The organism is Streptomyces sp. SID5464, from assembly GCF_009862985.1.
Classification (GTDB): Bacteria; Actinomycetota; Actinomycetes; order Streptomycetales; family Streptomycetaceae; genus Streptomyces; species Streptomyces chartreusis_D.
The window spans coordinates 296,131-387,702 of record NZ_WWIQ01000022.1; the positions used below are offsets into that span (position 1 = coordinate 296,131).

General features: G+C 72.2%; 81 protein-coding genes and 2 pseudogenes (1 of these 83 only partly in view). 43 read left to right on the top strand and 40 right to left on the bottom strand.

Annotated features, from left to right (window positions below; all coding sequences use genetic code 11):
- Positions 1–779, top strand: partial view of an FAD-dependent oxidoreductase gene (locus GTY47_RS16890; RefSeq protein WP_231911146.1) — the 3' portion only. It extends 457 nt beyond the left edge of the window; 779 of the gene's 1,236 nt are visible here — the last part of the coding sequence; its start codon lies off the left edge, out of view; its stop codon occupies positions 777–779.
- A 34-nt stretch (positions 780–813) separates the two neighbouring features.
- Here GTY47_RS16890 and GTY47_RS16895 read toward each other — a convergent pair whose 3' ends face one another.
- On the bottom strand, positions 814–1,320 hold the full coding sequence (locus GTY47_RS16895) for a hypothetical protein (protein WP_010032365.1): 507 nt from the start codon (positions 1,318–1,320) through the stop codon (positions 814–816).
- Positions 1,321–1,425: 105 nt separating this feature from the next.
- Between GTY47_RS16895 and GTY47_RS16900 the strand changes: the two genes are divergently transcribed.
- Positions 1,426–2,769: a BTAD domain-containing putative transcriptional regulator gene (locus GTY47_RS16900; RefSeq protein ID WP_010032366.1), complete on the top strand. Its 1,344-nt coding sequence runs from the start codon at positions 1,426–1,428 to the stop codon at positions 2,767–2,769.
- A gap of 42 nt (positions 2,770–2,811) precedes the next feature.
- On the opposite strand, the gene pip is transcribed toward GTY47_RS16900, so the two are convergent.
- Positions 2,812–3,780 carry a prolyl aminopeptidase gene (gene pip / locus GTY47_RS16905; protein ID WP_010032368.1) on the bottom strand — a complete coding sequence of 323 codons (969 nt, stop codon included), beginning with the start codon at positions 3,778–3,780 and terminating at the stop codon, positions 2,812–2,814.
- 57 nt (positions 3,781–3,837) lie between these two features.
- On the opposite strand from pip, the gene GTY47_RS16910 reads away from it, so the two are divergent.
- Positions 3,838–4,329 (top strand): MarR family transcriptional regulator, encoded by a 492-nt coding sequence (locus GTY47_RS16910; protein WP_231911147.1) that lies wholly within the window; start codon positions 3,838–3,840, stop codon positions 4,327–4,329.
- Positions 4,330–4,353: 24 nt separating this feature from the next.
- On the opposite strand, the gene GTY47_RS16915 is transcribed toward GTY47_RS16910, so the two are convergent.
- Positions 4,354–4,704, bottom strand: coding sequence for a hypothetical protein (locus tag GTY47_RS16915; RefSeq protein WP_158688375.1), 351 nt, complete (start codon positions 4,702–4,704; stop codon positions 4,354–4,356).
- Positions 4,705–4,730: 26 nt separating this feature from the next.
- On the opposite strand from GTY47_RS16915, the gene GTY47_RS16920 reads away from it, so the two are divergent.
- Positions 4,731–5,114 carry a VOC family protein gene (locus tag GTY47_RS16920; RefSeq protein WP_010032373.1) on the top strand — a complete coding sequence of 128 codons (384 nt, stop codon included), beginning with the start codon at positions 4,731–4,733 and terminating at the stop codon, positions 5,112–5,114.
- A gap of 3 nt (positions 5,115–5,117) precedes the next feature.
- On the opposite strand, the gene GTY47_RS16925 is transcribed toward GTY47_RS16920, so the two are convergent.
- Positions 5,118–5,630: a hypothetical protein gene (locus GTY47_RS16925; RefSeq protein WP_010032374.1), complete on the bottom strand. Its 513-nt coding sequence runs from the start codon at positions 5,628–5,630 to the stop codon at positions 5,118–5,120.
- A gap of 473 nt (positions 5,631–6,103) precedes the next feature.
- Between GTY47_RS16925 and GTY47_RS16930 the strand changes: the two genes are divergently transcribed.
- From GTY47_RS16930 to GTY47_RS16950, 5 genes are all read left to right on the top strand, one after another.
- A complete protein-coding gene (locus GTY47_RS16930; protein WP_173937390.1) occupies positions 6,104–7,639 on the top strand; it encodes an alpha/beta hydrolase in 1,536 nt (511 codons plus the stop codon).
- Positions 7,640–7,812: 173 nt separating this feature from the next.
- Positions 7,813–9,795 carry a glycoside hydrolase family 97 protein gene (locus tag GTY47_RS16935; RefSeq protein ID WP_010032377.1) on the top strand — a complete coding sequence of 661 codons (1,983 nt, stop codon included), beginning with the start codon at positions 7,813–7,815 and terminating at the stop codon, positions 9,793–9,795.
- A gap of 113 nt (positions 9,796–9,908) precedes the next feature.
- A complete protein-coding gene (locus tag GTY47_RS16940) occupies positions 9,909–12,113 on the top strand; it encodes an MMPL family transporter (RefSeq protein WP_029180649.1) in 2,205 nt (734 codons plus the stop codon).
- Positions 12,114–12,118: 5 nt separating this feature from the next.
- Positions 12,119–13,321 carry a sensor histidine kinase gene (locus GTY47_RS16945; protein WP_173937265.1) on the top strand — a complete coding sequence of 401 codons (1,203 nt, stop codon included), beginning with the start codon at positions 12,119–12,121 and terminating at the stop codon, positions 13,319–13,321.
- Complete coding sequence (locus GTY47_RS16950; protein ID WP_010032381.1) at positions 13,318–13,956, top strand: response regulator transcription factor; 639 nt, start codon at positions 13,318–13,320, stop codon at positions 13,954–13,956. Before GTY47_RS16945 ends, GTY47_RS16950 begins: the two co-directional genes overlap by 4 nt.
- Before the next feature lie 151 nt (positions 13,957–14,107).
- Here GTY47_RS16950 and GTY47_RS16955 read toward each other — a convergent pair.
- Positions 14,108–14,446: pseudogene (locus GTY47_RS16955) on the bottom strand (hypothetical protein); the annotation flags it as partial.
- Between the two features lie 89 nt (positions 14,447–14,535).
- Positions 14,536–15,711: an FAD-binding oxidoreductase gene (locus GTY47_RS16960; RefSeq protein ID WP_010032383.1), complete on the bottom strand. Its 1,176-nt coding sequence runs from the start codon at positions 15,709–15,711 to the stop codon at positions 14,536–14,538.
- Positions 15,712–15,891: 180 nt separating this feature from the next.
- On the opposite strand from GTY47_RS16960, the gene GTY47_RS16965 reads away from it, so the two are divergent.
- From GTY47_RS16965 to GTY47_RS16980, 4 genes are read left to right on the top strand one after another with little or no spacing between them, the layout of a single operon-like run.
- Positions 15,892–16,299 (top strand): hypothetical protein, encoded by a 408-nt coding sequence (locus GTY47_RS16965; protein WP_010032385.1) that lies wholly within the window; start codon positions 15,892–15,894, stop codon positions 16,297–16,299.
- Entirely contained in the window at positions 16,296–16,937 is a 642-nt protein-coding gene (locus GTY47_RS16970; protein WP_010032386.1) for a class F sortase, read from the top strand. Before GTY47_RS16965 ends, GTY47_RS16970 begins: the two co-directional genes overlap by 4 nt.
- A complete protein-coding gene (locus tag GTY47_RS16975; protein ID WP_010032387.1) occupies positions 16,934–17,425 on the top strand; it encodes an RNA polymerase sigma factor in 492 nt (163 codons plus the stop codon). The genes GTY47_RS16970 and GTY47_RS16975 overlap by 4 nt, the downstream gene beginning before the upstream one ends.
- Complete coding sequence (locus GTY47_RS16980; protein WP_078602699.1) at positions 17,409–17,927, top strand: hypothetical protein; 519 nt, start codon at positions 17,409–17,411, stop codon at positions 17,925–17,927. Before GTY47_RS16975 ends, GTY47_RS16980 begins: the two co-directional genes overlap by 17 nt.
- Before the next feature lie 61 nt (positions 17,928–17,988).
- On the opposite strand, the gene GTY47_RS16985 is transcribed toward GTY47_RS16980, so the two are convergent.
- A complete protein-coding gene (locus tag GTY47_RS16985) occupies positions 17,989–18,990 on the bottom strand; it encodes a cytochrome c oxidase assembly protein (protein ID WP_173937392.1) in 1,002 nt (333 codons plus the stop codon).
- A 180-nt stretch (positions 18,991–19,170) separates the two neighbouring features.
- Here GTY47_RS16985 and GTY47_RS16990 point away from each other — a divergent pair, with 180 nt between their 5' ends.
- The gene (locus GTY47_RS16990) at positions 19,171–20,733 is read left to right on the top strand and encodes a carbohydrate-binding protein (RefSeq protein ID WP_029180653.1); all 1,563 of its coding nucleotides are present in this window, start codon (positions 19,171–19,173) and stop codon (positions 20,731–20,733) included.
- A 189-nt stretch (positions 20,734–20,922) separates the two neighbouring features.
- A pseudogene (locus GTY47_RS16995) lies at positions 20,923–21,812 on the top strand (putative RNA methyltransferase).
- A 30-nt stretch (positions 21,813–21,842) separates the two neighbouring features.
- Here the strand turns inward: GTY47_RS16995 and GTY47_RS17000 are convergent.
- The 4 genes from GTY47_RS17000 to GTY47_RS17015 form a co-directional block, all read right to left on the bottom strand.
- Complete coding sequence (locus GTY47_RS17000; protein WP_010032396.1) at positions 21,843–22,526, bottom strand: DUF4328 domain-containing protein; 684 nt, start codon at positions 22,524–22,526, stop codon at positions 21,843–21,845.
- Positions 22,527–22,547: 21 nt separating this feature from the next.
- Positions 22,548–22,913, bottom strand: coding sequence for a DUF952 domain-containing protein (locus tag GTY47_RS17005; protein ID WP_010032398.1), 366 nt, complete (start codon positions 22,911–22,913; stop codon positions 22,548–22,550).
- Positions 22,910–23,914: a class A beta-lactamase gene (gene bla / locus GTY47_RS17010; protein ID WP_010032400.1), complete on the bottom strand. Its 1,005-nt coding sequence runs from the start codon at positions 23,912–23,914 to the stop codon at positions 22,910–22,912. The genes GTY47_RS17005 and bla overlap by 4 nt, the downstream gene beginning before the upstream one ends.
- A gap of 70 nt (positions 23,915–23,984) precedes the next feature.
- Entirely contained in the window at positions 23,985–25,619 is a 1,635-nt protein-coding gene (locus GTY47_RS17015) for a penicillin-binding transpeptidase domain-containing protein (RefSeq protein ID WP_010032401.1), read from the bottom strand.
- An 85-nt stretch (positions 25,620–25,704) separates the two neighbouring features.
- Between GTY47_RS17015 and GTY47_RS17020 the strand changes: the two genes are divergently transcribed.
- Positions 25,705–26,682, top strand: coding sequence for a LysR family transcriptional regulator (locus tag GTY47_RS17020; RefSeq protein ID WP_086012448.1), 978 nt, complete (start codon positions 25,705–25,707; stop codon positions 26,680–26,682).
- Complete coding sequence (locus GTY47_RS17025) at positions 26,679–27,584, top strand: serine hydrolase (protein WP_010032403.1); 906 nt, start codon at positions 26,679–26,681, stop codon at positions 27,582–27,584. Before GTY47_RS17020 ends, GTY47_RS17025 begins: the two co-directional genes overlap by 4 nt.
- A gap of 39 nt (positions 27,585–27,623) precedes the next feature.
- Here GTY47_RS17025 and GTY47_RS17030 read toward each other — a convergent pair whose 3' ends face one another.
- The 3 genes from GTY47_RS17030 to GTY47_RS17040 all read right to left on the bottom strand — a co-directional run bounded on the left by GTY47_RS17030 (position 27,624) and on the right by GTY47_RS17040 (position 31,730).
- Positions 27,624–28,172 carry a TerB family tellurite resistance protein gene (locus GTY47_RS17030; protein WP_010032404.1) on the bottom strand — a complete coding sequence of 183 codons (549 nt, stop codon included), beginning with the start codon at positions 28,170–28,172 and terminating at the stop codon, positions 27,624–27,626.
- Positions 28,173–28,417: 245 nt separating this feature from the next.
- The gene (locus GTY47_RS40270) at positions 28,418–30,316 is read right to left on the bottom strand and encodes a glycine-rich protein (RefSeq protein ID WP_010032406.1); all 1,899 of its coding nucleotides are present in this window, start codon (positions 30,314–30,316) and stop codon (positions 28,418–28,420) included.
- A 73-nt stretch (positions 30,317–30,389) separates the two neighbouring features.
- A complete protein-coding gene (locus tag GTY47_RS17040; RefSeq protein WP_010032408.1) occupies positions 30,390–31,730 on the bottom strand; it encodes a serine hydrolase domain-containing protein in 1,341 nt (446 codons plus the stop codon).
- A 341-nt stretch (positions 31,731–32,071) separates the two neighbouring features.
- Here GTY47_RS17040 and GTY47_RS17045 point away from each other — a divergent pair, with 341 nt between their 5' ends.
- Together GTY47_RS17045 and GTY47_RS17050 are read left to right on the top strand one after the other, a co-directional pair.
- Positions 32,072–33,478: a glycoside hydrolase family 43 protein gene (locus GTY47_RS17045; RefSeq protein ID WP_029180657.1), complete on the top strand. Its 1,407-nt coding sequence runs from the start codon at positions 32,072–32,074 to the stop codon at positions 33,476–33,478.
- Positions 33,479–33,659: 181 nt separating this feature from the next.
- On the top strand, positions 33,660–34,022 hold the full coding sequence (locus GTY47_RS17050; RefSeq protein WP_029180658.1) for a DUF1304 domain-containing protein: 363 nt from the start codon (positions 33,660–33,662) through the stop codon (positions 34,020–34,022).
- A gap of 19 nt (positions 34,023–34,041) precedes the next feature.
- Here GTY47_RS17050 and GTY47_RS17055 read toward each other — a convergent pair whose 3' ends face one another.
- Positions 34,042–34,455 carry a DUF5994 family protein gene (locus tag GTY47_RS17055; RefSeq protein WP_010032413.1) on the bottom strand — a complete coding sequence of 138 codons (414 nt, stop codon included), beginning with the start codon at positions 34,453–34,455 and terminating at the stop codon, positions 34,042–34,044.
- Positions 34,456–34,852: 397 nt separating this feature from the next.
- Here GTY47_RS17055 and GTY47_RS17060 point away from each other — a divergent pair, with 397 nt between their 5' ends.
- Together GTY47_RS17060 and GTY47_RS17065 are read left to right on the top strand one after the other, a co-directional pair.
- Entirely contained in the window at positions 34,853–35,227 is a 375-nt protein-coding gene (locus GTY47_RS17060; protein ID WP_029180659.1) for a DUF6479 family protein, read from the top strand.
- Positions 35,228–35,231: 4 nt separating this feature from the next.
- Positions 35,232–35,708, top strand: a complete 477-nt coding sequence (locus GTY47_RS17065) for a hypothetical protein (protein ID WP_050810131.1) — start codon at positions 35,232–35,234, stop codon at positions 35,706–35,708.
- On the opposite strand, the gene GTY47_RS17070 is transcribed toward GTY47_RS17065, so the two are convergent.
- Positions 35,702–36,436 carry an Ig-like domain-containing protein gene (locus GTY47_RS17070; protein ID WP_029180660.1) on the bottom strand — a complete coding sequence of 245 codons (735 nt, stop codon included), beginning with the start codon at positions 36,434–36,436 and terminating at the stop codon, positions 35,702–35,704. The genes GTY47_RS17065 and GTY47_RS17070 overlap by 7 nt on opposite strands.
- A gap of 167 nt (positions 36,437–36,603) precedes the next feature.
- On the bottom strand, positions 36,604–38,265 hold the full coding sequence (locus tag GTY47_RS17075) for a glycoside hydrolase family 13 protein (protein WP_010032422.1): 1,662 nt from the start codon (positions 38,263–38,265) through the stop codon (positions 36,604–36,606).
- Positions 38,266–38,581: 316 nt separating this feature from the next.
- Here GTY47_RS17075 and GTY47_RS17080 point away from each other — a divergent pair, with 316 nt between their 5' ends.
- The gene (locus tag GTY47_RS17080; RefSeq protein ID WP_010032424.1) at positions 38,582–39,514 is read left to right on the top strand and encodes an LAETG motif-containing sortase-dependent surface protein; all 933 of its coding nucleotides are present in this window, start codon (positions 38,582–38,584) and stop codon (positions 39,512–39,514) included.
- A 95-nt stretch (positions 39,515–39,609) separates the two neighbouring features.
- Here the strand turns inward: GTY47_RS17080 and GTY47_RS17085 are convergent, their stop codons facing one another.
- Together GTY47_RS17085 and thrS are read right to left on the bottom strand one after the other, a co-directional pair.
- Positions 39,610–40,575, bottom strand: coding sequence for a nucleoside hydrolase (locus GTY47_RS17085; RefSeq protein WP_010032426.1), 966 nt, complete (start codon positions 40,573–40,575; stop codon positions 39,610–39,612).
- An 84-nt stretch (positions 40,576–40,659) separates the two neighbouring features.
- Complete coding sequence (thrS, locus tag GTY47_RS17090) at positions 40,660–41,880, bottom strand: threonine--tRNA ligase (protein WP_010032427.1); 1,221 nt, start codon at positions 41,878–41,880, stop codon at positions 40,660–40,662.
- A gap of 385 nt (positions 41,881–42,265) precedes the next feature.
- Here thrS and GTY47_RS17095 point away from each other — a divergent pair, with 385 nt between their 5' ends.
- Positions 42,266–43,069: a hypothetical protein gene (locus GTY47_RS17095; RefSeq protein WP_010032429.1), complete on the top strand. Its 804-nt coding sequence runs from the start codon at positions 42,266–42,268 to the stop codon at positions 43,067–43,069.
- Between the two features lie 103 nt (positions 43,070–43,172).
- On the opposite strand, the gene GTY47_RS17100 is transcribed toward GTY47_RS17095, so the two are convergent.
- From GTY47_RS17100 to GTY47_RS17115, 4 genes are all read right to left on the bottom strand, one after another.
- On the bottom strand, positions 43,173–43,964 hold the full coding sequence (locus GTY47_RS17100) for a GAF and ANTAR domain-containing protein (protein WP_010032431.1): 792 nt from the start codon (positions 43,962–43,964) through the stop codon (positions 43,173–43,175).
- Positions 43,965–44,279: 315 nt separating this feature from the next.
- Complete coding sequence (locus GTY47_RS17105) at positions 44,280–45,041, bottom strand: TIGR03943 family protein (RefSeq protein WP_010032432.1); 762 nt, start codon at positions 45,039–45,041, stop codon at positions 44,280–44,282.
- Positions 45,038–46,051, bottom strand: coding sequence for a permease (locus GTY47_RS17110; RefSeq protein WP_050810133.1), 1,014 nt, complete (start codon positions 46,049–46,051; stop codon positions 45,038–45,040). Before GTY47_RS17110 ends, GTY47_RS17105 begins: the two co-directional genes overlap by 4 nt.
- Positions 46,052–46,122: 71 nt before the next feature.
- Positions 46,123–47,466, bottom strand: a complete 1,344-nt coding sequence (locus tag GTY47_RS17115) for a helix-turn-helix transcriptional regulator (RefSeq protein WP_029180661.1) — start codon at positions 47,464–47,466, stop codon at positions 46,123–46,125.
- 115 nt (positions 47,467–47,581) lie between these two features.
- Here GTY47_RS17115 and GTY47_RS40275 point away from each other — a divergent pair, with 115 nt between their 5' ends.
- Both GTY47_RS40275 and GTY47_RS17120 read left to right on the top strand, forming a co-directional pair.
- On the top strand, positions 47,582–47,734 hold the full coding sequence (locus GTY47_RS40275; RefSeq protein WP_173937267.1) for a hypothetical protein: 153 nt from the start codon (positions 47,582–47,584) through the stop codon (positions 47,732–47,734).
- Positions 47,735–47,886: 152 nt separating this feature from the next.
- The gene (locus tag GTY47_RS17120; protein ID WP_010032437.1) at positions 47,887–49,887 is read left to right on the top strand and encodes an Ig-like domain-containing protein; all 2,001 of its coding nucleotides are present in this window, start codon (positions 47,887–47,889) and stop codon (positions 49,885–49,887) included.
- 222 nt (positions 49,888–50,109) lie between these two features.
- On the opposite strand, the gene GTY47_RS17125 is transcribed toward GTY47_RS17120, so the two are convergent.
- The 5 genes from GTY47_RS17125 to GTY47_RS17145 all read right to left on the bottom strand — a co-directional run bounded on the left by GTY47_RS17125 (position 50,110) and on the right by GTY47_RS17145 (position 56,202).
- On the bottom strand, positions 50,110–50,595 hold the full coding sequence (locus GTY47_RS17125) for a hypothetical protein (protein ID WP_010032439.1): 486 nt from the start codon (positions 50,593–50,595) through the stop codon (positions 50,110–50,112).
- A gap of 136 nt (positions 50,596–50,731) precedes the next feature.
- Positions 50,732–52,144: an extracellular solute-binding protein gene (locus tag GTY47_RS17130; protein ID WP_010032440.1), complete on the bottom strand. Its 1,413-nt coding sequence runs from the start codon at positions 52,142–52,144 to the stop codon at positions 50,732–50,734.
- Positions 52,144–54,675, bottom strand: a complete 2,532-nt coding sequence (locus GTY47_RS17135) for a VWA domain-containing protein (protein WP_010032441.1) — start codon at positions 54,673–54,675, stop codon at positions 52,144–52,146. The genes GTY47_RS17130 and GTY47_RS17135 overlap by 1 nt, the downstream gene beginning before the upstream one ends.
- A 4-nt stretch (positions 54,676–54,679) precedes the next feature.
- Entirely contained in the window at positions 54,680–55,015 is a 336-nt protein-coding gene (locus GTY47_RS17140; protein ID WP_231911148.1) for a hypothetical protein, read from the bottom strand.
- A 125-nt stretch (positions 55,016–55,140) separates the two neighbouring features.
- The gene (locus GTY47_RS17145) at positions 55,141–56,202 is read right to left on the bottom strand and encodes a hypothetical protein (protein WP_010032444.1); all 1,062 of its coding nucleotides are present in this window, start codon (positions 56,200–56,202) and stop codon (positions 55,141–55,143) included.
- A 231-nt stretch (positions 56,203–56,433) separates the two neighbouring features.
- On the opposite strand from GTY47_RS17145, the gene GTY47_RS17150 reads away from it, so the two are divergent.
- Both GTY47_RS17150 and GTY47_RS17155 read left to right on the top strand, forming a co-directional pair.
- The gene (locus GTY47_RS17150; RefSeq protein WP_029180663.1) at positions 56,434–56,874 is read left to right on the top strand and encodes a membrane protein; all 441 of its coding nucleotides are present in this window, start codon (positions 56,434–56,436) and stop codon (positions 56,872–56,874) included.
- 92 nt (positions 56,875–56,966) lie between these two features.
- On the top strand, positions 56,967–57,935 hold the full coding sequence (locus tag GTY47_RS17155) for a hypothetical protein (RefSeq protein ID WP_010032447.1): 969 nt from the start codon (positions 56,967–56,969) through the stop codon (positions 57,933–57,935).
- On the opposite strand, the gene GTY47_RS17160 is transcribed toward GTY47_RS17155, so the two are convergent.
- Complete coding sequence (locus tag GTY47_RS17160) at positions 57,832–59,178, bottom strand: PLP-dependent aminotransferase family protein (protein ID WP_010032449.1); 1,347 nt, start codon at positions 59,176–59,178, stop codon at positions 57,832–57,834. The genes GTY47_RS17155 and GTY47_RS17160 overlap by 104 nt on opposite strands.
- 79 nt (positions 59,179–59,257) lie before the next feature.
- On the opposite strand from GTY47_RS17160, the gene GTY47_RS17165 reads away from it, so the two are divergent.
- Positions 59,258–60,076 carry an alpha/beta hydrolase gene (locus GTY47_RS17165; RefSeq protein WP_010032451.1) on the top strand — a complete coding sequence of 273 codons (819 nt, stop codon included), beginning with the start codon at positions 59,258–59,260 and terminating at the stop codon, positions 60,074–60,076.
- A 43-nt stretch (positions 60,077–60,119) separates the two neighbouring features.
- A complete protein-coding gene (locus tag GTY47_RS17170; RefSeq protein ID WP_010032453.1) occupies positions 60,120–61,118 on the top strand; it encodes an endonuclease/exonuclease/phosphatase family protein in 999 nt (332 codons plus the stop codon).
- Between the two features lie 73 nt (positions 61,119–61,191).
- Here GTY47_RS17170 and GTY47_RS17175 read toward each other — a convergent pair whose 3' ends face one another.
- Positions 61,192–63,285 (bottom strand): PhoX family protein, encoded by a 2,094-nt coding sequence (locus tag GTY47_RS17175; protein WP_010032454.1) that lies wholly within the window; start codon positions 63,283–63,285, stop codon positions 61,192–61,194.
- Positions 63,286–63,565: 280 nt separating this feature from the next.
- Here GTY47_RS17175 and GTY47_RS17180 point away from each other — a divergent pair, with 280 nt between their 5' ends.
- The 5 genes from GTY47_RS17180 to GTY47_RS17200 all read left to right on the top strand — a co-directional run bounded on the left by GTY47_RS17180 (position 63,566) and on the right by GTY47_RS17200 (position 69,346).
- Positions 63,566–65,677 carry a VWA domain-containing protein gene (locus GTY47_RS17180; RefSeq protein ID WP_010032455.1) on the top strand — a complete coding sequence of 704 codons (2,112 nt, stop codon included), beginning with the start codon at positions 63,566–63,568 and terminating at the stop codon, positions 65,675–65,677.
- Between the two features lie 90 nt (positions 65,678–65,767).
- Positions 65,768–67,384 (top strand): methionine--tRNA ligase, encoded by a 1,617-nt coding sequence (metG, locus tag GTY47_RS17185; RefSeq protein WP_010032457.1) that lies wholly within the window; start codon positions 65,768–65,770, stop codon positions 67,382–67,384.
- Positions 67,385–67,508: 124 nt separating this feature from the next.
- Entirely contained in the window at positions 67,509–67,874 is a 366-nt protein-coding gene (locus GTY47_RS17190) for a PH domain-containing protein (RefSeq protein WP_010032461.1), read from the top strand.
- A gap of 184 nt (positions 67,875–68,058) precedes the next feature.
- Positions 68,059–68,739 (top strand): HAD-IA family hydrolase, encoded by a 681-nt coding sequence (locus GTY47_RS17195; RefSeq protein WP_010032463.1) that lies wholly within the window; start codon positions 68,059–68,061, stop codon positions 68,737–68,739.
- A gap of 43 nt (positions 68,740–68,782) precedes the next feature.
- Positions 68,783–69,346, top strand: a complete 564-nt coding sequence (locus GTY47_RS17200) for an isochorismatase family cysteine hydrolase (protein WP_010032464.1) — start codon at positions 68,783–68,785, stop codon at positions 69,344–69,346.
- 146 nt (positions 69,347–69,492) lie between these two features.
- Here the strand turns inward: GTY47_RS17200 and GTY47_RS17205 are convergent, their stop codons facing one another.
- The 3 genes from GTY47_RS17205 to aspS all read right to left on the bottom strand — a co-directional run bounded on the left by GTY47_RS17205 (position 69,493) and on the right by aspS (position 73,785).
- Positions 69,493–70,845, bottom strand: a complete 1,353-nt coding sequence (locus GTY47_RS17205) for an MFS transporter (protein ID WP_010032465.1) — start codon at positions 70,843–70,845, stop codon at positions 69,493–69,495.
- Positions 70,846–71,004: 159 nt separating this feature from the next.
- On the bottom strand, positions 71,005–71,904 hold the full coding sequence (locus tag GTY47_RS17210) for an intradiol ring-cleavage dioxygenase (RefSeq protein WP_029180664.1): 900 nt from the start codon (positions 71,902–71,904) through the stop codon (positions 71,005–71,007).
- Between the two features lie 117 nt (positions 71,905–72,021).
- A complete protein-coding gene (gene aspS / locus GTY47_RS17215) occupies positions 72,022–73,785 on the bottom strand; it encodes an aspartate--tRNA ligase (RefSeq protein WP_010032470.1) in 1,764 nt (587 codons plus the stop codon).
- A gap of 157 nt (positions 73,786–73,942) precedes the next feature.
- Here aspS and GTY47_RS17220 point away from each other — a divergent pair, with 157 nt between their 5' ends.
- Entirely contained in the window at positions 73,943–76,081 is a 2,139-nt protein-coding gene (locus GTY47_RS17220; protein WP_010032472.1) for a SpoIIE family protein phosphatase, read from the top strand.
- Here GTY47_RS17220 and GTY47_RS17225 read toward each other — a convergent pair.
- The 3 genes from GTY47_RS17225 to GTY47_RS17235 all read right to left on the bottom strand — a co-directional run bounded on the left by GTY47_RS17225 (position 76,036) and on the right by GTY47_RS17235 (position 79,863).
- On the bottom strand, positions 76,036–77,151 hold the full coding sequence (locus tag GTY47_RS17225) for an AI-2E family transporter (RefSeq protein WP_010032473.1): 1,116 nt from the start codon (positions 77,149–77,151) through the stop codon (positions 76,036–76,038). The two genes, GTY47_RS17220 and GTY47_RS17225, sit on opposite strands and share 46 nt — an antisense overlap.
- A gap of 65 nt (positions 77,152–77,216) precedes the next feature.
- Positions 77,217–78,194, bottom strand: a complete 978-nt coding sequence (locus tag GTY47_RS17230; protein ID WP_029180666.1) for a pirin family protein — start codon at positions 78,192–78,194, stop codon at positions 77,217–77,219.
- A gap of 169 nt (positions 78,195–78,363) precedes the next feature.
- The gene (locus GTY47_RS17235) at positions 78,364–79,863 is read right to left on the bottom strand and encodes an MFS transporter (RefSeq protein ID WP_010032479.1); all 1,500 of its coding nucleotides are present in this window, start codon (positions 79,861–79,863) and stop codon (positions 78,364–78,366) included.
- Positions 79,864–80,007: 144 nt separating this feature from the next.
- On the opposite strand from GTY47_RS17235, the gene GTY47_RS17240 reads away from it, so the two are divergent.
- Positions 80,008–80,742, top strand: coding sequence for a TetR/AcrR family transcriptional regulator (locus tag GTY47_RS17240; protein ID WP_010032480.1), 735 nt, complete (start codon positions 80,008–80,010; stop codon positions 80,740–80,742).
- 31 nt (positions 80,743–80,773) lie between these two features.
- Here GTY47_RS17240 and GTY47_RS17245 read toward each other — a convergent pair whose 3' ends face one another.
- A complete protein-coding gene (locus GTY47_RS17245; protein WP_020270440.1) occupies positions 80,774–81,238 on the bottom strand; it encodes an SseB family protein in 465 nt (154 codons plus the stop codon).
- Between the two features lie 122 nt (positions 81,239–81,360).
- On the opposite strand from GTY47_RS17245, the gene GTY47_RS17250 reads away from it, so the two are divergent.
- The 4 genes from GTY47_RS17250 to GTY47_RS17265 all read left to right on the top strand — a co-directional run bounded on the left by GTY47_RS17250 (position 81,361) and on the right by GTY47_RS17265 (position 85,857).
- Entirely contained in the window at positions 81,361–82,185 is an 825-nt protein-coding gene (locus GTY47_RS17250; protein WP_010032483.1) for an intradiol ring-cleavage dioxygenase, read from the top strand.
- A gap of 134 nt (positions 82,186–82,319) precedes the next feature.
- Complete coding sequence (locus GTY47_RS17255; RefSeq protein WP_010032485.1) at positions 82,320–84,146, top strand: acyl-CoA dehydrogenase; 1,827 nt, start codon at positions 82,320–82,322, stop codon at positions 84,144–84,146.
- Positions 84,147–84,222: 76 nt separating this feature from the next.
- Complete coding sequence (locus GTY47_RS17260) at positions 84,223–85,521, top strand: M18 family aminopeptidase (protein ID WP_010032487.1); 1,299 nt, start codon at positions 84,223–84,225, stop codon at positions 85,519–85,521.
- A gap of 87 nt (positions 85,522–85,608) precedes the next feature.
- A complete protein-coding gene (locus GTY47_RS17265; RefSeq protein WP_010032488.1) occupies positions 85,609–85,857 on the top strand; it encodes a DUF6458 family protein in 249 nt (82 codons plus the stop codon).
- Between the two features lie 12 nt (positions 85,858–85,869).
- Here GTY47_RS17265 and GTY47_RS17270 read toward each other — a convergent pair whose 3' ends face one another.
- Positions 85,870–87,687, bottom strand: coding sequence for a thioredoxin-like domain-containing protein (locus GTY47_RS17270; RefSeq protein WP_010032489.1), 1,818 nt, complete (start codon positions 87,685–87,687; stop codon positions 85,870–85,872).
- Positions 87,684–88,109, bottom strand: a complete 426-nt coding sequence (locus tag GTY47_RS17275; protein WP_010032490.1) for a cupin domain-containing protein — start codon at positions 88,107–88,109, stop codon at positions 87,684–87,686. The genes GTY47_RS17270 and GTY47_RS17275 overlap by 4 nt, the downstream gene beginning before the upstream one ends.
- A 52-nt stretch (positions 88,110–88,161) precedes the next feature.
- Between GTY47_RS17275 and GTY47_RS17280 the strand changes: the two genes are divergently transcribed.
- Together GTY47_RS17280 and GTY47_RS17285 are read left to right on the top strand one after the other, a co-directional pair.
- Positions 88,162–89,160: a helix-turn-helix domain-containing protein gene (locus tag GTY47_RS17280; protein WP_010032492.1), complete on the top strand. Its 999-nt coding sequence runs from the start codon at positions 88,162–88,164 to the stop codon at positions 89,158–89,160.
- A complete protein-coding gene (locus GTY47_RS17285) occupies positions 89,157–89,648 on the top strand; it encodes an LURP-one-related family protein (RefSeq protein ID WP_010032495.1) in 492 nt (163 codons plus the stop codon). The genes GTY47_RS17280 and GTY47_RS17285 overlap by 4 nt, the downstream gene beginning before the upstream one ends.
- A gap of 51 nt (positions 89,649–89,699) precedes the next feature.
- On the opposite strand, the gene GTY47_RS17290 is transcribed toward GTY47_RS17285, so the two are convergent.
- On the bottom strand, positions 89,700–90,497 hold the full coding sequence (locus tag GTY47_RS17290) for a carbon-nitrogen family hydrolase (RefSeq protein ID WP_010032497.1): 798 nt from the start codon (positions 90,495–90,497) through the stop codon (positions 89,700–89,702).
- A gap of 193 nt (positions 90,498–90,690) precedes the next feature.
- Here GTY47_RS17290 and GTY47_RS17295 point away from each other — a divergent pair, with 193 nt between their 5' ends.
- Positions 90,691–91,515 (top strand): maleylpyruvate isomerase family mycothiol-dependent enzyme, encoded by an 825-nt coding sequence (locus tag GTY47_RS17295; protein ID WP_010032501.1) that lies wholly within the window; start codon positions 90,691–90,693, stop codon positions 91,513–91,515.
- The last annotated feature ends 57 nt before the right edge of the window (positions 91,516–91,572 follow it).

Sequence of the window (91,572 nt, forward strand, 5' to 3'; positions counted from 1 at the left end):
ACGGTGCCGCCGACCCCGCCGCCCTCACCCACGTCCTCGTGGAGGCCGCGGAGAAGGGTGGAGCGCGCTTCCACTTCGGCACGCCGGTACGGGCGCTGGAGACCGAGGCCGGCCGGGTCGTCGGCGTGCGGGCGGGCGAGGACGGCAGGCTGCTGCGGGCCGACCGGGTGGTGCTGGCGACCGGGATCTGGGGGCCGGTGCTGGCGGCGGATGCCGGGCTGCGACTGCCCATGGTGGCCGTCCAGCACCCGTACCTGTTCACCGAGGAACTGCCCGGCCTCGACGACACTCCCATCGACGCGCCGATCGTCCGCTACCCCGAGCACACCGTCTACACCCGCCGCCACGGCCGCCGTTACGGGCTGGGCAGCTACGCCCACACGCCCCTGCCGCTGACCCCGTCGGCGGCGCTCACCTCGGCGGAACTCCCCTTTTCGGAGAGCGACTTCGGTGCTGCTCTCGAAGAGGCCACCAGCCTCGTGCCGGCTTTCCGCACCGCTCCGAGGGGACGCCACCTCAACGGTGTGTTCGCCATGACCCCCGACGAACTCCCGCTGGTCGGCCCCGCCGCCGGGCTCGCCGGACTGTGGTTCGCCGAGGCGTCCTGGGTCACGCACGCCGGCGGTGTCGGCCGCCAGTTCGCGAACATGCTGCTGGAGACCGGCGACCTGCTCGTCGACCCCGACCGGCTGGCCCCCGACCGCTTCTCCTCCTGGAGCGACCAGAAGGTCCGCGACACGGCACTGGCCCACTACCAGGGCATCTACGACGCGCACTGAGCCCTGGGCCGGGCCCCGGGAAGGGCAGGCCCGTTCAGTCGATGCGGGCACACAGGTCGTCCGTCGTCCCGTGCAGGAGGCGTACGGACTTGTATCCGGTCGGGCTGATGTCCAGCGTGTAGACGCCGTCGACGAGGTAGAGGCCGCGGGGCAGACTGCCCTGGTCCTGGCCGACCCCGACGAGCACCGGCCCGAGCACGGTCCAGAGTTGCGAGCCGTCGGGCCGGTGCTCGACGACGGCCGAGCCGCTCGCGTCGGCGTCGTAGGAGGCGCCGGTCTCGGTGTTCGTGACACGGACGACCAGATCGCCCCGGTACGCGACCCGCCGCACGGAGCCGTCGGGGTAGGCGCTCAGCACGCGCCGCACCACCTCGTCGACGACCGGCTGGCCGTGGACGGGGAAGTCGCACCGCACGCCGGCGCCGACGTCCCACGGCGCGGAGGGTGCCGGTTCCCAGCCCTTCGCCGGCTGCGCGGACGCGGGCTGCGTCCCGACGAGCACCGCGGCAAGGGCCGGCGTGGCGAGAGCTGTTCGGCGCATGGTTCTCCTTGGGCACAGACGGGGGGAAGGAGGGGCGTGCGCCAGTCTCTCCCCGGCCTCTGACCAAAACCTGACCACCGACAGGCCCTAGGCTGCCGGACAGCCATGGAGTTCCAACTGCTCGGCCCGTTCGCCGCCCGCCACGAGGGGCGGCAGGTACTGCTGGGCAGCCGCCGCCAGGAGCGGTGCCTGCTGGCGGTCCTGCTGCTGCACGCGGGCCGCGCGGTCACGACGGACCGCCTCATCGACCTGCTGTGGGACGGCGAGCCGCCCGACGCCGCCCGCGCCACCGTCCACACCTACGTCGGCCGCCTGCGCGCCGCGCTCAGGCCCTACGGCGTCTCTGTCGAGACCCGGCACGACGGTTACGTCGTGGAGCAGGGCCCGCATGAGATCGACGCGCAGGAGTTCGCCGGGCTGGTGGGGCAGGCGGCCGACTCCGCCGATCCCGCGGACCGGGTCCGCCTCTACGACCAGGCCCTCGGGCTCTGGCGCGGCCCGCTGCTCGCGGACGTGGCCGTTGAACCGCTGCGCGCCCGCCTCGGCGGCAGGCTGGGCGAACTGCGCCTGTCCGCCGTGGAGCGACGAGCCGAGACCCAGCTCACCATGGGTCTGCACGACCGTGTCGTGGCGGACCTGACGCCGCTGCTGGAAGAGCACCCGACCCGTGAACGGCTGGTCGGCGCCCAGATGACCGCCCTGTACCGCGCGGGCCGCCAGGCCGACGCCCTCCGGCTGTATCGCAGCACGCGTACGACACTGGCGGCCGAACTCGGCATCGAGCCGAACAGCGAGCTCCGCACCCTGCACGAGCGCATGCTGCGCGCCGACCCCCGGCTGGACCGGCCCCCCGGGCCCGTCTACGCGGTGCGGGTCGGCGACCAGTGGCTGCCGTGGAGTACGAGCGGACACCCCGCGCTGGAGTTCTGCAACACCTACGCCGGGTGGGGCGGGGAGCCGCTGCCCGGGTCGGAGTGGCTGCGCGGCTACGCCACGCTCGCCGTGTGGGCCGGTCACCTCGACCTGATCGAGGAACGGCAGGTGACCGGGCTGCGGGAACAGGCCCTGCGGCAGCCGGCCGAGGCCGCCGCCGTCCTCGACGAGGCCCGGCGGCTCCGTACGGACCTGTACGCCTGCCTGACCGATCCGCGGGAGGGCCGGGCGTTCAAGGCGGTGGCCGGTGCGGTGGAGGACGCCGCGCGTCTCTCGGTGTTCACGCGTGGCGACGACGGTCTCGGACGCTGGCAGCCGTCGCCCGCCGCCGGACTGCGTCTGCCCGTCTGCGCGGTGGCGCGCAGCGCGGGCGAACTGCTCGCCGACACGCGGCGCTTCACCGTCCGCGGCTGTCCCAGCCGGGACTGCGGCTGGCTGTTCCTCGACGAGAGCGGGCGGCGCCGGTGGTGCAGTCTGGCGACGTGCGGCGCCAAGCGGTCGGCCGGGGGCCGGTGACAGGCCGCTGCCACACCGGCGTCCGCACGGTCGGCAGCCTTCCTACGGGACGCGGACGGGCCGGAAACGGTCCGTTGCCGCCAGCACGGCCTCAGTCGTGGCATCGCCCGACAGCCCGTGCCCCTCCTCGCCGATCAGCACGAGCTCCGCGTCCGGCCACACCTGGGCCAGCCGCCACGCCACGTCCGGAGGTCCGCTGATGTCCAACCGCCCGTGGACCAGCACGCCGGGGATGCCGGCGAGCTTCCCGGCGTCGCGCAGCAGCGCCCCGTCCTCCAGGAAGCCGGCGTGCCGCCAGTAGTGCGTGACGAGGCGGGCGAAGCGCAGCCGGAAGTGCGGGTCCTCGTAACGGGGGTCGGGCTGGTGCCCAGGGTGTGTGGACACGTGCACGTCCTCCCACCGGCACCACTCCCGCGCGGCCCGCTCCCGTACGGCCGGATCGGGGTCCGTGAGCATCCGGGCGTACGCCTCCACCAGACTGCCGTCGCGCTCCCCCTCCGGGACGGCGTCTCGGAACCGGGCCCACTCCTCGGGGAAGATCCGGCCCATGTCCCGCGTGACCCACTCCACCTCGCGGCGGGTGGTGTTGGTGACGCTGAAGAGGACCAGTTCGGATACGCGTCCCGGGTGCTGCTCGGCGTAGGCCAGCGCGAGGGTCACGCCCCAGGAGCCGCCGAGGACGAGCCATTCCGCGATGCCGAGGTGCTGCCGGAGCAGCTCGATGTCGGCGATCAGGTGCCAGGTGGTGTTGGTGGCGAGCGAGGTCCGCGGATCGGCGGCGTCGGGGGTGCTGCGCCCGCATCCGCGCTGGTCGAAGAGCACGATGCGGTACGCCGCCGGGTCGAACAGCCGACGCCAGAACGGCCCCGCCCCGGACCCGGGCCCGCCGTGGAGTACGAGCGCGGGCTTGCCCGCCGGATTCCCGCAACTCTCCCAGTACACGCGGTTGCCGTCGCCGATGTCGAGCATGCCGTGCTCGTACGGCTCGACGAGGGGGTAGACCTCGGCCATGCGCGACGCACTCTCCTCGACCCGCGACGGATATGACAGCGCTGTTAGATTATCAACGTGAACAGCGCGAGGAGTTACCCCGATCCGGTCGCAGTGGGCACGCTGCTCCGCCACGTCCTGGAGCTGCTCGACGGCGACGTGGCCAAGGTCTACGAGGAGCAGGGCCTGGCCGAGTACCGGCCCCGCTTCTCCCCGGCCGTGCGGGCACTCCTGGCCGAAGGACCGCTGTCGGTCCGTGACTTGGCCACGACCGTGGGCGTCACGCACTCTGCCGCGAGCCAGACGGCGGCGCAGATGGCCCGGGCGGGCCTGGTCACCCACGCCCCCGACCCACTGGACGCCCGCCGCCGCCTGGTCGACCTCACACCGAAGGCCCGCGCCCTGCTGCCGCGGATCGAGGCGGAGTGGGAGGCCACGGTGGCGGCGATGGCGGAGCTGGACACGGAGCTCTCGATGCCGCTGGGGGAGCTGCTGAGAGAGGTGGCGGAGGCGCTGGACCGCCGACCGTTCCGGGAGCGGGTGGCGGCGGCGTATCGGGGGCGGCAGTGACTCATGCGAGTGCCGACCGCGATGTCACGCCGATGCCTCCGCGGGGCGCCGGTGGGCGACGCGAGCCCGAGTCCAAGCCTCCCGGTACGCGTCGTACAGCCGATCGTGCGTCTCGCAGGGGAGGCCGAGGTTCGCGCCCTCATCGTCCATGACCCGGCAGGTCGGGCACGTCAGGCAGTGGTCCCCCAGACGCACGAATGCGGTCTGCCAGGGCGCCTGGACCACCCCCGCACTGACGGTCTCGTAGTGGTCGCACAGGAGGGCGAGCAGGACGCGGGCGAGCCTGCGGGCGTACATCACGCTGCCCTTGAGCCAGGCTCGACTCAGCTCGGGGGCACGAAGCTTGCCGCGTGCGCGCAACCCGGTGGCGCTCAACGTGGAGATCAGGAAGGCTGCCGCCCATGGTCTCAGTGGTGCAGAACGTGGCGATCGACTGTGCGGACGCCTACGAGCTCGCTCGGTTCTGGAGCGGTGTGACCGGGCGCCCGCTGCATCCGGAGGACGGACCGGGCGCCCGGGAGACCCAGGTGCCGCTGGCGGAGGGCCCGGTGCTGTACTTCAACCAGGTGCCCGAGGCCAAGACGGTCAAGAACCGGATCCATCTGTGTCTGCGCCCCGAGACCTCGCGCGATCAGGAGGTGGACCGGCTGCTGGGGCTCGGTGCCACCTTTGTCGCGGATCACCGCAATGCCGATGGTTCCGGCTGGGTGATCCTCGCCGATCCCGAAGGCAACGAGTTCTGCGTTCTGCGCAGTGAGTCCGACCGAGCCGCCATGAATTCCTGACGCTCACGCGCCGTACAAGGCCACCCTCGGCTCCACCGTCCCCACGGCCTGCGGATTCAGGACGGTCACCCGGTACCGCTCCTTCAGCGTCTCCCCCGCCCCCAACGTCCGCCGCGCCCCCACGAGGTCCGTGAACAGCGTCCCGGTCTGGCTGCCCAGCCGCACGGCCGCCCAGCAGCCGTGCCCCGTGCGCCGCTCCACCTTGACGTCCGACGGCGTCAGGAACGGCGCGGCATCCGGGGACGTCACGAGGAGTTGCGGTGCGACGGTCGTGGTCGTCGACGTGCTGTTGCGGTAGGTGACCGTGACCTCCTGGGGGTCGCCGGCCCGGAGGGGGCTCGCGGGCAGGGAAACGAAGTCGGTGGGTGTGGCGGGCTCCTGCGCCCGGGGAGCCGTCACGGTCACGGCCGCGGTGACCGCCGGCGTGGCCGCGAGGGCGGGGCCCGCCGTGGCCAGGCCGGTGACGGCGACCAGGGCGGCGAGGAGCGTGACTCCGGCACGACTGTTCTTCGACACGTTGGATGGTCCTTCTGGTGGGGGAGGAATTCGCTGGGGTGAAGTGGTCGGCTGACACCGGCACTTGACCAGAGTGAGCCTCAGACTACGCAGCGGAGCCCAGCAGCCGCCCGCGCCCCGCGGATCAGCCGGACGGCCGGGGCGCCCGGCGTCACGGCCGCGTACCCTCCAGCGTTCCGTAAGTGAACGGCACCGCAACTACCGCCGGGTACCGGGCAGATGACGTGGAAGGAGATCCACAGGTCCGATCCCCATTCCCTTCCCCCTCCGGGTGAGCTAGAACCTTCAAGACCCAGCCGTACCACTGGGTGCTCCACGGCACATGCGCCGCCCGAGGGGGAATCACTGCAGTGACCAAGCAAGCTCATGGACCGAGTCGGTCCGGCACCCGCGCGCACAGACGCCTCCCGCGTCTGAGGATCGCCATCGCCGCCGCCGTCACCTTCGCCGTCGCCGGAACCGCCGCCCCGGCGATGGCCGCCCAGCCCGAGGGGGGCGACGGGCAGCCGCCCGTGCCGTCCCTGTCGTGGTCCGACTGCCAGGGCGGCTTCGAGTGCGCGAACGCCGACGTGCCACTGGACTACCGCGACCCGCAGGGCAGGACCATCACCCTGGCGGTCATCCGCAAGAAGGCCCCGGACCAGGCCAGGAAGAAGGGCACGCTCTTCCTCCAGCCCGGCGGGCCCGGCAACTCCGGCGTGGACTTCGTGCGCGGCAACTACGCCGACCTGCCCGCCGCCCTGCGCGACTCCTTCGACGTCTTCGGATACGACGTACGCGGCGTCGGGCGCAGTTCACCGGTCACGTGCTGGGACGACCCGACGTACACGCGGGCCATCACCGCCGCCAAGGGCGCCCCCGGCCCGGACGCCTACGGGACCGCCGTGCGCCAGGGCGCCGCGTTCGACCAGGCCTGCCGGGACAACGCGGGCGAGTTGGCGCCGTACGTGGGCACCGGATACGTCGCCCGTGACATAGATCTGCTGCGTCAGGCCTTGGGGGAGGACCGACTGACGTACTACGGGCGGTCGTTCGGGAGCTACATCGGGACGGTCTACGCCGCGATGTTCCCCGAGCGGGTGCGCGCGCTCGTCCTCGACGGCGCGTACGACCCGGAGCACTACGCGAACCGGCCCTATGCCTACGACCGGCCCCAGTACCTGGCCCTGGACGGCGCGATGAGCCGCTTCCTCGACTGGTGCGAGGCGAACCAGGACACGTGCGGGTTCGGGGACGGCGACCCCCGGGGCGCGTTCGAGAAGCTCAAGGCCGACCTCGACGCCAACCCCGTACCGACCGCGAACGGCGGCCAGGCGAACGGCTACACCGTCGTCTACCGCCTCATGTTCAACATCAACGAGGGCAAGGTCATCTGGCCCTCCCTCGGCGAGGCCCTGCGCAAGGCCCAGCAGCGCGACACCACCTCGTTCCTGCTCCGGCCGCCGTCCCCGGCCAGCTTCGACTTCCTCAACCCGAACATCGTGGTGGAGTGCGTCGACAAGGACTACCCGCGCAGCCCGGCCCTGCTGAAGCGGCAGGTCACCACCAACGCCAGGCTGGCGCCGCTGCTCGGCCCGGCCATGGCGTACGGCCCGCCGCTCTACGACCACCAGCACGCCACCACGTGCGCCCAGTGGACCGGCGAGAAGCCCAGCCGCTACGCCGGTTCCTTCCGGGCCAAGGGCTCCGCGCCGATCCTGGTGCTCGGCACGACCGGTGACCCGGACACCCCGTACCAGGACGCGGTGGCCCTGTCCCGCAAGCTCGACAACGGCCGGCTGCTCACCTTCCAGGCCGAGGGCCACACCGCCTTCGGGCGCAGCGCCTGCGCCACGGACGCCGTCACCGGTTACCTGGTGGACCTGAAGGTCCCGGCGCGTGGCACGACCTGCGCGGACGAGACCCAGCCGCCGTCCGCCACACCGAAGGTGGCCCCGCCGGGCACGACCCTCGGCGAGCTCCGCAACGGTGTGAGCGACCGCCTGGACCGCCTCGGCTCCCTGCACTGACCGAGCACTGACCGACCGCACCACGGCACCCCGGGTGCGGGCCTCACGGGCCCGCACCCGGGGTGTGCGCGTTTCCGGTGGTTCCCGCCTCTTGACCCCCTCTCGCGCGGGCACGTAGAACTGCACTCGCAGAAACCGGTTACTACCACTTACCGCAAGGGAAGGTCCCCTCGATGAGAGCCTCTGGAGACCGGGAAGAGCCCACCGCGGACAGAACGGCCGGCCACCTCGCGCCCGCGTCCCGCCGGGTCGTGCTCAAGGGCGCGGCCGTCACAGCCGGGCTGGCCGCGACCGGGACCGCCACGACCCGGCCCGCCTACGCCGGGGACGACCGGCCGGGCCGCCACGAGAGCGTCACCGCCCGCATGGGCGGCACCTCCGTCACCCTGTCCCTGGCGGACGGCGCCCTGCGCTGGTCCGCCCGCCGCAACGGCCGGACGGTGATCGACACCTCGGCCCTGGGCCTCAGACTCGGCGACGGCACCGTCCTCGGCGCCGACGTCAGGGTGATCGGGGAGCGGTACGGCACCCACCGCACCACCTGGACGCCGGTCTACGGCCGCAATGCGACCGTCACCGACCACTACCAGGAACAGCGCTGGGACCTGGTGGACCGGGCCTCGGGCATCCGCTTCGGCGTCCAGGCCCGCGCCTACAAGACCGGCGTCGCCCTGCGCTACCTCCTCCTCGACGAGGGCACCGCCACCGTCGCCGACGAGCTGACGACGTTCGTCTTCCCCGACGGCACCACCGTCTACAGCGCCCGCGACGAGAACGCCTACGAGCCGGTCGCGCCCGGTTCCGTACCGGTCACCGGCACGGCCGGCACGGACAACGGCCCGCTCACCGACCTTCCGCTGACCGCCACCCTCACCGGCGGGCTCATCGCCTGCGTCTGCGAGTCCGCACGCGTCGACTACCCCCGGCTGATGCTCGGTTCGGTCGCCGGTGAGCCGAACACCCTCGCCGCGTTCCTGATGGAGCACACCGCCCGAGGCACCGGCCCCGTGGAGACGACCTCGACCGTCACCACGCCGTTCGCCACACCGTGGCGCGCTGTGGTGATGGGGGCCGGCCACGCCGAACTCGTCGACAACGCCGAGCTGGTGCTCAACCTCGCACCGCCGAACGCCCTCCCCGACCCCTCCTGGATCAAGCCGGGCAAGGTCTTCCGCTGCGACCTCAGCACCGCCGCGGGCCTTCAGGGCGTCGACTTCGCCGTGGCCCGGGGCCTGCAGTACATCGAGTACGACGCCGGCTGGTACGGCCCGGAGTTCACCACCCCGGACGCGACCAGGCCGATCGCCGCGATCGACCTGCCGTCGGTCATCTCGTACGCCACGAGCAAGGGCATCGGCGTCTTCCTCTACGTCAACCGGCTCGCGCTGACCGACGCGGACTTCCTCTTCGGCCTCTACAAGAGCTGGGGCGTGCGGGGCATCAAGCTCGGCTTCATCAACGACGGCACCCAGACGATGACCAACCAGATCACCGACTGGGCGAGGACGGCCGCCAAGTACCGGCTGCTGATCGACATGCACGACGACGTCCGGCCGTTCGGCTACGAGCGGACCTACCCCAACTGGATCAGCCTGGAGGGCGTGCGCGGCAACGAGCAGTTCCCGACCGCCACCCACAACGTGACCCTGCCGTTCGCGCGCAACATCGGCGGCCCGATGGACTACACGATCTGCTACGGCCAGTCCCGCGACAAGACGACCAACGCCCACCAGATGGCGATGGCGGTGGTGTACTACCAGCCCCTCAACTTCCTCTTCTGGTACGACAAGCCGTCCAAGTACGGCAACCCGGCGAGCTGGCCCGGCCTGCCGTGGTTCAACGCCGTGCCGGTGACCTGGGACGAGAGCCGCACCCTGGCCGGCGCGATCGGCGAGTACATCGCGGTCGCCCGCCGGGGCGGCTCCACCTGGTACCTGGGCGCGATGACCAACGAGTCGTCCAGGACGCTGTCCCTGCCCCTGTCCTTCCTCGGCAGCGGCACCTACACGGCTACGGTCTACGCCGACGGCACCCCGGGTTCCAGCCCGTTCAGGACCCCGGTGGTGGTCGGCACCCGGACCGTCACCGCCGCCGACACCCTCGACGCGGCCATGGCCCCGGCGGGCGGCCAGGCGGTCGTCCTGACCCCGAGCTGACCCCCCAAGGGGGGTGGGGTTTTCCCCAGGGACCGAGTCCACCGGCCGGTTGACGACAGGTTCAACCGAGTGCCTCTGTCCGGCAACTGCCCAGCTCAGCCAGGCTTTTGGGCATGAACTCATTATCTGTGCGGGTGGCGCGCTGGAGTGCGCGGCACCCCTGGCGGGCGATCGTCGGCTGGCTGGTGTTCGTGGCGCTGTGCCTGGGGGTGGGCAGTGCCGCCGGCACGAACAGTGCGAAGACGGCCGACTACCGGGTCGGCGAGGCCGGCCGCGCCGAGGCCCTGGCGGCCGAGGCGCATCTGGAGCGCAGGGCCGCCGAGCAGGTGCTGATCTCCTCCCGTTCGGGCGGTGCTCTCGACGAGGGCGCCGCCGTGGACGCCGCGGACGACCTGACCGACCGGATGCGGCGGCTGCCCGACGTGGCGTCCGTGGCCGACCCGTCGCTGTCGGAGGATCGCCGGATCCTCATGGTCGAGGTGGCGCTGAAGGGCGAGGAACGGGACGCGAAGGACAAGGTCGACGCGCTCGTGGCGCAGACCGCGGCGGTGCAGAAGAGCCACCCCGGGCTGCTGCTGGAGGAGACCGGGAGTCCCTCCGTCAGCAAGGGCGTCGACCAGCAGCGCAGCGACGACCTGGCCCTGTCCGAGGCGATCACCCTGCCGGTCACCCTGCTCACGCTGCTGGTGGTGTTCGGGTCGGTGACGATGGCCGGGGTGCCGTTGCTGCTGGCGCTGTCGTCGATCGCGGCGGCGGTCGGGCTCTCCATGGTCGTCTCGCACGTGTCGCCCGACGCCGGGGTCGGCACGAACGTCATCCTGATGATCGGCCTCGCGGTCGGCGTCGACTACACGCTCTTCTACCTCAAGCGCGAGCGGGAGGAACGGGCCCGCTCCGGCGGGCGGCTCTCCTCCGAGGCGCTGGTGGAACTGGCCGCGGCGACGTCGGGCCGGGCGGTCGTGGTCTCCGGGCTCGCGGTGGTCGCCTCCACGGCGACGCTGTACCTGGCCTCCGACGTGATCTTCTCCTCCCTCGCGACCGGCACCATCGTGGTCGTCCTGGTCTCGGTGGCCAGTTCGCTGACGGCCCTGCCCGCGCTGCTCGTCAAGCTGGGGCGGCGGGCGGAACGCCGGGAACGGCGACGGGCCGAGCGCGGAAAGCCCGTACGCCGGGTTCGGGGCGGGGCGGGCGACGGCCGGGTGTGGAGTGCTCTGCTGCGGCCCGCCGCCCGGCACCCCCTCGCGACCCTGTGCGTATCGGTCGTCGCGCTCCTCGCCCTCGTCGTCCCGCTGGCCGGACTGAAGATCACCGAGATGAGCCGGGACACACACTCCCGTGACATCCCCGCGATGCAGGTCTACGACCGGCTCAACGAGGCGTTCCCGGAGCGGCGGGTGACCCACCAGGTCGTCGTGCGCGCCGATGCCTCCCGGTCGGCAGAGGTGGCAGCCGCCCTGGGCGAGGTGGCCCGGCGTGCCGGCGCCGACCCGCTGTTCACCGAGGGCTCGCGGACACGGTCGTCCGCCGACGACCGCACCCACACCCTCGAACTGAAGGTGCCGTACCTCGGCAACTCCGACCAGGCGTACGACTCCCTGGACCGGCTCCGGGACGACTTCCTGCCCGCGACCGTCGGCCGGATCGCCGGCGCCGAGTACGGCGTGTCCGGGGACGTCGCCCGCTACGCCGACTATCCCGCCCACCAGAACGGCAAACTGCCCCTGGTGCTGGGCGCGTTGCTGCTGGTGACGTTCGCGATGACCGTGTACGCCTTCCGTTCGGTGGTGCTCGGGCTGCTCGGCGTCGCCCTGAACCTGCTGTCCGCCGCGGCGGCGCTCGGGCTGCTCGTGCTGGTCTTCCAGGGGACCTGGGCCGAAGGCCTGCTGGACTTCCGGTCCACGGGGTCGATCGGGTCGCGCGTGCCGCTGTTCCTCTTCGTCATCCTCTTCGGGCTGTCGATGGACTACCAGGTGTTCGTGGTGAGCCGCATCAGGGAGGCGGCGCTCGCGGGCGTGCCCACGCGGCAGGCCGTGCTGGACGGGATCCGCTCCTCGGCGAGCGTGGTGACCAGCGCGGCGGTGGTGATGACGACCGTGTTCGCCAGCTTCGTCTTCCTGCACATCATCGAGATGAAGCAGATCGGCTTCGTCCTGGCGGCGGCCGTGCTGATCGACGCGTTCGTGGTCCGGGTCATGGTGCTGCCGGCGGCGATGCTGCTGCTGGGCGAGGCGAGCTGGTGGCCCTCGCGCCCGGGGCGCCGGGCGACGGCCGCCCCGGAGAAAGGGTCGCCCTCCCGCCCCGCGGTCGACGTACGTTGAACGGCATGACCGCTCTCGCCGGGTCCACCCCCGACGCCTTCTGGGCCACGTCGCTGCGCCGTTGGAACACGGTGTGCTGGCTGCTGTTCGCCGTGATGGCCGTCGGGCTGGTCGCCATGGACCGGCCCGGCCAGAGCAAGTACGCGGCGCTGGCGCTGCTGGGCGGGGTCGTGCTGTCGTACGCGGTCCTGGACCGCTTCCCGGCCAATCCCGTCGTACGGCCGCACGGCTATCTGTCGGTGCTGGTGGTCGCGTTGGGCGGGCTGGCGTACCTGCGGGGCAACTACGCGGCGCTGTTCATGGTGACGCTGCCGCACTACTGGCTGTTCGGGCGGACGCCGAGGGCCTCGATGGCGTTCCTGGGGCTCGCCGCGGCCGCCACCGCGGCCGCGAGCGTGCTGCGGCAGGGCTGGTCGGTGGAGTTCTTCACCGAGACGCTCGTGTCCACGGTGCTCGTCGTCGCCGTGGGGGCGCTGATCGGGCTGTGGGCCCATTCGGTGGTCGGGCAGAGCGCCGAGCGGGCTCGGCTGATCACCGAACTGGAGCAGACCCAGGCCGAGTTGTCCGAGGCACACCAGCGGCAGGGCGCGGCGGACGAGCGGGAGCGGATGGCCCGGGAGATCCACGACACCCTCGCGCAGGGCTTCGCCTCGATCATCGTGCTGGCCGAGGCGGCCCGGGCGGGGCTCGACCGCGAACCGGCGCGCAGTGCCCAGCAGTTGCGGTCGATCGAGTCGACGGCCCGGGAGAACCTCGCCGAGGCCCGGGAACTGGTCGGCTCGCCCCGGCGACCCGGCCAGACGGCCGCCGGTTCGGTGGCGCAGACCCTGCGCCGGACCCTGGACCGTTTCGCGGAGGACACCGGCCTCACCGTCGAGGCCGACCTGGCGGACCTGGAGTGCGACCAGCAGACCCGGATCGCGCTGCTGCGCTGCACCCAGGAGTCCCTGGCCAACGTGCGCAAGCACGCCCGCGCCTCCACGGTGGGCGTGGTCCTGGCCTCGCAGCCGTACGGGGTGGAGCTCGAAATCACCGACGACGGGACCGGGTTCGTGGTGGAGTCGTCGTCGGGCTTCGGCCTGGACGGCATGCGCAAACGGCTGGCGGAGCTGGGCGGGAGGCTGACGGTGACGAGTTCGGTGGGCGACGGGACGCGGGTGCTGGCGCTGATACCGCTGACCGCCTCGGAGAGCGGGGCGACGGCATGACCGGCGGCCCCCTGCGCATCATCGTCGTGGACGACCACACCGTCATGCGGGCCGGAGTGGTGGCCCTCCTCGCCTCCGAGGCCGGCATCGAGATCGTCGGCGAGGCGGGCGACGGCCGCGCGGCCCTCGGCCTCGTCGAACGCCACGAGCCCGATGTCGCCCTGGTCGACCTGCGGATGCCGGTGCTGGACGGAGTGGCGACCACGACCGAGATCGTGACGCGCTTCCCCCGCACCCGGGTCCTGATCCTGACGACGTACGACACGGACGCCGAGATCGAGCGCGCGGTGGAGGCCGGGGCGATCGGCTACCTCCTCAAGGACACCACCCGTGAGCAACTGGCCGACGCGATCCACGCGGCGGCGCGCGGGGAGACGGTGCTCGCGCCCCGGGTCGCCGAGCGGCTGGTCGCCCGCATGCGCCAGCCCGCCCAGATCCCGCTCACCGCCCGGGAGGCGGATGTCCTGAACGCGGTCGCGGACGGCCTCACCAACGCCGAGATCGGCCGCCGTCTCGTCATCGCCGAGGCCACGGTGAAGACGCACCTGCTCCGCCTGTTCGCCAAGCTCGACGTCAACGACCGCACCAGGGCGGTGGTGGTGGCGATGGAACGGGGGCTGTTGCGGAGGCCTTGAGCCGTTCAGCCGTTCAGCCGTCATGTTCCGATGTCCACCCACACGTGCCCAGGCCGGGGGTGAGTCCGGGACGTACTCGGGGTTGTTCTCGTCGTAGGCGTAACCGTGGGAGCGGCGTGGGAACAGGCCGATCACCGTGCGGCACGGGGGGACGGAACCGCCGGCTGGGCCGGGGATGCGGGTGGCGGCGGTCGGCGTCCTCCGCGTGGGACGCGTACCACAGGGCGAGGCCGATCCGCTGACCGGCGTCCGCCCAGGCCGGCGGCGTCCGCACCACGAGGTGCAGCGGGCTCACGCCGTCCCGCCCGGCCGCGTCGTACCGGGCCAGGGTGACGGTCAGCCCGGGCCGCAGCAGCCCGTCGGGCGCGATCCTCGGCATGTGCCAGCGCAGCAGATCGGGTGCCAGGTCACGGAGGTCGGCGCGGAGCCGGGCGGCGGGTTCCCGGCCGTGGGCCCGGGCCACGGCACGCGGCTGGAGGTCGACGTCGACGGGACCCGCAATCTGTCAACAGAGTGAGTCGTCATCGCGACGGATGCCAGCGGCCCGCACTCCCTGGCGCAGCCGATTGGCGCCGGGGCTCAGACGACATGCGACTCCGGCCGCATCCGTGCCCCACCCCGGAAGCGGTCCGCGGCGAGCGGGCCGACGTCGACGCAGGGCGTGCGCTCCAGGTACAGGTCGCGGACGATCTCCCCCACCGCCGGGGCCTGGAGGAAGCCGTGACCGGAGAACCCGGTAGCGTAGAGGAAGTTCACGACCTCTCCGGACCGGCCGATGAGCGCGTTGTGGTCGGGGGTGACCTCGTAGAGCCCGGCCCAGCCGCCCGCCGTCCCCAGGTCGGCGAGGGCGGGTGCGCGACGGCGTACGACCTCGCGGAACAGCTCCAGCCACTCCGGGGTCCAGGTGGTGTCGAAGCCGTCCGGCTGGGCGGGGTCGGCCAGGCCGAACAGGAGGCCGTCGTCGCTGTTGTGGAAGTAGGCCGAGGACGTGAAGTCGATGGTGAAGGGGATGCGCGGGGCGGGGGGCGTGAGCGGGACGGTGAAGGCCAGTTGGCGCCGCACCGGCCGCACGGGCAGCGGGACGCCGGCCATCTCGCCGATCCGCGCCGACCAGGCGCCGGCGGCGCAGATCACCGTGGCGCAGTCGATCCGCCCGCGGTCGGTGTGGACGGCCGTGATCCGGTCGCCGGCGGTGTCGAGGCCGGTGACGGTGGTGTGCGTCGCGAGGACGGTTCCGGCCCGGGCCGCCGCCCGCGCGTAGCCCTGCACGACCAGTCCGGGCCGGGCGTGGCCGTCGGTGGGCGAGTGGGCGGCGGCCACCAGTCCGTCGGTGCTGACGTAGGGACACAGGCCGCGGGCCTCCTCGGGGGTGATCATGCGGCTGGGCACGCCGAGGGAGTTCTGTATCCGCACACCGGCCTCGAACTCCGTGGCCTGCCGCTCCGTGTCGAGCAGGAAGAGATAGCCGACGGTGTCGAGCCGGATGTCGGCACCGGGCCGGTCCGGGAAGTCGCGGAAGGCGCGCAGACTCCGGCTGCCCAGTTCGATGTTGAGCGGGTCGGCGAAGTGCGCCCGTACGCCGCCGATCGGTTTGCCCGAGCTGCCGCAGCCCAGGTCACCGCGTTCCACGACGACGATGTTCCGCACCCCGGCCTCGGCCAGGTGGAAGGCGATGCCGGTGCCCATCACACCACCGCCGATGATCACGACGTCGGCGGTCGCGGGAACGGTGGGGAAGACGGGTGAGGAGGTCAACGGGCCGTCCCTTCACGGGTTCCGTGGGTGTGCCTGCATCCACAGCACGAGATGCCGGGCGGTGACCCACCGGACTTTGCCATCTCTTTACAACCCGCCCCTTTGCCGCCTCGTCTCTCCGCTCGACCCGTCACGCACCCCGCCGTTCACCGGGCGGGACCGACGAAGGAGAGCGTTCCCATGCGCCGAACCGTCCTCACCGCCCTCGCCCTCGCGGGCACCGCCGTGCTCCTGGGCACCGGGCCCGCGTTCGCGGTCGGGGTGACGACCCCGAGCCCGGTCCCGACGGCCGCCGCGCCCACCCCCCGGCCGGCGGAGAGCGCCGAACCGACGGCCGCCCCTGCCGAACCGACCCGCGCCCCGGCCACCACCCGACCGGCCCCGAGCGCCGAACCGACCCGGGCACCGGCCGGCGACCAGGTCTCCGTCGTACCGAGCGGCGCACCCGACACCGGCGTCACGGAGGCGTCCTCGGCCTCCGACTCCGGCGTCGGCGGTACGGCGGTCGGCGCGGGGGCCGCCGCGGTGCTCACCGTGGGCGGCGGGACGCTCCTCGTCGTACGGCGTCGCCGGGCGACCCGGGCATGACCACGTTCTCCAGGCGCGCGTTCACCACGGCGGCGCTGGCGTCCCTGCTCACCGCCTGCGGTGGCCACGGGGCGAAGCGGACGACGCCGGACCCCGGGGCCACCGCGCCACGGCCGCGGCCTCCGTCCCGGACGGTCCCGGCCGAGGCGTCGCGCCCCCTGGCCCGTTCGGTCCCGGTCCGGCTGCTGGTCCCGGCCATCGGTGTCGACACCCCGGTGATCGGGCTCGGCCTGGCCCCGGACGGCACGGTGCGGGTGCCGCCGGTGACCGCCGACGACCGGGCGGGCTGGTACCGGCACTCGCCGACACCGGGCCGGACCGGCCCATCGGTGATCCTCGGGCATGTCACGGTCGGCAGGTACGGCGACGGCGTCTTCCGTCACCTCGCCGAGTTGCACCGCGGCGACCGGATCGTGGCGCGCCTGGAGAACGGCACCGCGGCGGAGTTCGCCGTCACGGCCGTACGGACCGTCCCCAGAACCCGCTTCCCGGTGAAGGACGTCTACGGGAACGTGGACCGCCCGGAGCTGCGGCTGATCACGTGCGGCGGGGCGCGTACCGGCGACGGATACGCGGACATCGTGATCGTGTTCGCCGCGCTGAGCGGCGCCGAGTCCCCCACCCCTGGAGAGCGTTGAAACGGTCCCGCGAGAAGGCCGCGTCCGAGCTGTTCGCCGCCCTCTACCCGCGCCTGGCCGGCTGGTGCCGCCGGCTCGTCGACGACGACGAGACGGCGCACGAGATCGCCTCGGAGGCGTTCACCCGGCTCTGGGCCCGCTGGACGTCCGTGGCGGAACCCCGCGGTTTCCTCTACGTCACCGCGGCCAACCTCGTCCGGGACCACTGGCGCAAACTGGAGCGCGAGCGCCGGGCCATGCACCGCGTCACCTCGGAAGCCGCCGTACGGGCCCACCCCGAGCAGGCCGATCCGTCGGTGCGCCTGCTCGTGCAGTCGCTCCCGGAACGACTCCGCGTCCCGATCCTCCTCCACTACTACGCTGACATGCCGATCCGGGAGGTGTCCGTGCTGACCGGGCGCAAGGAAGGAACCGTCAAGGCCGACCTGCACGCGGCCCGGGAACTGCTCCGCGTCCACCTGAGGAGAAGCCTTGACCACACGCCTTGACGACGATCCGGACGACCGGGAGTCCGGCCCCGACGACCCGCTCACCGTGATCCTGCGGCCCTCCTCCCCCGACTACCTGGGCGCGCCCCCCGGCCAGTACGAGGCGATCCGCCGCAAGGCGACCCGCCGGCGCGTGCTGCGCGCCGCGGCCGGGGCCGGCCTGTGCTGCGCGGCGGCGGCCCTCATCGCCCTCCCCCTGCGCTCCACGGCCCCGGAGCCCTCCCGCCCCCCGACGGTCCCGATGGCCCCGCCCCCCGCGAGCACGGCACCGGCTCCCTCACCCCCGGCGCCTTCGTCGACGCCTTCGCCCTCGCCTTCATCGGCCTCTCCGTCCGAGGTCCCGGCCCCGGCCACGACCCGCCCCGGCACGGACACCCCGGGCGACGCCGCCCGCCCGACGACCGCGCCCCGCACCCCGTCGGCGGCTCCGACCCCGGCCCGGCCGGTCCCGTCGGCCACCCGCCCGGACACGGATCAGCGGTCGGCCACCGGAAGCCGGTAGCCCTCGTCGAGGGCGTCGAGCACGAGCAGCCCGGCGGGCCGGGTGTGCCGACGGCCGCTGGTCAGGTCGTCTCAGGCTGCCCGGCGTCGGGCCCCTGCCGTCGCACCCGCGCCGCCACCTCGCTCTGCTCGGTCTCCCACCAGGGCCGCACCAGTTCGGGAGCCGGACCGCCCTCGGACGCCGGGGCAGCCGGGGCGAGTTCGACGTCCAGGCGGCGATCCAGCGCCGCCGACTGGGCGCGCTCCGCGCGGGCCCACTGGGCGAGGACGGCCAGCAGGAAGGGCAGGGCGGTCAGTTCGGCGATGCCGAGCATGGCGCCGCCGCCGATCTGCTGGTCGTGGTGGACGTCGGGCGACCAGGGCGGCGCGTGGTGCAGGTACCAGGCGCCCGCGATCAGGGTGCCGTGCGTCATGACGACCAGCCCGGGGACGGCGTCGACGATGCCGTCCAGGAAGACCAGGGCCGCTCGGACGGGGTGGGTGCACCAGGCGGGCAGGGTCTGTTCGCGGGTGAGCACCGGCAGTACGAACAGGCAGCCGGCCGCCAGCAGGTGCAAGTACATCAGCTCGTGCAGCCAGCCGACGCGCAGCGCGGTGGCGAAGTACGGGGTGAAGTAGACGGTCAGTTCCGTGGCCAGCACCAGGACCGTGCTAGCGAGGGGGAACGTCAGCGTCCTGACCAGCCGGCCGGTCATGACCCGCCGTACCCGGCCCGCACCGCCCTCCGGCAGCGCCTCGACCGCGAGCCGCAGCGGGTCGCCGAGGGCGAGACCCAGCGGCGCGAGCAGATCGAGGGCGACGTTCTGCACGGCGGCGGGCCAGAACAGTTCATGGTCGTAGACGGCCAGCCCGGACATCGTGGCCACGACGATCGCGCCCAGCCCCAGCACGACGAACGCGGCGAGGCGCGCGAGCGGCCAGCAGCCGCCCCCGCCGCGGACGCGCGCGACACCCCAGCCGTAGAGCCCGCCCAGGACGACGACGAGCAGCAGCGCGGGGACGTCCAGCCGCCAGGAGCCCAGCAGCCGCCCGGCGGTCAGCTCCGGCAGGTACACAGCCGACAGTTCGTTCACCGGGCGCACGGTAGCCGTCGAAGTTAAGGAGACGGGCAACTGATCGTTCACGAGTATGAATGAGAATCATGCACTCGTCTATTGACGCGTCCACAGCAACGCTCCTACGTTCCCAGAAAGCGCTTGCTCCAGCCAGTCCCATGCGTCCGATCCAACGTCTGGAGACGAACGATGCACCTGAGACCAGTGATCGCGTCCGTCGGCCTCCTGGCCGGCAGCCTCGTCGCGCTGTCCGGGAACACGGCACAGGCGGCGACCACCCGCTACGAGGCCGAGACCTCGCCGGCGGTCTGCGCCGGCACCATCGACTCGAACTGGGCCGGATACTCCGGCAGCGGGTTCTGCAACGGCGACAACGGCACCGGCGGCTACGCCCAGTTCACCGTGACCGCGTCCGCCGCCGGGACGGCGACCCTGAAGGTCCGCTTCGCCAACGGCACGACCTCCGCACGCGCCGCGAACATCGTGGTCAACGGCACGACGGCCACCACGGCGTCCTTCGAGGGCACCGGCGCCTGGAACACCTGGGCGACCAAGACGCTCACCGTGCCGCTGCGGTCGGGCAGCAACACCGTCCGGCTCACCCCGACCACCTCCGCCGGGCTGCCCAACATCGACTACGTCGACGCCGAGACGGGCGGCGGCGAACCGCAGCCCACGGGCCCGGTCCTGTACGTGTCGCCCAGCGGCACGGACAGCGCGACCGGTACGGAGTCGAACCCGACGACCCTCACCTCGGCGATCAGCCGCATCTCCGCCGGCGGCACGATCTACCTGCGCGGCGGGACGTACCGCTACTCCCAGACCGTCACCATCCCGGCGGGCCGGAACGGCACGTCCGGCGACCGCACGGAACTGTTCGCCTACCCGGGCGAGACCCCCGTGCTGAACTTCTCCGCCCAGAGCGAGGACCCTGCCAACCGCGGCCTCGCCGTCAACGCCTCGTACTGGCACGTCAAGGGCATCGTCGTCGAACGGGCCGGTGACAACGGCATCTTCCTCAGCGGCAGCAACAACGTCATCGAGCGCACGGTGACCCGCTTCAACCGCGACTCGGGGCTCCAGCTCTCGCGGGCGCTCTCCAGCACACCCAAGGACCAGTGGCCGTCCGACAACCTGATCCTGAGCGCGGAATCGCACGACAACGTCGACTCCGACGGCGAGGACGCCGACGGCTTCGCCCCGAAGCTCACCGTCGGGCCCGGCAACGTCTTCCGCTACACCGTGGCCCACAACAACATCGACGACGGCTACGACCTCTACACCAAGACGGACACCGGCCCCATCGGCGCGGTGACCATCGAGGACTCCCTCGCCTACGACAACGGCACCCTCAGCGACGGCTCCCAGGCCGGCAACGGCGACCGCAACGGCTACAAGCTCGGCGGCGACGACATCGGCGTCAACCACGTCGTCCGGCGCAGCATCGCCTACCAGAACGGCAAACACGGCTTCACCTACAACAGCAACACCGGCGCGATGCAGATCTCGGACAACCTGAGCATCGGCAACGAGCAGCGCAACTTCAACTTCGACTCGGGCAGCAGGTCGGTGTTCCGGAACAACACCTCGTGCGACAGCGGGTCGAACGACCGGATCATCGGCGACTCCGACAGCTCGAACCAGTTCTGGTCCGGCTCGAACGGCTCCCGCTGCTCCTCCTACACCGGTGCCCTGCGCTGGTCCTTCGCCTCGGACGGGCGGCTCGTCGTGACGTTCGGCGGCAGTCGGTAGCCTGGCCGTATGGCATGCACCGGCATTCCGCACTGCTTCCTCTGACACCGCGGTGAGGACGGCGACGTGACGCGATCACGTCGCCGTCCTCGGCGTGCCCGCCGTCCGCGGGCGCCGACGACTCGCCGTTCACCGCCTGCATCCGGCTCAGCGCCGCGCTCCGTCCCGCTGAGCCGTCGAGGAGCATTCATGCCGACCACTCATCCGGGACCCGGCCGACGCCGCCCGTCCGACCGCCTGCTGACCGTCCTGACCTGCCCCCTGTGCCCGTCGGGCCTGGAGCGTGCCGACGGTGCGCTGCGGTGCGCGGGCCGGCACACCTTCGACATCGCCCGCCACGGCTACGTCAGTCTGCTGACCGGCCACCGGCGGGCCGCGAGCGCCGACTCCGCCGCCATGGTCAGGTGCCGCGCCTCGTTCCTCCGGGCCGGGCACTACGACCCGCTCGCCCGTGCCCTCGCGAGGCTCGCCACCGAACTCGCCCCGCCCGACGCCGTCGTACTGGACGCCGGGGCGGGCACCGGTCACTACCTCGCGTCGGTCCTGGACGCGCTGCCCGGGGCCATGGGGCTCGGGCTGGACAGCTCCGCGCACGCCCTGCGCGCCGCGGCCCGGGCCCACGCCCGGGGTGAGGCCGCCGGCTGGGACGTCTGGCAGCCGTGGCCCGTCCGGTCCGGCTCCGCGCACCTCGTGCTCAACGTCTTCGCGCGCCCCGCAACGGGCCGGAGTTCCACCGCGTCCTGCGGCCCGACGGCGCCCTGCTCGTCGTCACGCCCAGCGGCCGGCATCTGCACGAACTGCGCGGCTCCGTGGGGCTGCTGGCGGTCGACCCCAGGAAGGAGGAGCGCCTGCGCCGGACGTTGGCGGACCGCTTTAGGCACGAGCGGGCCGAGTCGCTGGACTACACCATGAGCCTCGCCGCCGAGGACGTCGCCGGACTGGTGGCCATGAGCCCGGCCGCGCATCACGTCGATGACGCGGAACTGCGCCGCAGGGTGGCGGACTTGGCGGCGCCGGCGCGGGTGACCGCCTCGTTCGTGGCCTCGGTGTACCGTCCTCGGGGGCGTCAGGGGGCGTAGGGGGGCGTTGGGGGGCAGCCGAGCGCAGGGTCAGGCGCCGGGACGGGCCACCTCGTCCATGCGCTGCTGCTGTGCCGTGGTGAGCGTGCGGATCATGAGGGCGGCGGTCCCGGCCGCCGCCACGATCACCGCGTCGGCGGCGAGCAGGGGCAGGGCGTCGGTGTAGGCGCGGGCGATGACCTCGTCCGTGGAGTCGGCGTAGACGAGGCCCACCCCGCCGACCAGACCGGCCAGCCACAGTCCCCACCACCAGTTCACGACGGCCGGCAGCCGCCGGTCGGGGAAGACGGACCGGTGGGCGTCCGCGATGATGCCCCGGGGTATCCACAGGTTCACGACGGGGACGATCCAGCCCAGGAAGAGCCAGAGATCCGTGTACCGCGGTTCCGCGCCCGAGAGGGCACGGGCGTTGTCGCGGACGCGGTCCAGCCAGGACAGGAACACGAGCGCGCCGACCACCGTCACGGCGCCGCCCACGGAGCTGACCAGGTGGTACGAGTCCTCCAGGGCGGTCAGCGGGCGGTGCACGCCGCCACCCTGGTCCGGCGGGCCGGAGGCCGGCTGCCCGGTCATGGCGAGCCGGACGTGCCAGACCGCCCGGACCGCCCAGGCCAGCGCCGCGAGGCCGAGCGCGGCGACGGCCCAGTGGGCCGCGCCGCGGACCGGGCGCAGGGCGGGGGCCCTGCCGGTTGCGGGGTTTTCCTGTTCGCTCACCGGGTCATCCTGCCGTACCGCTCACCCGTTCGTGTTCCCGAGTCCCACGGCCCGGCCCCGCTCGTCCCACCGCACCTGGAGGACGTGGTCGACGGCGTCCCGGTCGAGGGGGCCGTACACGTGCGGGAACAGGGTGCCCTCGCCGACCCCGGGCGGCGGGGCGGGGGCCGCCGCCTCCCACTCCACCCGCGCGGTGAGGCGGGTCTCGTCGAGGGCGAGCACCAGCAGGGGCCGGGGCACGTCCCGGTAGAAGGCGTTGACGACGGCGAGCGTGGTCGGCTCGTCCGGTGAGCAGTGCACGAAGCCCTCCTCGGCGAGGGAGGCGGGTGCGTACGGCCCGTCGGGAGCGGCCTGCCAGTCGGTGAGCGGTACGGAGTGGTAGATCATGGCCCCGTTATAGGCCACCGGGGGCCCGGGGGCGCCAGGGCCCTCCAGAGTCCCAGGGCGGTGACGGTCCGTGCGGTGGCTTCGGCGATCAGGGCGTCCGAGGGCTCGGCGTCGTAGCCGGGCCGGTCGGTCATGACGGCCAGGACGAGCGGTGCGGTGCGGGGCGGACGGACGATCGCGATGTCGTTGGCCCTGCCGTAGTTGCCCGTGCCCGTCTTGTCGGCCACCCGCCAGCCCTTGGGGAGCCCGGCCCGGACGCGCCGGGCGCCGACCGCCGTGGCGTTGTGCGAGAGCCAGTCCGTCAGCAGGCCGCGTTCACCGGCGGGCAGGGCCGTGCCCAGGAGCAGCTTTCGGAAGTCGGTGGCGACGGCGCGGGGTGTGGTGGTGTCGCTGGGGTCCTTGGGCCGTACGTCGTGCAGTTCGGGTTCGTAGTGGTCCATGCGGCTGACGGTGTCGCCCAGTCCGCGCAGATAGGCGGTGAGCTTCGCCGGGCCGCCGAGGTCGCGCATGAGCAGGTTGCCGGCCGTGCCGTCGCTGTAGCGGACGGCGGCGTCGCAGAGTTGGCGCAGCGTCATGCCGGTCGCGACGTGCTGGGCGGTGATCGGCGTGGTGGACCTGAGGTCGGCCCGCGTGTAGGTGACGCGCCGGTCCAGGCCGGCGAGGGAGCGGTGGTGCAGGACCGCCGCCGCGGCCAGGGCCTTGAAGACCGAGCAGAACGCGAAGCGCTCGTCGGCGCGGTGGACCGCCGTGGCGCCGGTGCCGGTCGCGAGGGCGTAGACGCCGACGCGGGCGCCGTACTCGCGCTCCAGGTCCGCCAGGCGCGGGCGGTGGACGGGTGGGGCGGGGGTGCGGCGGCTCTGGTCCGGGGTGGGCCGGGTGGTCGTGGCGGCCCGGTCCGCGCGGTCGGTGTCCCGGCCGGCCGTGCCGCAGCCGGCCAGGGGAACCGACGCCGCGGCGGCCAGGAAGGCGCGGCGGGATGAGGCGGGCCCGTCGACGGGCATGCGTGGTGCTCCTTTCACTCGATCACCGGGATCACTGGGAGGCTCCCTGCACCGACCTGGGATTTCCCGCTCACTCGGATGCGGCGGGGGCGGCGGCCAGCAGTGCGCGGACGACCGGCCCGGCGGAGCCGCCGCCGGTGACCCCCTCCTCGACGACGCAGGCGACGGCGACGTCGCCGCGGTGCGCGACGAGCCAGCCGTTGTTGTCCTGGTCGTCGGAGACCTCGGCCGTGCCGGTCTTGGCGCCGATCTCACCGGGCAGGTCGGACAGGACGCGCGCGGTGCCGTCGGTGACGGTGGCGCGCAGCATCTCGCGCAGCTGGGCGACGACGCCCCGCGGCAGCGGGGTCGTGCTGGTCGTGTCCTCGTTCCCCGCGGTGAGCGAGGGCTGGTGGAAGGTGCCGGAGACGGCCGTCGCGGTGACGGACGCCATGATCAGCGGGTTGGCCTGTACCCGGCCCTGCCCGATCATCGAGGCGGCCTTCTCCGTCTCGTCCTTCGGCACCGGCACCGCCCCGTCGTACGAGGGCGCCCCGACGTGCCATTCCTGGCCCACCCCGAAGTACGTACGGGCCACCTCGCCCAGCTCCCCGTCGTCGAGGCGGTCGCGCAGGCTGATGAACGCGGTGTTGCACGACTCGGTGAAGTCCTTGCGGAAGGTGGCGCCCGGGTGCTCGGACAGCTCCACGTTCTGGAACCGCTTCCCCACCGTGAGGTACTTGGGGCAGTCCACCACGTCGTCCGGCGCGACGGCGTCCTTGAGCAGCAGGGCGCTGCTGGTGACGATCTTCCAGGTGGAGCCGGGCGCGTAGGTGCCGGACAGCGCGCGGTTGAAGCCGGAGGACGGGGAGTTGGCCACGGCCAGGATCTCGCCGTCGTCGATGCGCAGGGCGACGAGCGCGGCGTTCTTGCCGTCGGCGTGGGCGGCCAGGGCCTTCTCGGCGGCGGCCTGCCAGCCGGCGTCGAGGGTCGTGCGGACCGGGCCGTCGTCCCGGACCGTCCGTGCGCCGAACCTGGCCTCCGTGCGCTCGATCGTCCCGGTGGTCCGGTCGACGAGGTGGATCGCGCCGCGCGGGCCGGTGCCCTCGCCGCCCCCGCCGAGCTGGGCCATGACCGGCCCCAGGGAGGGGAACTCCGCACCCGTCAGGGCCGTGCCCTCCCGGTCGGTGACCTCGGGGGGTTCGGTCTCCTCGCGTTCGAGGCGGAACTTCTCGGTGTCGCTCAGGCGCGGGTGGACGACGGACAGCGTCCAGTCCACCTTCCAGCTGCCGTCGCTCTGCTCGCGCAGCGGCAGCTTCGACTCGTAGGTCCAGGTGCCCAGGCCCTCGACGGGCATCCGGGCGGTGAACGGGACGGTGACCGTGCCGTCCTCGGCCTCGGCCGCCGCCTTGGCCGTGAGCTTCGGTCCACTGATGTCGAGGCCGGCGGTGAAGCTGTCCAGCACCCGCTGTGCCGTGCCGGGACTGGTCGTACGGCCGGCCGCGCTCGGCAGCCGGCCGGCGGCCCAGTCGGCGAGGAAGGCGCGGGCCTGTCGCGCGGCCGCGGGATCGGGCCCGGTGTCCCGCTCGAACGGGCCGAGACCGGCCGCGTACGCCCCGCCGGCGGCGACGGCCAGCACCACCGCACCCGCGGCGACGGCCCGCACGGCCGTCCGGCGCGGTCTGCGGCCCCCGGTGATGACGCTGGAGTGGTCGTAGTGATCCATGCGCCGAGAACAGCAGCGGACCGGGCACCTTGTCCAAGACCTGTATCGATCTCAGATCAAGACCAAACGAATATGCTTCCTGCTCGTGGACCTGGTGCGGCACTTGGAGTGCTTCGTGGCTGTTGCAGAAGAGTCACACTTCGGCCGTGCCGCGGCTCGTCTCGGCATGGCCCAGCCGCCGCTCTCGCAGCGCATCCAGCGCCTGGAGCGGCACCTGGGCGTCCGGCTCTTCGAACGCACCAGTCGGCAGGTGGCCCTCACCGAGCCCGGGGCGCTGCTGCTGGCGGAGGCCCGGGAGGTGCTCGCCCGCTCCGAGGCGTTCATGGCCACCGCGCGCCGCATCCGGGACGGCGAGACCGGCCTGCTGCGTGCCGCGCTGCCGCCGGACCTCTCCGGGGAGACCGTCGCCGCTCTGCTGGCGGGCTTCACCGGCGCGGGCACGAGCGGCCTGGAGCTGGAGCTGCACGAGCTGTCCACCGCCCAGCAACTGGAGCGGTTCGCCGCGCACGAACTGGACGTCGGGCTCATCCACCACCCCTGCGACGTCTCCGGGCTGGAGCTGGGCCCGGTGCTGCGGCGCGAGCTGGGCGTGCTGCTGCCCCACGGCGCGGCGGCGGCCCGGCTCGACGAGGTACCGCTCGCCTCCCTCACCGGCCACGACCTGATCCTCTTCCCCCGCGCGGGCGCCCCCGCCGTCTACGACGACCTCCTGACCACCTGCGCCCGCAACGGCTACACCCCGCCCGCCGTACGCCACGCCCAGGGCACCAGCTTCGTCCGCGGACTGGTGCTGTCGACGGAGGCGGTGGCGTTCAGCCCGCGGGACACGCACGGGCACGCGAAAGAGAACGCGGACCCGGAAGGGAGCGTCGTATGGCGGCCCCTCACCGGCACACCGCTGGCCCTGCGGCACTCCGTGGCCTGGCCCGCGGGGCGCGGGGACGCCGCCGTGTCCGCCTTCGCCGGGGCCGCCACGCAGGCGCTGCGCAGCACCGCCGGTGCGACCCCCGACCTGCCTTCCCGACCGCTGCACCTGCGCCCGGCATCGGAGTACTGGCTGTGACCGACGCCCTCGCCCGCATCCACGCGGCCTTCGCCGACGCCGGGGTCACCGGCCGGCTGCACGCCGTCGACATCGACAGCGGCGCGCAGCTCGACGCCGGGGCGGACCAGCCCGTCTGCACCGCCAGCGTCCACAAGCTCTGTCTGCTCGTCACGCTCCACGAGCAGGCCGCGGCGGGGCTCCTGGACCTCACCGAGCAGGTCGAGTGCCCGCCGGACGGCCGCACCGCCGGGCCGACGGGGATCGCCGCCATGCTCGACGGCGCCCGTCTGTCGCTGCGCGACCTCGCCTACCTGATGATGTCGGTCAGCGACAACGCCGCCGCCGACCTGCTGCTGGCCCGCGTCGGTCTCGACGCCGTCAACCGCACCACGGCCCGCCTCGGCCTCACCCGCACGTACGCCGTCCACACCTTCGGCGAACTCCTCGCCACCATCAAGGAGGACGCCGGCCCCGGCGGCGCGCGGTCGCTGGCCGATCCGCACGTCGTCGCCCGGCTGCGGGCGCTCGACCCGGCCCGCACCAACCACAGCACCCCGCGCGACATGACGCGTCTGCTCGCCGCCGTCTGGCGCGACGAGGCGTGCACGCCCGAGCACGGCGCGGCCATCCGCCGGATCCTCGGGCTCCAGGTGTGGCCGCACCGGCTGGCGTCCGGCTTCCCCTTCGACGACGTCCATGTGGCGGGCAAGACGGGCAGCCTGCCGACCGTGCGCAACGAGGTCGGAGTCGTCGAGTACCCCGACGGGGGCCGCTACGCCGTCGCCGTCTTCACGCGCACGGCCCGCACCTCCGCCCTCCAGCCCGCCGCCGACGCGGTCATCGGCACGGCGGCGCGCCTGGCCGTGGACGCGCTGCGCGCTCCCCAGGCCGGTCCGAGGGGGACCACGCCGGGACACTGAGCACGGCCGGGACCCGGGGCCGGGCCTCCAAGCCGGAGCTCAGAGCTGGAACTCGGCCGGAGACAGCCCCAGCGCCGCGCAGGCCTCGCGCAGGACCGACGCCTCGGCCTGGGAGAAGTGGCCGTCGGCACCGGCGATGACCATGCCGGTCTGGATCACGGCCCTGGCCTCGGTGGGCTTCTTGGCGGCCTTGGCGATCTCCTGCATGGCCTCGGCCTTGCCGTGCTGGAAGTTCATCGTCAGCTGGTCGACATGCTTGTTGAAACGCTGGCGCAGCTGCTCCGGCGGGAAGTTCTGCAGCACGTCGTTGCTGAGGATCATCGACTCGACCTGCTGCCGCTCAGCCGGGTCCACCTGCCCGTCGGCCGCCGCGACCAGCGCGCACACCGCCATGCTCGCGTCCCGGTACGCACCGCTCTTCAGCTCGGTCTTCAGCGAGCCGAGCTGCGTCTTCAGCACGCCGATCAACTGGGCCTTGCTGCCGCCGCCGGACCGCGTCCCCCCGCTGTGCCCAGCCGTGGCGCCACGCCCGCCCTGGTTCTGCTGGAGAGCCTTGGCCTGGTCCTTGAGCCGGTCCCAGACTGCCATGGAGTCACCTCGGTAATCGTCGGAAGTCATCTCGCGAACCCGCTGCCGCGCGCTCACTGGACCAACGCCCGGCCCCCGGGCAAAGGTTCCGCAAAGCGGCCCCTCTCTCACCACCTGTTTCTCTCGCCGCCGAAACGACGACTGCCCGCACCCGGTGACCGGGTACGGGCAGTCGCGGTGACGTGATGTCAGGCGCTGGGACTCTGTCGGGCGCCGTGACCGGTGTCAGGCGCTGCGCCGCCGCGTCACGCGTTGTCGCGCGAGCGGAGCTTCAGGCGCGGGCCGAGGCGGAACGCCACGAAGCCCGCCGTGGCCAGGGCCGCGGCTGCCGCGAGAAGGATTCCGATGCCGCCGGCACCGGTCGAGGCGAGGCTGCCGCTGTCGAGGTTCGTCGACGTGCCGCCCGTGGTCGAGGACCCGGTGCCGCCGGTCGTGCCGGCCGTGCCGGACGGGCTCGCGCTGGGCGACGGGCTCGGGTCGGCCGAGGGACTCGGGTCGGTCGTGGGGCTCGGCGACGGCGAACCGGCCCCGTCACCCTCGACGACCTCGACCGCGAACTGGGTCATGGCGTCGCCGACCGACGCGGCGACCGTGTACGTGCCCGTGCCCTCACCGGCGGTCAGGGTCGGGGCCGTGGCCTTGCCCGAGTCGTCGGTCCTGACGCGGACGACCTGCTTGCCGTCCTCGAAGCGGGGGGCGTCGTCGCTGTCGTCCTCGACCCGGAACTCGACCTCCGTGCCGGCCGGTGCCGTGGCGCCCGACTTGACCACGTGGGCCCGGAGGGCCTCCTCGAAGGCCTCGCCCTGTTCGGCGCGCTGGTCGTCACCGCCCGCGACGCTCACGGTGTAGGCCGACTCCTTCACCTTCACGGTGAAGACCGTCGAGACGCCGCCGGCCTCGGCGCGGATCGTGAACTCACCCTCTTTGCTGCCCGTCTCGAGCGGCGCGGACTGGGCGCGGCCCCGCGCGTCGGTCGGCACGGCCAGCTTGGTGGTGTCGGGGCCGTCCTTGATGAAGAAGAAGGCGCCGAGCTTGTCCGGGTCCTCGACCGTGAAGGTGACGGAGGCGTTCTCGACCGGGTTGCCGGCCTTGTCGCGGACCACTACGGCCACCGGGTCCACGCCGCCGCCCGGCTGGGTGGTCTGTCCGGTTCCGGAGACCTGGGTCAGCTCCGCGATCGCGGGGGTCTTCCACTGGAACACGATGCGCCCGTGGCCGGAGCGGTCGGTGTTGACGCCGCCCTCGGCGATGCCGCCGCGCACCGGCTCGTCGGAGGCCTGCCAGAAGGGGTCGGTCTTGGCCGGGGCCTGGATGCGGCTGCCGCTGAGCAGCCGCGCGCCGGTCACCCGGTCCGCGTCGACGTAGCTGCTGCCGCCCGCGCCGCTGCCGACCGCGCCCCGGTCCTCGTCCGTGCCGCCGCCACCGCCGCCGCCCGCGTAGCCGGCGCCGCCGCCTCCGCCCGCGCCGTCCGAACCGGAGCCGCCCGCACCGCCCTTGCCGCCCCCGGACGCGTCGGCGCCGGAGGAGCCGTTGCCGCCGCCCGCACCGCCGGTTTCACCGACCGCGCCCTTGCCGCCGCGCTCGGACTCGGTGTCGTCCTGACCGCGCTCGCCGCCACCGGGGCCGCCATGCCCGGCATCGACGCTGCCGTAGCCACCGCCGCCGCCACCGGCGGCGATGAGGAGCGGCTTGCCGTCGTCGGTGCGGACGCCGCTGCTGTTGCCGCCGACCGCGCCGTACTTGTCGCCGCCCGCGCCGCCGAGCGCGTCACCGAAGCCCTGGACGCCGACCGCGAGCGAGAGCCGCTCCCCGGGGGTGACGCTGAGCGTGCCCGCGGTGTAGCCGCCCGCGCCGCCGTTGGCGAAGGGTGTGCCCTCGCCGCCCTGGCCCCAGGCCCGCACGTCCAGCGCCGTGACGCCGACCGGGACCTTGAACTCCTCGCGGGCGCCCGTCGGATCGAACAGCCGGCAGCCGGAGAACCCCTCGGTCGGCGTGCAGGTCTTCCCGGCGAGGACCGCGCTGCCGGCGGCCGTGGCGGCCGATGCGCCCGTCAGGGCGGTGCCGGCGGTCAACGCGACGAACGTCAGGGCCGCCGCGCCGCGCCGGAATCTGGCGCGGCGCAGCACGGCGGAATCGTGATGCATCAAGGAAACTCCCCAACTTGTCACAAGCTCCCCCCCAGGGAGCCATGAAACGCTCGATCAAAATCGAACACGACTAGTGGGACAGCTGATCAAACTTGAGGCCCCCGGTCAACTGAGAATGGTCGATTCCGGGCAACCGCTTGCTGAGCCCGTCACGGGCGTCCGGGCTCGCGACACCCGCCCCGGGAGCGGACCCGGCAGCGGCCCCGGAGTCGGCCGGGCAGAGGGCGCGGACGACGTACGTGTAGAGGGCTTCGTCGATCGCGTGCGGTTGCGGGCGGCCGTTCCCGTCGAGGCTCTGGTACTTCATCAGGTTCTGCGCGAGAGCCACCTGGCGCTTGCCGTCCCGGCTGGACAGCGCGGTCATGCCGGCGCCGAACACCGCGCCGTCGTGGCCCCAGAAGCGCCCGCAGCCGGGGAGTTCCAGCGTGTAGATGCCGAGGCCGTAGTCGAGGCCGCTCACCGGAACCGTGCGCGTCATCTCGTCCAGGGAGGCCTTGCCGATCAGCTTTCCGCCGAGCAGGGCGCGGTAGAAGCGGTTCAGGTCGTCGGTGGTGGAGACGACCGCACCCGCCGTGTACGCCCAGGACATGTCGTAGACGCTGTAGTCGCGCGGCGGGTCGATCAGGCCGTAGAACGACTCGTACATCCGCGGGTGCGGGCCCTTGATGTACGGGGTGCGCGGGAAGGACGTGTGGCGCAGCCCGGCCCGGTCGACGACGTTGCGGGTGATGTACTTCTCGGCGTCCTGGCCGGTGACCTTCTCCAGGAGCAGCCCGGCGATGACGTAGTTGGTGTTGGAGTACGAACCGGGCAGCTCGCCCGGCCGTCCGGTGGCGGGGGCCGCGAGACCCAGCCGGACCAGTTCCCCGGGTCGGATCGAGCGGAAGCGCTCCTCGTCGAGGCTGGCGGTCGAGCCCTCGGCGAGGGAGGGGAAGGCGCCCACGACGTAGTCGCCGATATGGCTGGTGTGGTTCAGGAGCATACGGACGGTGATCTGCCGGCCGCGCTCCCCGGGTATGAGGTCGGGCAGGTAGTCGCCGACGGGCGCGTCGAGCCGGACCCGGCCGCGCTCCACCTGCTGGAGCAGGGCGACGGAGGTGAAGGTCTTGCTGATGCTGCCCACGCGGTGCCGCATGCCCGGGGTGACCGGGCGCCCGGTCTCCACGTCGGCGACCCCGGAGGCTCCGGCCCACCGCTCGCCGCCGTCCCTGACGGACGAGAAGACGCCGTACATACCCGCCTCGTGGATGGCGTCCAGCGAGTCGCGCAGGGCGCCTCTGTCGAGCGACGTGCGGTCCGCGGGCCCGGCGGGTGGCGCGGCCGGGCCGGCGTGGGCGGGTGCGGTCAGTACGGCGGTGGTCGTCAGCACCGTGGTGCCCAGGACGGTTCCGAGAAGCCGGGCGATACGCAACGGCCTTCCCCTTCCTCGGTGTTCGACAAGGTCGGGGTCATCGTCACGGGAAGCGGATGCGCCTTACATCCACCCACGGGATGATCGTCAATCGGCCGGTCGAGGGCAGAAATGACCACAACCACCCTTGATTTCAACGGACTTCACGTGCCGCCCGGCAGAGGCCGGCCCGCCGACGGAGCGCGCGCGGGCCAGGCGCCCCCTCTCACGTAGTTCTTCGTCGCGTCCGACGCATTGACGCCACGCGTCCGCCACCCCTACGGTCTGGCCGAATTGCCGAACTGCGTTCGCAATATCGAACACACTGCGCTCCGTAGCCCCCGACGGAAGGCCGAGCCGCCATGCCCACCCCCCGCAGAACCCCTCGCAGACCCTCCCGCCGTCAAGTCCTCGGCATGGCCGCCACCGTGCCGCTCGCCCTGACCGCCGATCTGGCCCTGGGCGCCGCTCCGGCCGGAGCGGCGACGGGCCCGGCGTTCGTGATGGCCTACTTCACCGAGTCCCCGAACGGCCTCGGCACCGACTACGGCCTGCACCTGGCCGTCAGCCTCGACGGCCTGGAGTGGACGCCGCTCAACCAGAACAAGCCGGTCGCCACCCCCACCCAGGGCGCCGGCGGCCTGCGCGATCCCTTCATCCTGCGCAAGCAGGACGGCACGTTCGCCGTACTGGCCACCGACCTGAAGGGCACGGACTGGAGCTACAACAGCCAGTACATCCACGTCTGGGACTCCGCCGACCTGCGCTCCCTCACCGGCTACCGCCGGCTCAAGCTGCACGACATGACCACCCACAGCTGGGCCCCGGAGGCCTTCTGGGACGCCTCACGCGGCCAGTACGGGATCGTCTACTCGTCGGTGAACACGAGCGGCCACAACGTGCTGATGGTCAACTACACGACCGACTTCCGCACGGTGTCCGCGCCGCAGGTCTTCTTCGACCCGGGCTACGACGTGATCGACGGCAGCCTCGCCCTCGGCGTCGGCGGCACGAACTACATGTACTTCAAGGACAGCTCGAAGCAGGCCCTGGTCGGCGCCCGGTCCGCCACCCTCGCCCCGGGCAGCTGGCAGGTCTTCAGCACGCCGGTGGCCCACGGCGGCACCGAGGCACCGATCCTGGTCAAGTCCCTGTCGTCCAGCACCTGGTACCTCTGGGGCGACACCTACACGCCCAACGGCGTCTTCTACGCCTGGCAGACCTCCGACCTGGCCTCCGGCACCTGGACGCCGGTCGACCAGCGCCGTTACACCCAGCCGGTGAACTCCAAGCACGGCAGCATCGCACCGCTCACGGGCACCCAGTACGACAATCTCCTCGCGCACTGGGGAGCCCCGGCCTGGAACCGGCTCAAGTCGTACAACCACCCGGACCGCTACGTCCGCCACGCCGGTTTCGCTGGCCGGATCGACCCCTACCCCTTCGACCCGTACACCGACGCCCAGTGGAAGCTCGTCCCGGGCCTCGCCGACGCGTCCGGGGTGTCCTTCCAGTCGGTCAACTACCCGGACCGGTACCTGCGGCACTACAGCTACGAGCTGCGGCTGGACGTCAACGACGGCACGTCGGCGTTCGCCCAGGACGCCACCTTCCACAAGGTCGCCGGGCTCGCGGACTCCGCCTGGACGTCGTTCCGCTCGCACAACTACCCGACGCGCTACCTCCGCCACTCCGACTACGCCCTGCGCATCGACCCCGTCTCCACGGCCACGGACCGGGCGGACGCCACGTTCCGGATCGGGTACTGACCGCGGCGACCGACGGCACCGGCGGGCGGGAAGGCCGGGCCGGGCTCCCGAGCGGCACACGCGGGGACGCGACGGCCCGGACCGGCCTTCCACTGCCCGCAATCTGCCACCCGGCGCCCCGCTCCGCCTCCCGGGCGGGCCCGAACGGGGACGGCGGAGCGAGCCTGCGATGATGCGGCGCATGTCGATCCTCGCCACCCTCGCGGTACTGGCTCTCGCCGCCCTCCACGCCTACATCCTGGTGCTGGAGATGTTCCTGTGGACCACGCCGCGGGCCCGCGCCGCCTTCGGCACCAGCGCCGAGTCCGCGGAGGCGACGAAGGCCCTGGCCGCCAACCAGGGCCTCTACAACGGCTTCCTCGCCGCCGGACTGCTCTGGGGCGCGGTGGCGTCCGACCCGGTGGGCATCCAGGTCTCGGTGTTCTTCCTGGCGTGCGTGGCGATCGCGGGGGTGTACGGCGCGGCCACCGCCAGCCGGAAGATCCTCTTCGTGCAGACCGTACCGGCGCTGATCGCCCTGGTGCTGGTGCTGCTCGCGCACTAGGAGGACACCCCCCAGGGTCTCAGGCGTCCTGAGAGACGGCCTGTTCCATGAGCCGGACCGCCTCCGCCTCCGTCGTCGCGGGCGGCACCACCAGCAGGTCCCAGCGGCCCCGGCCGGGCGTGAGCAGGCAGACCGTGTCCGGAGTGGTCGGCGCGTCCCTGCGGCCCACGTGGACCTCCCGGCCGGCGACGTCCAGCCGGTCGGGGCAGGCCAGCCAGGTGTCCCCGTGGACCAGCACGCTGCTGACCCGGCCCCAGGCGCGCGGCAGCACGGCCAGCAGCCCGGGCAGCTCCGCGGCGAGGTCGTACGACCGGGGCCACCACGCCCCGTCGATACGGCGGGCCGTGCGGCCGAGGCGCGGCTGGACCGCGAGCCTCAGCCGGACCTCGGAGGGTGCCGGGAGGGGCGGTGGGGGCGAGGAGGCGGACGTCATCAGGGCTCCTGCTGCGACGGGGGCGTGGCCAGCGGACCGTCGGCCACCGGGTGCGGCATACCCCCGGTCCTTCCACCGTACCCGCAGGGCGGCACGGGAGCCGGGGCCCGCCCGCACCGCCCGGGAGCGGTCAGAGGCCGTAGCGGCCCTTCGGATGACGCCAGAAGTCGCGCAGCATCCGCGTGGCGCTGCCCGCCTGCCCCAGTGACCGCCCGCGCCCCCGCCGAAGCCCTTGGTCAGCCACAGCGACTGGTCGCGGTGTCTGCGCATGGTTTCTCCCTCGTATGCGGGGACGGGGTATCACCGTCAGGTCGTCGCAGGCCTCGCGGAAGTTGTTGCCCTCGTGCGTGTGGACATTGCGGGCGCTTTATCGCATTTCGTCAGCGATAATCGGAGCATGACTACGGCAACGTACGAAGCGCTGGCGGCGTCGTCAGATCACGCGGTCGCCGTGACCCTCGCCTTCATCGGCGGGGCCGTCATCGCCCTCGCGCTGATCTGGGCGGTGCGGGTCGGGATGCGGGTCATGGACACGGACACGCACCACCCCGGCCCCGAGGAGCAGCCGCACCTCCCGGACGGCGGGCCGGTCCGTGAGATGCGGGAGATGCGGGAGCCCGACGAGATGCCGGTCGTGACGCGCGACGGCAAGCGGCTCCTGCCCCATGAGCTGCACCACGCGAGCACCAGGACGGGCAAGGACCAAAAGCCCCGCCGCTGGCTGCCCGGATCCAGCGGCTCCTTCGGCGGCGGCGGCCTCGGCCACACGTGAGGCCATGAGACGCGGACGCTGGGCGACGGGCGGGGCGGCGGTGCCGCTCGCCCTGTCCGCCGTGCTCACCGGCTGTGGCGGCGACAGCCCGGGGGACGCCGCCCGCGAGGCGGAGTCGGCGGTCGGGTCGTTCGCCTCGCAGGCCTCCGAGGCGGTGGAGTCGGCCACGGCGGAGGCCGGACGCCGCCTCGACGACATCCGGGGCGGAATCGACGTCAAGGACGATGTGAAGGCCGGACGGCCCACCGTCGGCTCCGACGGCCGGGCCCGGGCCGAGGTCACCGTCACCAACACCGACGACTCGGAACGCTCCTTCGCCGTCCAGGTCGATTTCACCGACGCCGGGGGCCGGCTGACCGACACGGTCATCGTCACGGTCGACCACGTGCAGGCGGGCCACTCCGCCACGGCCACCGCCCGCAGCACCCACGATCTGTCCGGCGAGGTCCGGGCCGAGGTGGCCCGGGCCGTGCGCTACTGACGGGCGCCGGTGTCCGCCACCGAGATGTCGATCTGCTCGCTCACGGCGCTCACCCCGTTCAGGGTGGCGACCGCCTGGAGCCGGTTGGCGCCCGCCGGCAGCGCCGGACGCGGGGTGCAGGTCCAGGTGCCGTCGGCGGCGGCGGTGGTCGCGCAGGCCTCGCGGTCGTCCTTGTCGCGGACAGTGACCCGGGCGCCCGGGTGGGCCGTGCCCGCGATCTGCGGCCGGACGTCCAGCGGCACGCCGGACAGCGGGCGGGTCAGCGTCGGCCCGGCCAGGCCCACGGTCACGGCACACCGGCCGGCCGCCTGCCGCACGCCGTCCGCGTCGGTGATCCGCAGGACGCAGTCGCGCAGCCGCGTGCCGGGCACGGCGTCCGCGGGGACCGCGAGCACGAAGGGGAACGTACGTCCCTGCCATGACTGCGCGGCCGCGCCCGTGACGGTGTACGTCCCGCTGCGGCCGTCGGCGGCGACCCGGCCGAGATAGCCGGGCGCGTCGAGGGGCGTGGCCGTCACGCGGGTGCCCCGGGGCGCCGTCAGCGTCACCGTGGCGCCCGGCGCCGCTGCCGCGGAGCCGGCGATGTCGAGGATGCCCTCCCGGCCGGGTGCGATGGTCGCGGTGCCCCACAGCTCACCGCCCAGGGCCGCCGCAGGCGGGCCGGGGAACGCGAGCACTCCGGCGACCACGGTCCCCGCCACGGCTGCTGTCTTGCTGGACCTGTTCATGGCGGGCGGGGCTCCCTGTGCGGACGTCGACGGCACTCTGCCGGACTCTGGCAGCGATTCTCGCGGGGCGCTCCGCAGGCGGCGCGTGCTGCTGGGCCGTGCGGGTGGCGGAGGCTCCCCAAAGGCCCCGCCCAGCGGTCGCCGGGCGGGGCGGGTCAGGGCCGGGGCTAACGCCCGAGCCACACCGTCGTGTCCGGCCCGAGCCGGCCGTCCTCCAGGGGGGCGCTGCTCAGCAGCACCTCACCGGCCGGCAGCGGGACCGCCGCGTGGGACAGGTTCGTCACGCACCGCCAGCCCTCGCAGCGGTCGAACCGGATGACACCGTCCGGGGTGTCCTCCGCCCAGGTCAGCTCCTCGCCGTCGAGCAGTTTGCGGCGCAGCCTGAGGGCCGTCCGGTACAGCTCCAGGGTCGAGCCCTCGACGCCGTCCTGCGCCTCGACGGCGTAGGCGGCGAAGCCGGGCGGCTGCGGCAGCCAGGCGCCGCCCGGCCCGAAGCCGTACGACGGTCCGGTCGTCGTCCACGGCAGCGGCACCCGGCAGCCGTCGCGGCCCTTGCGGACGTGTCCCGTCTGCTCCCAGATCGGGTCCTGGAGCACCTCGGTGGGCAGGTCGGCGACCTCGGGCAGGCCGAGTTCCTCGCCCTGGTAGACGTACGCCGAACCAGGCAGCGCCAGCATCAGCAGGGTGGCCGCCCGGGCCCGGCGCAGCCCGGCCGCCTCGTCGACGGCCGGGGCGTGGCCGCCGGAGAGCAGCCAGGCGTTCTCGTCGGTGCCCGGCGGGAGCATCAGGCGCGAGGCGTGGCGGACGACGTCGTGGTTGGACAGCACCCAGGTGGCCGAGGCGCCGGCCGCCCGGGCGTTGGCGAGCGAGTCGGTGATGACGTGGCGCAGCTCGTCCGCGTCCCAGCCGGCCTCCAGGTACTCGAAGTTGAAGGCCTGACCGAGCTCGTCCGGGCGGGCGTACAACGCGCGCCGGGCGCCCGGCACCCACGCCTCGGCGACGGCCATGCGGGGCGGGCGGTAGGCGTCCAGGATCTTGCGCCAGTCGCGGTAGATCTCGTGCACCTCGTCGCGGTCGTAGAACGGGTGCGTGCCGGGCGGCATCGTGCTGAGGGCGTCCTCGCGGCTCAGCTCGGGCGCGCCGAGGTCGCGCAGCGGTTCGCTCAGGTCCTTGACGAGGGCGTGGGCCACGTCGACCCGGAAGCCGTCGACCCCGCGGTCGGACCAGAAGCGCAGGGTGGTGCGGTAGTCGGCGCGGACCTCCTGGTTCTCCCAGTTGAGGTCGGGCTGCTCGGGGGCGAACAGGTGCAGGTACCACTGGCCGTCGGGCACGCGTTTCCAGGCGCTGCCGCCGAAGACGGACTGCCAGTCGGTGGGCGGGAGTTCGCCGTGCTCGCCGCGTCCGTCGCGGAAGACGTACCGGTCGCGGGCCGCCGAGCCGGGCCCGCAGCGCAGGGCCTCCTGGAACCAGGCGTGCTGGTGCGAGGAGTGGTTGGGCACGATGTCGACGATGACCTTCAGACCGAGCCGGTGGGCCTCGGCGACCAGGGCGTCGAAGTCGTCGAGGGTGCCCAGGCGCGGGTCGACGTCCCTGGGGTCGGCGACGTCGTAGCCGCCGTCGGCCAGTTCGGACGGGTAGAACGGGCTCAGCCACAGGGCGTCCACGCCCAGGGCGGCGAGGTGGGTGAGGCGGCGGGTGATGCCGCGCAGGTCGCCGAGGCCGTCGCCGTCGGCGTCGGCGAAGCTGCGGGGATAGACCTGGTAGACGACGGCCTGGCGCCACCAGTCGGGGTCACGGGACGACAGGTCGAGGGTGGAGCGATCGGTCACGCGGTCTCCTTCGCAGGGCATACGGGCGACAGCATTGAATCTGTCCAGAATGCCGGAAAAAGGAACCATCGCGGCGATCGGAGTGATCCATTCCTGCTGTGATGGAAGTGTGATGGTGGAGTAACTTCCTTTACATACCCGCAGGTTGACAGCCTGCTGCGGCCCGGCCACGATGGGGGCGCACTGAGGCGCATGTGACCAATGAGCCCAGTGTTTCTTCGACCACTCACCCCGGTGCGGCCCCGGCAGCCGCGCGCCGCGCGCTGCCCGCCTGCCGTCACCCGGGTTCCGGTTCACGCCAAGAAATGGGATCCGCATGTCCATAGCGAGACGTGTCACCGCGCGACGCCTGCTGGGGACGGGCGCCGCGGCCCTCGCCCTCTGCGCCGCCTCCGCCACCACCGCGTTCGCCACCGGTACGCCCGGTGGTGACGGCTGGTCGTCCGGCGGCACCTACAAGCCCGGGACCGGCGCGGGCACGGAGACCGGGACCGACCGCTGCCAGTTCTCGCTCGACGGCTCCAACTTCTTCGACTCGGTGAAGGTCGACGACCAGAACCTGAAGCCGACCGAGGACGGCAAGGTCCACATCAAGGTCCGCACGGCCGGTGACGCCGCCACGTGCACGGCCTCCCTCGCCTCCTACCTCGCGCACGGCGCGACCTTCGCGACCTCCGGTGAGCAGGTGTTCGTCGACTTCGACACGGTGACGGTCAAGCCGGGCGCCACCGACTCGCTCGACATCGCCATCCCCGACAAGGGCTGCTTCGGTCAGATCGACCTCTACCGGGGCGCGACGAAGTTCGACGGCGAGCTGGACGCGAAGGACGGCTTCGAGCACGGCGAGCTGCCCAAGGGTCCCGACCGCCCGGTCATCAAGGACAAGTTGATCGCGGCCTGGAACGGCGGCACGAAGGAGTGCGAGCTCACGCCTCCGCCGGCGGAGTCGCAGCCCCCGTCCACCCCGCCCGCGAGCCCCTCGGAACCCGCCGAGGAGACGACGCCCCCGGCACCGTCGGAGCCCGCCGAGCCCTCGTCGCCCCCGGCCACGGACACCGACACCCCCACCCCGTCCGCCTCCGAGTCGACGACGCCCCCGGCCCCCAAGCCGAACGGCGGCGGCGGTGACCTCGCGGAGACCGGCGCCAACAGCAGCACGGGCCCGATCGCCATGGGCGCGGCGGCGCTCCTGGCGGGCGGCGCGGTCATGGTGGTCGTGACCCGCAGGAAGCGCGCGACGCGTTCCTGACGCCTCGACGGGCCCGGGATCCACCGGTCCCGGGCCCTCTGTCGGACAGGAGCCCTGGAAACTCGGACAGGCCCTGGAAACTCGGGCCCCGGAAACTAGGCCCCTTCCACCGCCGTCAGCCACAGCTTCACGTACCGCTCCACGTCGACGTCCAGCGCCACGTCCACCAGGGGCTGGGCGCGGGTTCCCTCGTGGATCTCGGACTCGCCGGGGAGCGGGCGGCGGTCGACGATGGTCTGGCCGCGGCCGGGCCCGGGGGCCAGGGCGACCTCGACCGGCAGCCGCTCGGTGGTCAGGCCGCCCGGGTCGACCACCGCGCACACCGCGCCCGCGTCGCCGAGACCACCCGTCGGGGTGGGGTCCCCCGAGGTGGCCGGGTCGCGGTGGGCGAGGAGTTCACCGGCCAGGCGGAGGCTGGGGTCCGTGCCGGCGCGCAGGCGTTGGACATCGGCCGCCGGCACCAGGACCTTCTTGAACACGTCCAGCCCGTACATCGTGATCGGCACCCCGGCCGTGAGCAGCACCGCCGCCGCCTCCGGGTCGTGCCACACGTTGAACTCCGCGACCGGCGTGGCGTTCCCCGTCGCCACCGCGCCGCCCATGAACACGATCCGCTCGATGTTGCCGGTCACCTCGGGGTGGGTCCGCAGCAGCAGCGCGATGTTCGTCAGGGGCGCCATGGGAATCAGCGTGACCGGCCTCGGCGAGGCGAGGATCTCGCGCCTCAGCAGCGTCACCGCGTCCACGTCCACCGGCACCCGGGTCGGCGCGGGCAGCCCCAGGTCCCCCATCCCGTCCTGCCCGTGCACGTGCCGCGCCGTCCGCACGGGTTCGATCAACGGACGCTCGGCGCCCCGGGCGACGGGAATGTCACCGGCCCCGGCCACCTCCAGCACGGTCAGGGTGTTGCGGACCACGCCGTCCACGTCCGTGTTGCCGGCCACACAGGTGATCGCCCGCACGTCGAGCGCCGGGTGCCGTACGGCGAACAGCAGGGCGAGGGCGTCGTCGACGCCGGTGTCGCAGTCGATGATCACCGGAATGGGCTGACCGTCCGTCACGGTGGCTCCTTCCACTGTTCCCGTGGGGGCTTCGGCACGAGCGAGCCTACGGCCTGCGGCAACTCCGCACAGGGGGACCCGTTCCTACGCCGCCTCCCACAACTCGGTGCCGCGAGCCGCCACCCGGTCCGCGACACTCCGCAGGAACGCGGCGGCAGGCAGGCCCCCCAGCCGCCGCCCGTCCCGCAGGCGCGGTGCCACCTGGTCCGCTTCGGCCTCCCGGCCACCGATCACCGCCTGGTACGGGACCAGTCGAGCCGCGCGGATGCGAGCGGCGAGGGTGCCCTGCTCGGGGCCGGAGACCTCGGCGCGCAGGCCGAGTTCACGGGCGCGGCCCACGAGTTCGTGGGCATGGCCCGCCTGTTCGTCCCCGACCGGGAGCACCACCAGCTGCACCGGGGCCAGCCAGGGCGGGAAGGCCCCGCCGTGGGCCTCGACGAGGTGGGCGACCGCGCGCTCCACACTGCCGATGATGCTGCGGTGCACCATGACCGGGCGGTGCTTCGCCCCGTCGGCGCCGATGTAGTGCAGGTCGAAGCGTTCGGGCTGGTGGAAGTCGATCTGGACGGTGGAGAGGGTGGCCTCCCGCCCGGCCGGGTCGGCGATCTGCACGTCGATCTTCGGGCCGTAGAAGGCCGCCTCGCCCTCGGCGGCCTCGTAGGGGATGCCGGAGCCGTCCAGGACGTCGCGCAGCAGGGCGGTGGCCCGCCGCCACAGGTCCGGGTCCGCCACGTACTTGCCGCCCTCGCCGGGCAGTGAGAGGCGGTGGCGGACCGCCCGGATGCCCAGGTCCGCGTAGGCCCGGCCGATCAACTCCAGCGCGGCACGCGCCTCCTCGACGGCCTGCTCCAGGGTGCAGAAGATGTGCGCGTCGTTGAGGGTGATGGCCCTCACCCGGGTCAGGCCGCCGAGGACGCCGGACAGCTCCGAGCGGTACATGCCGCCCAACTCCGCCATCCGGAGGGGAAGTTCGCGGTAGCTGTGGGAGCGGGAGCGGAAGATCAGGGCGTGGTGCGGGCACAGGCTCGGGCGCAGCAGGACCTGTTCCGAACCGAGGTCCATCGGCGGGAACATGTCCTCGCTGTAGTGGTCCCAGTGCCCGGAGATCTCGTACAGCTCGCGTTTGCCGAGGACGGGCGAGTACACGTGCCGGTAGCCGGCCCGCTGTTCCGCCTCGCGGATGTACTCCTCCAGGGTGTGCCGCACGATCGCGCCGTCGGGCAGCCAGTACGGCAGCCCCGCGCCCATCAGCGGGTCGGTGTCGAAGAGGTTCAGTTCACGGCCGAGCCGTCGGTGGTCGTGCATGGTGGGCTCCTCGGGTCGGAGGCGAGCACCACGCGACGAAGCCCGGGGCACTCGCCCCGGGCTTGAAGACGTCTACGTCAGCTGTCAGCGCGCCGGGACACTCTCCGGCGTCGTCGTGAGAGACGGGAACGGCTGGGCGCGCTTCATGGGCGTGACCGTAGCAGGGGCGTGGCGCGCGGGGCCACGGCTTTTCCGGCGGCGCGCGCACCGCGGGCGCGTCCGTGCACCACGGGCGTGTCCCCGCACCCGGCCGCCTCCCTCACCCGAACAGCCCGTCGCACTGGTGTGCCGCCCGTCGCGGTGGTGCCGTAAGAGCACGTACCCGATCTTGGAGAGCCCGCCCCGTCGGGAGCACCTCCATGAACTCCCCGCAGGAGGCCCTCCGATGCCCCACCCTCCGGCCGGCCGACGTGGCCCAGGTGCCCGCGCCCTCCTCGCCTCCGCGCTGTCCGTGACCGCCCTGCTGGCCACGGCCGCCTGTTCCGTCCAGGGCGAGCCGCGGCCGCGGTGGTTCTCCGCCTCCCCGACCGTCACCGGCGCGTCACCGGTCGGCGAGCGGCCCGCGAGCTCCGGGGCCGGCCTCACCGAAGCCCAGGCCCAGGCAGCACTGATCACCGACGCCGATCTGGGGGAGCCGTGGGGGCCGACGCGGGGTGCCAGGACCTGGCGGGACGGGCTGCTGAAGGCGACCACGAAGGACCGTGACTGCCAGCGGCTGCTCGACGCCCTCTACACGGAGGAACTCTTCGGCACCCCGGCCGGTCCGCGGGCGACGGCCGCGTTCGACGACGCCGACACCTCCGCCCAGTTGCGCTACCAGGTCACCGCCCATCCGCCGGCGGACGTCGACCGCACCCTGGCCTGGCTGAAGTCGCTGCCGGGGAAGTGCGGCGAGTTCACGGCCGCGACCACGCGCGGCCGCGTCCAGACCGTCCAGGTCAGCGGCATGCCGCTGCCTCGGGTGGGAGACGCCCGGCAGGCCCTGCGGGTCACCCTGACCGGGGAGACGGAGAAGGGGGAGCTGACGTACCTCACGATGGACCTCGCGGCCGTGCGGGTCGGGGAGGAGGCGATCACGCTCACCCACGCGGGCCTGGACGAGGTGCACGAGGAGGTCACGCAGCAGACCGCGCAACTCGGGGCACAGCGCCTGACCGAGATCACGAAGCAGGGGCGAGCCCGGATCTGACGGATGCCGGCCGGTTCTCGGCACGTGGTCTCAGTACCGGATTCTCAGGACCCGGTACCCCGGTACCGGGTCGGTACCGGATCTCAGGACCCGGTACCGGGTTTCAGTACCGCTCGAAACGCCTGCGGTGGGCGATCACGTCGCGGGCCACGTCGCGGGCCGTGCAGCCACGCGCGAAGGCGTCCGCCCGCAGCCGCGCGAGCGCGTCGTCGGCGCCGACGCCGAGCTGCGCCATGATCATGCCGACGGCCTGGTAGACCTCGTCGTGGTCCGCGGCCAGTCCGCTGAGCCAGGGCTCCTGGTCCCGCGGTTCCGCCTCGGTCTCGCGGGGCAGTGCCATCAGGGCCACCGTCATGACTCCGGCCACCAGCCGGGCCACGTGCAGCTGGCGGTCGGTGAGCCCGCCGGGGCTGTCGCGGTACAGGTCGAGGGTGCCCACGCACACCGCGTCGCTGCCCAGCGGCACCGCGTACACCGCCCGTACCCCGGCCTCCGTCGCCTGCTGGGCGAAGACCGGCCAGCGGCCCGCGTCCCGGCCGGTCGTCAGATCGCAGGCCAGCACGGGCGCCCCGTCCTCCAGCGCGCTCTGGCAGGGGCCGTCGCCCAGCGTCGCCTGGATCTGCGCCAGGTGCGCGGCGTGCGCGCTGCTGGCGCTCAGCTGGACGGGCATGCCCTCGCTGCGCAGCGACACGCTCGCGCCGATCACCGGCAGCAGCTCGACCGCCACCTCGCACAGCCGGCCCGGGACCTCCCCGGGCTTGGCGCCGCGCACGCCCCTGGCGATCACATCGGCGGCCCGGATCCCGTCCAGGTCCAGGTCACCGCCCCCGGTGCGGCGCGGACCGGGATCGCCACCGGGGGCTCCTCGGGGATCGTCCCTGGGCCGCACCGCCACCGCCTCCTTCGATCACCGACCTCCGCCATCGACGTTCTGCCGGAACGCCCTGCCGCGAACGCGAGGTGGGCCGGCGCACACCACCCGCCCGGGACGACCCGCTGCACGACGGCCGAGCGGCCGGCCGCCGTACGGCGACCGCCCGGTCAGCCGACGGACAGCGGCCGGCCCGGCGCCGTTCCCGGTGCCTCCCGGGACGGACCCGAGCCCGGCTCCCGCCCGGATCATGCACCGAGCCTCCCGGAATCGTCGCCCGACTACCCGTCGCAGGTGGGGCGAAACCCGCGCGACCGGCCCTCACCCCCGGCGTGGCCCTCAGCGCTTCTCGTACGGGTTGTCCGGCTGCGGTACCCGGCGTACGGAGGTGGCGTCGAGGACCGGCGGCCAGGCGGCGGCCGAGCCCAGCCCGCCCTCCGGGTGCCAAGTGCCGGTGACCGTGATCCAGGTGTCGACGGGCGGGGCGGCGGCCCCGCGCACCTCGGCCTTGGCGGTGCCGGCGTCGGCGGCGCAGCAGGAGACGAGGAGGCGGGTGACGTACCAGGTGCCGTCGGCGTCGCGGGTGACGAAGCCGGTGAGCCGGACCGTGCGTCCCGTCAGGGAACGGCCGCTGTCGTAGACCGCGCGGGAGCCGAACTCCCCGAGGGTGAGGTCGAGGGGGCTCCCGGCGGGCAGGGCCGGGAAGGTGCCGACGCCCCGGGCCGCACGCTGGGCGGCCTCGCGCTCGGCGCTGTAGGAGCCGAGGGCGGGCGGCGGGAACAGCAGCAGGGCCACGGCGGGCAGGGTGAGGAACCAGGCGACGCGGGGACCGGCGGGGCCGTGCGGATGCCCGCCGAGGTCCTCCCCTGGATGCCCGTCATCCCCGTGATCCCCCTGCTCCCCATGCACCTCCTGGTCCCCACCGGTCCGAACCAGCACCGCCACCCCCACCCCGAGCAGCACCAGCACCACCCCGGACACCAGCAGGTACGGCCGCAACCCGGCCTGCACATACCGCAGGTACAGGTCGCTGAAGAGCGACACCCGCAGGACCGCCGCGCCGACGAGCGCGAGCAGTACGGCCGGTCCGTAGCGCCTCACAGCAGCCACCACCCCGCCAGGACGCTGCTCGCGACGGCCACCAGCCAGGTCGCGGAGGAGAACCGCAGCGCGAAGGACCTGCCGAACGTGCCCGTCTGGAGCGCGATCAGCTTCAGGTCGACCATCGGCCCGACCACCATGAACGCCAGCCGCGCGGTGGGCGAGAAGCCGCTCAGTGAGGCCGCCACGAACGCGTCGGCCTCACTGCACACGCACAGCACGACCGCCAGGACGGCGAGGAGCAGCACCGACAGCCAGGCCGACCCGGTGAACACCTCCAGCAGCGACCTCGGTACGACGATGTCGAAGGTCGCCGCGGCCGCCGCGCCGACCACGAGGAAACCGCCCGCGTGCAGGAAGTCGTGCTGGAGGCCGGAGACGAAGGCACGCGGCCCGGCGCCCGGCCCGTGCGCGGTGTCCCGCCGCGGCAGCCGCAGCCACTCCTCCCGCCCGAACCGCGCCCACAGCCACCCCATCACCACGGCCGTGGCGAGCGAGGCGACCAGCCGGCCGAGGACCATCTCCGGCTGCCCCGGGAAGGCGATGGAGGTCGCCACCAGGACGACGGGGTTGATCGCGGGCGCGGACAGCAGGAAGGCGAGGGCGGCGGCCGGGGCGACACCCCGCCGCATCAGGCTCCCCGCCACCGGCACGGACGCGCACTCGCAGCCGGGCAGGACGACCCCCGCCGCCCCCGCGACCGGCACGGCGAGCGCCGTACGGCGGGGCAACAACCGCTGGAACACCCGCTGGGGCACGAACGCGCCGATCGCCGCCGACACGACCGTGCCCAGCAGCAGGAAGGGCACGCCCTGGACGGTGATCGCGGTGAACACGGTCCACCAGGCCGCGACCGGCGGGGTGTACAGATCGATCGCCAGCATCGGCCCGAGCACCGACGCCACCGTCACGATGGCGATCAGCGCGGCGCCGCCGAGGACGGTGTGCACGAGGATGCGCAGCACCGTCCGCAACCCGTCGGCCACCGTCACTGCCCGTTGGTTCTCCACGCGCCCCGCCCCGGTCGTTCACATCCCGCCGAGGAGGCTAACCCGCACCGCTGTGCGAAGCCCCTGTTTCCTCACAGAGGGGGCTGTGCGGGCGCGGGCCCGAGGGTGGTGGTGCCGGGGGCCGTACGGTGTCCGAGGCCCGTCCGGTAGGCGTCCAGCGCGGCCTCCACCCGCCCGGTGCGGCGCAGCAGGTCGCCCAGCAGCCGGCACAGGTCGGCCAGGTCACCCGCGGCGCCGGCCCGCTCCAGCAGGCTCAGGGCACGGACGTAGTGCTCCTCGGCGTCCTCGGTGCGGCGGGCGTCCTCGGCGATGATGCCGAGGAGGCGGTGCGCGGCGGCGGAGTGGACGGCGCCGCGCTCGGAGGACAGGTCGTCGAGGACGCCGTGCAGCAGGGCCGCCGCCTCGTCGGACCTGCCGCGCCGGTGCAGCACGTCGGCCAGCTCGACGGCGACCTGGCTGCTGTAGAGGGCGGCGCGCTTGGCCGACAGCATGCCGAGGGCCTCCCGCAACTCGCCCTCGGCACGTTCCAGTTGGCCGTCCTGGGCGTAGACGTAGCCGCGCATCCAGTGGCAGTTGGCGAGTTCGGTGCGGATCTGCAGGCCCCGGTACAGCTCGGCCGCCTTGGCCAGCGAGGCGTCGGCCTCGGCTAGGCGGCCCTCGGCGACCAGGGTGCGGGCGACCGACCGGTGCATGCGCGCGACCAGGGCGGGGTCGCCGGACTGCGGGGCGAGCGCCAGGGCGAACTCGGCCGCCTGGGCGGCGCGGGCGTGCGCGCCCATGTCCATGTACGGCCCGATGGCACTGGCGTAGAGCAGCAGGAGGGCGTCCGGATCGTGCAGGCCGCCCCGATTCAGCTCGTCGAGCGTGCTCTCCAGCAGGTAGACGGCGTACCGGAGTTCCCCGGCGAGATAGTGCGCGACGGCCCGGCCACGCAGCGCCGGGACCCTGGCGGGCAAGGGCGCGTCGGCGAGACGGGCCTCGGCCCGCTCGAAGTACTGCCGGCCCGCCACCAGCTCGCCCGTCTCCAGGGCGCACTCGCCGAGCCCGAGCAGCGCGGCGGCCTGTTCCCCGGCCAGGCCCTGCGTCTCGGCCTCGACGAGCAGCTCGGCGTACTGCTCCGCCGCCGCCTCGGCCTCACCGACGGCGAAGGTGCGCTGCGCCTCGGTCAGCCGCAGCCGCAGCTCGGTCACGAGCCGCGCGGAACGCCCCGTGGCGAGTTCGTCGAAGGCGACGCCGAGCCGCCCGGCGAGATGCCGCAGGGCGTCGTCGGAGGGCCGCACCCGTCCCGACTCCAGGGTGGACACATAGGCGGGGGTGTACACAGGTTCCGCCAACTGGCGCTGTGTCATCCCCTGTTCGACACGCAATCGCTGCACCCGGCGCCCGATGGTCCCCGGATCGTCACGCTCCCCCACGCCAACTCCCCCTGTCCCTCTTGCCGTTAGGCTCGGACAGCCCCTAGGTTAAACCGAGAGTTAAGCGTGCTTAATACGCTGCTGTCGTAGTCGCCGCCCCTGTTGCGAGGTCGCCGTGCTCGAACGCACACGCACCGCCGAGCGGTACGCCAGAGGCTTCGCCGCCGCCGTCGTCGCCGTGGCGACCCTCCTGCTGGCGGCGAACGCGGGGCCGGCGAGAGCCGCGCATCCCCATGAGGGCCCGCGGACGGTCGCGGAGACCCGCTGACGCGGCGGTCCCACGGCGTCCCCCCCTGCCGCGTTCACACCAGCGTCTTACTCCCCGGTTCACCTGACTGTCAGTGGGGTGCTCTAACCTGCGCAGGCTGATCACTTCTTCCTGCTGATCATTCTTTTCGTTCCGGGGGGTTCGAAAAAACCGTGCACAGACGCACTCTCTCGACCGCGACGGCGCTCGCGGTCCTCTTCGGCTCGCTCACGCTCGTCGCGGCCGGTGCCGGGTCGGCGGCGGCCGACTCCAGCGCGCTCCTGCCCGTGAAGTCGACCGGCGACATCGTCGTCGACGGGCTCCACCAGCGCGTCTTCATCAGCGATCCGACGGCCGGTCAGGTCGTCGTCACCGACTACGCGGGCAAGGTCGTCGGCACCGTCGGCTCGCTGCCCGGCGTCCACGGCCTGGAGCTGTCGCCCGACTCGGGCACGCTGTACGCCGCCGTGCACGACGCGGACGCGATCGTCGCGATCGACACGGCGACGGCGACCGAGGCCCGCCGCTGGTCCACGGGCCAGGGCGGCGGACCGGCGTACGTGGCCCTGGCGGGCGGCAAACTGTGGTTCAGCTACGGCGCATCCGGCAACGGCAACATCGGCTCGCTCGACCCGGGCGCCGCCGACCCGGGCGTCACCCTGGGCCAGGACACCGGCCGCACCTTCTACGACGCCCCGATCCTGGACGCCTCCGCGGGCGCCCCGGGCACGCTCGTCGCGGGCGCGCCGGGCCAGAGCCCGGTCGAACTCGCCGTGTACGACGTCTCCTCCGGGACGGCGTCCCGCACGGCGTACGCCTTCGACCCGGGCAGCACGGGCGGCGGCAACCTCCAGGACCTCGCGGTCACGCCGGACGGCAAGGACGTCGTCACGGCCAGCGGCGCCCCGTACTACCAGGCGGTCTACAAGCTCACGGACCTGTCGGCGGACGGCAAGTACGTCACCAACACCTACCCGAACGCGGTGGACATCGCCCCGAACGGCGACGTCGCGGCGGGCACGTTCTCCTGGTACGACCCGGACGTACACGTCTTCAAGCCGGGCACCTCGACGCCGCTCAGGCAGTACGACTTCCCCAACACGGGCACCAGCAGCGGCGCCGACACCCTGGCCCCGGCGGGCCTGGCCTGGGCACCGGACGAGAGCAAGCTGTTCGCGATCTCGGAGAACGACAGCAACGTCTACTCGCTGCGCGTCCTCGACGCCCCGACCAAGACGTCCACCACCCTCACGGCAAGCGCCCCGGCCACGGCCACCCGCGCCAAGTCCCTCACCCTCACCGGCACGCTGTCCTCGTCGGCGGCGTTTCCTGCGGGCACGACGGTCTCCGTCACCCGCACCGACGACGAGTCCCCGTCCGGCAAGCCGCTCGGCACGGCGCCGGTCGCCGCCGACGGCACGTACTCCTTCACGGACACGCCGCCGGCCGGTGGCAAGGTGACCTACACGGTCACGTACGCGGGCGACGCGGACCACGCGGGCGCCACGGCCTCGGCGTCGACGACCGTCGCGAAGACGGCGACCACGCTGACGCTGACCAACAACGGCAAGGTCTACGACTACGGCCGTGACGTCACCTTCACCGCGCACCTCGGCACTACGTACAAGAACCGCACGGTCGAGATCTGGGCCGACCCGTACGGCTCCGACAAGCCGAGCACGCTGGTGAAGAAGGGCACGGTCGACTCGGCCGGCGACCTGTCGGCGACGGTCCACCTGACCCGTGACACGAAGGTCAGCGCGAAGTTCACGGGTGACACGCGGTACGCCGCGAAGACGGTCACCAACTCGGTCTACACCAGGGTCAAGATCTCGACGTCCCTGAGCGGCTACTACAAGTCGGCGACCGCCTGGAACCAGAAGTACTTCTACTTCAGGCAGTCCAAGGACCCGGTCCACAACACGACGATGTCGATGTACCCGGGCCGCAAGTACCAGCTCCAGGTCCAGCGTTACGCCGACGGCGCGTGGCACACCACGGCCACGGAGTACTTCGCCCTCGACCGCTACGGCAAGGACGCGGCGACGCTCGACGGCACGCCGCCGGTCGGTCCGCGTTTCCGCATCCGCTCGTCCTACATCGACACCAAGTCGGGCGACAACGTCAACACGACGACGTACGGCGCATGGAAGTACTTCGTCTTCACGCGCTGACGTAGGTAAATTCAACCGGCGAATTCAGTTAGTGTGAATTCTCGCGGGAGCGGATGTAACGCCAGCCGAAATAACAAACCCCGACCGCTCCGCCGGCGGCGCCGACCGCACATGTCGCCGTCGCCCAGGCGGCCATGTCCTGCGTGATCCACAACAGGCTCACCACGACCAGCGCTATGGAGAACAGCAGGCGTTCTCCATAGCCCGGGCCGCGACGGCCGGTCAGTCCCCGGTAGCCGTGCACTTGTACGTAACGCCCTTCATCCTGATGTCGTGGTACCCCACCTTCACGGTCGGGTCGGTGGGGGCGACGTCGGTGCCGCCGCCACCGCCACTGTCCTTCTTACGGCAGTAGTAGCCGAGCGCATCGAGCTTCTTGATGTCGCTCATCGCCTGGTACTTCTTGTAGGACGCGATCATCGCGGCCCGCTTCTGAGCAGGCGTGGCTTCCTTCGCCTTCGTGTACGCGTAGCACCCGATGCTGGCGCCGATCCCCACCCACGAGGCTCCCTTGGCCAGTGCCTTGGTGAGGCCCGCCGCGCCGCTGCCGATCCCGAGGACCGCGCAGATCTCGTCCGCTCCGGCGCGCAGTTCCGGCTGCGCCGGAGCCGCCTGCGCCGCCTGCGCCCCGACGCCGCACAGCGCGCCCGTCATGGCGAAGGTGATGACAGCAGAAATTCCCTTGCTTCGTATGCTCACGAAGTCCATCCCCGTTTTTTGAATTGCACGGCCGGATTGCATGGTCTGATTGCGTGGCCGGATTGCATGGTCAGTGCGAAAACGACGCTACCCACGGGGACACACGTAGGCAATGGAGGAAATGTGAACATCACCGGGAGGAGATTCAACCGGGCAAAACTTCCCTCAACGCCTCGTCAAGGCTTTTCGCGACCTCCACGTCGCCCGGCCGGCCCTCACTCGGGATCGGGCCGTACAGGGCGTCCAGTTGGGTGATGACGGTGTGCGTCACCGCGCCGTACAGCGGGGTGCGCGGGCGGTGCACGCCCTCGCGGAGGGACGGGAGCAGGATGTCGCGGGAGAAGCTGACACCGTCGGCGATCCGGTCGGGGGGCAGGCGGACGGTGCCCTCGCCGGTGGGCGACGACGAGGGGGTCTCGGCGTACGCCGGGGCGTGCCGGCACGGGGGAGCGCTGCCGGGTTCCTGGTAGGCGGAGACGCGGGTCGCGGCGAAACCGGCCCGCAGCAGGCAGCGTTCGCTGTCCGGGTCGGTCAGGAACGCGATCAGTTCCGCCGCCTTCGCGGCCCGCTGCTCGGACGTGGAGGAGGTGACGGCCAGGTTCTGCCCGCCGAGGACCGCCTTGCCGGGCAGCCGGGTCACCCCCAGGTTCTCCCCGTAGGTCTCGTGCAGGGCGGGGTAGACGTACGGCCAGTGCCGCAGGAAGGTGGTGCGGCCCTCAGCGAAGGCACTGAGCGACTCGGCCTCGCGGGACTCGGAGGCCTCGTCGAGGGTGTACGGCGGGCTCGTGCGCGCACGCAGTTCGGCCACGCCCGCCGTGAGCTGTTCCACGGTCGCCGCGTACTCGCCGTCGCCGTCGGTCAGCCGGAGTCCGGGCACGGCCGAGGCGAACGCCTCGATCGCGTTGACGGTACGGCCCTCGTACGGGGCGAGCTGGGTGGCCCAGCCCTCGTGGCCCTGGGAGCCGAAGTGTCCCTTGACGGCGTCGATCTGGTCCCGCAGTTCGTCCCAGGTGACCCCGTCGCTGAGGTCGGTCCGGGAGACACCGGCCTCCCGCAGGTGGTCCTTGCGGTAGTACAGCAGGCCGGCGTCGCTGTTGAAGGGGACCGCGTACCGCTTGCCCTTCCAGTACGACGTTCTGTCCACGGACGGGATGATGTCGTCCGGGGACCTGACAGCCGCGTCGGTCAGCGGGCGGATCAGGCCCGCGTCGGCGAACTCCGGGACCCAGGTCACGTCCAGGTTCACCACGTCGTACTGGGCGCTGCCGGACTGGAGGGCACCGAGCAGCTGGCTGCGCTGCTGGTCGGCGGAGCCGGGCAGTTCCACCAGCCGGGCCTCGAAGCCCTGTGCGCCCTCCTCGGCGTTCCAGACGTCGATGAGCTGCTGGCGGATGCCGTTCTTGCCGGTCACGTCCTGTCCGCTGGCGACCACGATCCGGCGGCGGTTGTCGGCGTCCGGCGGCTCTTCCCGCACGTCACCGCCGGTGCAGGCAGCCAGGAACAGCAGGGTCAGCAGGGACGGCAACGCGAGTAGGGCGGCCGGCAGGCGTCGGGCCATCATTCCTCCCCCGTTCCGGTGCGGGCGACCTCGTCGCGCAGCGCGGGCACGAGGTCGTCACCGGCGTCCAGGCAACGGCCCTGGGCGGCCTCCGCGACGCGCGTGCCGGGGCGGTCCCGGTCGCAGCCCCCGCTCTTCAGCATCACCATGGCCACGGGCACGCCCGACGCGCGTGCCCGGTCCTCCACCTCGCGGAGGCGGTCGCCGGTCAGGCGGTTGTCGTCCTCGCCGTCGGTGAGGTACACGATCAGCTGCGGCCGCTCGTCACCGGCGCCGCGCTCCCGCATGAACGCCAGGGCGTCCAGCAGGGCGGCGCTCGGATCGGCTTCCGCGTCCCGCACCTCGGCGCCTTCCTCGTCAGTCCTGAGGGCCTTCTCCGCCTCCGCGCGGGAGTGCCTGCCGAAGTCCAGCAGTTCGGTGTGCGTGGGGCCCTTGACCCCGTGCACCGCCCACACCCCGTACTCGTCCCCCCTGCCCAGCCCCGTCAGGGTCTGCTTGAGGATGCCGGGGCCGCCGCTGGGGCCGTCCCACAGGCCGGCCATCGAGCCGGAGCTGTCGAGGAGGAACAGGACCCGGCCGGGTCCGTGCGCGTTGCCGTACCGCTCCAGTGTCCTGTCCAGCCGTGTCGCGTCGGCGGGGTCCGCAGGCGGAACGGAATCGGTCAGCCCGTGGTCGGCCGCCTTCCCGGCGAGCAGTCCCCGTTCGCCCGTCGTGGCCCTGAACCCCTGCTTGCCGAGCACCTCCCGGCCGCCCTCTCCCGTCAGCCAGTCGCGGAACCGGTCCACCCCGTCGTCCCGCGCCTGGACGTCCCGGTCGCCGCCCTCCCAGCGCACCCGCACGAACGTCGGTTCCAGACCGGGCACGTCGTCGGGGTAGACGGCGGTGCGCCCGGCGCGGGTGACCGAGTGGCAGCCGACGCCGCTCCTGAGCAGGAACTCCGGGACCAGGACCGCGCTGCGGTCGTCCGCGGCGTCGTCCTCGGGCAGCGTGCACAGCAGCCTGACGGCCGAGGACTCGGGCCGTCCCGCCCGGCTGATCAGCCCCTCGGCGCCGCGCACGTCGGCCCCGTCGCCGTACAGCCCCACCGTCGCCAGCAGCGCCGAGTCGCTGAACTCGGGGTCGGGCCTGCGCACTTGTGCCTTGCCGTCCGCGTTCTTCAGGGCCCTGACCAGCTCCGGCAGCGACCGCCCGGTGCGCGGGACGTCGGCGCCGAGGCCCTCCGGGACGGCCAGCACGACCGGTGAGTACGCGAGCGGCTCGGTGTCCGGCTCCAGCCGGGCGAAGACGCGTTCCACCTGCGCGTCGCCGGCCCGGTCGACGTCCGCGCGGGTCGCGGGGATCCACACGTCCGGCTGCGGGCCGATGTCCCGCTGCGGGTTGACGTCCTCACGCGGCTGCTGCCAGGGGTCGGAGTGCTCGCCCAGCGCGGTCACCACGTGAGCGGCACCGGCGCTGTAGACGGTGACGCCGGTGCGCCGGCAGCCGTCGTCCTTGGTGTTGGCGTCCGAGGCGAGGTAGGCGTCCGCGGCCGCCCGCATCGCCGGCTCCAGGTCGGGGTCGGTGAGGACGCGCAGCTCCAGCGGCGGTTCGCAGGGGCCGGACCCCCCGGTCAGGACCAGGACTCCGTAACCGGCGGCGCCGATCACGACGAACGCCAGCAGAAGCGCCAGAACGGTGCGGCCGAACAGGCCGACGGACTCCCGGGCGCGGGTGAGCGTACGCCGGAGCCAGGAGAACCAGCCGGGCGGGTCCTCGGTGTCGTCGGTCGGGTCCACCGGTCCCGCCGCCAGCAACACGTCCGCGTCCGGGTCCCACGGGGGCGCCAGCGCCTGAGGTCTCTGCGAGTCGTCGGCCTCCGCCTTGTACTTCGCGGCGGCCATCCGCTCCTTCACCGCGGCGTACAGCTCGGAGAGCCACACCTCCCCGCCCGCTTCGAGGACCCGCACCACCTCGCGGGTGAACGGCGTGGCGACCTCCGCGTCCCCGCCCAGGATGCAGCGGTTGGACTGCACGCTCATCAGGAGCAGGATCTTGTGCTTCTTCCGCTTCGGATCGTCGAAGCGGTGCCAGATTCCCGCGGCGTTGCCCGCGTAGCAGCAGTCGAGGATCACCACCACCTGCTCGGCGCGGCTCTCGACGAGCTCGCCCAGCACCTCGCTGAAACTCACCGAGCCGGGCAGCCCGTCGCCCGTGAGGACTCGGGCGGTGCGCATCTGGAGGTGCAGCTCGTTGCCGGAGGTGGAGGTGACGGCGTGCCCGGCGAAGTAGAACAGCAGCAGCCCCTTGGTCTCCTGGCAGGCGCGGCGCAGCGCCCCCGTGAACTCGTCGGGGGTCGGTGAGGCCAGGGCCCGCACCTCGTGCGCACCGAACACGGCGCTCCGGTGCAGCGCGTCCTCGAGTGTCGTCCGGTTGTGCCGCACGGCGGGGAGCTGGCCGGTGACGCCCTGTGGATCCGGTGCCGTGTGGTCGTACTCGGACACACCGACCAGCAGCGCCCGGTTCACTTCGCCGCGCGGGTCGAAGCGGCTCACCGGCCTACTCCCCGTCGGTGTCCAGCGTGCGGATCTGTGGCGCGGGATCCCCGCCCTGGAGCCGTCGGCGGTTGTTCGTCCAGGTCTTCACCGCACGTGCGGTGTACTCGGTCAGTGCCGCGACCGTGACGACGTCGCCGAGCAGTTTCAGTACGAGTTCGAGATCGGGGCCCAGCCGCCCCTTGGGCCCGTCCGTGCTGGTCCGCGCCTCGATGCTCAGCTTCTCTTCGGAGAGCAGTTCCGCGAGCGGCTCTTCCCGCTCCAGCCACGTCTTCAGGGCTCTGACATCGTCCACGGTCCCGCCGGCGCCCAGCCGGACGCGTACGCCTAAGACAGCCACTTGGTCCCCCTCTGTCATGCCCGACATCATGACACCGGGTCAGGCCTCGGCGGCAGACCTCTGACACGACCTGCGAAAGCGATTGCACGCCCCCTTCACGCCAGGCGCACACGGCGCACGCGTGTTCAGCCCTGGGACTGCAACTGCCGCAACTGCTGCTGTACGTGATCGAGCGCCCCCTCGCGCCGCCCGGGGACCCGGCCCCGCAACTCGGCGAGCGCCGCGCCCAGTTCGCGGGCCCGGGCGGGGTCGCGGATCTGGCCCCACTGGTGGTGGGCGCGGTCCACGGCGGCCTCGACGGCGGGCGCGTCCGGCGCCTGCCCGGCGTTCAGGCGGACGGTGGCCACGGCCAGCCAGGTGTGACAGCTGCGGCCCGCGTCCCCGGCGAACATCGCCAGGTCGGCCCGGACCTCGGCCCAGTGCAGGGCCTCCTCGGAGGCGGGCCCGTGCGCGGCGACGGCGGCCTGTTCGTGCCGGGCGGCCAGGGCGTCGGCGTCGGAGTGGCGGCCGGACTGGACGGCGGCGGTGATGGCGGCGTGCGGGTCACCGGCCGAGGGGCCCGGCGTGTTCAGCACGAGGTCCGTGCCCGCGCTCTCCGGCGCGATCCGGGCCAGCGCCTGCTGGTGCAACTGCTCCGCCGGCGGCCGGAACCCGCTGCGCAGGATCGTCGCGACGGCCTTCATGTACGCCGGTGCCGCGACCGTGCGTCTGGACGGCGGGGGCGCGATGCGGCCGTACACGGCGTTGCCGCGGCCCGAGTCCAGCGGGGTGCCGCGCAGCAGATCCCAGGTCTCGGCGTCCGCGTGCAGGTCGAGCAGGAGGGTCGTCGCGCCGGCCGGCCTCAGGCGCAGTTCGTCCCGGAACCAGTGCCAGGGGAAGGCCGTGTAGCGGGCGGTGGACGCGGTGGTGCGGGCCAGCGCCAGGTGGGGCAGGCGCTGGCGGCGGTCGAGCTGGAGCTGTCCGGTGACGAACACGGTGAGCGGGCCGGGGGCCGCGGCGGCGGCGCGCAGCCGGGTGAGGACGGCCTGCGGCTCCAGCGGGTCGGCGAGTTCGACGACGTTCGCGGTGTCCGTGCCGGCCAGCACGCCGGGCGGTACGGCGGCCAGGACGGGGAGCACGGACGCGGCGTCGACCAGGCGCCCCTTGCCCACCGGCGAGGCCGCCAGCAGCAGCACGGTTCCGGCCATCTCGTCCCTCCCCCTGTCGATCACGTACGGCAGCACCGTAACCGCTGCGGCTGCAAAGGGGGGCCTCAGGACCGCAAACGTCCGCCTTCGGGGGCTTCGCCCCTTCCACGGCGACGGCCCGGGCGCTACGGGCCGCAGCCGGTCCGGGCAACGCGTCGCGTCCGCCGACTTGCCAGCGGGACCCCGGCGGTGTGCCCTGGTAGGCAGGGGCAGGGAGAGAGGAGAGCTCTCATGGCTCATGCGGCACCCGCTTCACGCAAGGTGACCACGCGACGCCGTACACCCGATGTCTTCAGCCCGCGCACCCACGCGATGGCGAAGGTCGCGGTACCCGTCCTCCTCGGGCTCGTCTACGGCTACTGGGCCGCGGCCAACCGGCGCGACGCCGGGCCCATCACGGGCTGGAACCTGCTGTTCGGCTTCCTCACCGCGCTCGTGTTCGCCGTGCTGTTCGCCGCCGTGCGGGAAGTCGCCCCGCGGCTGCGCCGCGAACAGCACGCGCTGCTCTGGTTCGCCTTCACCGGCTGCGCGATCGGCTTCCTCTACAGCCAGACCGGCGAGTCCGTACTGAAGTCCACCGGGGTGGGGCTGGTGGTCGGGGCGGGCGTCTTCGTGACCATGTTCTACCGCTACTACACGCACGAGGACGCCACCGGCCGGCGCCTCGACTGACCCGGTCCCGTACGACACGTCGGGCTCGGCATGTGGGGCCGAATGCAGTCACACGGGTCGCGGGCCGGGCCTGTGGCGCCTTGCCTGGAAGGGTGTCCGAGCACCGCCGGGCGCCCGTATCCGGGCAGGCGCCCCTCCGACCGCGGAACGCCCTGTCGGCCGTTCTGCTGGCCCTCGCGTGCCTGCTCGCGCCGTTCGCCACGCTCGCCTCCTGGGCGGCGCACGGCCTGACCGACACCGGCCGCTACGTCCGTACGATGGCGCCGCTCGCCACCGACCCGGACGTGCGGGGCGCGGTCGCGGACGCCCTCGGGGAGGGCATCATGCGGGAGGCCGGGCAGGAGCTCGACACCGGCCCGCTGCGCGGCACGGCCGGGCCCTTCGTGCACGACGCGGTGCGCTCGTTCACCCGGACCGAGGCGTTCCGCACCGGGTGGGACGCGGCGAACCTGGCCGTCCACGACGCCGTGCTGCGCGCCCTGCGCGACGACAGCACGCGCGCCTCCCCCGTCACCGTCGACCTCGCGCCGGTCCTCACCCGGGTCAAACGCCGGCTCACCGACGACCACGTGCCGTTCGCCCACCGCATCCCGGTCCCGCACACCCGGGTCCCGGTGCTCCCGGCCGACGACGTGGCCCGACTGCGCAGGGGGTACCACGTGCTGGACACCGCCGCCTTCTGGCTGCCGCTCGCCACCGCCCTGTGCGCCGTGGCCGGGACCGCCCTCGCCGCCCGCCGCCGCCGCGCGGTCACCGCGATCGGCCTCGGCACGGCGCTGGGCGGCGGGCTGCTCGTCCTGGCCGTCGCGATCGGCCGCCGCCTCACCCTCGCCGACCTGCCCGACGCGCTCCACCGCCCGGCCGCCGGCGCGGTCTACGACGCCCTGACGGCCACCCTGTCGACCGTGTCCTGGCTGCTGTTCGCCTTCGGCCTGACGGCGGCGCTCGGCTCGTGGCTCACGGGCCGGTACGGTCCCCGGCTCGCCTCGCGGCGACGTGCGCGAGCGTCCGCAGCGCCCGCCGCAGAACCGCCTCCGGAACCGACCCGAGCCCGAGCCTGACGGCGTCGGGCGTGTGGCCGGGGGAGACGGCGAAGGCCGGGCCGGGCGTGACGGCGATGCCGTGCGCGGCGGCAGCCGCCGTGAAGGTGTCCGCGCGCCACGGGGCGGGCAGTTCCCACCAGGCGAAGTAGGCGCCGGGCTCGGACCGCACGGCGAAGCCCGCGAGTTCCTCGGCGAGGATCCGCTGCCTGCGCGCCGCGTCCGCCCGCTTGGCCGCCACCAGCCGCGCCACGGTCCCCTCCCCGGCCCACCGCACGGCCGCCTCCAGCGCGAACCGCCCCGCGCTCCACCCGCCCGACCGCACGGCATGGGCCACGGCCCCGACCCGGTGCGGCGGCACGACGAGGAAACCGGCGGTGAGCCCGGGCGCGACCCGCTTGGAGAGACCGTCGACGACGTGGGTGAGGGCGGGCGCGTGCACGGCGAGGGGATCCCCCGGCTCGTGCAGGAAGGACCAGATGCGGTCCTCCACCACCGGCAGGTTCAGGTCGTGGACCAGCGCCGCGAGTTGCAGCAGGCGAGGGCGGCTCGTCGTCAGCGACGTCGGGTTGTGCAGCGTCGGCTGCACGTACAGGGCGGACAGCGGCGCCGAACGGTGCGCGGCGGCGACGGCCTCCGGGAGCAGCCCGGCCGCGTCACCGGCCAGCGGCACCAGGGTGATGCCCAGCCGCGCCGCGATGTCCTTGACCAGCGGATACGTCAGCTGCTCCACGCCGACCCGGCCGCCCGGGCGGACCAGGGAGGCCAGGACGGCGGCGATGGCCTGCCGGGCGTTGCCGGTGAACAGCAGCCGGTCCGGGGCGGGGCGCCAGCCGGGGGTGGCGAGGAGCGTGGCCGCGGCCTCCCGGGCGGACTCGGTTCCGGTGGCGGCGGCCGGCAGCAGCGCCTCGGCCAGCACGTCGGGACGCAGCAGCGGCGCGAGGACGGGGGCGAGGAGCTCGGGCTGGCCGGGCGCGCTGGGGTAGTTGAGCTCCAGGTTGACGAGGGCGTCGGCGGGGCCGGGCTCGGCGAGCGCCCGGCCCGTCGGCCCGTCCGGGGTGGCCCGTACGAACGTGCCGCGCCCGACCTCGCCGACGACCAGCCCGCGCCGTACGAGTTCGCCGTACACCCGCCCGGCCGTCGACGAGGCGATGCCCCGGCGCCGGGCGAACGCCCGCTGCGGCGGCAGCCGTTGACCGGGCTTCAGCCGCCCGCTGGCGATGTCGTCGGCGATCCTGTCGGCGATACGGCGGTAGTCACCCATCGGTCGGTCTCCCCCTTGGATTGCACCGAGAGCAAAGATCTTATTGCACCGAGTAGTTGGAGCTGCCTAGGGTCTTCACATGGCACCCTTCCTCGCATACGAGGACAAAGGACCCGTACCCTCTCGGCGGCCCCTTGTCCCCCTGGTCCTCGTCCACGGCCACCCCTTCGACCGCACGATGTGGGCCCCGCAGCTCGCCACCTTCGCCGCGACCCGCCGCGTCATCGCCCCCGACCTGCGCGGCTACGGCGCCTCCCCGGTCACCCCGCCCCTCACGGACTTCTCGCAGTTCGCCCGGGACATCGAGGCCCTGCTCGACGAGCTGGGGGTGGAGTCCTTCGTCCTCGCCGGCCTGTCCATGGGCGGCCAGATCGCGATGGACTGCTACCGCCGGTTCCCCGGCCGCATCCGCGGCCTGGTCCTCGCGGACACCTTCCCGGCGGCGGAGACCCCGGAGGGCGTCCGCACCCGCGACGCCATGGCGGACCGCCTCCTGCGTGAGGGCATGCGCGGCTACGCCGACGAGGTCCTGGAACGGATGGTCGCCCCCTACGCCCCCGCCGAGGTCAAGGCCCACGTCCACCGCATGATGACGGCCACCTCCCCCGAGGGCGCCGCCGCGGCCCTGCGCGCCCGTGCCCGGCGCCCCGACTACGCCGCCCTGCTGACCCGCGTCGGTGTCCCGGCCCTGGTCGTCGTGGGAGCCGACGACACCTACACCCCGGTCTCCGACGCCCGCGCCATGCACGCGGCCCTCCCGGACGCGGCCCTGCACGTGATCGAGGGCACGGCCCACATGCCGAACCTCGAACGCCCCGAGGAGTTCGACCGGGCACTCGGGGAATTCCTGGCCCGCGTCGACGCACGGCAACCTTCCACCGCCCCACCCCGTCTTTGAGGGAGGATTCGGGCATCCCACCCCGCGAACGGAAGGCCGGGCCTTGGACACCGCCGCTGCCGAGTGGACCGCCACCGACGGGCCGGACCACCGTCCGCCCGGACGGCGGCTCGGCGCCTGGTGCGCCGCCCTGCTGTTCGCCGCGGTCAGCGTGGTCGTCGGCTTCCGGACCGCCGGCAGCGACGGCTTCGCGCCCGTCCCGCAGGTCCTCGCCTTCCTCCCCTGGCTGCTCGCCCCCACCGCCCTGGCGCTGTTGCTCGCCCTGCTGTCCCGGTGGTGGCCCGGGACGGTCTGGGGCGTGCTCCTGCTCGGCCTGCTGGCCTGGTTCATCGAGCCGTACGGCAAGGTCGGCGACCCCGTCGGCCGCCCGGTCGCCGACCTGCGCGTGCTGACCTCGAACGTCGAGTTCGGGCAGGGCACCGGGTCCCTGGTCGCCGCCGTCCGCCGCGAGAAACCGGACCTCGTCTTCGTACAGGAATGCGAGTACGAGTGTGACGCGCGGCTGAAGGACGACCTCTCCCAGGACTACCCGCACCGCAGGGCCGTCGAGGGCGGCGGCTCCGAGGGCTCCGTCATCCTCAGCCGCTTCCCGCTGCGGCCCACCGACGGCGTCCCCGGCACCATGGGCATGCCCGGGGCGATCGCCGACGTCGACGGGCATCCCGTACGGCTCCAGCTCGCCCACCCCATGCCCCCGCTGCCCGGCGGGCTGGACCTCTGGCGCACCGAGCTGGAGGCCCTGCGCGACGCGGCCGCGGCCGACCCCGGCACCCCCCTCGTGCTGGCCGGCGACTTCAACGCCTCCCAGGACCACGCCGCCTTCCGCCGCATCCTCGACACCGGCCTGACCGACGCCGCCCGCCTCGACGACGCCGCCCGCACGGCCACCTGGCCGGCCCGGACCGCGCCGACGTTCGGTGTGCAGATCGACCACGTCCTGGTGTCGAAGGACTTCGCGGCCGACCGCACGCGCTTCCTGGACCTGGCCGACACGGACCACCGGGCGGTGGTCACGGACCTGACACTGCACTCACGCCGGTAGGAGAGGAAGGGGGACGCCCGACAGGCGCCCCCCACAGGTACCTCACAGGGACCTCTCCGGTGTCCCTCTCCGCTCAGACGCCGATGTCGCAGCCGTCCGCACGCCACACGGCCACGACCGCCGGACGGACGTACGTCCCGGGACCGTCGGGCCAGGTGCTGGCCGGCTTCTCCACGGACGCGCCGTCGATCTCGCCCGGGTGCTGCACGGCGACGAGGACCCGCCGGTCCTGGATGATCGGACCGCAGGTCTCGGCACCCTTCGGCACGGTCAGGAACTGCTTCAGCTCACCGCGCCGCTCACCCCGCGTCGCCACGCCGAACAGGCCGTCGTGCGATCCGAGCTGGGCGCCGTCGGTGGAGATCCACAGGTTGCCGTAGGGGTCGAAGGCCACGTTGTCCGGGCAGGAGATCGGGCTGACACCGTCCTTCGGGAACCCGGCGAAGTAGGTCACCGGGTCGTCCGGGTCACCGGCGACGAGGAACAGCGACCACGCGAACCGCGTGCTCTCGGGCCGGTTCCACCGCTCCGTGAGCTCCAGGACGTGTCCGTGCTTGTTGGCGTTGCGCGGATTGGCCTCGTCCGCCTTGGCGTTGGAGCCGACACCGCGGTTGGAGTTGTTCGTCAGGGCGACGTACACCTTGCCGGTGACGGGGTTGGGCTCGATGTCCTCGGGCCGGTCCATCTTGGTCGCGCCCACCTTGTCGCCGGCGAGGCGCGTGAAGACGAACACCTCCTCGGCGCTCATCCCGTCCACGTGCGAGACGGCACCCTCGGCGGTGGCGGTGGCCAGGGGAATCCACTCGCCGCTCCCGTCGAACTCACCGTCGCCGGGAAGCTTGCCCGTGCCGTCGATCTCGATGGCGGGGGAGTCACCGGTGAGCTTGGCGACGTACAGCGTCCCCTCGTCGAGAAGCGACAGGTTGTGCTCGCGCACGGCACGCGACGACCCGTGCCGCATCCGCTTGCTGCCGACGAACTTGTAGAAGTAGTCGAACCGCTCGTCGTCACCGGTGTACACGACGGGCCGCCCGTCCGCCGTCATCCTGATGTTCGCGGCCTCGTGCTTGAACCGCCCGAGTGCGGTGTGCTTGCGCGGCGTGGAGCTCGGGTCGTACGGGTCGAACTCCACGACGTACCCGAACCGGTGTACCTCGTTCGGCTCCTGGGCGACGTCGAACCGCTTGTCGAACCGTTCCCACTTCCGCTCGCTGGCCCCGGTCCCGATGCCGTACCGCTTGTCGGTCGCCCGGCTGCTGTTGGCGAAGTACTGGTTGAAGTTCTCCTCGCCGTGCAGGGTCGTGCCCCACGGAGTCACGCCGCCCGAGCAGTTGTTGAGGGTGCCGAGCACCTTCGTGCCGGTCGGGTCGGCGGAGGTCTTGACGAGGTCGGACCCGGCGACGGGCCCGGTGAGCCGGAACTCGGTGGTGGCGGTGACGCGCCGGTTGAGCTGATGCCGGGGAACGGCGGTCAGCTTCCCGGTCTTCCGGTCCCCCTCCACGACGACGGCGGACAGCCCGTGCGCGGCCCAGGCGATCTCCACCTGCTCCCGGGTCGGACTGGCGGCGTCATACCCCCGGAACATGAGCACCTCGTCGGTGTACTCGTGATTGGCGACGAGCAGCTGCCGACCGCGCTCACCCGGCAGCGGAAGCAGCGCGAGGAAATCGCAGTTGTACCCGAACTGCCCGGCCTGGGCCTTGGCGGTCTGCTTCTCCGGGTCGAAGGCGGGCGCACCGCGCAGGATGGGCTCGCCCCAGCGGATGACGACGTTCTGCCGGTACCCCTCCGGCACGGTCACGGCGTCGGCGGTGTTGGGCGCGACGGGCGCGAAGCGCAGCCCGCGCGCGCCCTTGTTCTTGCGCCGGGCGGCGTCGGCGGCGGTGCCGGCCGTGGCGCCCCCGGCGGGAGCGGCACCGGCCTGCGGGGCCTGCGCGACACCCACGGCTCCCGCGCCCGCGGCGGCCACGGTCACCACGGCCGCGGCCCGCATCATCGACCGCCGGCTGAGCGCACCGGCGATCACATCACCGACGTACTCGTTGGAGCTGGTGTTGGGCACCTCGTGGAAGCAGGCGTCACCACACCGGAAACGACAGGTCAGGGCGGACCGGCCGCCGGGGTGCGATCCGGACGGCGTTCCGATCAACGGCAGCAGCTTGCGCACTTTGCTCTCTCCTTGGATGCCCTTGGTGTCAGCGTGACCGTAGGGGCACATATGTGCGGCAGCCGGGCGCCAGGGTGAACAGCGGGTGAACCTGCGGCAGCCTTACGGCAGTTGTGGCGATTCAGCACGGCGACACCTTCGCAGGCCGGATGTCCCTCTTGACAGGCTGGGCCTCCCACCCCTGACCCTGCCCAAGATCACCCAGGAGGGCCGCTAACCTTACGTGTCCGTCCTGGCCAGGGATTGACGGGCTTCAACTCACGCGAAGGGTTGCGCGCACATGGGCATTCTCACTCTCTTGCGGAACGCGTTCGGACGGTCACGCAAGTCACGGACCGCCGAGGCGGAGGGTGCGGCGCAGACCACGACGACGACCGAAACACCGACGCCCCCCGAGACGGACCCGAAGGTCCCGTCCCCCTCCCCGGAACCCACCCCCGCCCCGACGCCCAACGTCCCGGGCCCCCGAGACGAACACGACCTCGTGTCACTGGCCTTCGACCATGTGACGGTCCCCAGGCCTAAGCGGGCTGGGGAGGGAGAACCGGGAGTCGAGGAGAAGCCTGCGGCGGCGGCACCGGAGACAGAGGCTGAGGCCAAGCCGGCGGTCGAGGAGCCGACGGACGCCGATCAGCCGACGGAGACTGCGACCGAGACGGAGCAGCCGACCGCCACCGAGTCGTCGTCGACCCCCGAGCCCACAGCACCGGAAAGGCCCGGGGACAGCCCGGAGGCCGAGCCCACGGCGACAACGGAGCCGAAGCCCACGGCCGAGGCCGACACACCGGCGCAGCCGTCGGCCACCGAGACGAAGCCGGCCCCCGCGCCACAGCCCGAGGCACCCGCGGTCCCGAAGCCCGAGGCGCAGCCGACACCCGAGCCCGAGCCGACGCCAGAAGCCGAACCCACGGCCAAGCCCGAGCCGACGGCAGAAGCCAAGGCCACCCCCGAGCCCGAAGCTGCCCCCAAGACCACGCCCGAGGCGCAGCCGACACCCGAGCCCGAGCCGACGCCAGAAGCCGAACCCACGGCCAAGCCCGAGCCGACGGCAGAAGCCAAGGCCACCCCCGAGCCCGAAGCTGCCCCCAAGACCACGCCCGAGGCGCAGCCGACACCCGAGCCCGAGCCGACGCCAGAAGCCGAACCCACGGCCAAGCCCGAGCCGACGGCAGAAGCCAAGGCCACCCCCGAGCCCGAAGCTGCCCCCAAGACCACGCCCGAGGCGCAGCCGACACCCGAGCCCGAGCCGACGCCAGAAGCCGAACCCACGGCCAAGCCCGAGCCGACGGCAGACCCCAAGACCACGCCCGAGGCGGAGCCGACGCCCGAGCCTGAGCCGACGGCAGAAGTCAAGGCCACCCCCGAGCCCGGAGCTGCCCCCAAGACCACGCCCGACGCCGAGCCCGAGGCGACCTCCGACGTCGAGCCGACGACCGAGCCGGACGCGCCGGCCAAGACTGAGCCGACGACCGAGTCACACCCGTCGGCCAAGGCCGAGCCGGCGACCGAGACCGAGGCCGAGGCGGAGCCGACGGCCAAGGCCGAGGCGCCGGCCAAGGCCGAGGCCGAGCCGGCGGCCGCGGCCGCCGCCGGGGACGCTCCCGCAGCCGCCGACGGCGAGTCCGCCCCGCAGGGGCCACCCGCACCCGACGACGAAAGCAGCACGGGTGGTGCGGGTGGGAACGACACGGCCGAAGCCGAAGGCGAGGCCGAGCCGGACGTCACCACCCCCGCCGTCCCCCTCACCCGCATCAAGACCCGCGCCCCCGGCCTCACCACCGCCTACAAGGCCGCCGCCACCACCCTCAAGCAGCACAACCTCACCGGCACCCGAGCCAAGGTCTACCTGGTCCTCGACCGCTCCGCCTCCATGCGCCCGTACTACAAGGACGGCTCCGCGCAGGCCCTCGCCGAACAAACCCTCGCCCTCGCCGCCCACCTCGACCCCGAGGCCACCGTCCCGGTCATCTTCTTCTCCACCGAACTCGACGGCACCGGCGAGATCACCCTCACCGACCACGAGAACAAGATCGACGACCTGCACGCCGCCCTCGGCCGCATGGGCCGCACCAGCTACCACGCAGCCGTCGAAGCCGTCCTCGCCCACCACGGCAAGGAAGCCACCCCCGACACCCCGGCCCTGGTGATCTTCCAGACGGACGGCGCCCCCGACGCCAAGACCCCCGCCACCCAGTCCCTCACCGAGGCCGCCAGGACCCACCCCACCGTCTTCTTCTCCTTCGTCGCCTTCGGTGACCCGGAGAACAAGGCCTTCGACTACCTCCGCAAGCTCAAGGCCCCCAACACGTCCCACTTCCTCGCCGGCGAAACCCCCCGCGAGCTCACGGACAAGGAGCTCTACGAGGGCGTACTGGCGGACTGGCGTCCGTAGACCCCCCGGGGGGTGGACGGCACACGGCAGGCCGTCCACCCCCCGAAACGCGTGTGAGTCGATCTTCAGGGGACCAGTAGGATTTCGACCATGGCGGCCACTGGATCCGAGAAGCAGGGGGCGAAGGCGTACTACGTCTCGACCCCCATCTACTACGTCAACGACGCTCCTCACCTGGGCCACGCCTATACGACCGTCGCAGGCGACGTGCTCTCCCGCTGGCACCGCCAGCGCGGCGAGAAGGTGTGGTACCTCACCGGCACGGACGAGCACGGTCAGAAGATCATGCGCACGGCCGAAGCCAACGGTGTCACTCCCCAGGAGTGGGCCGACAAGCTCGTCACCGAAGCGTGGAAGCCTCTCTGGGAGCACCTGGAGATCGCGAACGACGACTTCATCCGCACCACGCAGAAGCGGCACACGGACCGCGTCCAGGAGTTCGTCCAGGACCTGTACGACAAGGGCGAGATCTACAAGGGCGGCTACGAGGGCCCGTACTGCGTCGGCTGCGAGGAGTACAAGCTCCCCGGCGAGCTCCTCGACGGCGAGGGCGAGTACGCGGGCCAGAAGCTCTGCCCGATCCACAAGAAGCCGGTCGAGATCCTCAGCGAGGAGAACTACTTCTTCAAGCTGAGCGAGTACGGCGAGAAGCTCCTCGCCCACTACGAGGCCAACCCCGGCTTCATCCAGCCCGAATCCGCGCGCAACGAGGTCGTGAACTTCGTACGGCAGGGCCTCCAGGACCTCTCCATCTCGCGCTCGACGTTCGACTGGGGCATCCCGATCCCCTGGGACGACAAGCACGTGATCTACGTGTGGGTCGACGCCCTGCTGAACTACGCCACGGCGGTCGGCTACAACGAGAACCAGGCCAAGTTCGAGGAGACCTTCCCGGCCGACGTCCACCTGGTCGGCAAGGACATCCTCCGCTTCCACGCGGTGATCTGGCCCGCGATGCTGATGGCACAGGGGCTCCCCCTCCCCGGGAAGATCGCAGCGAACGGCTGGCTGATGGTCGGCGGCGAGAAGATGTCGAAGTCGAACCTGACCGGCATCAAGCCGCAGGACCTGACCTCGCACTTCGGCGTGGACGCCTACCGCTGGTACTTCCTGCGCGCGATCGCCTTCGGCCAGGACGGCTCGTTCTCCTGGGAGGACTTCTCCGCCCGGTACACGAGCGAGCTGGCGAACGACTACGGAAACCTCGCGTCCCGCGTCGCGGCGATGGTAGGCAAGTACTTCGGCGGCGAGCTGCCGGCGTCGACGGCCGACGGCGAGGCCGAGAGGGCGATCCACGACGGCCTGACGAAGGCGGTGACGGAGGCGGACCGCCGCATCGGCGACGACCTGGACTTCCAGGGCGGCATCCTGGCGGTCTTCGACTTCGTCAAGCAGGTCAACGGCTACATCACCGAGCAGGAGCCCTGGAAGGTCGCGAAGGACACCTCGGACGAGGGCAAGGCGCGCCTCGCGACCATCCTCTACACGGCCGCGGAGTCCCTGCGCGCCGTCGCGGTCCTCCTCAACCCGGTCATGCCGGAGACCTCCCAGAAGCTCTGGGACTCGCTCGGCGCGGCCGCCTCCCTCGGCGCCCTCGCGGACCAGAAGATCGGCGAGGCCGGCGAGTGGGGCAGGCTCCCGGCCGGCACGACGGTCACCAAGGGCGCGGTCCTCTTCCCGCGCCTGGAGGAGAAGCCGACGGCGTAACGGCCGTAACACGCTCGCTACAGCACGGGGCCCGGGAGGACGAGAACCTTCTCCCGGGCCCCGTGCTTTGCGAAGATCGCGTGAGCGCGGCCACCCGGCCGCCGCCACACACCCGGGGGATCCCATGGCACTGTTCGGCAACGCACACACCGTCGACCCGGTATCGGCCCAGCAGGACTACGCCCGCCTCCTCGGCCACGGCGAACAGGTCCACGCCGCGTTCCTGCTGATCCGCGACACCATCCTCTTCACCGACCGCCGCCTGATCCTGATCGACAAGCAGGGCATCACCGGCAAGAAGGTCGAGTACCACTCGGTCCCCTACCGCAGCATCACCCACTTCGCGGTGGAAACGGCCGGCACCTTCGACCTGGACGCCGAACTGAAGATCTGGATCTCCGGCACCCCGACCCCCATCGAGAAGACCTTCACCAAGGGAGTCGACATCTACGAGGTCCAGGCGATCCTGACCCAGTTCGTGGCGAGGTAGTCCGGCACCACCAGAGGCCCGGGGGCCCGCCCGGTGAGCACGGAGCGGGCCTGCGCCAGCCCTCGCGGACGTGCACGGTGCCGGGGGTGACGGCGAGCTCAACGCAGGAGTTGAGCCCGATCATCTCTCGGTCCAACCCGGACAACGCTGAGATGATTTCACGGTTTGCTGGCATGATCACGACGTGACCAGCGAGCCTGTGCAGCCCAGCCCCAGGAAGTACGTGCTCTTCGATGTCGACGGTACGTTGATCGACGCCGTGGACAACCAACGCCGGGTCTGGGAAATGTGGGCGGGGCGATACCGGCTGGACGCGGATGAGGTCTATCGGGTGGCGCTGCGGACGCGGCCCATGGAGACCTTCGCGCAGGTAGCTCCGGACCAGGATCCAAGGGAGTGCCTGACTGCGCTGCACGAACTCGAGGACGAGGACGTCCAGTCCGGCGTCTATGCGGCCTTCGACGGTGCATCCGAGCTGCTGGACGCCCTGCCGGCGGCGTCGTGGGCGCTGGTGACCTCGAACTATGAGCACCGGGTGCGCGGGCGATTTGCCCGGACGGGCCTGCCGGTCCCGGGCGTCATAGTCGACGCCGCCGCAGTAGAGGAGGGCAAACCGTCGCCGGTGCCCTACCTGCTGGCCGCCGAGCAGCTCGGTGCCCAGCCCGAGGACTGCCTGGTCATTGAGGACGCCCCCTCCGGAGTCGAGGCAGGGTTGCGGGCCGGCATGGTGGTGTGGGGGGTCAACGCCCCGGTTGCGGTGGCCGGCGTGCACCGTCACTTCGGGAGCCTGCGCGAAGCAGTCCCCGACATCCTTGCCTTCGCCCGCCTGGAGGGCCTGCGGAAACCCCCACCACGGCTCCGTTGATCCACCAGACTGCTCTTGTTCTTCCACGGAGAAGGGACGGAGCATGGCGAACAGTGCGCTTCTGGTGATGGACGTGCAACGGGACATCGTGGCCATCGCCGACGACGGTTCCGGATATCTGCCGCGCTTGCGCCAGGCGATCGACGGAGCCCGGGCCGCAGGCATCCCCGTGATCTACGTGGTGATCGGGTTACGGCCGGGTGACCAGGAAGTCAGCCCCCGCAACAAGGTGATGACAAACATTGTCCGGGCCGGCCTGTTCACCGAGGGGCAGCCTGGTACCGAGATCCATGACGACGTCGCCCCGCAGCAGGGCGACGTCGTGGTGACCAAGAGACGAGGGAGTGCCTTCTCGGGCAGCGACCTCGACTTGGTACTCAGGGCTCGCGATATCGACAGCCTTGTTCTCACCGGCATCGCCACCAGCGCTGTGGTGCTGTCCACCCTGTGGCACGCCATCGACCTGGACTTCGGCCTCACCGTTCTGGCGGACGCCTGCCTCGACACCGACCCCGAGGTGCACACGATGCTCACCGAAAAGCTGTTCCCGCAGTGGGCAGACGTCTTCGCCGTCGAGGACTGGCTCAAAGTCATCGCACCGCAGTAGCGAAACGCCGTCCTCGCGTGCGGGCAGCCGGCATCGCCTCCCGCCGACCGGGGGGCCAGTCGACGGAGTTGCCCGGGCCCGGGTGAGGGTGCCAAGCGGCTCGGGCCCGTCCCCGACGGAGGGGGCGGGCCCGGAGTCCGCTCAGCTCAGCGCGCCTCCCCCGCAACCGGCTCCCCCGTCACCGCTGCTTTCCCAGCGGACCCGGGCCGCTCGCCCCTCTTGGTGTGGCGTACGAACGCGACACCCAGCACCGCCAGGATCGACGCCGCGGAGAGCGTGTAGAGGCCCCCGTTCGTGCTCCCCGTCGTGTCCTTCAGGTAGCCGAACAGCGTGGGCGACACGAACCCGCCCAGGTTTCCGATCGAGTTGACCAGCGCCAGCCCCGGCGCGGCGATCTTCAGGTCGAGGCCCGACTGGGCCATCGGCCAGAACAGCGTGGCCGCGCACTTGCCGCCCACCGCGGCCAGCGTGAGCGCGGCCAGGCCGAACCAGGGCGAGCCGAGCGTGGCGAGGAAGGTGCCGGTGGCCGACAGGACCAGGGCGATCGCCAGGTAGGGGCGACGGTCCGGGGCCCGGTCGGTGAAGTGGGCCATCGTGTACATCGCGATCACCGCGCAGATCCAGGGGATCGCCGACAACAGCCCGATCTGGAAGGAGGACAGTCCGCCGATCTCCTCCACCAGACTCGGCAGCCAGAACGTGATCGCGTAGCCGGTGAGCGCCATCGCGAAGAAGACCGCGGTCAGGACGGCGACCTGGGGATGGAAGATCAGCTTCATCCGCGACACCGACGGCGCCCGGTCACGCGCCTCCTTGTCCCGCGCCACCGCCTCGCTCAGCGCGTCCTTCTCCTCCTGCGTCAGCCACTTCGCGTCCTGGATCCGGGAGACGAGGAAGAACCCGGCGATGAAGCCGACCAGGATCGAGAAGGCGCCCTCCAGGGCGAACATCCACCGCCAGCCCGCGACACCGCCCGCGCCGTGCAGTTCCAGCAGCGCGCCGGTGATCGGGCCGGTGACGATGTACGCCGTGGCCGAGCCGCCCAGGAAGATCGCACTGGCCCGGCCCCGGCTGGAGTCCGGCAGCCACTGGGTGAAGTAGAGGAGCACACCGGGGAAGAAGCCGGCCTCCGCGACACCGAGCAGGAAGCGCAGGCCGTAGAACATCCACACGTTGTGGATGAAGCACATCGCCACGATCACCGCACCCCAGGTGATCATGATCCGGGTCAGCCAGACCCGGGCCCCGAACCGCTCCAGGAGCATGTTGCTCGGCACCTCGAACAGGGCGTACCCGATGAAGAACAGGCCCGCGCCGAGCCCGTAGGCCGTGGCGCTCACCCCGACATCGGCCCGCAGCTCGTTCTGGACGAAGCCCACGTTCGTCCGGTCCATCTGGTTGACCAGCAGCATCAGGACCAGGATCGGCAGCATGCGGCGCAGGAATTTGCCGACCGCACGCTGCTCGGCCTCGGGTATGACTGTTGCGGCGTCTGACATCGTTGTCTCCCTCGATGTGCACATACGTGAACAGCAGTCACGTACGCGTTCTCGAAGGGACTTTATGGAGGCCCAACTTCCGGGTCAACGGGTTGAGCAGAAGTGCATGTATGTGAATGCGGGGCGGACGGCCGTACACGTCCGCCCCACATACGTCCGTCAGTCCGTGGGATCGACACCCATGGTGAGGGTGGCGACGACGCCCTTGGCGATGGCGTTCTTCCTGTACTGGAGCTTCAGCAGCCCGCCCTGGGTGCCGTTGCCCGGGTAGATGGTGTCCTCGTCGAGGGTGGTGCGGGTCGTGGTGTTGGTGGAGTACGGCTCGACCTCGGCGGAGGCCAGTACGGACTCCTCGTCGAAGAAGAGCTGACCGGTGTGGCAGGTCGTGCCGCCCTCGTAACCGGTGTCCGTCCAGGTGCCGTTCACATGCACCTTGGTGTGGATGTGCACGCAGCGGCCCTGGTACCAGCCGGGGAAGACCGTACGGAACTCGACGAACCCCCGCTTGTCCGTCCGCCAGGTGCCGCGCAGATAGCGCTCGTCGTCGGTGGGCTCCTGGTGCCCACCGCCACCGCCACCACCCGGGGGCGCACCCGTGGGCGTGCCGGTCGGCATACCCGAGGGCGGCGTGCCACCCCCGCCGCCCCCTCCTCCACCGCTGCCCATCGCCTCGTACCCCGAGTACACACCCAGCGCGTTGCAGTGCCAGATGTCCACGGCGGCGTTCGCGAGCGGCTCGCAGGTCTCGGAGTCGACCACCCTGAGGCGCAGGGTGAGCGGGATGCCCTCCTGGTCCTCGGTGACGTCCCGGCGGAGCTTGTCCGCGTCGATGTAGTAGGGGCCTTCGGTGGTTTCGGAGGTCAGCTTGTAGCAGACCTCGCCCGAGCCCCCGGTGGCCGTCCCCTTGGCGGCTCGCGTGTCCTCGCCGGCGAACGCGCCCGCCGCGAACGTACCGCCGACGCCCGCCGCCACCACCGCCCCGGCGCCCGCGGCGACGACCTTACGGCGTGTCAGATCCCTTGTGTGTTTCGGCCCTCGGGCCGCTTCCTGTCCCGTCATGGGAAGGGAAGCTAGGGAGCCCGGCTGTCAGGAGCCTGGGTGAGAGCTGGGCACGAGCCCTGGGTACGAAAGTGGCCCGGAACCGACGCCGGTTCCGAGCCACTCCCTCCAGGTCGCCTACTTCGGCTGCGGCCTCCGCACCGACAGGTGCAGCTCCTTCAGCCGCGCCTCCTCCAGCTCCGTCGGCGCGCCCATCATGAGGTCCTGGGCGTTGCCGTTGAGCGGGAAGGCGATGGTCTCGCGGATGTTCGGCTCGTCGGCGAGCAGCATCACGATGCGGTCGACGCCCGGGGCGATGCCGCCGTGCGGCGGGGCGCCGAAGCGGAAGGCGCGCAGCATGCCGGCGAACTTCTCCTCGACGGTCTCGCGGTCGTACCCGGCGATCTCGAAGGCCTTGAGCATGATCTCCGGCTCGTGGTTCCGGATCGCACCGGAGGACAGCTCGACGCCGTTGCAGACGATGTCGTACTGCCAGCCGAGGATGTCCAGCGGGTCCTGGGTCTCCAGGGCCTCCAGACCGCCCTGCGGCATGGAGAAGGGGTTGTGCGAGAAGTCGATCGCGCCGGTCTCCTCGTCCTTCTCGTACATCGGGAAGTCGACGATCCAGCAGAAGCGGAAGACGCCCTCCTCGAAGTGCCCGGCACGCTTGGCGGCTTCCACCCGCACCGCGCCCATGATCTTCGAGACCTCGTCGAACTCGCCCGCGCCGAAGAACACGGCGTGGCCGGCCGCCAGCGACAGGCGCTTGGTCAGCTCGGCGACGTTCTCCTCGGTGAGGAACTTCGCGATCGGGCCGGACAGCGAACCGTCCTCGCCGACGCGGACCCAGGCCAGGCCCTTGGCGCCCTGCGAGACGGCGTAGTCGCCGAGCTGGTCGAAGAACTTGCGGGGCTGGGCGGAGACGTCCGGCACCGGCAGGGCACGGACGTGCTTGCCGGCGAAGGCCTTGAACTCCGAGCCCTCGAAGATGTCGGTGATGTCGACGAGTTCGAGCTGGGCGCGCAGGTCGGGCTTGTCGGAGCCGTACTTCAGCATCGCCTCGCGGAACGGGATCCGCGGGAACGGCGAGGTGACGTGGCGGCCGTTGCCGAACTCCTCGAACAGCTCCGTCATCAGCTTCTCGACGGGCTGGAAGACGTCCTCCTGCTCGACGAAGCTCATCTCGATGTCGAGCTGGTAGAACTCGCCCGGCGAGCGGTCGGCACGCGCGTCCTCGTCACGGAAGCAGGGCGCGATCTGGAAGTAGCGGTCGAAGCCGGAGATCATCAGCAGCTGCTTGAACTGCTGGGGCGCCTGGGGGAGGGCGTAGAACTTGCCCGGGTGCAGGCGGGACGGGACGACGAAGTCGCGGGCGCCCTCGGGGGAGGTCGCGGACAGGATCGGCGTCGCCATCTCGTTGAAGCCGAGGGCCGTCATCTTGTGGCGGATCGCCGAGATGACCGCCGTGCGCAGCATGATGTTGCGGTGCATGCGCTCGCGGCGCAGGTCCAGGAAGCGGTACTCCAGGCGCCGCTCCTCGTTGACCCCGTCCTCGGTGTTGATCGTGAACGGCAGGGGAGCGGCCGCGCCGAGCAACTCGACCTCGCCGACCTCGACCTCGACCTCACCGGTCGGCAGGTCGGGGTTGATGTTCTCGGCGCCCCGGGAGACGACCTTGCCGTCGACACGGACGGTCGACTCCTTGGACAGCTTGTCGAGGGCCTCGTAGGCGGGAGTGCCGGGACGGGCGACGAGCTGCGTGATGCCGTAGTGGTCGCGCAGATCGATGAAGAGGATGCCGCCCAGGTCGCGCCGATTGTGCAGCCAGCCACTCAGCCGGACGTCGGTGCCGACGTCAGAGGAGCGGAGCTCGCCGCAGGTGTGGGACCTGTACCGATGCATCGTCGTTCATCCAGTCTTCGCTGATCGGGGTCTGTGTTTCACGTGAAACTGGTCCCCAGCGTACCGGCCAGGCGAAGATCGGCTCGCCTCAGTTAACGATCGAGCACACTTCTGCCTTCGGTGGCAGCGTTCGAGCGCCTCTTCTTAAAGTAGGTCAATGCGCACTGGCGAGCCCCTGCCCGCCGTGGGGGAGGCTCTCGCAGCCCTCGCGACCGGCCTGTGGCACTGGGACACCGCCACCGGGCTGGTCACGGTCGACGCCGAGGCGGCACGGTTGCTCGGGCTGCCCGCAGAGCAGGTCAGCCTTACGGAGGCGCAGGCCCGGGCCCGGCTCCACCCGGTCGACTGGAACGAGATCACCGGCGTGATCCAGCTCGCCGTCGCCGAGGGCACCCTCGCCGAGGTACGGATCCGGATCATGGACGAGCAGGGCCGGATCGTCCGGGTCGTCCGCAGCCGCTCCAAGCCGTCCTTCGACCGGGCCCGCAAGGCGTACCGATTGATCGGCACCCTCCAGGAGGTCACCGAGCCCACCCCGGGCACCCCGGCCGGGCGCAGCGCGGTCACCGGCGACTGGCGGCGCTCCCGGGAGGCGTTCCTGCTGGACGCGGGCCGGGCGCTGGCCGAGGCCCGCTCCACGCAGGAGGTCCTGCGGGTGACGGCCAACCTGTCGATGCCCGGGTTCTCACCGGACGGGCTGGCGGTCTTCGGTGTGGAGGGCGACCGTCTGACGATCATCGGCCACCACGGGCAGCAGCAGAGCGACGAGAGCCCGTTCTCCGACATGCCGCTGGACACCGACTATCCGGCCGCCGAGGTGGTACGGACCGGCCGGGCGGTGTATCTGTCCTCTCCCGAGCAGTACAAGGCCCGCTACCCGCTGACCTGGCCGCTCGCCGAGCGCTTCGGCCGCCGGTCCTGGGCGTTCCTGCCGCTGACCGTGGCCGGCCGCACGATGGGCGCGTGGATGGCGGCCTTCACCTACCCGGTCGCCTTCACACCGGACGAGCGGTCGGTGCTGGCCACCGTGGCGCGGATGCTGGCACAGGCGCTGACCCGGGCGGGCCTGGCCGAGAGCGAGCGGGCGCTGACCGACGGGCTCCAGCGGACGATGCTGCCCAAGCTCGGCCCGCAGCGCATCCCGGGCATGAGCGTCGCCGCCCGCTACGTCCCCACCGGCGGCGGCCTCCAGGTCGGCGGTGACTGGTACGACGTGATCCCGCTGCCCAGCGGACGGTTCGCGCTGGTCATCGGGGACGTCCAGGGTCATGACGTGCGGGCGGCGGGCCTGATGGGCCAGCTCCGTATCGCCCTGCGCGCCTATGCCTCGGAGGGCCACCGCCCCGACGCCGTCCTCACCCGCGCCTCCCGCTTCCTGCACGGCATCAGCGACGAGGACCCCGCCGACCCGCGCTTCGCGACCTGTCTGTACGTCGAGGTCGATCCGGCGAACGGCGTGCTGGACATCGCCCGGGCCGGGCATCCGGACCCGGCGATCCGGATGTCCGACGGCACGGTGCTGATGCGGCCGACGTCGGGGGGCCTGCCGCTGGGCATCGACCCGGACGCCGACTACCCGACGACCCGGCTCGCCCTGGAGTCCGGCGAGACCATGCTGATCTGCACGGACGGCCTGATCGAGACCGGCGGGCACGACCTGGACTCCGGGTGGCGGCGGCTGCGCGAGATCCTGGAGGACCACAAGGGCGATCTGGAGGAGCTCGCCGACACCCTGGTGCAGGCCGTGCACGGGCCTTCCTCGCACCACACCACCGGCCCCCTGGCCGACCGTCGCGAGGACGACATAGCACTGCTGCTGCTGAGCAGGGAGGGCGAGGGCTGCGGCTGCGGTGACACCGTGATCGTGCGGGCCCCCGTGCGGCGCACGATGCTGACGATCGCGCAGGCCGAGCCCGAACGGATCGCGGTGGCCCGGCAGCAACTGCGCGAGCTGCTGCACGACTGGGCCTCACCCGACCAGGTCGACTCGGGGGTGCTGCTGCTGTCCGAGCTGCTGACGAACGTCCTCGTGCACACGGACTCCGACGCGCTGCTCGTCGCCGAGATCACCGGCCAGGAGGGTGAGCGGCGGCTGCGGATCGAGGTCACCGACACCGGCGACGACCTGCCGCACAAACGCAGACCCGGGGAGCTGGCGTCCTCCGGCCGCGGCCTGGTGCTGATCGAACTGCTCGCGCACGCCTGGGGCGTGGACCCGCGCGGCGAGGGCAAGAGCATCTGGTTCGAGCTCTACGAGTCCGTCGACGGCTCGGCCGACGGCTCCTGGTCCCCGTAGCGGGTGCGCAGTTCCTGGAGGACGCCGAAGGCGGCCGCGGTGAGCGGCACGGCGAGCAGCATCCCGAGCACCCCGGCGACCGACGCCCCGGCCGTGATCGCCACCATCACCACCGCCGGGTGCATCTGCACGGTCCGGCTCTGGATCACCGGCTGGAGCACGTGCCCTTCCAGCACCTGCACCGCGAGGACCACCCCGAGCGCCCACAGCGCGATGACGAACCCCCGGTCGGCGAGCGCGACCAGCACGGCCACGGCGCCCGAGATGAAGGCGCCGAGGTAGGGGATGTAGGCGCCGACGAAGACCAGCGCCCCCAGCCCGGCCGCCCCGGGCACGTCGAGGACGAGCAGTCCGACGGTGATGCAGAGCGCGTCGATGAGCGCGATGAAGGTGGTGCCGCGCATGAAGCCCTCGACGGCGTGGAAGGCCCGCCGTGCCATGGCCTCCAGGGTGTCGGCCGAGCCACCCGGGGCCAGGGCCCGCAGCGTCCCGGCGGCCTTGTCGGAGTCGCGCAGGAAGAAGAAGACGAGGAGCAGCGCGAGGACGGCCATGGCGATGGTCTCGCCGACCACGCTGACCCCGCTGATCACGCCGGAGGCGGCCGAGCCGCCGAACTTGCCCAGGAGTTCCCGGGCGTTGGAGGCCAGGTCGTCCAGCGAGGTCCCGGCCGCCCCGAAGTGCTCGGAGACGCCCCGGGCGGCCTGCCTGAGCGAGGCGACGATCTCGTCGCCCGTGTCGATGAGCGCGGCGACCACGATGTACACGGCCCCGCCGACCACGGCCACGACGGCGACGCAGGTGAGCCCGGCCGCGACCGACCGCTGCACCCCGGCCTTCACGAGCCGCCGGTGCAGGGGCCCGAGCAGGGCCGTCCCGAGCAGCGCGAGCAGCACGGGCACGACGGCGGTCCGGAACTCGTCACACAGCCGGATCCCGACGTAGACGACTCCGGACACGAGCAGGAGCAGCGCACACCAGGCGGCGAGCCGCCGGAGGGGGTCCGGCAGGAGGGGCCTGGTCCCGGAAGCGGTCGGACCGGAGCCCGAAGCGGTCGGTTCGGAGTCCTGCACCCCTCCACCCGACCACGCCCGCGGCGGGCCGTCCCGTCAGGACGACCCGCCCGGGTGACGGCCCGTCAGTCCTGCGGTCCGCTCGCGGTCATGCCGTGCACCGCCGGGATGGTCCCCAGCCGGCCCTTCTGGAAGTCCTCGAAGGCCTGCATGAGTTCTTCCTTGGTGTTCATCACGAACGGGCCGTAGTGGGCCATCGGCTCGCGGATCGGCTGCCCGCCGAGCAGGACGACCTCCAGGTCCGGCGTGTGGGAGTCCTGCTTCTCGTCCGCGCGGACGGTCAGCGAGGAACCCGCGCCGAAGACGGCGGTCTGGCCCGTGTGGACCGGCCGGCGCTCGGTGCCGACGCTGCCGCGCCCGGCCAGGACGTACGCCAGGCCGTTGAAGTCCTCGCGCCACGGCAGGTTGAGCTCGGCGCCCGGCGCCAGCGTCGCGTGGATCATCGTGATCGGCGTGTGCGTGATGCCGGGGCCCTGGTGCCCGTCCAGCTCACCGGCGATGACCCGCAGCAGCGCGCCGCCGTCGGGGGTGCTGAGCAGCTGGACCGAGCCGCCGCGGATGTCCTGGTAGCGCGGGGCCATCATCTTGTCCTTGGCCGGGAGGTTCACCCACAGCTGGAGGCCGTGGAAGAGCCCGCCGGACATGACGAGATGCTCCGGTGGGGCCTCGATGTGCAGCAGACCCGAGCCCGCGGTCATCCACTGGGTGTCACCGTTGGTGATGGTGCCGCCACCGCCGTTGGAGTCCTGGTGGTCGAAGATCCCGTCGATGATGTACGTGACGGTCTCGAAGCCGCGGTGCGGGTGCCACGGCGTGCCCTTGGGCTCGCCCGGCGCGTACTCCACCTCACCCATCTGGTCCATCATGATGAACGGGTCGAGATGGCGGTAGTTGATCCCCGCGAACGCCCGGCGCACCGGGAAGCCCTCGCCCTCGAAACCGCTCGGGGCGGTCGTGACAGCGAGCACGGGACGTGCCACGGCATCGGTCGGCGCGGTCACGCGGGGCAGCGTCAACGGGTTCTCGACGGTCACAGCAGGCATGTCGGTTCCTCCTCGTGTACGCCCAGTTTAGTTGAGCGTTGAACTTTCTGCCACCCCTAACGGAGAAAACCGGCTGGGCATTCCCGGGCGACGGCGCAGCGAACCACGGGACACGGGCATGGCGGAAGACCGGCCCCCGCACCGGGGTACCGGCCTTCACACGTCCGCGTCAGGCGACCAGCTGGGGCTCCTCGCTCCCCGCCCGGACCGCCCCGGCCTTCCGGTCCCGCATCACCGCCGTGGCCACGACCGCCGCGGCCAGGACACCGACCGCGCTGATCGTGAAGGTCGTCGCCATCGAGGCCGTGAAGGCCTCCCGGGCCGCCCGCACCAGGCCCGTGTCACCCCCCGCGGCCGCCAGGGCCCCGCCGATGGACTCCCTGGCCCGCTCGGGAGCACCGGCCGGCATCTCGGCCGCGTAGCCACCGGAGAGCAGCGAGCCGAGGATCGCGATGCCGAGGGCGGTGCCGGACTGCTGGATGGTGTCGTTGAGGGCCGAGCCGACGCCGGCCTTCTCCTCCGGGATGGTGCTCATCAGGGCGGCAACCGCGGCCGGCATCGCCAGACCGGCACCGAGGCCCAGGATCCCCAGCGCCACGGCCGGGACCGTGAAGCCGCTGTCCGCGCTGAGCGTCGTCAGCAGCCCGAAGGAGGCGGCCATCAGCAGCATGCCGCCGAGGATGACGAAACGGTTGCCGATCCGCACGGCGAGCTGCGCCCCGGCCGCGTTGCCCGCCAGGGCTGCCACGGCCAGCGGCAGGAAGGCCAGGCCCGCCTCGACCGCGGACCAGCCGAGCACGAACTGGAGGTACTGGGTCAGGACCAGCAGCAGACCGGCGTTGCCGATCTGGACGAGCGCCAGGGAGAGCGAACCCCCGCTGAAGTTGCGGTGCTTGAACAGGACCAGCGGGACCATCGGCGAGCGGGTGATGTTCTCCCAGATCACGAAGCCGGCCAGGGCGACCACCGCGGCGGCCAGGACGAGGAGGGACCGGCCGCCGAACGCGCCGTGCTGCGGAATCTCGATGATCCACCACACCAGGGCCGTCATGCCCACCGCCGACAGCACCGCGCCCAGCGGGTCGGGCCGCTGCCAGGGCGCCTTCGACTCCGGCATCAGCAGCACACCGGCCAGCAGCGCCAGCGCGACGATCGGCACGTTGATGAGGAAGATCGCCTGCCAGGCGAAGTGGTCGATCAGCACACCGCCGAGGACCGGGCTGCCCACCAGCCCCAGCATCGACACCGAACCCCACGCCGCCATCGCCTTGGGCCGCTCGTCCTCGTCGAAGACGGTGATCAGGATCGACAGCGTCGACGGCATGATCAGCGCCCCGCCCACGCCCATCGCGATCCGCACCGCGATCAGCTCACCCGGGCCGGAGCAGAACACCGCCCCCAGTGAGGCCGCCCCGAAGAGCAGCAGGCCGATCAGCATCACCTTCCGGCGTCCGAACCGGTCCCCCAGGCTCCCCGACGTCAGCAGCAGCCCGGCGAAGACCAGCGTGTAGGAGTCGAGGATCCACTGCATGTCCTGGGCGCTCGCCCCGATGTCCTCGGTCAGCGCGGGTACCGCGACCGTGAGCGCCATGTTGTCGACGACCAGCACCAGCGTGCTGAGGCACAGCACGACCAGGATCCACCAGCGGCGTGGATGACGAGCGTCCATTTCAGTTCCCTCCCGCGTACACCGTTCCTTCGATGCGCACACTGTACGCATGGCCGAACAGTGTGCGCAACCATGAAGTTCTGTACGCTGGTTGCGCACACTGTTCGCATGAAGGCGGCTGCACGGCCACCAGGGAGGACACCGATGACCAGGACCACGAAGAAGGCGGCCCCGATCCCGTCCGTCTGGGCCCGTGAGCAGCGCCGCGCTGACCAGCCCGCGCTCAGCCGCGAGGCGATCGTCCGCGAGGCGATCGCGATGCTCGACGCGAACGGCATCGAGGCGCTCAGCATGCGCAAGCTGGGCGCCCGTCTGAACGCCGGCGCGACCTCGCTGTACCGGCACGTCGCCACGAAGGACGAGCTCATGGAGCTCGCGGTGGACGAGGTCGCCGCCGAGATCCACGTCCCGGCGGCCGGCGGCCCCGACTGGCGCGCGGCCGTCACCGAGGCGGCCGGATCCTTCCGCACGACGGCGCTACGGCATCCCTGGCTGACCCTGGTCCTGGGGCAGGCGGGGCTCGCCTACCTGGGGCCGAACTACATGAGTTTCTCGGAACGACTGGCGGCCCTCTTCACGGCCGCGGGATTCCCCGAGCCGAGCCGGGCGATCGACGCCGTCTTCTCGTACGTCATCGGCATGTCCACCACGGAGGCCGCCTGGCTCACCACGGTCGCCCGCTCGGGCGAGACGGAGTCGGAGTTCGTCGCGCGCCTGCTGCCCACGGCCCAGCAGGTCTCGGCCGGCTACGACCACCTCGCGGCCGCCGGACCCGAGACCAGTGCGCAGGCCGCCGACCCCGCGAAGCTGCGCGACGACAAGTTCGCCTACGGCCTGGAGGTCGTCCTGGACGGCCTGGCGCTGCGCCTGCCGAAGTAGGGGTCAGCCGCCGTCCGCACGGCAATGGCGTCTAGCCGTACATCCGGCGCATCGCGAACTCGACCATCTGCTCGACGGCCTTCGCGTCGAACACCATGCGGTGCTCGCCCTCCATGTCCAGCACGAAGCCGTAGCCGGTCGGCAGCAGGTCCAGGACCTCGGCGCCGGTGATCACGAAGTACTTGGACTCCTTGCCCGCGTACCGGCGCAGCTCCTTGAGCGTGCTGAACATCGGGATCACCGGCTGCTGGGTGTTGTGCAGGGCGAGGAAGCCGGGGTTGTCACCGCGCGGGCAGTAGACCTTGGACGTCGCGAAGACCTGCTGGAAGTCCTCGGCGGTCATCTGCCCGGTCGTGAACGCGCGCACCGCGTCCGTCAGGGAGGGCGGGGACGGCTCGGGGTACAGCGGCGGCTGCTGTCCGTACCCGCCGGACATCGGCTGCTGCGGAGGGGCGTACTGCCCTTGCGGGCCCGCTGTCTGGTCGTAGCCGTACATGAGCGCAAGAGTACCGAGAGCGGCCGGGCGATCGGGCCGGTACGGCAGGCCCGGCAGACCGACAGCGACTTGACAGCGCCGGCTCTGTGGATCGCCGCGCCCGCCGCTCGTAGCGTCGGTCCATGAACGGACGCCATGACGAAGGCCCGCACGAGCACGACAGGGGCCTCTCCCACGACCTGCCCGTCCTCGCCCGCCGCCGGATGATCCGGCTGATGGCGGGCGCGAGCCTGGTCCCGCTGGTGGGCTGCACGGCGGAGGACCGGACCACGGCTTCCTCCTCCCCCTCTTCCCCCTCTTCCTCCTCGTCCGCCGGGTGCGCGGAGATCCCCGAGGAGACGGCCGGGCCCTTCCCCGGTGACGGCTCGAACGGGGTGAACGTACTGAAGGAGAGCGGAGTCGTCCGCAGCGACATCACGCGGAGCTTCGGCGACTCCGCGGACGGCACCGCCGAGGGCGTCCCCCTGACGATCATGCTGACGGTGGTGGACGCGGCCTCGGGGTGCGGCACCCCGAAGCAGGGCGCCGCCGTCTACCTCTGGCACTGCGACCGGGACGGCGCCTACTCCCTGTACTCCGAGGGCGTCACCGAGGAGAACTACCTGCGCGGAGTCCAGGAGACGGACGAGAAGGGCCAGGTCACGTTCACGAGCATCTTCCCCGGCTGCTACCCGGGCCGCTGGCCGCACGTCCACTTCGAGGTCTACGGCAGCCTGGCCGACGCCACCGCGGCCACGTCGATCACGAACACCTCGCAGCTCGCCTTCCCGAAGGACGTCTGCGACACGGTGTACGCCACGGACGGCTACGGCGAGAGCGTACGGAACCTGAGCGGCCTCTCCCTGGAGAGCGACGGCATCTTCAGCGACGGCCACGACCGGCAGCTGGCGACGATGACGGGCAGCACGGGGGACGGCTACACCGCGGCCTTGACCGTTCCGGTGTGACCTGTCACAGATGACCGGACGGGGTTGCATCTTATTACTGGCGGGTAGCATCATCGTAGCTACTTGTTGGTACGTGAACTAGCGCGAGGATCCAGTGCCTCGCCGATCTCTCTAGGGAGCCGGGAGCCGTCGCCATGGGGCACTACAAGTCGAATCTCCGCGACATCGAGTTCAACCTCTTCGAAGTACTCGGGCGCGACAAGGTGTACGGCACCGGCCCGTTCGAGGAGATGGACGTCGACACCGCGAAGAGCATCCTGGAGGAGCTGACCCGCCTCTCGGAGAACGAGCTGGCCGAGTCCTTCGCCGACGCCGACCGCAACCCGCCGGTCTTCGACCCGGAGACCAACACCGCGCCGGTCCCGGCCTCCTTCAAGAAGAGCTACCAGGCCTTCATGGACTCCGAGTACTGGCGCCTCGGCCTGCCCGAGGAGATCGGCGGCACCACCGCGCCCCGCTCCCTGATCTGGGCGTACGCCGAGCTCATCCTGGGCGCCAACCCGGCCGTGTGGATGTACTCCTCGGGCCCGGCCTTCGCCGGCATCCTCTTCGAGGAGGGCAACGAGGTCCAGAAGCACATAGCCAAGATCGCCACGGAGAAGCAGTGGGGCTCCACGATGGTGCTCACCGAGCCCGACGCGGGCTCCGACGTGGGCGCCGGCCGCACCAAGGCCGTGCAGCAGGAGGACGGCTCCTGGCACATCGAGGGCGTGAAGCGCTTCATCACCTCCGGTGAGCACGACATGTCGGAGAACATCCTCCACTACGTGCTGGCCCGCCCCGAGGGCGCCGGCCCCGGCACCAAGGGCCTGTCCCTCTTCCTCGTCCCGAAGTACCTCTTCGACTTCGAGACCGGCGAGCTGGGCGAGCGCAACGGCGTCTACGCCACCAACGTCGAGCACAAGATGGGCCTGAAGGCCTCCAACACCTGCGAGATGACCTTCGGTGACCAGCACCCCGCCAAGGGCTGGCTGATCGGCGACAAGCACGACGGCATCCGCCAGATGTTCCGCATCATCGAGTTCGCCCGCATGATGGTCGGCACGAAGGCGATCTCCACGCTGTCGACGGGCTACCTGAACGCGCTGGAGTACGCCAAGGAGCGCGTCCAGGGCCCCGACCTGGCGAACTTCATGGACAAGACCGCGCCCAAGGTCACCATCACGCACCACCCGGACGTGCGCCGCTCGCTCATGACGCAGAAGGCGTACGCGGAGGGCATGCGCGCCCTGGTGATGTACACCGCCTCGATCCAGGACGCCATCCAGATCAAGGAGGCCGCCGGCGAGGACGCCTCCACCGAGCACGCGCTGAACGACCTGCTCCTGCCGATCGTCAAGGGCTACGGCTCCGAGAAGGGCTACGAGCAGCTCGCCCAGTCGCTGCAGACCTTCGGCGGCTCCGGCTTCCTCCAGGAGTACCCGATCGAGCAGTACATCCGGGACTCCAAGATCGACACCCTCTACGAGGGCACCACGGCGATCCAGGGCCAGGACTTCTTCTTCCGGAAGATCGTCCGCAACCAGGGCGCCGCGCTGAACTCCCTCGCCGAGGACATCAAGAAGTTCCTCGCCCTCGGCACGGGCGGCGAGGAGCTGGCCGGGGCCCGCGAGCACCTCGCCAAGGCCGCGGTCGAGCTGGAGGCCATCGTCGGCCTGATGCTCACCGACCTCGCCGCCACCGAGCAGGACGTCAAGAACATCTACAAGGTCGGGCTCAACACCACCCGCCTGCTGATGGCCTCCGGTGACGTCGTCGTCGGCTACCTGCTGCTCAAGGGCGCCGCGGTCGCCGCCGACAAGCTGGAGACGGCCACCGCCAAGGACAAGGCCTTCTACACCGGCAAGATCGCCGCCGCGAAGTTCTTCGCCGCCAACGTCCTGCCGGGCGTCACCCTGGCCCGCAAGGTGGCCGAGGGCGTCGAGCTGGACCTGATGGAGCTGGACGAGGCCGCGTTCTAGATCTCTCACGTCCTCTGTTCGAGGGCCTGTTCCCTACCGTGGGGAACAGGCCCTCGTCCGTCGTTAAGGTGAAGCCATGACCCAACCAGCCCGCTTCGACCGCGGCCACACCGACGACCTCATGACCTTCCTGGCGGCGAGCCCGTCGCCGTACCACGCCGTGGCCACAGCTGCCGAGCGGCTGGAGAAGGCCGGCTTCAGGCAGGTCGCCGAGACGGACGCCTGGGACGGGACGCGCGGCGGCAAGTACGTGCTGCGCGGTGGCGCGATCGTCGCCTGGTACGTGCCGGAGGACGCCGCACCCCACACGCCGTTCCGGATCGTCGGCGCCCACACCGACTCCCCCAACCTGCGCGTCAAGCCGCTCCCCGACAGCGGGGCGCACGGCTGGCGCCAGGTGGCCGTGGAGATCTACGGCGGACCGCTGCTCAACTCCTGGCTGGACCGGGACCTGGGCCTCGCGGGCCGGCTGACCCTGCGCGACGGCTCGACGCGCCTGGTCAATGTCGACCGGCCGCTGCTGCGGGTCCCGCAGCTCGCCATCCACCTGGACCGCTCGGTGACGGCCGACGGCCTCAAGCTCGACAAGCAGCGGCACATGCAGCCGGTCTGGGGCCTGGGCCACGACGTCCGCGACGGCGATCTGATCGCCTTCCTGGAGGAGACGGCCGGCATCCCGGCGGGCGAGGTCACCGGCTGGGACCTGATGACGCACTCCGTCGAGCCGCCCGCCTACCTGGGCCGTGACCGCGAACTGCTGGCCGGCCCGCGCATGGACAACCTGCTGTCGGTGCACGCCGGCACGGCGGCCCTCGCCGCCGTGGCCTCCGGTGCGTCCAAGCCGACGTCCATCCCGGTGCTGGCCGCCTTCGACCACGAGGAGAACGGCTCCCAGTCGGACACGGGCGCGGACGGGCCGCTGCTCGGCAACGTGCTGGAGCGCTCGGTGTTCGCGCGCGGCGGCTCCTACGAGGACCGGGCCCGCGCCTTCGCCGGTACGGTCTGCCTGTCCTCCGACACCGGGCACGCCGTCCACCCCAACTACGCGGAGCGGCACGACCCGACGCACCACCCGCGCGTCAACGGCGGCCCGATCCTCAAGGTCAACGTCAACAACCGCTACGCCACGGACGGTTCGGGCCGCGCGGAGTTCACGGCGGCCTGTGAGGCGGCCGACGTGCCCTTCCAGTCCTTCGTCTCCAACAACTCCATGCCCTGCGGCACCACGATCGGCCCGATCACCGCCGCCCGGCACGGCATCAGGACCGTCGACATCGGCGTGGCCATCCTGTCGATGCACAGCGCACGCGAACTGTGCGGCGCCGACGACCCGTTCCTCCTGGCGAACGCGCTGACCGCGTTCCTGGAGCGGTAGAACGGGCCGTCACCGCATGGGTGTTCCCCTCGGGGGTACCCGGTGTGCGGACCGGAACGACCGGACCGTACAGGGAGGCGACACAACATGGGCCTCGGCGGATGCATCATCCTCATCGCCGTGGGAGCCATCCTCACGTTCGCGACCGACTGGGACATGCAGGGGGTCAACCTCGACCTGGTCGGCATCATCCTGATGATCGTCGGACTGATCGGCGTCACGACGTTCAGCAGCATCGCCAGGCGGCGGCGCGTGGTGGTGCCACCCACGACGCCGGTCGTGGACGACGGACGACACCACACACGCGACGGCTACAGCGACGGGTACGGGGTCTGACGCCCCGGAGGATCAGGCGTCCATCCCGGCCAGCACCAGGGGAAGCCGGTCCGTCCCCGCCTCCGTGAGGCGGACGGGGACGCCCCAGTCCTGCTGGTGGACGTGACAAGCCGGATACTCGTTCGACGGATCGTCGTCGCAGGAGGCGGCCATCGCGGAGACGTGCAGCACGCCCTCCGGCACGGAGGGGTCGAGTTCGAGGGCGCGGGACAGGTCGGTTCCCGCGCCCTCGCCGCTGCGCAGCAGCTCCGGCGGGGTGGAGGAGACCAGCAGGCGCGTGGAGGGGCCGTACCGGGTGTCGAGCTTCTGGCCCGCGGGGGCCTGGAAGATGACGTCCAACCGGAGCCGGCCAGGGGTGACTTCGGTGGCCTCGCGCTGCGTGCGGTGGGCGACCTCCGGCACCTTCACCGCCTCTTCCGGCAGCCGCAGCCGGGTCAGCCGGTGCCGGGCCGACTCCACGACCACGATGTCGTCGCCGACGAGCACCGCGTCGCTGGGCTCGCGCAGGTCCGTGGCCAGGGTGGTGACCTCACCGGTCGCGGGGTCGTAGCGTCGCAAAGCGTGGTTGTAGGTGTCGGCGACGGCGACGGACCCGTCCGGGAGCGCGGTGACGCCCAGCGGGTGCTGGAGCAGGGCCTGTCCGGCGCTGCCGTCGCGGTGGCCGAAGTCGAACAGGCCGGTGCCGACGGCGGTGTGGACGGAGCCGTCGGGGGTCACCCAGCGCAGGGCGGACGTCTCGGAGTCGGCGAGCCAGAGGCGGTCGGGGGTGGCGGCGAGGCCCGAGGGCTGCGCGAACCAGGCCTCGGCCCCCGGGCCGTCCACCAGCCCCTCGTTCGTCGTCCCGGCCGCGACCGCGACCGTGCCCTCGGCCGGGTCGTACGCCCACAGCTGGTGGACGCCGGCCATGGCGATCCAGACCTTGCCCTGCCAGAGGGCGACGTCCCAGGGGGAGGAGAGGTCGACCTCGCGGGCCGGGCCCGAGGTGGGTGAGCCCTGCCACCACTGCCGGCCCGTGCCGGCGAGGGTGGTGACCTCGCCGGTGGTGAGGTCCAGCCGCCGCAGCGCGTGGTTGACGGTGTCGGCGACGACCACCGACCCCTCGTCGAGCAGGGCGAGCCCCTGCGGCTCGTTGAAGGCGGCCGTGCCGGTCGGTCCGTCGGCGAACCCGCGCGTGCCGGACCCGATCCGCCGTACGACGCTCTCGCCGTCCTCGGCGAGTTCCACCAGCTGGTGCCGGGTGGTGTCGCTCACCAGGAAGGTCCCGGACGGCAGCAGCAGCGCCTTCCCCGGGAACCGCAGCACCGTCGGCTCCGGTTCCGGCGCCACATACGGCCCGTCCCCTCGCCGCAGCGTCCCCTTGGCCTCGTGCTCGGCCTCCAGCTCCGTCACCAGACGCTCGATGGCGTGCGCATGCCCCTCACCGGCGTGCTGCGCGACGACGTACCCCTCGGGGTCGATCACGACGAGCGTCGGCCAGGCCCGCACGGCGTACTGCTTCCACGTGGCCAGCTCCGGGTCGTCGAGCACCGGGTGCTCCACGCCGTACCGCTCGACGGCGTCCACCACCGCGCTGTGCTCGGCCTCGTGCACGAACTTCGGCGAGTGCACCCCGATGACCACGACCGTGTCCCGGTGCCTCTCCTCCAGCTCGCGCAGCTCGTCCAGGACATGCAGGCAGTTGATGCAGCAGAACGTCCAGAAATCGAGGATGACGATGCGTCCTCGCAGGTCGGCGAGGGTGTACTGCTGCCCGCCCGTGTTCAGCCAGCCGCCCTTGCCGGTCAGCTCGGGGGCGCGGACACGGGCACGTCGGGGTGCGGAGTCATTCATGCGTCCAGGGTGTCATCCGGCACTGACAGCCCCTCCAGCGCGTGGCCGGTCGTGGCGTCCACGTGCTCGGGCACGTCGTCGTGGCGGTCGCCGACCGTGAGGGTGCCGGTGGGTTCGAACAGGAGGATCGCGGTCGGCACCGGAGCGTACGGCTTGTGCTCGGTGCCGCGCGGGACGGTGAAGACGCTGCCCCTGGGGAGCACGACCGTGTGCTCTCCGGCCGGCTCGCGCAGGCCGATGTGCAGCTCGCCGTCGAGGACGAGGAAGAACTCGTCGGTGTGCTCGTGGACGTGCCAGACGTGCTCGCCCTCGACCTTCGCGACGCGGACGTCGTAGTCGTTGACGGCGGTGACGATGCGCGGGCTCCACAGCTCGGAGAAGGAGTCCAGGGCGTGGGCGAGGGAGACGGGTTCCTGGGTCATGAGGGGATCTTCCGGGGTGCCGTGCCTCTCGCACGAGTGCTAGAAATCGCACATGCCGCAAGGATCCTCGCACCGCCCGCACCAGGTCGCCGTGATCGTCGACGAGGGCACCAACCCCTTCGAGGTAGGGGTGGCCACCGAGCTGTTCGGGCTGCCCCGGCCCGAGCTGGGGCTGCCGCGGCCGTTGTACGAGGTGACGCTGTGCGCGCCCGCGCCGGAGATCCGGATGAACCACGGGTTCTTCACGCTCACGGGCGCCTCGGGCCTGGACGCCGTGGACCGGGCGGACACGCTGGTCGTGCCCGGCCGGCCGGACAACGTCGTACCGCGCGCCCCTGCCGTGCTCGACGCCATCCGGCACGCACACGCGCGTGGCGCCCGGGTCATGAGCTTGTGCACCGGCACGTTCGCGCTCGCGGAAGCCGGACTGCTGGACGGTCGGCGGGCGGCGACCCACTGGCGCTGGGCGGACTCCTTCCGCCGACTGCACCCGAAGGTGCTGCTGGAACCGGACGTGCTGTTCGTGGACGAGGGTGACATCCTCACCGCCGCCGGCAGCGCGGCCGCGCTCGATCTCGGGCTGTACGTCTGGCGCCGCGACCACGGAGCGGAGATCGCCAACCACGTCTCCCGGCGGCTGGTGTTCGCCGCGCACCGGGACGGCGGTCAGCGGCAGTTCGTGGAACGACCGGTGCCGGACGTGCGGGACGAGTCCCTGGCACCCCTGCTGGCTTGGGCACAGGAGCGGCTGGGCGAGCCGCTGACGGTGGCGGACCTGGCCGCACGCGCGCGGGTCAGCCCGGCCACGCTCCACCGGCGCTTCCGCGCGCAGCTCGGGACGACGCCGCTCGCGTGGCTGACCGGGGAGCGCGTGGCGCTGGCCTGCCGGCTGATCGAGCGGGGCGAGGAACGGCTGGACGTGGTGGCGGCCCGCAGCGGGCTCGGTACGGCCGCCAACCTGCGGGCACGGCTGCGGCGGGCGACCGGACTCAGCCCGTCGGCCTATCGACGGCGTTTCGGAGCGGGCGGCGGGGAAGCCCTGGTCTCATGAGATTCCTCGTGTACGACCGGCTCCTCGGATTCGGCGACGACTACTGGATCGAGGACGCCCGCGGCACCAAGGTGTTCCTCGTCGACGGCAAGGCCCTGCGGCTGCGGGACACCTGGGAGCTGAAGGACACCCAGGGGCGCGTCCTCGTCGACATCCACCAGAAGATGCTCGCCCTGCGCGACACGATGGTGCTCCAGCGGGGCGGCGAACCGCTGGCGACGATCCGCCGGAAACGGCTGTCCCTGCTGCGCAACCACTACCGGGTGTCCCTGGCCGACGGCAACGAACTGGACGTCAGCGGCAAGATCCTCGATCGCGAGTTCGCCGTCGAGTACGACGGGGAACTGCTGGCGGTGATCTCCCGGCGGTGGCTGACCGTGCGGGACACCTACGGCGTGGACGTCGTCCGCGAGGACGCGGATCCGGCGCTGCTGATCGCGGTGGCGGTGTGTGTGATCCACCTGGCGGAGAAGGAGCGGGAGGAGTGAGGGCGCGTCCCTGTGGGCCTGTGTGGGCGCTGATGCCCTGAGTGGCCGTCCTCAGGGCCTGCGAGGTGGCTGGAGTCCCAGCACCCGGTCCTTCAGCGCCGGGAACTGCTCCCGCGTCGCCGCGACCTTCCCCGGGTCGAACTCCACCGTCAGGACCTCCTCGCCGGCGCCCGCCTCGGCCAGCACCTCGCCCCACGGGTCGACCACGATCGAGTGACCGGCCTGGGGAACTCCGGCGTGCGTCCCGGCCGTTCCACACGCGACGACGAACGACTGGTTCTCCACCGCCCGCGCCTGGGCCAGCAGCGTCCAGTGCGACCGGCGGCGCTCCGGCCAGCCCGCCGGGACCACGAGCGTCTCGGCACCGGCGTCGACGAGACCGCGGAAGAGTTCGGGGAAACGGAGGTCGTAACAGGTGCCGAGGCCCAGGGTGGTCGACGGCAGACGGACCGTCACCAGCTCGGCCCCCGCGCCCATCAGCACGGCCTCGCCCTTGTCGAAGCCGAAGCGGTGGATCTTGCGGTAGGCGGCGGCGAGGTCGCCGGAGGGGGAGAAGACGAGGGAGGTGTTGTACAGGGGACCCTCCGGGTCACGCTCCGGGATGGAGCCCGCGTGCAGCCACACCCCCGCGTCGCTCGCGGCCTTCGCCATCGCCTCGTGGGTCGGCCCTTCGAGCGGCTCGGCCTCCTGCCCGAAGTCCTGATAGGCGAAGGCACCCGTGGTCCACAGCTCCGGCAGGACGACGAGATCGGCCCCGGCCTGGTCCCGGACCATCGAGGCCACCCGTCGGCGGCGCGATTCGACCGATTCGCCCTCGTCTACGGCGATCTGGATCACAGAGGCGCGCACACTACCACCGTCCTGGCATTCGACCCGTCCACAAGGGCTTCCCCACGGGCCTACGATCGTCACACGAAAGCACTGCCCGGGTGCCTCACAGCAGCGTAACTTAGCTGCCAAGACACCCGCCGACAGCCGCCACCTCCCACTGGCAACGCCGCCACCACCTGCCCGTGCACCGACCGCCGAGGGGTCCCGTTCCGTGAGTCTGCATCCCACCCTCCAGCCCTACGCCGACGCCTGGACCCACTCCATCGAAGCGATATCCGAGCTGCTCCAGCCGCTCGCGGAGGCCGAGTGGAACCGGCGGACGCCGTGCCCCGGGTGGTCGGTGCGGGACGTGGTCTCCCATGTCATCGGCCTGGACTGCGAGATGCTCGGCGACCCGCGGCCCATCCACACGCTGCCGCGCGACCTCTTCCACGTGACGAACGACCACCAGCGCTACATGGAGATGCAGGTCGACGTCCGCCGTCACCACACGGCGCCGGAGATGACCTCCGAGCTGGAGTACGTGATCATCCGCCGCAACCGGCAGCTGCGCAACGAGTCGCGCGACCCGGGCACGAAGGTGCGCGGCCCGCTCGGCACGGAACTCACCCTCGAGGAGTCCATGCGCCGGCACGCCTTCGACGTGTGGGTGCACGAGCAGGACCTGCGCACGGCCCTCGGCCGGCCCGGCAACCTCGACTCCCCCGGCGCGCACGTCGCCCGTGACGTGCTGCTCGGCGAACTCCCGCGCGTGGTCGCCGAGGACGCGCAGGCACCACGCAGCTCGGCCGTCGTCTTCGACGTCCACGGCCCCGTCGAGTTCCTGCGCACGATCCGCGTCGACATCCAGGGCCGCGGCACCCTCGAAACGGCCCCCGCCCTCGGCCCGGCCGCCACCCTCACCCTCGACTGGGAGACGTACGTCCGCCTGGCCTGCGGCCGCGTGACGCCCGAGTCGGTGACCGACAGGGTGAAGTCGGAAGGCGACCCGGACCTGACGGCGGCGATCCTGAGCAACTTCACAGTGACGCAGTAGCTGCTCAGCCGCGGCCGCCGATCCCGCTCAGCTGCGGGCAGTCGTGCCGCTCGGGGC

Bases quoted from the DNA above. Each gene is read 5' to 3' on its own strand.
- GTY47_RS17045 (WP_029180657.1), top strand. From the start codon at position 32,072: ATGCCCACCCCCCGCAGAACCCCTCGCAGACCCTCCCGCCGTCAAGTC.
- GTY47_RS16935 (WP_010032377.1), top strand. From the start codon at position 7,813: ATGAGAGCCTCTGGAGACCGGGAAGAGCCCACCGCGGACAGAACGGCC.
- GTY47_RS17220 (WP_010032472.1), top strand. From the start codon at position 73,943: ATGCGCACTGGCGAGCCCCTGCCCGCCGTGGGGGAGGCTCTCGCAGCC.
- GTY47_RS17055 (WP_010032413.1), bottom strand. From the start codon at position 34,455: ATGACGTCCGCCTCCTCGCCCCCACCGCCCCTCCCGGCACCCTCCGAG.
- GTY47_RS17180 (WP_010032455.1), top strand. From the start codon at position 63,566: ATGGGCATTCTCACTCTCTTGCGGAACGCGTTCGGACGGTCACGCAAG.
- GTY47_RS17240 (WP_010032480.1), top strand. From the start codon at position 80,008: ATGACCAGGACCACGAAGAAGGCGGCCCCGATCCCGTCCGTCTGGGCC.
- GTY47_RS40270 (WP_010032406.1), bottom strand. From the start codon at position 30,316: ATGCATCACGATTCCGCCGTGCTGCGCCGCGCCAGATTCCGGCGCGGC.
- GTY47_RS17095 (WP_010032429.1), top strand. From the start codon at position 42,266: ATGCCCCACCCTCCGGCCGGCCGACGTGGCCCAGGTGCCCGCGCCCTC.
- GTY47_RS17160 (WP_010032449.1), bottom strand. From the start codon at position 59,178: ATGGGTGACTACCGCCGTATCGCCGACAGGATCGCCGACGACATCGCC.
- GTY47_RS17145 (WP_010032444.1), bottom strand. From the start codon at position 56,202: ATGGCCGGAACCGTGCTGCTGCTGGCGGCCTCGCCGGTGGGCAAGGGG.
- bla (WP_010032400.1), bottom strand. From the start codon at position 23,914: ATGCCCGTCGACGGGCCCGCCTCATCCCGCCGCGCCTTCCTGGCCGCC.
- GTY47_RS17245 (WP_020270440.1), bottom strand. From the start codon at position 81,238: ATGTACGGCTACGACCAGACAGCGGGCCCGCAAGGGCAGTACGCCCCT.
- metG (WP_010032457.1), top strand. From the start codon at position 65,768: ATGGCGGCCACTGGATCCGAGAAGCAGGGGGCGAAGGCGTACTACGTC.
- GTY47_RS16990 (WP_029180653.1), top strand. From the start codon at position 19,171: ATGCACCTGAGACCAGTGATCGCGTCCGTCGGCCTCCTGGCCGGCAGC.
- pip (WP_010032368.1), bottom strand. From the start codon at position 3,780: ATGGCCGAGGTCTACCCCCTCGTCGAGCCGTACGAGCACGGCATGCTC.
- GTY47_RS17260 (WP_010032487.1), top strand. From the start codon at position 84,223: ATGACCCAACCAGCCCGCTTCGACCGCGGCCACACCGACGACCTCATG.
- GTY47_RS17265 (WP_010032488.1), top strand. From the start codon at position 85,609: ATGGGCCTCGGCGGATGCATCATCCTCATCGCCGTGGGAGCCATCCTC.
- GTY47_RS17285 (WP_010032495.1), top strand. From the start codon at position 89,157: ATGAGATTCCTCGTGTACGACCGGCTCCTCGGATTCGGCGACGACTAC.
- GTY47_RS17205 (WP_010032465.1), bottom strand. From the start codon at position 70,845: ATGTCAGACGCCGCAACAGTCATACCCGAGGCCGAGCAGCGTGCGGTC.
- GTY47_RS16950 (WP_010032381.1), top strand. From the start codon at position 13,318: ATGACCGGCGGCCCCCTGCGCATCATCGTCGTGGACGACCACACCGTC.
- GTY47_RS17165 (WP_010032451.1), top strand. From the start codon at position 59,258: ATGGCACCCTTCCTCGCATACGAGGACAAAGGACCCGTACCCTCTCGG.
- GTY47_RS16970 (WP_010032386.1), top strand. From the start codon at position 16,296: ATGACCACGTTCTCCAGGCGCGCGTTCACCACGGCGGCGCTGGCGTCC.
- GTY47_RS16930 (WP_173937390.1), top strand. From the start codon at position 6,104: ATGGCCGCCCAGCCCGAGGGGGGCGACGGGCAGCCGCCCGTGCCGTCC.
- GTY47_RS17030 (WP_010032404.1), bottom strand. From the start codon at position 28,172: ATGGCAGTCTGGGACCGGCTCAAGGACCAGGCCAAGGCTCTCCAGCAG.
- GTY47_RS17060 (WP_029180659.1), top strand. From the start codon at position 34,853: ATGACTACGGCAACGTACGAAGCGCTGGCGGCGTCGTCAGATCACGCG.
- GTY47_RS17270 (WP_010032489.1), bottom strand. From the start codon at position 87,687: ATGAATGACTCCGCACCCCGACGTGCCCGTGTCCGCGCCCCCGAGCTG.
- GTY47_RS16945 (WP_173937265.1), top strand. From the start codon at position 12,119: ATGACCGCTCTCGCCGGGTCCACCCCCGACGCCTTCTGGGCCACGTCG.
- GTY47_RS17130 (WP_010032440.1), bottom strand. From the start codon at position 52,144: ATGGCCCGACGCCTGCCGGCCGCCCTACTCGCGTTGCCGTCCCTGCTG.
- GTY47_RS17275 (WP_010032490.1), bottom strand. From the start codon at position 88,109: ATGACCCAGGAACCCGTCTCCCTCGCCCACGCCCTGGACTCCTTCTCC.
- GTY47_RS17125 (WP_010032439.1), bottom strand. From the start codon at position 50,595: ATGGACTTCGTGAGCATACGAAGCAAGGGAATTTCTGCTGTCATCACC.
- GTY47_RS16965 (WP_010032385.1), top strand. From the start codon at position 15,892: ATGCGCCGAACCGTCCTCACCGCCCTCGCCCTCGCGGGCACCGCCGTG.
- GTY47_RS16920 (WP_010032373.1), top strand. From the start codon at position 4,731: ATGGTCTCAGTGGTGCAGAACGTGGCGATCGACTGTGCGGACGCCTAC.
- GTY47_RS17200 (WP_010032464.1), top strand. From the start codon at position 68,783: ATGGCGAACAGTGCGCTTCTGGTGATGGACGTGCAACGGGACATCGTG.
- aspS (WP_010032470.1), bottom strand. From the start codon at position 73,785: ATGCATCGGTACAGGTCCCACACCTGCGGCGAGCTCCGCTCCTCTGAC.
- GTY47_RS17150 (WP_029180663.1), top strand. From the start codon at position 56,434: ATGGCTCATGCGGCACCCGCTTCACGCAAGGTGACCACGCGACGCCGT.
- GTY47_RS17210 (WP_029180664.1), bottom strand. From the start codon at position 71,904: ATGACGGGACAGGAAGCGGCCCGAGGGCCGAAACACACAAGGGATCTG.
- GTY47_RS17230 (WP_029180666.1), bottom strand. From the start codon at position 78,194: ATGCCTGCTGTGACCGTCGAGAACCCGTTGACGCTGCCCCGCGTGACC.
- GTY47_RS17190 (WP_010032461.1), top strand. From the start codon at position 67,509: ATGGCACTGTTCGGCAACGCACACACCGTCGACCCGGTATCGGCCCAG.
- GTY47_RS17050 (WP_029180658.1), top strand. From the start codon at position 33,660: ATGTCGATCCTCGCCACCCTCGCGGTACTGGCTCTCGCCGCCCTCCAC.
- GTY47_RS17250 (WP_010032483.1), top strand. From the start codon at position 81,361: ATGAACGGACGCCATGACGAAGGCCCGCACGAGCACGACAGGGGCCTC.
- GTY47_RS17005 (WP_010032398.1), bottom strand. From the start codon at position 22,913: ATGATCTACCACTCCGTACCGCTCACCGACTGGCAGGCCGCTCCCGAC.
- GTY47_RS17065 (WP_050810131.1), top strand. From the start codon at position 35,232: ATGAGACGCGGACGCTGGGCGACGGGCGGGGCGGCGGTGCCGCTCGCC.
- GTY47_RS17235 (WP_010032479.1), bottom strand. From the start codon at position 79,863: ATGGACGCTCGTCATCCACGCCGCTGGTGGATCCTGGTCGTGCTGTGC.
- GTY47_RS16895 (WP_010032365.1), bottom strand. From the start codon at position 1,320: ATGCGCCGAACAGCTCTCGCCACGCCGGCCCTTGCCGCGGTGCTCGTC.
- GTY47_RS17070 (WP_029180660.1), bottom strand. From the start codon at position 36,436: ATGAACAGGTCCAGCAAGACAGCAGCCGTGGCGGGGACCGTGGTCGCC.
- GTY47_RS16900 (WP_010032366.1), top strand. From the start codon at position 1,426: ATGGAGTTCCAACTGCTCGGCCCGTTCGCCGCCCGCCACGAGGGGCGG.
- GTY47_RS17255 (WP_010032485.1), top strand. From the start codon at position 82,320: ATGGGGCACTACAAGTCGAATCTCCGCGACATCGAGTTCAACCTCTTC.
- GTY47_RS17280 (WP_010032492.1), top strand. From the start codon at position 88,162: ATGCCGCAAGGATCCTCGCACCGCCCGCACCAGGTCGCCGTGATCGTC.
- thrS (WP_010032427.1), bottom strand. From the start codon at position 41,880: ATGCACGACCACCGACGGCTCGGCCGTGAACTGAACCTCTTCGACACC.
- GTY47_RS17015 (WP_010032401.1), bottom strand. From the start codon at position 25,619: ATGGATCACTACGACCACTCCAGCGTCATCACCGGGGGCCGCAGACCG.
- GTY47_RS16940 (WP_029180649.1), top strand. From the start codon at position 9,909: ATGAACTCATTATCTGTGCGGGTGGCGCGCTGGAGTGCGCGGCACCCC.
- GTY47_RS17080 (WP_010032424.1), top strand. From the start codon at position 38,582: ATGTCCATAGCGAGACGTGTCACCGCGCGACGCCTGCTGGGGACGGGC.